Source organism: Mucilaginibacter sp. P4_D1, assembly GCF_056401935.1.
In genome coordinates this window covers 57,672-164,492 of sequence record NZ_JBFUIJ010000013.1, presented here as the reverse complement: position 1 = coordinate 164,492, position 106,821 = coordinate 57,672, and the positions used below count along the sequence as shown (strand labels likewise).

The 106,821-nt window shown below is 44.6% G+C and carries 88 protein-coding genes and 1 pseudogene (1 of these 89 cut by a window edge); 52 read left to right on the top strand and 37 right to left on the bottom strand.

From position 1 onward, the window contains the following. Nucleotides 1–348 precede the first annotated feature (348 nt). From AC1DV1_RS14270 to ftcD, 5 genes are all read left to right on the top strand, one after another. A complete protein-coding gene (locus AC1DV1_RS14270) occupies nucleotides 349–858 on the top strand; it encodes a MarR family winged helix-turn-helix transcriptional regulator (protein ID WP_477360252.1) in 510 nt (169 codons plus the stop codon). Next, entirely contained in the window at nucleotides 851–2,410 is a 1,560-nt protein-coding gene (hutH, locus tag AC1DV1_RS14265; protein ID WP_477360250.1) for a histidine ammonia-lyase, read from the top strand. Before AC1DV1_RS14270 ends, hutH begins: the two co-directional genes overlap by 8 nt. Next, a complete protein-coding gene (gene hutU / locus AC1DV1_RS14260) occupies nucleotides 2,388–4,061 on the top strand; it encodes a urocanate hydratase (protein WP_477360248.1) in 1,674 nt (557 codons plus the stop codon). The genes hutH and hutU overlap by 23 nt, the downstream gene beginning before the upstream one ends. A 114-nt stretch (nucleotides 4,062–4,175) precedes the next feature. Next, a complete protein-coding gene (gene hutI / locus AC1DV1_RS14255) occupies nucleotides 4,176–5,402 on the top strand; it encodes an imidazolonepropionase (RefSeq protein WP_477360246.1) in 1,227 nt (408 codons plus the stop codon). A 169-nt stretch (nucleotides 5,403–5,571) separates the two neighbouring features. Next, entirely contained in the window at nucleotides 5,572–7,260 is a 1,689-nt protein-coding gene (gene ftcD, locus AC1DV1_RS14250; protein WP_477360244.1) for a glutamate formimidoyltransferase, read from the top strand. A 2-nt stretch (nucleotides 7,261–7,262) separates the two neighbouring features. On the opposite strand, the gene AC1DV1_RS14245 is transcribed toward ftcD, so the two are convergent. From AC1DV1_RS14245 to nagB, 3 genes are all read right to left on the bottom strand, one after another. Next, nucleotides 7,263–7,640 carry a helix-turn-helix domain-containing protein gene (locus AC1DV1_RS14245; protein WP_477360242.1) on the bottom strand — a complete coding sequence of 126 codons (378 nt, stop codon included), beginning with the start codon at nucleotides 7,638–7,640 and terminating at the stop codon, nucleotides 7,263–7,265. 17 nt (nucleotides 7,641–7,657) lie between these two features. Continuing rightward, nucleotides 7,658–7,951, bottom strand: coding sequence for a type II toxin-antitoxin system HigB family toxin (locus tag AC1DV1_RS14240; RefSeq protein WP_477360240.1), 294 nt, complete (start codon nucleotides 7,949–7,951; stop codon nucleotides 7,658–7,660). Between the two features lie 141 nt (nucleotides 7,952–8,092). Then, nucleotides 8,093–10,015: a glucosamine-6-phosphate deaminase gene (gene nagB / locus AC1DV1_RS14235; protein ID WP_477360238.1), complete on the bottom strand. Its 1,923-nt coding sequence runs from the start codon at nucleotides 10,013–10,015 to the stop codon at nucleotides 8,093–8,095. Between the two features lie 104 nt (nucleotides 10,016–10,119). On the opposite strand from nagB, the gene AC1DV1_RS14230 reads away from it, so the two are divergent. After that, complete coding sequence (locus tag AC1DV1_RS14230) at nucleotides 10,120–11,307, top strand: anhydro-N-acetylmuramic acid kinase (RefSeq protein WP_477360236.1); 1,188 nt, start codon at nucleotides 10,120–10,122, stop codon at nucleotides 11,305–11,307. A 125-nt stretch (nucleotides 11,308–11,432) separates the two neighbouring features. On the opposite strand, the gene AC1DV1_RS14225 is transcribed toward AC1DV1_RS14230, so the two are convergent. Then, nucleotides 11,433–12,923, bottom strand: a complete 1,491-nt coding sequence (locus AC1DV1_RS14225; RefSeq protein WP_477360234.1) for a ligand-binding sensor domain-containing protein — start codon at nucleotides 12,921–12,923, stop codon at nucleotides 11,433–11,435. 634 nt (nucleotides 12,924–13,557) lie between these two features. Here AC1DV1_RS14225 and AC1DV1_RS14220 point away from each other — a divergent pair. Further along, nucleotides 13,558–15,306, top strand: coding sequence for an ATP-binding protein (locus AC1DV1_RS14220; protein ID WP_477360232.1), 1,749 nt, complete (start codon nucleotides 13,558–13,560; stop codon nucleotides 15,304–15,306). Nucleotides 15,307–15,830: 524 nt separating this feature from the next. Here AC1DV1_RS14220 and AC1DV1_RS14215 read toward each other — a convergent pair. After that, nucleotides 15,831–16,334 (bottom strand): hypothetical protein, encoded by a 504-nt coding sequence (locus AC1DV1_RS14215; RefSeq protein WP_477360230.1) that lies wholly within the window; start codon nucleotides 16,332–16,334, stop codon nucleotides 15,831–15,833. A gap of 323 nt (nucleotides 16,335–16,657) precedes the next feature. On the opposite strand from AC1DV1_RS14215, the gene AC1DV1_RS14210 reads away from it, so the two are divergent. Further along, nucleotides 16,658–16,858 (top strand): hypothetical protein, encoded by a 201-nt coding sequence (locus AC1DV1_RS14210; protein WP_477360228.1) that lies wholly within the window; start codon nucleotides 16,658–16,660, stop codon nucleotides 16,856–16,858. Continuing rightward, nucleotides 16,855–17,706, top strand: a complete 852-nt coding sequence (locus AC1DV1_RS14205) for a DUF3037 domain-containing protein (protein ID WP_477360226.1) — start codon at nucleotides 16,855–16,857, stop codon at nucleotides 17,704–17,706. Before AC1DV1_RS14210 ends, AC1DV1_RS14205 begins: the two co-directional genes overlap by 4 nt. Nucleotides 17,707–17,919: 213 nt before the next feature. Here AC1DV1_RS14205 and AC1DV1_RS14200 read toward each other — a convergent pair whose 3' ends face one another. Next, nucleotides 17,920–18,537, bottom strand: coding sequence for a hypothetical protein (locus tag AC1DV1_RS14200; protein WP_477360224.1), 618 nt, complete (start codon nucleotides 18,535–18,537; stop codon nucleotides 17,920–17,922). A gap of 475 nt (nucleotides 18,538–19,012) precedes the next feature. Between AC1DV1_RS14200 and AC1DV1_RS14195 the strand changes: the two genes are divergently transcribed. Beyond that, nucleotides 19,013–19,300: a transposase gene (locus tag AC1DV1_RS14195; protein ID WP_477360222.1), complete on the top strand. Its 288-nt coding sequence runs from the start codon at nucleotides 19,013–19,015 to the stop codon at nucleotides 19,298–19,300. A 124-nt stretch (nucleotides 19,301–19,424) separates the two neighbouring features. Next, a complete protein-coding gene (locus tag AC1DV1_RS14190; RefSeq protein WP_477360220.1) occupies nucleotides 19,425–19,619 on the top strand; it encodes a hypothetical protein in 195 nt (64 codons plus the stop codon). Nucleotides 19,620–19,807: 188 nt separating this feature from the next. Here the strand turns inward: AC1DV1_RS14190 and AC1DV1_RS14185 are convergent, their stop codons facing one another. The 3 genes from AC1DV1_RS14185 to AC1DV1_RS14175 all read right to left on the bottom strand — a co-directional run bounded on the left by AC1DV1_RS14185 (nucleotide 19,808) and on the right by AC1DV1_RS14175 (nucleotide 21,291). Continuing rightward, complete coding sequence (locus tag AC1DV1_RS14185; RefSeq protein WP_477360218.1) at nucleotides 19,808–20,266, bottom strand: type II toxin-antitoxin system VapC family toxin; 459 nt, start codon at nucleotides 20,264–20,266, stop codon at nucleotides 19,808–19,810. Next, nucleotides 20,266–20,481 (bottom strand): hypothetical protein, encoded by a 216-nt coding sequence (locus tag AC1DV1_RS14180; protein ID WP_477360216.1) that lies wholly within the window; start codon nucleotides 20,479–20,481, stop codon nucleotides 20,266–20,268. The genes AC1DV1_RS14185 and AC1DV1_RS14180 overlap by 1 nt, the downstream gene beginning before the upstream one ends. A 306-nt stretch (nucleotides 20,482–20,787) precedes the next feature. Beyond that, entirely contained in the window at nucleotides 20,788–21,291 is a 504-nt protein-coding gene (locus AC1DV1_RS14175; protein WP_477360214.1) for a hypothetical protein, read from the bottom strand. A 727-nt stretch (nucleotides 21,292–22,018) separates the two neighbouring features. Here AC1DV1_RS14175 and yhhA point away from each other — a divergent pair. The 4 genes from yhhA to AC1DV1_RS14155 are packed head-to-tail and all read left to right on the top strand — an operon-like array spanning nucleotide 22,019 to nucleotide 24,765. Next, on the top strand, nucleotides 22,019–22,210 hold the full coding sequence (gene yhhA, locus AC1DV1_RS14170; protein ID WP_477360212.1) for a YhhA family cyclophane-containing RiPP: 192 nt from the start codon (nucleotides 22,019–22,021) through the stop codon (nucleotides 22,208–22,210). Between the two features lie 8 nt (nucleotides 22,211–22,218). After that, nucleotides 22,219–23,364, top strand: coding sequence for a cyclophane-forming radical SAM/SPASM peptide maturase YhhB (yhhB, locus tag AC1DV1_RS14165; protein WP_477360210.1), 1,146 nt, complete (start codon nucleotides 22,219–22,221; stop codon nucleotides 23,362–23,364). Further along, nucleotides 23,357–23,941 carry a cyclophane-containing peptide 2OG-Fe(II) oxygenase YhhC gene (yhhC, locus tag AC1DV1_RS14160; RefSeq protein ID WP_477360208.1) on the top strand — a complete coding sequence of 195 codons (585 nt, stop codon included), beginning with the start codon at nucleotides 23,357–23,359 and terminating at the stop codon, nucleotides 23,939–23,941. The genes yhhB and yhhC overlap by 8 nt, the downstream gene beginning before the upstream one ends. A gap of 2 nt (nucleotides 23,942–23,943) precedes the next feature. After that, nucleotides 23,944–24,765 carry an aKG-HExxH-type peptide beta-hydroxylase gene (locus AC1DV1_RS14155; RefSeq protein ID WP_477360206.1) on the top strand — a complete coding sequence of 274 codons (822 nt, stop codon included), beginning with the start codon at nucleotides 23,944–23,946 and terminating at the stop codon, nucleotides 24,763–24,765. On the opposite strand, the gene AC1DV1_RS14150 is transcribed toward AC1DV1_RS14155, so the two are convergent. After that, nucleotides 24,752–25,510 carry an HNH endonuclease family protein gene (locus tag AC1DV1_RS14150; RefSeq protein WP_477360204.1) on the bottom strand — a complete coding sequence of 253 codons (759 nt, stop codon included), beginning with the start codon at nucleotides 25,508–25,510 and terminating at the stop codon, nucleotides 24,752–24,754. The two genes, AC1DV1_RS14155 and AC1DV1_RS14150, sit on opposite strands and share 14 nt — an antisense overlap. Then, nucleotides 25,507–26,904, bottom strand: coding sequence for an AAA family ATPase (locus AC1DV1_RS14145; protein ID WP_477360202.1), 1,398 nt, complete (start codon nucleotides 26,902–26,904; stop codon nucleotides 25,507–25,509). Before AC1DV1_RS14145 ends, AC1DV1_RS14150 begins: the two co-directional genes overlap by 4 nt. A 1,077-nt stretch (nucleotides 26,905–27,981) precedes the next feature. Between AC1DV1_RS14145 and AC1DV1_RS14140 the strand changes: the two genes are divergently transcribed. Further along, complete coding sequence (locus AC1DV1_RS14140) at nucleotides 27,982–29,541, top strand: phage tail sheath family protein (RefSeq protein WP_477360200.1); 1,560 nt, start codon at nucleotides 27,982–27,984, stop codon at nucleotides 29,539–29,541. 723 nt (nucleotides 29,542–30,264) lie between these two features. Next, on the top strand, nucleotides 30,265–31,218 hold the full coding sequence (locus AC1DV1_RS14135) for a ligand-gated ion channel (RefSeq protein WP_477360198.1): 954 nt from the start codon (nucleotides 30,265–30,267) through the stop codon (nucleotides 31,216–31,218). Between the two features lie 131 nt (nucleotides 31,219–31,349). On the opposite strand, the gene AC1DV1_RS14130 is transcribed toward AC1DV1_RS14135, so the two are convergent. Then, complete coding sequence (locus tag AC1DV1_RS14130) at nucleotides 31,350–33,044, bottom strand: GH39 family glycosyl hydrolase (protein WP_477360196.1); 1,695 nt, start codon at nucleotides 33,042–33,044, stop codon at nucleotides 31,350–31,352. Nucleotides 33,045–33,136: 92 nt separating this feature from the next. Continuing rightward, nucleotides 33,137–33,817, bottom strand: a complete 681-nt coding sequence (locus AC1DV1_RS14125) for a GNAT family N-acetyltransferase (RefSeq protein WP_477360194.1) — start codon at nucleotides 33,815–33,817, stop codon at nucleotides 33,137–33,139. 334 nt (nucleotides 33,818–34,151) lie between these two features. Here AC1DV1_RS14125 and AC1DV1_RS14120 point away from each other — a divergent pair, with 334 nt between their 5' ends. Further along, complete coding sequence (locus AC1DV1_RS14120) at nucleotides 34,152–36,788, top strand: GH116 family glycosyl hydrolase (protein WP_477360192.1); 2,637 nt, start codon at nucleotides 34,152–34,154, stop codon at nucleotides 36,786–36,788. An 81-nt stretch (nucleotides 36,789–36,869) separates the two neighbouring features. Here the strand turns inward: AC1DV1_RS14120 and AC1DV1_RS14115 are convergent, their stop codons facing one another. The 3 genes from AC1DV1_RS14115 to AC1DV1_RS14105 form a co-directional block, all read right to left on the bottom strand. After that, entirely contained in the window at nucleotides 36,870–37,922 is a 1,053-nt protein-coding gene (locus AC1DV1_RS14115) for a cobalamin-independent methionine synthase II family protein (protein WP_477360190.1), read from the bottom strand. Between the two features lie 108 nt (nucleotides 37,923–38,030). After that, nucleotides 38,031–40,886, bottom strand: a complete 2,856-nt coding sequence (locus AC1DV1_RS14110) for a T9SS type B sorting domain-containing protein (protein WP_477360188.1) — start codon at nucleotides 40,884–40,886, stop codon at nucleotides 38,031–38,033. Between the two features lie 72 nt (nucleotides 40,887–40,958). After that, nucleotides 40,959–42,299 carry an FAD-binding protein gene (locus AC1DV1_RS14105; RefSeq protein ID WP_477360186.1) on the bottom strand — a complete coding sequence of 447 codons (1,341 nt, stop codon included), beginning with the start codon at nucleotides 42,297–42,299 and terminating at the stop codon, nucleotides 40,959–40,961. A gap of 120 nt (nucleotides 42,300–42,419) precedes the next feature. Between AC1DV1_RS14105 and AC1DV1_RS14100 the strand changes: the two genes are divergently transcribed. Both AC1DV1_RS14100 and AC1DV1_RS14095 read left to right on the top strand, forming a co-directional pair. After that, nucleotides 42,420–42,848, top strand: a complete 429-nt coding sequence (locus AC1DV1_RS14100) for a MarR family winged helix-turn-helix transcriptional regulator (protein ID WP_477360184.1) — start codon at nucleotides 42,420–42,422, stop codon at nucleotides 42,846–42,848. A 3-nt stretch (nucleotides 42,849–42,851) separates the two neighbouring features. Beyond that, the gene (locus tag AC1DV1_RS14095) at nucleotides 42,852–43,376 is read left to right on the top strand and encodes a GNAT family N-acetyltransferase (RefSeq protein ID WP_477360182.1); all 525 of its coding nucleotides are present in this window, start codon (nucleotides 42,852–42,854) and stop codon (nucleotides 43,374–43,376) included. A gap of 110 nt (nucleotides 43,377–43,486) precedes the next feature. Here the strand turns inward: AC1DV1_RS14095 and porM are convergent, their stop codons facing one another. The 5 genes from porM to porK form a co-directional block, all read right to left on the bottom strand. Further along, on the bottom strand, nucleotides 43,487–45,019 hold the full coding sequence (porM, locus tag AC1DV1_RS14090; RefSeq protein WP_477360180.1) for a type IX secretion system motor protein PorM/GldM: 1,533 nt from the start codon (nucleotides 45,017–45,019) through the stop codon (nucleotides 43,487–43,489). Nucleotides 45,020–45,376: 357 nt separating this feature from the next. Next, a complete protein-coding gene (gene porL, locus AC1DV1_RS14085) occupies nucleotides 45,377–46,180 on the bottom strand; it encodes a type IX secretion system motor protein PorL/GldL (RefSeq protein ID WP_477360178.1) in 804 nt (267 codons plus the stop codon). A 28-nt stretch (nucleotides 46,181–46,208) separates the two neighbouring features. After that, nucleotides 46,209–46,835, bottom strand: a complete 627-nt coding sequence (locus AC1DV1_RS14080) for a hypothetical protein (protein ID WP_477360176.1) — start codon at nucleotides 46,833–46,835, stop codon at nucleotides 46,209–46,211. After that, nucleotides 46,832–47,737, bottom strand: a complete 906-nt coding sequence (gene porN / locus AC1DV1_RS14075) for a type IX secretion system ring subunit PorN/GldN (RefSeq protein ID WP_477360174.1) — start codon at nucleotides 47,735–47,737, stop codon at nucleotides 46,832–46,834. The genes AC1DV1_RS14080 and porN overlap by 4 nt, the downstream gene beginning before the upstream one ends. A gap of 4 nt (nucleotides 47,738–47,741) precedes the next feature. After that, the gene (gene porK, locus AC1DV1_RS14070; protein WP_477360172.1) at nucleotides 47,742–49,031 is read right to left on the bottom strand and encodes a T9SS ring complex lipoprotein PorK/GldK; all 1,290 of its coding nucleotides are present in this window, start codon (nucleotides 49,029–49,031) and stop codon (nucleotides 47,742–47,744) included. Nucleotides 49,032–49,728: 697 nt separating this feature from the next. Between porK and AC1DV1_RS14065 the strand changes: the two genes are divergently transcribed. Beyond that, entirely contained in the window at nucleotides 49,729–52,734 is a 3,006-nt protein-coding gene (locus tag AC1DV1_RS14065; protein WP_477360170.1) for a glycosyl hydrolase, read from the top strand. 64 nt (nucleotides 52,735–52,798) lie between these two features. Here the strand turns inward: AC1DV1_RS14065 and AC1DV1_RS14060 are convergent, their stop codons facing one another. From AC1DV1_RS14060 to AC1DV1_RS14035, 6 genes are all read right to left on the bottom strand, one after another. After that, nucleotides 52,799–53,344 carry a carboxymuconolactone decarboxylase family protein gene (locus AC1DV1_RS14060; RefSeq protein WP_477360168.1) on the bottom strand — a complete coding sequence of 182 codons (546 nt, stop codon included), beginning with the start codon at nucleotides 53,342–53,344 and terminating at the stop codon, nucleotides 52,799–52,801. Between the two features lie 23 nt (nucleotides 53,345–53,367). Then, nucleotides 53,368–53,916 carry a carboxymuconolactone decarboxylase family protein gene (locus tag AC1DV1_RS14055; RefSeq protein WP_477360166.1) on the bottom strand — a complete coding sequence of 183 codons (549 nt, stop codon included), beginning with the start codon at nucleotides 53,914–53,916 and terminating at the stop codon, nucleotides 53,368–53,370. A gap of 69 nt (nucleotides 53,917–53,985) precedes the next feature. After that, nucleotides 53,986–55,257 carry an MFS transporter gene (locus AC1DV1_RS14050; RefSeq protein WP_477360164.1) on the bottom strand — a complete coding sequence of 424 codons (1,272 nt, stop codon included), beginning with the start codon at nucleotides 55,255–55,257 and terminating at the stop codon, nucleotides 53,986–53,988. Nucleotides 55,258–55,262: 5 nt separating this feature from the next. Then, on the bottom strand, nucleotides 55,263–58,028 hold the full coding sequence (locus AC1DV1_RS14045; RefSeq protein WP_477360162.1) for a TonB-dependent receptor: 2,766 nt from the start codon (nucleotides 58,026–58,028) through the stop codon (nucleotides 55,263–55,265). Between the two features lie 34 nt (nucleotides 58,029–58,062). Continuing rightward, on the bottom strand, nucleotides 58,063–58,623 hold the full coding sequence (locus AC1DV1_RS14040; RefSeq protein ID WP_477360160.1) for a carboxymuconolactone decarboxylase family protein: 561 nt from the start codon (nucleotides 58,621–58,623) through the stop codon (nucleotides 58,063–58,065). A gap of 210 nt (nucleotides 58,624–58,833) precedes the next feature. Next, a complete protein-coding gene (locus AC1DV1_RS14035; RefSeq protein WP_477360158.1) occupies nucleotides 58,834–59,361 on the bottom strand; it encodes a hypothetical protein in 528 nt (175 codons plus the stop codon). A gap of 183 nt (nucleotides 59,362–59,544) precedes the next feature. On the opposite strand from AC1DV1_RS14035, the gene AC1DV1_RS14030 reads away from it, so the two are divergent. The 3 genes from AC1DV1_RS14030 to AC1DV1_RS14020 all read left to right on the top strand — a co-directional run bounded on the left by AC1DV1_RS14030 (nucleotide 59,545) and on the right by AC1DV1_RS14020 (nucleotide 62,789). Then, the gene (locus AC1DV1_RS14030) at nucleotides 59,545–61,056 is read left to right on the top strand and encodes a glycoside hydrolase family 32 protein (protein WP_477360156.1); all 1,512 of its coding nucleotides are present in this window, start codon (nucleotides 59,545–59,547) and stop codon (nucleotides 61,054–61,056) included. 327 nt (nucleotides 61,057–61,383) lie between these two features. Then, nucleotides 61,384–61,818, top strand: coding sequence for a hypothetical protein (locus AC1DV1_RS14025; protein WP_477360154.1), 435 nt, complete (start codon nucleotides 61,384–61,386; stop codon nucleotides 61,816–61,818). Continuing rightward, nucleotides 61,815–62,789: a wax synthase family protein gene (locus tag AC1DV1_RS14020; RefSeq protein WP_477360152.1), complete on the top strand. Its 975-nt coding sequence runs from the start codon at nucleotides 61,815–61,817 to the stop codon at nucleotides 62,787–62,789. Before AC1DV1_RS14025 ends, AC1DV1_RS14020 begins: the two co-directional genes overlap by 4 nt. A 65-nt stretch (nucleotides 62,790–62,854) precedes the next feature. Here the strand turns inward: AC1DV1_RS14020 and AC1DV1_RS14015 are convergent, their stop codons facing one another. From AC1DV1_RS14015 to AC1DV1_RS14000, 4 genes and pseudogenes are all read right to left on the bottom strand, one after another. Then, the gene (locus AC1DV1_RS14015) at nucleotides 62,855–63,631 is read right to left on the bottom strand and encodes a GLPGLI family protein (RefSeq protein WP_477360150.1); all 777 of its coding nucleotides are present in this window, start codon (nucleotides 63,629–63,631) and stop codon (nucleotides 62,855–62,857) included. Nucleotides 63,632–64,089: 458 nt separating this feature from the next. Beyond that, nucleotides 64,090–65,232 (bottom strand): annotated as a pseudogene (locus AC1DV1_RS14010) (outer membrane beta-barrel protein); the annotation flags it as partial. A 1,561-nt stretch (nucleotides 65,233–66,793) separates the two neighbouring features. Beyond that, on the bottom strand, nucleotides 66,794–68,098 hold the full coding sequence (locus AC1DV1_RS14005) for an amino acid permease (protein WP_477360148.1): 1,305 nt from the start codon (nucleotides 68,096–68,098) through the stop codon (nucleotides 66,794–66,796). A gap of 108 nt (nucleotides 68,099–68,206) precedes the next feature. Further along, the gene (locus AC1DV1_RS14000; RefSeq protein ID WP_477360146.1) at nucleotides 68,207–69,640 is read right to left on the bottom strand and encodes an AAA family ATPase; all 1,434 of its coding nucleotides are present in this window, start codon (nucleotides 69,638–69,640) and stop codon (nucleotides 68,207–68,209) included. A 252-nt stretch (nucleotides 69,641–69,892) separates the two neighbouring features. On the opposite strand from AC1DV1_RS14000, the gene AC1DV1_RS13995 reads away from it, so the two are divergent. From AC1DV1_RS13995 to AC1DV1_RS13985, 3 genes are all read left to right on the top strand, one after another. Further along, nucleotides 69,893–71,665: a PQQ-dependent sugar dehydrogenase gene (locus tag AC1DV1_RS13995; RefSeq protein ID WP_477360144.1), complete on the top strand. Its 1,773-nt coding sequence runs from the start codon at nucleotides 69,893–69,895 to the stop codon at nucleotides 71,663–71,665. 183 nt (nucleotides 71,666–71,848) lie between these two features. Further along, the gene (locus AC1DV1_RS13990) at nucleotides 71,849–73,159 is read left to right on the top strand and encodes an amidohydrolase family protein (RefSeq protein WP_477360142.1); all 1,311 of its coding nucleotides are present in this window, start codon (nucleotides 71,849–71,851) and stop codon (nucleotides 73,157–73,159) included. Between the two features lie 149 nt (nucleotides 73,160–73,308). Then, a complete protein-coding gene (locus tag AC1DV1_RS13985) occupies nucleotides 73,309–77,286 on the top strand; it encodes a Pls/PosA family non-ribosomal peptide synthetase (protein ID WP_477360140.1) in 3,978 nt (1,325 codons plus the stop codon). Between the two features lie 48 nt (nucleotides 77,287–77,334). Here AC1DV1_RS13985 and AC1DV1_RS13980 read toward each other — a convergent pair whose 3' ends face one another. Then, nucleotides 77,335–77,796: an Lrp/AsnC family transcriptional regulator gene (locus tag AC1DV1_RS13980; protein ID WP_477360138.1), complete on the bottom strand. Its 462-nt coding sequence runs from the start codon at nucleotides 77,794–77,796 to the stop codon at nucleotides 77,335–77,337. Nucleotides 77,797–77,922: 126 nt separating this feature from the next. On the opposite strand from AC1DV1_RS13980, the gene AC1DV1_RS13975 reads away from it, so the two are divergent. Beyond that, a complete protein-coding gene (locus AC1DV1_RS13975; RefSeq protein ID WP_477360136.1) occupies nucleotides 77,923–79,146 on the top strand; it encodes an aminotransferase class V-fold PLP-dependent enzyme in 1,224 nt (407 codons plus the stop codon). Nucleotides 79,147–79,159: 13 nt separating this feature from the next. Here AC1DV1_RS13975 and AC1DV1_RS13970 read toward each other — a convergent pair whose 3' ends face one another. Continuing rightward, the gene (locus AC1DV1_RS13970) at nucleotides 79,160–79,879 is read right to left on the bottom strand and encodes a LytR/AlgR family response regulator transcription factor (protein WP_477360134.1); all 720 of its coding nucleotides are present in this window, start codon (nucleotides 79,877–79,879) and stop codon (nucleotides 79,160–79,162) included. Further along, nucleotides 79,876–80,925 (bottom strand): sensor histidine kinase, encoded by a 1,050-nt coding sequence (locus AC1DV1_RS13965; protein ID WP_477360132.1) that lies wholly within the window; start codon nucleotides 80,923–80,925, stop codon nucleotides 79,876–79,878. The genes AC1DV1_RS13970 and AC1DV1_RS13965 overlap by 4 nt, the downstream gene beginning before the upstream one ends. Nucleotides 80,926–81,111: 186 nt before the next feature. Between AC1DV1_RS13965 and AC1DV1_RS13960 the strand changes: the two genes are divergently transcribed. Further along, nucleotides 81,112–83,328, top strand: coding sequence for a carbohydrate binding family 9 domain-containing protein (locus AC1DV1_RS13960; protein ID WP_477360130.1), 2,217 nt, complete (start codon nucleotides 81,112–81,114; stop codon nucleotides 83,326–83,328). A gap of 34 nt (nucleotides 83,329–83,362) precedes the next feature. Here AC1DV1_RS13960 and AC1DV1_RS13955 read toward each other — a convergent pair whose 3' ends face one another. The 3 genes from AC1DV1_RS13955 to metK all read right to left on the bottom strand — a co-directional run bounded on the left by AC1DV1_RS13955 (nucleotide 83,363) and on the right by metK (nucleotide 86,877). Beyond that, nucleotides 83,363–83,812, bottom strand: a complete 450-nt coding sequence (locus AC1DV1_RS13955; protein ID WP_477360128.1) for an SRPBCC domain-containing protein — start codon at nucleotides 83,810–83,812, stop codon at nucleotides 83,363–83,365. A 412-nt stretch (nucleotides 83,813–84,224) separates the two neighbouring features. Continuing rightward, nucleotides 84,225–85,262: a YncE family protein gene (locus tag AC1DV1_RS13950; RefSeq protein WP_477360126.1), complete on the bottom strand. Its 1,038-nt coding sequence runs from the start codon at nucleotides 85,260–85,262 to the stop codon at nucleotides 84,225–84,227. A 364-nt stretch (nucleotides 85,263–85,626) separates the two neighbouring features. After that, nucleotides 85,627–86,877 (bottom strand): methionine adenosyltransferase, encoded by a 1,251-nt coding sequence (metK, locus tag AC1DV1_RS13945; protein WP_147053396.1) that lies wholly within the window; start codon nucleotides 86,875–86,877, stop codon nucleotides 85,627–85,629. Nucleotides 86,878–87,096: 219 nt separating this feature from the next. Here metK and AC1DV1_RS13940 point away from each other — a divergent pair, with 219 nt between their 5' ends. The 23 genes from AC1DV1_RS13940 to AC1DV1_RS13830 form a co-directional block, all read left to right on the top strand. Beyond that, nucleotides 87,097–87,984: a diacylglycerol/lipid kinase family protein gene (locus tag AC1DV1_RS13940; RefSeq protein WP_477360124.1), complete on the top strand. Its 888-nt coding sequence runs from the start codon at nucleotides 87,097–87,099 to the stop codon at nucleotides 87,982–87,984. 6 nt (nucleotides 87,985–87,990) lie between these two features. Further along, nucleotides 87,991–88,326, top strand: a complete 336-nt coding sequence (locus AC1DV1_RS13935; protein ID WP_477360122.1) for a translation initiation factor — start codon at nucleotides 87,991–87,993, stop codon at nucleotides 88,324–88,326. A 396-nt stretch (nucleotides 88,327–88,722) separates the two neighbouring features. Continuing rightward, nucleotides 88,723–89,556 (top strand): MotA/TolQ/ExbB proton channel family protein, encoded by an 834-nt coding sequence (locus AC1DV1_RS13930; protein ID WP_477360120.1) that lies wholly within the window; start codon nucleotides 88,723–88,725, stop codon nucleotides 89,554–89,556. 86 nt (nucleotides 89,557–89,642) lie between these two features. After that, nucleotides 89,643–90,257, top strand: coding sequence for an ExbD/TolR family protein (locus AC1DV1_RS13925; protein ID WP_477360118.1), 615 nt, complete (start codon nucleotides 89,643–89,645; stop codon nucleotides 90,255–90,257). A 6-nt stretch (nucleotides 90,258–90,263) separates the two neighbouring features. Next, the gene (locus AC1DV1_RS13920; RefSeq protein ID WP_477360116.1) at nucleotides 90,264–90,809 is read left to right on the top strand and encodes an ExbD/TolR family protein; all 546 of its coding nucleotides are present in this window, start codon (nucleotides 90,264–90,266) and stop codon (nucleotides 90,807–90,809) included. Nucleotides 90,810–90,848: 39 nt separating this feature from the next. Beyond that, nucleotides 90,849–91,679 (top strand): energy transducer TonB, encoded by an 831-nt coding sequence (locus AC1DV1_RS13915; RefSeq protein ID WP_477360114.1) that lies wholly within the window; start codon nucleotides 90,849–90,851, stop codon nucleotides 91,677–91,679. A gap of 4 nt (nucleotides 91,680–91,683) precedes the next feature. Continuing rightward, nucleotides 91,684–91,923 carry a hypothetical protein gene (locus AC1DV1_RS13910; protein WP_477360112.1) on the top strand — a complete coding sequence of 80 codons (240 nt, stop codon included), beginning with the start codon at nucleotides 91,684–91,686 and terminating at the stop codon, nucleotides 91,921–91,923. Continuing rightward, nucleotides 91,913–92,833: a PstS family phosphate ABC transporter substrate-binding protein gene (locus AC1DV1_RS13905; RefSeq protein WP_477360110.1), complete on the top strand. Its 921-nt coding sequence runs from the start codon at nucleotides 91,913–91,915 to the stop codon at nucleotides 92,831–92,833. The genes AC1DV1_RS13910 and AC1DV1_RS13905 overlap by 11 nt, the downstream gene beginning before the upstream one ends. A 9-nt stretch (nucleotides 92,834–92,842) precedes the next feature. Next, nucleotides 92,843–94,540 (top strand): tetratricopeptide repeat protein, encoded by a 1,698-nt coding sequence (locus AC1DV1_RS13900; RefSeq protein ID WP_477360108.1) that lies wholly within the window; start codon nucleotides 92,843–92,845, stop codon nucleotides 94,538–94,540. A gap of 276 nt (nucleotides 94,541–94,816) precedes the next feature. Continuing rightward, complete coding sequence (locus AC1DV1_RS13895) at nucleotides 94,817–95,188, top strand: NADH-quinone oxidoreductase subunit A (protein ID WP_090651790.1); 372 nt, start codon at nucleotides 94,817–94,819, stop codon at nucleotides 95,186–95,188. A gap of 120 nt (nucleotides 95,189–95,308) precedes the next feature. Further along, the gene (locus AC1DV1_RS13890; protein WP_090651791.1) at nucleotides 95,309–95,851 is read left to right on the top strand and encodes an NADH-quinone oxidoreductase subunit B; all 543 of its coding nucleotides are present in this window, start codon (nucleotides 95,309–95,311) and stop codon (nucleotides 95,849–95,851) included. 2 nt (nucleotides 95,852–95,853) lie between these two features. Beyond that, a complete protein-coding gene (locus AC1DV1_RS13885; RefSeq protein ID WP_477360106.1) occupies nucleotides 95,854–96,357 on the top strand; it encodes an NADH-quinone oxidoreductase subunit C in 504 nt (167 codons plus the stop codon). Nucleotides 96,358–96,421: 64 nt separating this feature from the next. After that, a complete protein-coding gene (locus AC1DV1_RS13880; protein WP_477360105.1) occupies nucleotides 96,422–97,633 on the top strand; it encodes an NADH-quinone oxidoreductase subunit D in 1,212 nt (403 codons plus the stop codon). Then, nucleotides 97,626–98,150 (top strand): NADH-quinone oxidoreductase subunit NuoE family protein, encoded by a 525-nt coding sequence (locus tag AC1DV1_RS13875; RefSeq protein ID WP_477360103.1) that lies wholly within the window; start codon nucleotides 97,626–97,628, stop codon nucleotides 98,148–98,150. The genes AC1DV1_RS13880 and AC1DV1_RS13875 overlap by 8 nt, the downstream gene beginning before the upstream one ends. A gap of 4 nt (nucleotides 98,151–98,154) precedes the next feature. Beyond that, nucleotides 98,155–99,516, top strand: a complete 1,362-nt coding sequence (gene nuoF, locus AC1DV1_RS13870; protein WP_477360101.1) for an NADH-quinone oxidoreductase subunit NuoF — start codon at nucleotides 98,155–98,157, stop codon at nucleotides 99,514–99,516. 42 nt (nucleotides 99,517–99,558) lie between these two features. Further along, nucleotides 99,559–99,918, top strand: a complete 360-nt coding sequence (locus tag AC1DV1_RS13865) for a four helix bundle protein (protein WP_477360099.1) — start codon at nucleotides 99,559–99,561, stop codon at nucleotides 99,916–99,918. Nucleotides 99,919–99,974: 56 nt separating this feature from the next. After that, nucleotides 99,975–100,964 (top strand): NADH-quinone oxidoreductase subunit G, encoded by a 990-nt coding sequence (locus AC1DV1_RS13860; RefSeq protein ID WP_439699265.1) that lies wholly within the window; start codon nucleotides 99,975–99,977, stop codon nucleotides 100,962–100,964. Further along, a complete protein-coding gene (gene nuoH, locus AC1DV1_RS13855; RefSeq protein WP_477360097.1) occupies nucleotides 100,964–102,004 on the top strand; it encodes an NADH-quinone oxidoreductase subunit NuoH in 1,041 nt (346 codons plus the stop codon). Before AC1DV1_RS13860 ends, nuoH begins: the two co-directional genes overlap by 1 nt. Before the next feature lie 4 nt (nucleotides 102,005–102,008). Further along, entirely contained in the window at nucleotides 102,009–102,506 is a 498-nt protein-coding gene (locus AC1DV1_RS13850) for a NuoI/complex I 23 kDa subunit family protein (RefSeq protein ID WP_147053380.1), read from the top strand. Nucleotides 102,507–102,566: 60 nt separating this feature from the next. After that, nucleotides 102,567–103,064 (top strand): NADH-quinone oxidoreductase subunit J family protein, encoded by a 498-nt coding sequence (locus AC1DV1_RS13845; RefSeq protein WP_090651869.1) that lies wholly within the window; start codon nucleotides 102,567–102,569, stop codon nucleotides 103,062–103,064. Continuing rightward, nucleotides 103,064–103,393, top strand: coding sequence for an NADH-quinone oxidoreductase subunit NuoK (nuoK, locus tag AC1DV1_RS13840; protein WP_090651799.1), 330 nt, complete (start codon nucleotides 103,064–103,066; stop codon nucleotides 103,391–103,393). Before AC1DV1_RS13845 ends, nuoK begins: the two co-directional genes overlap by 1 nt. A 130-nt stretch (nucleotides 103,394–103,523) precedes the next feature. Further along, on the top strand, nucleotides 103,524–105,434 hold the full coding sequence (gene nuoL / locus AC1DV1_RS13835; protein ID WP_477360095.1) for an NADH-quinone oxidoreductase subunit L: 1,911 nt from the start codon (nucleotides 103,524–103,526) through the stop codon (nucleotides 105,432–105,434). 22 nt (nucleotides 105,435–105,456) lie between these two features. Beyond that, nucleotides 105,457–106,821, top strand: the 5' portion of a protein-coding gene (locus AC1DV1_RS13830) for a complex I subunit 4 family protein (RefSeq protein WP_477360093.1). The gene runs 111 nt beyond the window's last position; only the first 1,365 of its 1,476 coding nucleotides appear in the window; it begins with the start codon at nucleotides 105,457–105,459; the stop codon falls past the right edge of the window.

Genomic DNA, 106,821 nt, shown 5'->3' with positions numbered 1-106,821 from the left:
GCAATGTTTCCTTCAGAGTTTCCCGAAATTTTACCACCACCCATGACATGTTTTCTTTCGAGGTGTGTTAGCCTGTCAGTCTGAGCCTGTCGAAGACTCGCGCGGAGAGGCCTTTGCCCGCTCTGGTTCGACAGGCTCACCATGACAGCCCTTTTTTACGATGTTATTCCCCCTTCAGAGTTTCGCCAAATTTTACAACTACCCATGACGTGTGTGGGTTTACTCAAACATTCGGGCGCAGCCTCGCCCGGCGAGGCTGCGCCATCATACAATATACTTTATTCCCCACCCCAAAAAAATCTTTCCTAAAACATTTGCATTTATATAAGCACTTATATAAATTGCGCTATGAATTTATATCAAAGCCTGGGTTATTTGGTATTGGGTAGCAGGTTGAGGCGATTAAGCGAGGCTTTTTTGGCCGAAATTAACCGTGCCTACCAAAATGAGGGGATAGATTTTGACGCCAGCTGGTTTCCGGTGTTTTATTTACTCTCTAAAAACGATGCTTTATCTATTAAAGAGTTGAGCGAGCAGATCGAGGTTTCGCACCCGGCTGCAAGCCAGCTGATTACCAATTTGAAAAACCGGGGCCTGGTTACCAGCGCTACCTGTGCCGACGATGGCCGCAGGCAGCTGGTTACTTTAACCGATAGTGGCCGTGCACTGCTAAAGCAGATATTGCCCGTGTGGGATGCCATCAGCCAGGCTATGACCCAACTGGTAGATGCTGATGCTGTATCGCAACAACTGCTGCCTGCCATTACGGCTGTTGAAAATACTTTCCGCTCAAGCAACCTATCTGCCGTTATCAGCAAAAAATTAACAGCTAATTTAAAACCTGCCGACCATGAATAGCATTTTCAACTACGGCACAAATCATTTAACCATTGGCATTTGCCTTGCTATTGCCGCAGGCAAAACGCGGGGGATTATCGATGCAGATGCTGATAAGGCTATTCGCAGCTCCTGGGGCGAGGTTGCAAAAATTGTTCATGCACAAAAGCCGGTTTATGGCATCAATACAGGTTTTGGCCCGCTATGTGATACCCATATATCAGAGGCCGATACCAGTTTGCTGCAAAGCAATATCCTTAAAAGCCATAGCGTTGGGGTAGGCAAGCCTATCCCGCAGGAGATAGCCAAACTGATGCTGATAACAAAAGTGCATGCTTTGGCACAAGGCTTCTCTGGTGTTGCGCCGGATACGTTAACACGTATTATCTGGCAAATTGATAACGATATTATACCCATTGTGCCCGAAAAGGGATCTGTAGGTGCTTCGGGCGATCTGGCCCCTTTATCGCACCTGTTTTTACCTTTAATAGGTTTAGGCGAGGTTTATGAAAATGGCGAACGCAAACCAGCAGCACAGATATTACAAAAACATAACCTGGCTCCATTAGTGTTAGGCCCTAAAGAAGGGCTTGCCTTAATCAACGGCACACAATTTATATTAGCTTTCGCAATAAAAGCAGTTGAGCGTTTGGATGATGCGTTGAACCGTGCCGACCTGATTGGTGCCATGTCATTAGAAGGGCTGATGGGGTCGGTAAGGCCTTTTGACGCCCGCATCCATGCTTTGCGCCCGTTTAAAGGCACCAAAATGGTTGCCGACCGCCTGTTTACTTTATTAAACGGATCGGAGATCAATTCCTCGCATATTAATTGCGATAGGGTGCAGGACCCTTATTCGTTGCGCTGTATGCCGCAGGTACACGGTGCATCGCGTAATGCCTGGCTGCATTTAAAAGAACTTACCGAAATTGAACTGAACTCGGTTACCGATAATCCCGTTATTTTTAATGCCGATGATACCATTAGCGGCGGTAACTTTCACGGCCAGCCCTTGGCTTTACCCTTGGATTATGCCACCGTGGCCGCTGCCGAACTGGGCAATATAGCCGACAGGCGCTGTTACCTTATGAGCGAAGGCCGGTATGGTCTGCCTAAACTACTTACTCATGATGCAGGGCTAAATTCAGGTCTGATGATACCGCAATACACCACCGCGGCTTTGGTTACCGAAAACAAAACCCTGTGCTTCCCGGCAAGTGCCGATAGTGTGCCTACGTCATTAGGGCAGGAAGATCATGTATCCATGGGTTCTATCAGCGGACGAAAGCTACACATGGTGTTAGATAATATAGAATACATCCAGGCCATTGAGTTGCTGTATGCGGCGCAGGCGATGGATTTTCGCAGGCCATTAAAATCAACCCCGGTTGTTGAGGCGCTGCATGATCACGTGCGCCAATACGTTCCGTTTATCAATGACGACCGCGTTTTTGCGGATGATATTAACCGTTTACATCAAATTATTACCGATGGCTCGTTTTTGGCGACTGCCAATAACGCTGCTATTCATCACCAAATAAACCTCAGCCATGACGAGTTCGGAATTTATTAATACCTACGCCAGCCACCCGGTGTACAAAGCGCCCCGTGGTATGCAGCTGCACGCCAAAAGCTGGCAAACCGAAGCTCCTTTGCGGATGCTCCTCAATAACCTTGATGACGAAGTTGCCGAAAATCCTGCTGATTTGGTGGTATACGGCGGTATTGGGCAGGCTGCCCGCAACCCGGAATCGCTGCGGAAAATTATTGAGTTGTTGCTGGAGCTAGACGAGTATCACTCTTTACTGGTGCAATCGGGCAAGCCGGTTGGCATTATCCGCAGCCATCCAGAAGCGCCACGGGTTTTAATAGCCAACAGCAACCTGGTGCCCGCATGGGCCAACTGGGAGCATTTTAATGATTTGCGCACCAAAGGCCTGATGATGTACGGCCAGATGACCGCCGGTAGCTGGATATATATAGGTACACAAGGTATTTTGCAGGGCACCTACGAAACCTTTGTAGAGTGCGGTAACCAGCATTTTAATAGCGATTTGGCCGGCAAGCTGGTTGTAAGCGCCGGTTTAGGCGGTATGGGCGGCGCTCAGCCATTGGCGGCAACCATGGCAGGCGGTGTATTTTTAGGTGCGGATGTGGATGCAACGCGTATCCAAAAAAGGTTGGATTCGCAATATATCGACCGGATGAGCTATTCCTACGAAGAGGCTATAGCTTGGATAAAAGAAGCTATGGGCAAAAAAGAAACCTTGTCTGTAGGCCTGGTAAGCGACGCCGGCGATTTGCTGCAAAGATTATTGAATGACGACCTTATTCCCGATATTTTAACCGATCAGACATCAGCACATGATCCACTGAATGGATATATCCCGAATGGTCTGCCGTTAACGGAAGTCTTGGATTTACGCAAGAGCGATCCCGTAGAATACAAGCGCCTATCGTTAAAAAGTATGGCCAGGCACGTAGGCCTGATGCTGGAATTTCAAAAACGCGGTGCAATAACTTTCGACTACGGGAACAACCTCCGCGAATTTGCTCGTCAAGGCGGTGAACCGGACGCATTTAATTTCCCCGGATTTACACCGGCCTATATCCGCCCGCTGTTTTGCGAGGGTAAAGGGCCATTCAGGTGGGTAGCCCTTTCCGGCGATCCGGAGGATATTTATACTACTGATAGGGCCTTGATGGAACTGTTCCCTGAGGATAAGCCGCTGGCCAAGTGGTTGACCAATGCGAGAGAAAAAATCTCATTCCAGGGATTGCCTGCCCGCATTTGCTGGCTGGGCATGGGCGACAGGGAGAAAGCGGGGCTGCTTTTTAACGAATTGGTAGCAACAGGTAAGGTAAAAGGCCCGATAGTAATCGGCCGCGACCATTTGGATTGTGGCTCGGTAGCATCGCCCAACCGCGAAACCGAATCGATGAAAGATGGCTCGGATGCTGTATCCGACTGGCCGCTGCTTAACCTGATGGCCAATGCATCGGGCGGCGCTACCTGGATCTCGTTTCACCACGGCGGCGGGGTAGGCATGGGATATTCGCAGCATGCAGGCATGGTGGTGCTGGCCGACGGCACCTACAGGGCAGCCACCTGCCTTAAACGCGTTTTATATAATGACCCGGCGATGGGGATATTCAGGCATACCGATGCAGGATATGATAAGGCTGAAGAGTGGGCGGAGAAGTTTGGGTTGAAGGTGTGGTAGGCCCCACCCAACCCTCCCCTGAAGGGGAGGGCTTTAAAAAGAATGTTGAATAAAACCTGAGCTTTTGAAAGTCTCCCCCTTCAGGGGGAGATTTAGAGGGGGCTGCTGATATTTATGAAAAAACTAATAGGCCCATTCACGCAAATCCTTCCGCTCACTGGGCTTCCGTTAAAGGGCGCTCTAAAGGACGAACAGTTACACATCATCCCAAACGGAGGCGTGCTGATTGAAGACGGACTAATACTTGCAGTTGATGACTTTGAAAACCTCCGGTCAAATTATCCGTCGGCACCAATAGAAGAAATTAACGGCAGTAACGTACTGTTGCCTGGTTTTATAGATTGCCATACCCATATTTGTTTTGCCGGCAGCCGCGCAAAGGACTACGCCATGCGCAATAGCGGTAAAACGTATTTGGAGATAGCGCAATTCGGCGGGGGCATTTGGGATTCGGTTACTCAAACCCGCACTGCAGATGAAGCGACGCTGACCAACCTGCTTTTGAAGCGCGTACAACGGCATGTAAGCGAAGGCGTCACCACTATCGAAATAAAAAGTGGCTACGGCTTAAGTGTCGAGGGCGAGTTAAAGCAGTTAAACGCGATAAAAGCGGCGGCTGATAAAACAAATGCGAGTTTAATATCAACTTGCCTTGCCGCGCATATATTACCTAAGGATTTTAACGGCAACCAACAGGAGTATCTAAATCATGTTTTAAATAACTTATTGCCTGTTGTCAAACAAAAGGGATTAAGCAATAGGGTCGATGTTTTCATCGAACAAAGTGCCTTCAATACCAGCGACGCTTTAAACTACCTGGCCAAAGCCAAGCAACTTGGTTTCGAGGTAACCGTACATGCCGACCAGTTTACCACCGGCGGCAGTGAGGTTGCCGTTAAGGCCCGCGCAGCATCGGCCGATCACCTGGAAGCCAGTGGCGATTATGAAATAAAATTATTGGCCAATTCCGATACCGTAGCTGTAACTTTACCCGGTGCATCCTTGGGCTTAGGGATGGCTTACGCTCCAGCCCGAAAGTTGCTGGATGCCGGTGCCTGCCTGGCCATAGCCAGTGACTGGAATCCCGGATCGGCGCCAATGGGAGACCTGCTGATGCAAGCCGCCGTAATGGCCGCAGCCGAAAAGCTAAGCGCAGCCGAAGTATTTACTGGCCTGACAGCCCGCGCAGCCCAGGCTTTGAAACTAAACGACCGAGGTGTTTTAGCCAAAGGTAAACTTGCTGATTTGCAGGCCTACCCATGCGACGACTACCGTGAAATATTATACCAGCAAGGAAAATTAAAGCCTGAAATGGTATGGACGGAAGGTTTGAAAAATTAAAAGGCGGGGGAATGTGCGATTTCCCTCTTGAGAGAGGTGGAGGAGGGTGTTTATAAAAGCTGGCGATTGAACGCGGGCGAACACACCCCTGTCACCGCGCTTCCCAACCCGCCCCCTCTCGAGAGGGGAACTTGAAAAGGCACCAATGAACTAATAAACAAGTGAACCAATGAACCAACTAATTGAATGCGTACCCAATTTTAGCGAAGGTGTAAACCTTGATATTATTAAACAGATAACCAACGAAGTGGAATCGGTTGATGGGGTAAGGTTACTGAATGTAGACCCGGGCAAGGCCACCAACCGCACCGTAGTAACTTTTGTAGGCGAACCTTCACGGGTGATTGAAGCGGCCTTCCTCGCCATAAAAAAAGCGGGGGAGCTGATTGATATGAGCAAACAGAAAGGCGAACATCCGAGGATGGGCGCTACTGATGTTTGTCCGCTGATACCCATTAGCAATATCAGTATGGAAGAAACCGCTGAGTATGCCAGGCAGTTGGCAAAGCTTGTAGGGGAGGAGTTGCAGATACCGGTTTATTTGTATGAGAATGCGCAGCCCAACAAAAGCAGGAGCAACCTTTCGGTCATTCGTGCCGGAGAATATGAAGGCTTTTTTAAGAAGATAAAATTGCCCGAATGGGCACCAGACTACGGCCCGGCCGAGAATGACATTAAGCGCGGGGCTACCGTAATAGGTGCCCGTGATTTCCTGGTAGCTTACAATGTGAACCTCAACACTACATCAACCCGCAGGGCAAATGCTATTGCGTTTGATGTGCGCGAAGCTGGACGTGTTTTGCGTGAGGGCGATCCGGTTACCGGCAAAATCATAACAGACGAGAATGGCAAACCTAAATCAATCCCTGGCTCATTAAAAGCGGTTAAGGCCATCGGCTGGTATATCGAAGAATATGGTGTCGCCCAAATCTCGATGAACCTGACCAATATCGAAATAACCCCTGTTCATGTGGCTTTTGACGAAGTTTGCAACAAAGCCAATGAGCGCGGCATTCGGGTAACAGGCAGCGAACTGGTTGGCTTAATCCCTTTAAAAGCGATGTTGGATGCCGGTAAATATTTCCTGAAAAAGCAACAGCGCTCCGTTGGTGTTAGCGAAAAGGAATTGATCAAAATAACCATCAAATCGATGGGGCTGGATGAACTTGGCCCTTTTGTTCCCGAAGAGCGTATTATTGAATATTTATTAAAAGGTAAGGCTGATAGTAAGCTCATATCGATGAGCCTGACTGACTTTGCCGACGAAACGGCCAGCGAAAGCCCTGCGCCCGGCGGTGGCTCTATCTCAGCATATGTAGGCTCATTAGGCGCTTCGTTGGCTGGCATGGTGGCCAACCTAAGCTCGCACAAAAAAGGATGGGACAGCCGCTGGCTGGAGTTCAGCGACTGGGCTGAGCAGGCGCAGCAATATAAAAATGAGTTGCTGGCATTGGTCGATTTAGATACTACAGCTTTCAATAAGATCATGGAATCTTTCGGCCTGCCCAAATCTACCGACGAAGAAAAGGCTGCAAGGGATCAGGCAATACAGGATGCTACCAAATACGCTATTGAAATCCCTTTTAAAGTGATGCAGACCGCACTGAGCAGTATTGAAGTGATTAAGGCGATGGTGGAGATAGGCAACCCCAACTCCGTAACCGATGCCGGTGTAGCTGCCCTTTGCGCCCGCGCTGCTGTTTTGGGCGCGTTTATGAACGTGAAGATCAATGCTTCCGGGTATAAGGATAAGGATTATGTTTTGGATATTATTTACCGGGGCAACGAGATTGAACGCCAGGCAATTGCTTTGGAAGCAGAGATTATTGAGCTGGTGAATGGGAAGATAGGTTTGTAAGCCTATTCTGCCAATTGGTATTCTTTGATCAATGCCGACGCAGGAATGTGCAATAATTCGCTAAATTTCCTGATCATAGTTAAAGACAGGGCCTGTTTGTAATTTAAAACTTTACTAACGGTGCCCTTATCACCATACTCTTTTGCCAGGTCGGAAGATTTGTAACCAAAATCCTCCATGCGTATTTTTATTAATTCGATAGGGTCTACTTCGGGTAGATCGCTGTGTGCTTTTTCGTATTCAGAAATAAGCAGGACAAGCAATTGTTTTTCCTTATGTTCTTCAGAACTTTTTTCAGAACGCTTAACTTTTTCATAGCGTTCAAGAGCCTGATTATAATCTTCTTCGGTTTCTATTATGAACCACTGTGGTTTTGTCATGTTTCTTGGTTTTTTTGTTAGATAGTTTCGGCATTTATTTCATCATATTCAGCGTGTGTTCCTACAAACCTTATCTCTACGATAGCATCTTTATAATCAACCTCTATAATAAGGCGATACTTATTGCCAACTATTTTAAACCTTGCTCTGTCACCTTTAATGATCTTGGCAGTTGGAAAATCCTTTAAAACATCTATGCTCTTTTTCCATTTTGCAGCCTCGGTAACAGTTTTCCAAACACTGAAGCTTTTCCCGGAATCCGAATGTTTTTTTGCAAACTGATCAACTTTACGAAGGTTTATAATTATCATATGCTGCTATTGACAAATATAAAAACAAAAGTTGGTTAAATGCCAACATTAAATAAAAAAAGCGATGAGTTTTACCCCATCGCTTTTCACTAATCCTCTACAGCCATGAACCATCAACAAATGATCCATCAACCAACAAACTTAAAACCTATACCTCACAAACGCCTCGATGGCCTCATATTCTGCCAGGCCTAATTGGTCGTATTTTTTTGCGGTTTCGCTTGTGCGGTCTTCAGCCCTAACCCAAAACTCACGTGCATCATCACCTGGGAAAACCGGCCTGTCTTTTTGTGATTGGTGTTTAAAGATAGCGTTGCGCTTGCGGATAACTTCCTGTGGTGAAAGTGGTACAGCCATTTCAATTTCGTGGGTAGGGAACTCGTGCCACGCGCCACGGTACATCCACAGCCAGCAATCTTTAACCCATTCTTCTGTGGCTTTCAACCGGTCGAGCGCTGCAAGGATAATGTTAAAACAAACCAGGTGGGTTCCATTCGGGTCGGCAAAATCTCCGGCTGCAAAGATTTGTTGCGGTTTTATTTTTTGCAGCAGATCGATAGTTAACAGGATATCTTCCTCACCAACGGTGTTCTTTTTGATTTTACCGGTTTCGTAAAACGGTAAGGCCATAAAGTGGATATGATCGTCTTGTAAACCTGCATAACGGGCACCCGAGATCGCCTCTGTTTTACGGATGAAACCTTTTACATTGCGGATTTCGCGGGTATCAATCTGGTTGGGTTGTTTTTGCGGGAAGAAAGCGCGCATTTCTTCGTATAATTTCGTCAGATGGACGCCGTCCTCGCCAATGCTGTTGGTAAAATCGATAGCAAATTCCATGTAGCGCAGCACATCATCGTCCCAGACGGCGGTATTGCCCGATGTTTGGTAGGCCACATGCACATCATGTCCCTGGTCAACCAGGCGGATGAAGGTACCACCCATCGATATCACATCATCATCCGGGTGCGGGGAGAAGATAACCGAGCGTTTTTTGGCTGGTAAAGCTCTTTCAGGCCGTTGTGAGTCATCTGCATTCGGCTTGCCACCCGGCCAGCCGGTAATGGTATGCTGTATCTGGTTAAAAATATCAATATTGATGTTGTAAACCGGGCCCTGTTCTACTGCTAATTGAGCCATACCGTGGTTGTTGTAATCTTCTTCGGTAAGTTTTAATACCGGTTTGCCAATGGTATCAGCCAGCCAGATCACCGCTTTCTTTTTCAGCGTATTATCATCCCATGAGCAATCTTTTACCAGCCATGGGGTATCAAAACGGGTGAGTTCAGATGCGGCTGCTTCGTCAAGCACAAATTCAACATGATCTGATAACTGCAAATAAGTGGCAGGTACTTCGCCTGATATTTCACCTTCAACAGCTTTTTTAACAATAGGCGCTTTTTTGGCGCTCCAGGCCATCAGGATGATCTCTCTTGCTTTAAAAATRGTACCAATMCCCATGGTAATGGCTTTGGTAGGCACATTGGCTTTRCCRCCAAAATCGCGGGCGGCATCACTGCGGGTMARRTCATCYARRGTAACCAAACGGGTACCCGAATTTGGCGCCGAACCCGGTTCGTTAAAACCGATGTGGCCGGTACGGCCGATACCTAATATCTGTAAATCCAGGCCGCCTAATTCTTCAATCTGTTTTTCATAATCCAGGCAGAAGGCTACCACGTCTTCTTTATCCAAAGTACCATCGGGGATATGCACATTGGCTTTATCAATATCAACATGGCTGAAAAGGTTTTCATACATGAAAGTAACATAGCTTTGGGCGGCATCGGGCTTCATGGGATAATACTCATCCAAATTAAAGGTGATGACATCTTTAAACGACAAGCCTTCTTCTTTGTGTAAGCGTACCAGTTCGGCATAAACACGGATGGGGGTAACACCTGTTGCCAGGCCTAGCACTGCCTGCTCGCCTTTTGCCTGCTTATCGCGAATAAGTTTGGCTATCCTGCCTGCTACGGCAATGGATGCCTCCTGCTGGTTGCCATAAACGCTTACCGGCAGCTTCTCGTACCGGGTCTCTTCCAATAAATTTAATCGGGCCATGGGATTGGGTTGAATTTGGTTGAAAACAAATATATCAGATATTTATTGACCGCACCCATTATTTTAACTTTTGTAAACGACCAAACAAATAGTAATTTAACCGCATGTTACCGTTAAACCAAAACTTGCAAAAGCTTTTTGATATCGCCCAAAAACCTGTTAAAACCGTTATCGGTTTAATGTCGGGCACGTCATTAGATGGGTTGGATATTGCCTTATGCAGCTTTAGCGGCCATGGCCTGCAAACCCAATACAAATTACTGCAATTTATCACCATCCCATATCCCGAAAGCTTTAAAAGCGAAGTACAGCAGGTATTTGCCAAAAAAACGGTCGACCTGGAAAAGCTCACTTTACTAAATGCTTACATTGGCAGTTACCATGGCGAATTGGTACTGCAAGCCCTTTCAAAGTGGGATATCGCCCCCGATACAGTTGATGTTATAGCCAGCCACGGTCAAACAATTTACCATGCGCCAAAAAGGTTACACAAACAGGCAAACTATCCAAATGCCACACTGCAAATTGGCGACGGAGATCACCTGGCGGTAAAAACCGGGATATTGACCATAAGCGATTTCAGGCAAAAACATATTGCCGCCGGTGGCGAAGGCGCACCTCTGGCCTTATATGGCGATGTGCTATTGGGCAGTAAACCGGGCGAAGAAAGGATTTTGCTGAACATCGGCGGCATTGCAAATCTTACCTACCTGCCTGCCAATAATGATACAGCCAACGTTTTATGTACAGATATTGGCCCGGGTAATACCCTGATAGACGCTGCCTGCCGCCGGTATTTTAACAAGGCTTTTGATGAAGATTCGGCCATTGCCAACAGCGGCAAGGTAAACCACCATTTGCTTACCGCCCTGCTCGGCCACCCGTTTTTTAACGAGGCCGCGCCAAAAACTACCGGGCCCGAATTGTTTAACCTTGCGTTTGTTGAAAATGCGCAGCAACAATCACAAACAAAGGAGGTGCCGCCCGAGGATCTGGTAAGTACATTAAGCGCATTTACGGCCATATCCATCATCAATTTTATCAAAGCCAATATACAGGCCGATAACCCGAAAATATTTGTAAGCGGCGGCGGGGCCAGGAACCCCTTTGTGATAGCCCAATTGAAGCTGGCCTTTGAAGATATTAAAGATACAAGCAGCCTTGGTATTAATCCCGATGCCAAGGAAGCCATATTATTTGCCCTACTTGGCAATGAAGCTTTGTGCGGCGAACCTATTGCTATGGGCAATAACCCAGGCGTGTTAATGGGGAAGTTTAGTTTTGCGTTGTAATACCTTTACTTAAAGTTGGGACATGATTTAAACCACCTCCAAGCCCCTCTTTTCGGCGAAGGAGAAAATGCATCGGGTGAGTATTAACCAGCGTTCTCGCCGGCTAATTCCATCTCAAATCTAACTCAAAAAGTTCCTCTTTTCCTGATCCTCATCAAGCCATTGGCCGTAGTAACGTAAATAACCCCTTTAGAATCCTGCACCACCTGGTAAATTTTGAAGCCTGGGGCGGGCGAGTTGGCGTTGTTGTAGTTTTCCCAGCTGTTTTTTAAATCGTACCGTACCAGGCCCGATTGATCGGTACCCAGCCATAGTACGTGTTCAAACTTATCGTACATAATGCTGGTTACATGGTTTGATGGCATGCCCGAATTTTTGTCGGTTAAGTGCAGCCAGGTACCATCGGGGCGTAGTACCGCAATGCCTTCGTTATCATCATCGGCAGCGGCTTTGCCGGTGCTTACTAATGAGAAATAGAGATTGCCCTGTTCATCTTCGGCCGCGCCGGAAATGCTGGCGTTTTTCAGCGGCGTATCAGATGTGGTAAAAGTGGTAGGCAGCAGGTCTTTCTCAATCAGGATGGTGCCCTTTGATGTACCAATCCACAGGCGTTTACGGTTATCCACATAAGCAAAAGTTACGTTGCTTGATGGCAGCAGCGGGATGGTTTTCTTGTTAAGCACCACCACTTTATCTTTACGTACTACCACCATGCCATCTTTGGTGGTAAACAGCAATTCGCCGTTGCGGCTTTTGATGATGTGGGTAACCGGGCTTTTTATAAATTTTTTAAAATCGTACACCTGCCAGCCGGCATCAGTGCATTTGTATATGCCGTTATCAATGTAGGCCCATTTGGCGTTTTCCTTGTCGACGGTAATTTCCTGCACAGCGGTTTCGGCAGTAAAGGGCGAGTTGTATTCATTAACCGGGTTAAAGGTGGTACCATCAAAACGGGTAAGGCCGTGGGCGGTGGCGTACCAAAGCACATCGGTAGCGTCAACCGCGCTTGATTGGCTCACGTTATCGGGCAGGGGCGAATCGTAGTGCGTCCACTTGGTAAACTCGTAACTGTTGAGCGATGGGTTGGTATACTGGGTACTGGTATTGTAAATAGTTGGCGGGCCTGCCGGTTTCATCTGCTCCAGGTCCATCCGCAGCATCTGGGCCGAAATACGGCCAAAGGCTATTTTAAACTGCACATTTACAGATGATGCCACCCGTTTGCCATGGTCAACCGCCGCCTTCCACAAGCTGCCGTTCAGCAAGCGAATGATATCGGCCGTAAGCGGGCTGTTGGTTACGTCGGTATGGCTTAGCACACAGCTAAAGCCCGAAGGCTCAACCAACACCTGGAAGGTTAACTGGCCATTGGCATCTTTAAACGAATACTTGCGGTTAATACGGTCGCACACCTGGTCGAGCGTAAACTGGCTGCAGGTAGCTTTGGGGCTGCCACAGTCGATGCAATAATTTTCGGCGCTGCACAGTTCAATCTTTTGCAAAAAAAGATTTTGCGCGCAAACTACCGCGGGAAATACGAAAACTAAAAAGCATGTAAGCACCAATAGCTTACCGGTTTTGGATGGATATAACAATGTCAGCATTAATTTCATAAAATAAAGAAAGCTAACGCAAACCACCAAACTTATAATAGTTAAATTAGGTTAAAGTTTTGTTACAAAGGGAAGGCGTTGGTTGCTTAGTGGTTTTGTTATAATGGCCTATCAGGACATATCCAATTTTTCTGTCATCCTGAATTGTCAACCCCACGGATATTGAAGGTCGGAATGAGCTGTCAAAAAAGCGGTCATGCTGAGTGTTACAATTTGGTGAAACGCTGAAGGAGGAATGACATCGTAAAAAAGGGCTGTCATGGTGAGCTTGTCGAACCATAGCGGGCAAAGGCCTCTCCGCGCGACCCTTCGACAGGCTCAGGGTGATAGGCCTATGCCCCTCGAAAGTTTGACATGCCATGCGTAGACACGAGGGAGCTATCAGTTGTGCATAACCGAAAGAAAAGTTGGCGAATAGATGCTTCGTACCTCAGTAAGAGGGTTATAAAGACGACATAGCAATCGGCATGACATTGGGAACCATCCCCATTCCAATTTTTTAGAATATATAAGTACTTTTACAAAGCCAAACAATTGTGGCTTACAGTTGTAAGTACTTCGCCTGCAACAGGTAAAATTCTTTTGGCAAAACACAAATATCAAATTTAACCCAGGCAGGCTAACTGCTACCCCTATGGATAAAATTACCGATAAATACCATCAGCCGGTTAATGCGGACCCTAAGCGACAGGATCTTTTGTTTGATTTGAAGGAAGTATCCAAACGCACTTACCAGCTTGGGCTTTCGGCCTTGTCGCTGGGGGTGTTTTTATCGGTTTATGATGCCTTTATCGGCATGTATGTGTCGTCGTTTTTGCTGGCTTGCTTTTGCCTGGCTATTTCAATGTTCGTGGTGTTAAAATGGCAGGATGCTATTAAAGATCTTACCATATCTATATTTTCGGTCATCTGCGGGCTGCTGGTGTGCCTGGTATTGCTTGAAGGCTTGCAAACCGACCAGTACCTCTTCTTTTTCCCCGCCCTGATAGCCGTCCCGCTGGTTCTCGACCTGAAGCACAAGCAGGCCAAAAAGCCCGGCATTTTTGTGGGCATCATGATATTTGCCTTTGTTGCCTGTATTGTTATTGGTAACTACGTACCCCCGCTGGCCAATTTTACGCCCGTGCAGGCAGCACGGCTGGCGCTGGTTAACCGCTTTACGGCGCTTGGCTCAACCATTGTGCTGGCGGCGCTGTACACGTTTTTCGAAAAAAAGTATATTGAAGAGATTGTTACCCAAAGCGACAGGGTTATCAAAACCAAAACCCAGTTCCTGGCCACCATGGGGCACGAGCTGCGCACCCCCTTAAATGGCATCATCGGTATTGTAAACCTGCTGAAGCAGGAAAACTCGGCCACCCGCCAGGCCGAGTACATCAGCATACTCCAAAACTCGGCCGATCATATGCTGCAGCAGGTAAATGATATCCTGGATTTTAATAAGATAGAAGCCGGCAAGCTGGAACTGCACCCCATCACCATTAATTTAAGCAACTTTTTGCTCAACGTGTGCCTGCCCTTTAAAGTGCTATCGGCAAACAGCAATGTAGAGGTACTGGCCGATATTGACCGACAGCTGGATATCCTGGTACTGGCCGATGATATGCGGCTTACGCAGGTGCTCAACAATATTTTTGCCAACGCCCTTAAATTTACCGGCAACGGCTACGTAAAGCTAAAAGCCACCTGCCTTAAAAAAACCGACAAGCAAATAGCCGTCGACTTTGTGATTGAAGATACCGGTATCGGTATTGATAAGGCCGACCAGGAAAAGATTTTTGAAGGCTTTTGGCAGGTATACCACGAGGGCACCCGCGAGCTTACCGGCACCGGGCTGGGCCTTACCATTTGCAACCGCATATTGCAGATGATGGGGGCCAAACTATCGCTCGAGAGCGAAAAGGGCAGGGGCAGCAAGTTTTCGTTCAGCCTAACGTTTAACATTGCCCATGTGGCGCCGCTTACTATACCGCTAAAACCCACAGCAGGCAGCGGCGACCTTAAATTACTAAGGGTACTACTGGCCGAGGATAATAAGATAAATATGATGGTGGCCAAAAAGGCCCTCACCAGTTTTGGCGCCACGGTTGATGCCGCCTACGACGGTGTGGAAGCCCTGGCCCGGCTGGAAAATTTTCCGCATTATGACATTGTACTGCTCGACCTGGAAATGCCCGTAATGAACGGCTATCAAGCCGTTTTCGAAATCAAAAAGAAATACCCGCTGGTACCGGTCATCGCCTTCACCGCCTCGCTGGTAGACCAAAAAATGCTTGCCGACCTGCTGGCCAGCGGCTTTAACGATTGCATTCTGAAACCTTTCAACCCGCAGCAGCTATCAACCGTTATTAAAAAACATACCGGGGTTAAAGAAGGGGTGTAGTTTGATTTCGGATTTCGGATGTTGGATTTCGGATTTTTTTATTTTAGGATTTTTCTGTCCCCACAGGTTCTCTCAGCGAGGAACCTGTGGGACGATGCCCGTTGTGTCCAAATAATTCATCGCCTGGTATGCGGCCTCAGGGTCCTTTTTCAAAGAGACCCCGAGGGGACAAGTGTGATTTCGGAATTCGGATGTTCGATTTCGGATTTTTTTATTTTCGGATTTATAAATCGACTTTAGAATTTAACATCGCCCCAACCATGCAAGTGAGCCAAAAAAGTCTTGCTACTTGATACTTACTACTTGATACTAAAATGGGCATGTCCCCCGCCGGTAGAAGCGGGGGCCGGGCTTTACGTTCATACTGCGCAAGGCATTAGCCACAGGCCGGTACCCACTTCAATCCCTCATGCGGAAGTTGGTGAAGCGTTTGGCTTTGTGAGTTTATTAAAGCATTGTGATTTGCATGTGGCACACCCCGGAATTACCGGGGCGGCAGCGGGAATACTTACGGTAGCGATGGGTTAATCTGTCTTTTGTAACGTAGCATATACCTCCAGTAATTTATCCAGCTCGGCCTTTGATTTGCAGTTGCCAAAGGCGTGAATATATGCAGGCCAGTCGGTGCCGCTATTGCTTTTGGTAATTAGCTGAACCTGGTATTTACCGTTACAATCGTTAAGTATCCAATTTTCATTGTTGCCAAACAAGTAAGCTTTGGTTTTCTGCTCCTTACAGCTGTCATTTGCGGCAGGGAACAAGGCGGGGTTGTTACCCATATAAAAGCCGCCCTCAAACCCTGTTGTGTTGGTAGTATCGGCAGGATAAAAGTAATAAACCGAAAAATCGGGACCCTTACTTTTTTTAATGATATAACCAGCCGGCAACCCAATGCTGTATTTTAATCCGGGTATTTGTTTCGTGGTCAACTTTTTTTTAAAGGCGCTGTCGGGTAATTTATGAGCGCCTGGCTTGCAGGCAATTAATGTAAATAATAGGTAAATAATTGTGATTTGGTATGGCTTCATTTTGTTTAGGTATCCAAAGCCAAGTTAATGTAAATTATTAATAGCCCGGTAGCCTGAGAGGACAAATTACCTGTCGTTGGCCATTTGTTTTCTGTCCCCTCGGGTTCTCTCAACGAGGAACCTGAGGGACGATGCCCGTTGTGTACAAATAATTCATCGCATGGTATGCCGCCTTAGGGTTCTTTTTCAAAGAGACCCCGAGGGGACATAAAGCCGCAAAGAGGGTTGAGGAAAGAAAAGTAAGGACCCCGAGGGAACAAAAACAACCTTGGCTTATCAGGTAAAGCGAACAAAATTGGATCAATAACAATTTCTGCTTCAACATGATTAAGGGAAATCAGTTTGATTTCGCTACATTTACTGATAAGCTAACTGTAATAAACAACCCCTTTTGGGACAAAATCGAAACCATTATGCCTGCCGAATGGTTAAGTGAGCAGTTTTATACCATTAAGGCATATTTAACTACGTTGATTAATGAAGCTGATTTGTTTTCAAGCGAATTAAATCGGATACTTTTATGATAAAATACGAATATCAAATTTTAAGATATGTACATGACCAGGCTTCGGGCGAGTTTGTGAATGTTGGTATTGTCATTTTTGAGCCGCAAAGCAAAATTTTAAAAGCAAGGGTGCTCAATAAGTTTAGCAGGATATCTACCTTTTTTGAAGAAATTAACGGGTACTATTTACTAAGTACCTTAAAGCATTTTCAAAAAGAGGTGGAAAGTATTAATGACGACTTCGCGTTTTTTAACTCAAGTGAGTTTTTATTGGAAAAGGAAAAACCCGGTTTAAGTATAATTACGGGCAAGGTTGTGCTAAACGACGACAGCGCATTAAAATTGACCGAAGTAAAAAAAGGCTTAGACCTTAATTTAGACAGCGCCCTCGACGATCTGTTTGAAAGACTGGTAGATAAATACAGCCCCGAAAAAAACAAAGAAGCACATACAGATGCTTATGCCTGGTCCAAAGTATACAAATCACATTTCGATAGGTATGGTATTACACCAAGGTTAAAAGACCATACCATTAAAACCCCCAATGACGAGATTAAGTTTGATAAATCGTGGAAAAATGGTGTTTGGAACTGTTATCAAAGCCTATCCTTTGATTTGAAAAAAGACGATGCGATTAAAAATAAGGTTTACAAATGGTCGGGCATTATTAAAGAACTGCAATTGGCCAACCAAAAAATGAACCTGTTTTTTTTGACAACATCCCCCAAATCAAATGAGCATTTGAACGATTTTATCAAAGATACCCTATCTCAAAAAGGCAGCGAGGTTAAGGTAACTATCGTTACTGAAGATGAAGCCGAGCAATTTGCAAGAAAAGTGAAAACTGCAATAGAAAGCGCTTTTTAGGATCATTGCTAAACACACATGTCAAATGCATCTATGCGTGGCGTTTAACTTCAGCGGGGCAGACGAGGAACTCCTACGCCATTAGGTTGCTAATACGGTTTAGTGCCGGTGTTGAGCAAAGGTTTGAGAGTTGACTCACCTGCACAATGATCGGTATTTGTTTAAAGGAAGTGATTATATACGCTAACTGCGCAATCATAAATTTGGATACTGTTACAAAGCCCATTTATATGCTAAAGTTATTATAAACTGGCTGTAATTACCATATAAGTTATACTCATACTGCGCATGCGGCTCCATGCGTATTTGGTAAGTAAGGGCAAGGTCTAAACCCTTTTTCTTTTCACGACCCAGCCTAAAAGCATACCCTATAGCAGGCGATACCACTACAGCAAGAGCGTGGTTGGTATATTTAACCGTGTTAGAATTTATATTAAAAGAGGTACCGACCTCAGCCTCAACATAAAGCTTTCCTGCGTATAGTCGTGCCCCTATTTTTACAGGTATAAACGAAGCTACTGAAATCTCGCTTGTACCATCCCCAAAAGGGCCAAAAGATATGCTTTCATTTGAAACAAAAAAATTATAGGCAACCGACCCGATCAGGCTCATGGAGGATGATTTGATGGGGTGCTCAAATTTTACCCCTATTATACCTCCAAAGAGGTAATTGCCCGAATGTACCCCTATGGCTACACCAGGCCCGGCAAACACCCCCAACCGTGAGGAGAGACTGTTATCGGTTTGAGCTCTCGCGTTAGTTGCTGCCAGGATCAGTAAAGAAAAAATTACGTTTTTAAGATGACTATAATTTCGCTGCCGGATGTTCATAACTAAAAGTAAATAAAGTTTGCGGTTTTATGGATATGTTTAATAACGAAAGAAACAAGAAAACGTAACTAATAAATACCGGAGTTTTCTGCAAAACGTTTAAAGTCATAACCCCAGGCTAAAAGCCGCACTTACAGCAAACTGCCGTATTTGCCCTGGCAGTATAGAGTGCGGCGGCATGTTAATAACCAATGCTAAACATAGCGTGCAAGGCTATTTGATTGTAACTACCGTAACTGCTAAAGTCATACGGCTGGTAATTCTCCAGGCGTGTTTCGTAGCCGAGGCTTAGGTCCAGGCCGTATTTTTTTGATTGTTTAAACCTGAACGCATAGCCCCAGCTACCGCAAGGTCTTTTGCGCTGCCGCCCCGATGGCTAATCGGGGTGGCCCGCTGATAGGTAAACGCCATGCTAAGTAATAAATATGCCAATCCCGGATGTAAGTTTCATCCGGGATTGGCATATTTTTAATGTATGAGCCGTAATTATAAATTCAAAAATCCTGAAGGATTATATTTTGTGAGCTTTGCTACGGTGTTTTGGGTAGATGTGTTTGTTCGGCTGCACTACTTTGATTGTTTGGTGAGAAACCTCAATTATTGTGTCGACAATAAAGGCATGGAAATTTATGCATGGTGCATAATGCCGAGCCATGTACATTTGGTTTTCAGATCGACAATTCAAAAACCAGAAGACCTGATCAGGGGTTTTAAATCGCTTACGTCAAAGCAAATGATAGCTTTAATAAAAGATAATAACTAGGAAAGCAGGCGGGAGTGGCTGCTAAATTCATTTAAAAAAGCAGGTTTGGCTAACAGCAATAACACCAGTAACCAGTTTTGGCAACAGCATAACAAGCCCATTGAATTATGGAGTGCAGCCGTAATTGACCAAAAAAATTGACTATACGCATAATAACCCGGTCGTAGCAGGTTTTGTAGAAAACGATTATGATTACCTGCACAGCAGTGCACGGGATTATGCAGGTACTACGGGATTGGTAAAAGTAATAACTACGTGGCGCACCGTCCTAAAGGCATGGCGTATACTTAGCATGCGGGCCACAAGTGAGGACACTTGAGGCAGCGGGGGGCCAGCAGTGGCGTGCGGCAGAGGATGAAATCGTCCGCCTTTGTGTTCTGTCCCCTCAGGTTCTCTCAACGAGGAACCTGAGGGACGAAAAGTGCCCAGGCCCCGTAAGGAAACCTCAGGGTCCTTTTTCAAAGAGACCCCGAGGGGACATAAGGGGACAACGTGAAGGCATCATCGTTAAAAGAATTGCCGAAAATCTTCCGGTAATATTCGCCTTACCGGGAAGAATACATTGTGCAGGTGGTCAAAATCGCTATCGGTTGTGATTAACTGTAAGCCTAATAAGGCTGCTAACGACGCGATCCACAGGTCGTTTTTCCTCATATTTCTTGGAGTTTCAAACGGATATTCCTTAAAGGTTGGATTTAACCTTTGCGAGTATGCGTCGATCTCTGCATAAATATCAACATACGATTGGCCAATCTCTACAATATTGATCCCATCTAAAAAATCATGCAGAATGGCCGCGCGTTTGGCACCCCAATTATTTTTAAGCGCTAATGATTTAATTTCGGCTTCAGATGCTACCGAGATATACAAGGTTGAATTATCAGGATTAATAAAATCTACAAAACTATCGGTGTTCCTTGTCCTTGAAATAAAAAGCAGAATATTGGTATCCAGTAATAAATTCATTACTTATCGTTGGCCATTTGTTTTAATAAGCCAGCCCATTCTTCTTCGGTAAAAGGCTCTGGTTCAGGCGATTTTTTAAGCGCTTTTTTAAGTGTTTCGTTATTCTTGCCTGCTTTTATCCCAAAAGCGGTAGTTCCGCCGGCGGCAATAATTTCTTCTGGAGATACACTCTTGTGAGTCCTGGATGCGTCTTTACCTGTTAAGTTCGTTTTCATATTTGCCTCCTTTCTACTACCAAATATACGCATATTTCAGCGTTAAAAAAATGTGGGTTTACGTTCCAACGCCCCTGTATGCGTTCGATTTTTCTGATTTTTTTTAGCTTTTCTGTCCCCTCAGGTTCTCTCAACGAGGAACCTGAGGGACGATGCCCGTCGTGTTCCAATAATTCATCGCCTGGTACGCCGCCTCAGGGTCCTTTTTCAAAGAGACCCCGAGGGGACATAAAAAGTCTTACTTCTTGATTCTAACCTCTTGACTCTTCTCATTGCGGCAGCGCGAATACTTACGGTAGCGATGGGTTAATCTGTTTTTTGTAACGTAGCATATACCTCAAGTAATTTATCCAGCTCGGCCTTTGATTTGCAGTTGCCAAAGGCGTGAATGTATGCAGGCCAATCGGTGCCGCTGTTACTGTTGGTAATTAGTTGAACCTGGTATTTACCGTTACAATCATTAAGCGTCCAATTCTCATTGTTGCCAAACAAGTAAGCTTTGGTTTTCTGCTCCTTACAGCTGTCATTTGCGGCAGGAAACAATGCGGGGTTGTTACCCATATAAAAGCCACCCTCAAACCCTGTTGTGTTGGTAGTATCAGCAGGATAAAAGTAATAAACCGAAAAATCGGGACCCTTACTTTTTTTAATAATATAACCACCCGGCAACCCAATGCTGTATTTTAATCCGGGTATTTGTTTCGTGGTCAACGTTTTTTTAAAGGCGCTGTCGGGCAATTTATGAGCGCCGGGTTTGCAGGCAATTAATGTAAATAATAGGTAAATAATTGTGATTTGGTATGGCTTCATTTTGTTTAGGTATCCAAAGCCAAGTTAACGTAAATTATGGATAGCCTGGTAGCCTGAGAGTACAAATTACCTGTCGTTGGCCATTTGTTTTCTGTCCCCTCGGGTTCTCTCAACGAGGAACCTGAGGGACGATGCCCGGTGTGTGCAAATAATTCATCGCCTGGTATGCCGCCTCAGGGGCTTTTTTCAAAGAGACCCCGGAGGGGGGATAAAGCGCCATGTCCCGTAAGAAAGCCAAAAAAAGTCTTAATTCTTAATTCTAACCTCTTGACTCTTCTTATTGGGCATGCCCCCCCGCCGGTAGAAACGGGGGCCGGGCTTTACGTTCATACTGCGCAAGGCATTAGCCACAGGCCGGTACCCACTTCAATCCCTCATGCAGGAAGATGGGGGAAGCGTTGGGCTTTGTGGGTTATTAAAATATCGTGATTTGGATGAGGCCTGCGGCAGTGGGAGTATTTTGCTGTAGCGGGGAGTTTCCGTGAGGGAAGTTTGCTATCAATCCCTATTTTTAAATATAGCCATAATTAAAAAAATAGCAACTTTAATTTTTTAAGTATCAGATAATGAGTTCTTAATATATTAAAAATACTAAATGTTGCTGTTTATAACATCGTGTGTTAGAAAGGAAGATATAATATTAATTTATTAATTTTCAGCTACTTAAAATTAAAACCTAAAATCTCTATTTTTTTATATATACCTTTAATCAAAAATCTCAATAAATATGGACTTTACTAATCAAATTGAAAGCAGTTATGAAACTGCAAATGTTGCTTCAAGCAATGAGCAAATTGTTGTAGAAGCCAGCAAGGTACCTAACTCCGTACTACAAAGGTTAATGGAAGAAGTTAAAAACGATCAGGCAAATGATATGTTTGCTTATGATCGTGCACACAATCGTCACAACCGTTCTTAATACGCCTAATGGCTTTTGAAGCGCTGGATTCCGGACTCGACACTGTTCTTGTAAAAGTAGCCAGTAGGTGCAATATTAACTGCACCTATTGCTATGTATACAACATGGGCGACGATAACTGGTCGCACATGGAGAAATTCATGTCGCCGGATACCATTCTCGCGCTTTGTGCTTCGTTAGCCACTATCGTTGCTCGTCAGCGAAAATGCTTTAGTGTTGTACTGCACGGCGGTGAACCATTTTTATTAGGTGAAGCGCGGCTTGAATATTTGCTCAAAAACCTTCGTTCTGTTTTACCCGAGTACTACCCCATTAGTATACAAACAAATGGAATGCTGATCTCGGTTCCCATTTTGGATATTTGTTCGGCTTATAAAGTTAGCGTAGCGGTGAGTATCGACGGTCCCGAGGAAGTACACAATAAATATAGGCTTACGCATAACTCTCAAGGCACTTTTGATAAGGTTATCGAGGGTATAAATATTTTGAAGGCTCATGCTGATGCAGAATTTTTATATGCAGGCTTATTAGCCGTAATCGACCCTTTGTCTGATCCTTCGGAGGTGTATCATTTCTTTAAAGGGCTTGATGCGCCAAGTGTCGACTTTCTGTATAAAGATGGCAATCATACCAATTTGCCACTAAATAAATCTTCTCTTTTTTCAGTCGAGTACGGAAACTGGATGGTTAATCTGTTGGAAATTTATCTAAATGATGCTAATCCTACTAAAGTGAGGGTGTTGGATGATATGATAAAATCTTTAATAGGTGGTATTGTTACAAAAGAAGGCTTAGGATTAACGGATTTCGCAATCGTAATCATCGATACTGATGGAACGATCATGAAAAACGACACTTTAAAAAGCACATACAATGGTGCCGATAAATTTCAACAGCCATTAAACATCAAAGATGCTGATTTAGCTGATTTTCTAAGATCCGGGGAATTTGATGAATACCGAAAAATGCAACGACCAACAAATGTAAAATGTTTGAACTGCCCTGAATTGCATGTTTGCGGTGGTGGTATGATATTGCATCGCTGGAGTAAAGAAAATGAATTTAATAATCCCTCGGTTTATTGCGCCGACCAGTTACACCTGATCAAAAACATACGCAAAGCCTTGGCTCAATATCACTTGCAAAATGTATGAAGTTTGTTTTGATCTGGATTCTGCAAAAGTTAAACAAGAACCCTTTCCCCATTTTAGCATAGGTAACGTACTTCCGTCTGGTACGATATCGGCGTTATTTGATTGGTTCCGGCAAACCGATGTTTGGAAATTGGTTGAAACGGATTTTTACGAGCAATACGAATTTAGTTTACTACATGTAGACTTACCAGATGATTTAAAGTTTTTAATATCAGAAGGCACACTAAATTACATTGGGCAGCGATATATTCAGGAGTTTGGTGTAGATGGGCTTGATATCGTTGATATTGTTGCACATAAATTAGTAAATGAACAACGGATTGGCGTTCATAATGATTTTATCAACGGAGAGGAAACTCACCGAATGGTTTTACATATTAACCCACTTTGGAAAGAAGAGAACGGAGGGCTGTTGCTTCTTTTTAATTCTTCCAAAGTTGAAGACCTTTCGCAGATTGTTAAACCATTGGATAATACGGCTTTTGGCTTTGAAATATCACGTCGTTCCCATCATGCGGTTTCTAAGATATACGATTACACAAGATATACGATTGTTTATACTTTTAGAAAAAGTTAATCATGCGGTCAGAATTTGAGGTTAAAAACTGGCTGAAAGATTGCAGCGTTTTGTGGGATACTTCAATTACTCCGGTATTGATTCATGAAAATAAAATAAGTGATAATACAATTGAAGGTTACAGTATTTCTAAATGTATTGATGGTAATTACGACAGTGAGAGATTAATTCCTATCAGTTCAACTCATGATTCAATATTTTTAGAACTTCCCGCGGCTTCAATAAAGAGTTTTTATAAAAGTCATGGACTTGAGCCTGTATGTTTTTCACAAGGAGAGGAAAAAACAGCCCTCAGACAAATAAACAGTGCTTTACTTTTGCTTAAATCTGTTGCAACTATATACAAGGACATACTTCAACTGGTTAAAACGATTCAAATTATTCGATCAGAAACCGCAGAAACCGATGTCAGTTATAGCCATCCAGAAATTCCCTTTTCGATCTTCATCTCACTGGTTGATGATACGTCAATGATATCTAATTTGCGCATTGCTGAATCCATTATCCATGAATCAATGCATCTCAAGCTTACTTTAATTGAAAATTTGGTACCATTAGTAATTCCCGATTCAACGGCGATTTATTATTCCCCCTGGCGTAAAGAAGAAAGACCTATTCGCGGGGTCTTACATGGTCTGTTTGTATTCAAAGTAATATTGGAGTTTTATAAAATTTTTGCGAGTAAAACAACAACTAAGAATGTCACTGAATACTTAAGTGTTCGTCAAGCCGACATTAAGTTGGAGATCAAACAACTGTCAGGTTTTTTCAAATCACCAGGATTAACTGAAGAAGGAAAGGATTTAGCCTTTAAGTTATTATGATATTTTGTTGCTTGAGGTAATCTATTGCCATGGCTGAAAACTTGGCATCTTTTTTCACACAGTTCTTTAAATAACGTTTGGCTCGAGAAACAGCGTTGAAATCCAAATTAGCAATTATTGTTAGAATTCGGTCTTCGATCTCATTCAAGTGTTTTCTTCGTTCCTCATTCAATCCTTCTCTATCAAGTTTGCAAATGTCTACAGTTTCCTTTCCCTCTATCGAATAACCTCGAATAAATTCGTTAGTAAATTTGATGTGATTTCGCGGATCTTTTAAGCCAGAAGGATTTAATAACAACGGTTTTTCTAACGCGACCTTCCCATTATGATTTATTGCCCTTTTTGTTTCGTCTTTTAATGGAAATATATTTCCTTTTTTGATATTACAAGGGCCACAAACGAAAAATAAGTTATCCCATAAATAACCTAACCAATAATATCCGGGCTTCTTTAACTTATCTTTCCGCTTAGCTTTATAGCCAGATTTAGGTCGATAGTGTTCTACCGCACCATACTCGTCGACTTGTTTCTTTTCGCAAAAACAACATTTCCCATGTTGCGCCCTTTTCAGAGCCGTTTTTATTGTGGCTGCATTGTATATTTTACCGTGAATTACAAATTTAGATCGACTGCTGTTGTAGGCCGCTGGGTCAGCATCATAAAGGGAACAATTCTTTTTTGTTTCTGCTATCCCCTTTATTAGCAATGAAGATGGTGGTGAAACAGGTTTAGTTATTTGGATCATATTGTAATAACTTTACCAGTCTTTTTGTAATCTGATATAATCTGCCTGATTACCTTTCTTTCTTCTATTTCAGCTGAATTTTCACCAGACGGATAGGCAGACAGTTCTGTGGTAATTCGTTGCAATTCATTTTTTTCTTTTGCGCTGAGTTTATCTTTTGCGATAAGTTTGCTTCTTTTTTCTAAAAGGTTGGCATATTCAATTCCTCTGGCTGATCTCAGACCAAAGTACTCACTGGTTAAAATTTGATCGACTCTCCAACCATCTACATCTACGGGTTCATTGATAATCTCAACGCCATCTTCGCCAGATTTCAAAATTGCAAAATTTGAACTCAATGCAGATTGAACCATCAATGGGCTATGGGCTGTTGCAATAAATTGAATATTCGGAAAATGTTTAGATAAATTTGCGATTATATCTATTTGCCATGTAGGGTGCAAATGCAAATCAATTTCATCAATGAGCACAATCGCAGTTTCGGCTAAAGGGTTGGAGCTTGTTGGATACTTATTAAAGAGCCTCCAAGATAAATCAACCGACCAAGAAACAACGGTGCGGTATCCAAGGCTGAAATCATCAAAAGGAATTTTTTCTCCATGTTTAGTCGTGATCAATACTTCGCCAGGTTTAAGTTTGTTGTTAACTAATTTAGGTGTCGTTATCTCTACGTCATCCAAATTATGAAAATCAGGGAGTAGAGAAATTAACATCTCCTTGACCCTCGATAAATATTTCTGGTATTTTTCCTGCTCTGATTTATCTGACCCTAATGCAGCATAATTGACAGTATGAAGGATTTCTTGAGCATCGTAAAGCACCGTTTTTTCATTAATAAAGCCGGGAATCATATCTACCAAGTCATCCACGTCTATGTTTTGTTTTCCAAGATTTCTTGAAGCGCTGTAAGCATAAATCAAGACTTCATTATTATAAAAGGTTTCCCCTTCCATAATCAGGTCAGACCTTACATGGGATAGTTCCCCTTTATTATCAAGATCGATATCAATCTTTGTATCGCAAGTGTTCTTTGAAGTAGACAAGGTCTTAGATTGCAATTCTTTGCCTGCCTGAAAAGTAGCCGTGATATATGAGGTGTCTTGATAAGTCGCGGCATTCTTTCGTACAAGGCTTATCAGTAATTCATTTTGCGCATCATTAATACTTGGTGCCGGTTTAAAATCGGCAGGCGTTTTTTCTTTGGTGTAAGGTAAATACGGCCTCATCCAAGCAACACTTTGTAATAATGTTGATTTTCCTATTCCATTATCGCCCAAAATAATAGTCCACTGCGGTAATGTTCCATCTTTTAACTCAAAATCTAATTCAACTTCACCAAAAGTTCTGATATTTTTCAGCTTCAAATTTTTAATATAAATGGGAATCGATTTCATAGTTTATATTTGATGCAAATGTAATAATAATCATTTTCGACTAAATAAAGTAAAACCACAATAATAACCTTCACTTCCCAGTTACCGCAGGTCCTTCTCCTATCTCAGCTCAAATGTTGCGTGGCTACCCGCGGATTACGTCACCTGTGACTTTATAGCCGAAACCTATCGTGAAGCACAGGCTGCCTACGCAAAGCCCGACATACAACGCCTTCGCTAAAACATTTTAACACGATAGCCTTCTTTTTGAAAGACAGATACACCACCTTAATAACCTGTGCGAAGATAAGTGTCGCTTCGTATGTGGTTAAGTAGTTTATGTTCAATGTATTTATTTACAAAGACTCTCGTGATCCCCAAAATTGTCAGCAGAACAGCTTCGGGCGAAAACGGGCAAAACAATGCGGGGCTGTGCGGCTGCAGGGCATAGGAAGTTTTTGCATGCGCGGAGGGGAAGGTGCCCCGGGGCAAAATAATTCCAGCCCAGGTTTTGCCCGTTTTGCAGGGCAAAGGCCAGGAGCGCAAAGAAGCATTTCTGGTGACTTGAATTTTTGGTTACTTTTGTTTCAAGACAAAAGTAACAGCCCTCCCGCGGCAATTGAGCGGGCCGATGTAGTAGTTTCTACAAAGTAATTTCGTAATCAACAACACATGAAGCAGGGCGGATGTTGCTGGCGTAATGACATAGTGTTTGTTTTGCTAAATCGTTCCCCGAAAGCAAATAGTTCATTAACCCCTCCCTGCCTTAGCCCGCATTGCTATCGCGCCCCTCCCGATGGGAGGGAACTGGGAAAAAGCAAGTTCGGTATACGAAAGGGAATCGTGGTCCCAAAATCGTCAGCAACACCCCTCCGGCCCTCTCGAGAGGGGAATGGCGCATTTCCGCCGCTTTTTTAAAGGGATCCACAAAATACTATGGCGTCCACAAGAGTTCCATTTGCAACCATGTCATAACTGTTTTTTCCAGCCTAAGCTGGTGGTCACCCGCAATTATGTATATTTTATATTTACACAACGATATGGATAACAAAAAAGATTATTCAGCAATATTCATTTAATAAACCTTAACCTTACACTATGGCAGCACCTTACATGACCCCCGGCGTATACATTGAAGAACAAAACGCGTTTCCCAATTCGGCAGTAGCCGTAGAAACCGCGGTACCGGTATTTATAGGGTACACCGAAATTGCAACGTACAATGGCAACTCACTGCTTCATAAAGCAACCCGGATCACATCACTCGCCGAATACCAGGAGCGGTTTGGCGGCGGGTTTAAATCCAGGTTCGCCATTGCCGATGCTAAACCGAAGTCAGCGGCATTCGTGGTGGCCGGCAACGCAAGGGAGTTAAAAATTAATGATAACAACACCGCTTATCTTTACAACAGCATACGCTTGTTTTTTGCCAACGGCGGCGGTCCATGCTACATCCTTGCTGTAGGGACTTACGGCGATAAGCCTGGTGGTTTTAAAATAGCGGCCGCCGATTTTATCGGCTCCGGAGAGAAGCCGGATAGTCCGCTACAGCTTTTGGAGCGTGAATCCGAGCCTACGCTGATTATAGCCCCTGACGCCATTGCATTGGGCGAGGACTGCTACACCCAGGTATACACTGCAATACTACAGCATTGCAAAATGATGCAAAGCCGCTTTGCCATCTTCGACCTGGTTAAACAACAAGCAGGTGATAACACGGCAGATATTGTAGAATCCTTCCGTAACAAAATAGGCAATGATGCGCTGAATTATGGAGCGGTATATTACCCATGGCTAAAAGCCGCTATCGTACAGTCGGAAGAGGTTGATTTTGAAAATCTGGATGATTCCGTCGATCTGGAAACTACATTGCCCGAACCAGTGGCACAGGAGGTAATTAAAAAATATAAATTAACCATTGGCGACTTTGACAAAGCACTTGCCGGGCTAACCGATGCTGCCGAAATAGCCAAAAAGAGGGCGGATATCGATAACTTCAAGAGAAACTATCACCAGGCGCTTAAAGCTGTCAGTCCTACTTATGTTTACATTCTGGAAACAATAAGGGAAAGCATGAATGAATTACCACCGGCCGGGGCAATGGCTGGTATTTATACCATGGTTGATACCAGCAGGGGTGTATGGAAGGCGCCTGCCAACGTTTCGGTAAGTATGGTGAACGCGCCCTCGGTAGATGTGTCGGACGAAGAGCAGCAAAGCCTGAACATAGATGTGAACGCCGGCAAATCAATCAACGTGATACGTGCGTTTCCGGGTATCGGCACCCTTGTATGGGGCGGCCGGACGCTGGACGGCAACAGCACCGATTGGAAGTATATTAACGTAAGGCGCACGCTGATCATGATCGAACAATCGCTTAAACTGGCAGCGAGGGCCTTCGTTTTCGAACCCAACGATCCCAATACCTGGATTACCGTAAAAAGCATGATGGATAACTTCCTGGTTAATTTGTGGAAACAGGGAGCCCTCGCAGGAGCAGTACCCGAACAGGCGTTTTCTGTACAGGTTGGCCTGGGCAGTACAATGACTGGTGATGATATCCTGGAAGGCAGGATGTTAATCAACGTAAAGTTGGCCATCGTTCGCCCTGCGGAGTTCATCATAATCACATTCCAGCAACAAATGCAGCAATCGTAGTAAATGCCCATGCTAAACCATTTTAGCATAATGGACTTTGATATGGTGCTTTATTAACCGGTAAAAAAAACCTTTGCTAAACCATTTTAGCAATATAGCTTATGGTGGATTTACACAGTTCGCGATTGCCAGGCTACGCTTATAATGACATATTAGTTGTGAAGCTCTGAAGTAGACATATCATCAACATTTTTTCAGGACGTGTCGATGGCAATCACATAAAATTAGGTACCCTGTAGCCCGCGTTAGGGATGGCAGCGGATACCGGCCCGAGCTTAATGYCGGTGCAGTATGAGCGCACAGCCCGGCCCAGTTTCTACCAACGGGGAAACGCCCATGTGATTTTTTCCATGTTGAAAATATGGTGCCTAACCGATGCAAATTTGGTGTAACCCGGGTGTGCCGACGGTGGGATAAAAAGTAGCGTTATTTTGCGCTTTTTTGTTCTTTAAGTGTGAAAATAACAATTAAAAACGCGCCAAAAAACAACCTTTTTTTAAGAAAATTACCTGTGTGAATTTGTATACTATTTGTATAACATTTGTATGAATTTTTGATGTTTTTGTGTGCTTTTTTGCACCATTAGTATAGGATTTGTATCCTGTTTTTGGATATATATTGTTTAAGGTTAAATTCATAGCAATTTTTGCGTTTTTGGAGTCAACGCCGGTATTGCCCGGCGATTTTGTTATATTAGCACAACAACCATTTTAACTATTGCCATTGAAAAACAAACTTATTTTGGCGCTGATGCTCCTGCTGGCGTCGGCTGCTGCCCGGGCGGCACAACCCGGTGCCGATACGGTGAAAACGGGGGTGTATATTACCAGCATCCACGATATTAATTTTAAGGATAAGGAATACACCATTGACCTTTGGCTATGGCTGAAGTACAAAAACCGCAAGTTTGATTTTGTGCAAAACCTGGAGGTGCCGCAGGCCAAAACGGTTACTAAATCGTTTTCTACCATCGATTCGTCAGGTAGCAAGGTGTACCTGCTTATGAAGCTGCAATGCGTAATGAAGGATTCCTGGGCCATTAATAATTTCCCTTTTGATAAGCAGAAATTGCGCTTTTCGATAGAGAATTCGCAGTTTGATTCGCACTCATTGGTGTTTGTACCCGATACCCTGGGCAAACACTTCGACCCCCGCTTTACCCTGCGCGGCTGGCGTGTTGACAGCCTGGGCATAGCCGCCGGCATCAAGAAATACGAAACCGGCTTTGGCGATTCCACACTGGCCAAACCCCATACCGAATACAGCAACTTTAAGGTTACCCTGAAGATAGCCCGCGACGCGATGGGCTTGTTTTGGAAGATGTTCCTGGGCATGTATGTTGCCTTCCTGATAGCGTACATGTGCTTTTACATCCATACCGACAGTATAGATTCGCGGTTTGGGTTGAGCGTGGGCGCTTTATTCGCGGTGATTGGCAACAAGTATATCATCGATTCGGCCCTGCCCGAGTCGACCACCTTTACGCTGGTGGATACGCTGCATGGCACAACGCTGTTTTTTATACTCTGCATTATTATATGCACCGCGTACTCGTTACGGCTGATTAAAAAAGAACAGGAGGCCAAAGCCAAACGCTTTGATTTTATATGCGCACAGGTGCTGCTGGCGGTTTACCTGCTACTGAATGGCTGGTTTATATACGGCGCTGTTAATTGATTATCAGTTAGTTTTAAGTTTTGAGTGCTGAGTTTTGAGTTAAGAAGGCTTTTTAGACTTAGAACTTAATACTTAAAATTCAGTGCTTCAGACTCAAGACTCAGAACTCAAAACGCAGCACTCAAAACTTACTACCAGGTTAACTTCAACAATGCTACGCCTTGCCGGGGCAGGGCGATAGTGGTATTTAAAAGGCCGGCTTTAACCTGCAATTTTAGGGGCTTGCCAACAGTTTGCAGTTGCCCGGCCTGCTCCAGTTGTTTCACCTGGTTGGGCGTAGGGTTTTGCGGCGATCCCATTTTTTTCCATACCTCGTAGGAGTTACTGTGCTGGTTATCAATTTGATATTGTACAAGGGTTGCAACGCCTGCGGGCAGGTTGCTGAGCGTTACTGTCACCGGCTGACCTGGGGCCTGGATATCATCGTCGTGATAATTCCATACCATTACGGTTGCCTGTTTTTTGCCTTTGGCCGCCAGCGCGCCAATATCGGTGTGGCTGCCCCGCATGCCCGAGTCGGTAACGGCGGTAAGCGGGTACATCTGGCTGGCGTTAACCTTAAGCCGTTTGCCCTGCATCATCCCAAACATCCGGAATACGTTAAGCACCGGCTTATCAACCCCGTTGGTAGCCAAATCCCTGAACCCATAAAACCAGGGCTGATTTTCAAACTCAAACGACCAGGATACCGCCCCCATAAAGTTTACCCCCAACGAATCGGCCAGTAAGTACTTGCGTGCAAAGGAAGCCGCCGTATAGCTGGAATACATGGTGCCGTTGCGGTAAGCGTTGGATGGATTTGTGGCCATACCACAGGCCGCACAGCCTTCCGGGTCAGATTCGCCGATAACGATGGGGATGTTTTTGGTTTGCGGGTACGATGCCACTATTTTAAAACCTTCGCGGATATCGCGCATTTGTGGCGCCATATTCATGCGTACATGGCCATTAACCAATGTAGGCTGCCCCTTGGCATGAAAGGAAATAACATCAAGCGGCGAGCCTGTTTTACCGGTGGCATAGTTGGTGCCGGTAAGGCAATGTTCAATAAATGCCCTCAAAAACCTCATCCCACCCTGGCTCGATCCGCCTGCTATTTCGGGACCACCAATTTTGGCGGTAGCTAAGGCCCTGCGCAGGCCCTGGGCCGCGTAATCATACATCTTAAAAAACTCGGGCATGGTGCCTTTCCAATAGCTTATGTTGGGCTCGTTCCATACTTCCCAGTACCAGCTTTCTACTTCTTTTTTGCCATAACGGGCAACCGAGTGTTTTACCCACTGGTATATCAGTTCTTCCCATTTGTTGTAATCTTTAGGCGGATAGGCCCAGCCGGTGTAAATGTCATTATAGTCGTCGCCGGGTTTCCAGTGATGGCGGTAAGGCTCGGGATGGGTAGATAGGGCCTGGGGCATAAAGCCTATCTGGGCGTAGGGTTTCATGCCCAGTTTAATATAAGTATCAAATATGCTATCAACCAGGTGCCAGTTGTAAACGGGCTTCCCGTTGGTATCTTCGGTATATGCATTGGTCGATCCCCACTTGAGGGCTGCTTCGCCATCGCCGGTGGTAAGCAGGTTATGTACCCGCATGTGTACCGGTGTGGGGCTTAAAGCGGCCAGGTGGGCAAGCAGTTTACGGCCATCTTTCATGTAGGTGTAGTTGGGCTCATCGTGCCCAAACCACGCCCAAATGGGGCTCATGTCGCCGGTTTCGGCATTTAAATCTATGTTAATAGTGGCGGTTTGCTGCTGTGCGTAAATGCACTGGCTTTTTAGCAGCAATGTAAGTAAGCTTAAAAGCGCAAATCCTGTTTTGATACTCATGGCCTGGATGTTTGGTTTATTAGCGGGAATAACAACAAACATAGCACATTACTTGTAATTTTCACACTTAATTAGCAAAAGTTTTACGTTGATTAAATTTTAGCTATCGCGCAGATATTCATGGCTTTACGGCTTGTAAAACCCAATTTTTGATATACTTTAATTGCATTGATATTGCTTTGCAACACATGTAAAAACGGAATTCCGCCTGCTTCTATAATCAGACGTAACTGGTGCATAATAAGGCGGCTGGCGTAACCCTTCCCCTGGTGATCGGGGTGATTGCAAACAGCGCTTACCTCCATATAGGGCAAAGGCTGCAACCTGCGCCCCGCCATAGCCACCAATTCATCGCCAATAAAAATGCCAAAGTAGCTGCCAAAATCGATAGTCCGGTTAAAAAAGGGGCCGGGATTTGTTAGTTTGGTGAGTGCCAGCATAGCTGGGATATGCTCATCAGTTAACGGTGTAAAGGCAATATCGGTAATAGCTGGTGGCGCAGGGTTTTCATAAACCATTTGCAGGCATTTCATAGGATTTACTACTTTCCACGGTTCGGGTATTTCGATGTCTCCGGGGCTAAAAACCGCTATAGTGCGTTTGGGTTGAACAATATTATAAAGGGCGGCGAAATTTTCGGGTGTGTTTTGTATCATTCCGGCAAAAGGAGATACGTCGGGCAAAAAGCATTTAACTGTAGCCGTACCTTCTGCAAGGTTTTGATTACCTGTTACAGATGCATTCCAGGCGGGATTATCAAGAGGGTGTTCCATGATTACAAATGTAATGATTGGCTTTTTTATCGATGTGATAAATAGCTACAATGTCATTTGCGGTATGATTATGGGAGCGTGAAAGTTAGGGCATTTGTTATTGCAACGGAAAACCCGGCGTCTTCACTAAAATAGCGGACGCACGTATGCCGACGTCTTTACCGGCAGATGTGAGCCACAGCGGATGATTTTTTTGTTTTCATGAACGGAGGCGTTGATTACCGGAATCATAACGCATTTTTTCAACGAAATATACAACATTAGCAACATTATGATTTATCAATAAATAATGATAAGTTGGTATTCATTTCCATATAAACCGGGGATCAGCATAATGGAAGATAAAAAAGGTCGCAGAAGCTTTTTAAAAAAGGTGGGTGTTGGCGGAGCTATGGCCATGATGCCGGCTGCTGTTATCAGTATTGCAGATGCCAAAGCGTTGGGCGAACCCGCTGAGGATATCAACGATATTTCGGGCAAACCACTAAAGCGGGCGTACAATACAGCCTACACCGGCGATCATTTAAACCGGGTTGCTTTCCCCATAGGCGGTATGGGCGCAGGTATGTTTTGTTTGGAGGGTACAGGTGCTGTTTCGCATGTATCCATACGCAATAAGCCTGATATTTTTAATGAGCCAGGTATATTTGCCGCCATTCACGTAAAGGGTGTTGCCAGGGGAGCGAAGCTTTTGGAAGGCCCGGTACCCGATTGGAAAAAGTTTGGCCTCCGTGATGCGGGCAATGGCCTTACCGGTTCAACTACTGGCTTGCCGCGTTTTCGTGCCGCCGAGTTTAAAACCGAATTTCCGTTTTGCCATATTAAACTTATCGACCAGGATATCCCTTTATCTGTTGGTATTAGCGGGTGGAGCCCATTTATCCCTACTGATGACGACAACTCGAGCCTCCCTGTTGGGGCCATTGAATATCAATTTGCCAATACCGGCACATCTAAAGTTAGCGCGGTGTTTAGCTTTAACGCCCGCAATTTTTGGGGCGACGCAAAAGGAAAGGACGCGGTACTGCCTGCAAAAAACGGATTTACCGCTACAGCTACCGGCAACGGCGAAACCAGTTTTCCTTTAGATTTTACGGCATTTACCGATGATGACCATACGGTTGTTGATCATTGCTGGTTCAGGGGTGGCTGGTGGGATCCGTTTACCATGGCCTGGAACGCTATAAAAGATGGCCGCGTGGTTGATAATCCTGCTGTGCCTGCCAATGCCCCCGGCGCCAGCCTTTACGTGCCTTTTGATGTAGCACCCGGCAAACAAAAAACAATAAAGGTGATGCTGGCCTGGTACTCGCCCGAAACCCGGTTAACGTTTGGCACTCCGGGTAAAAAGAAAGAGGGCTGCGATCCGGCTTCGGGCTGCTGCAATTCGCCGGCAGATATTGGTTTGGATAAGTACGACAAGGATTTTGGTGGTAAATTTTATAAGCCCTGGTATAGCAGCCGTTTTGAAAATATTGATAGCGTAAGCAATTACTGGCGGCAAAATTATAACGACTTAAAAGCAAAGTCGCGGTTGTTTACAAAGGCGTTTTATGCCAGCACGCTACCGCCCGAAGTTATTGAAGCGGTAGCCTGTAACCTTTCTATTTTAAAATCGCCAACTGTAATGAGGCAGTACGATGGCCGCCTGTGGAACTTTGAGGGCTGCGGCGACGACTCGGGCTGTTGCCATGGTTCATGTACCCATGTTTGGAATTATGCCCAGGCCATTCCGCATTTGTTCCCCGCGCTGGAACGCAGCCTGCGGGCAACCGAGTTTTGCGAAGACCAGGCCGAAGACGGCCATCAAACTTTTAGGGCCAACCTGCCGATAAACCCGGTAACGCACGATTTTCATTCGGCTGCCGACGGGCAGCTTGGGGGCATCATGAAGGTTTACCGCGACTGGCGCATCAGCGGCGATAACGATTGGCTTAAAAAAATATTCCCCATGGTAAAAGTGAGTATGGATTACTGCATCAAAACCTGGGACCCGCGCCACAAAGGCGTGATAGAAGAACCGCATCATAATACTTACGATATTGAGTTTTGGGGAGCCGACGGCATGCATACCAGCTTTTACCTTGGCGCGCTGCAAAGCTTTATAACCATGGGCAGGTTTTTAAAACAGGATGTTGGGATTTACCGCGATTTGCAGGCCAAAGGCAAGGCGATGATAGAAAACGCGCTTTACAACGGCGAGTTTTTTATACAGGAAATTAACTATACCAGCCTTAACGCCAAAGATCCATCCAAAGAAAAATCATACGGCGGCGAATACTCAAAAGAGGCCGAAGCATTGCTGCATACCGAAGGCCCCAAATACCAATATGGCAAGGGTTGCCTGAGCGACGGCGTACTTGGCGCCTGGATAGGCCGCATGTGTGGATTGGAGGATGTTATCGACAGCAAAAGAATAAACAGCCACCTGCAATCGGTATACAAGTACAATTTTAAAACCGACCTGAGCGAACATGCCAACCCGCAACGCCCATCATTTGCATTGGGTAATGAGGCCGGCCTGCTGCTTTGCACCTGGCCCAAAGGTGGCAAGCTATCGTTGCCGTTTGTATACAGCGACGAAGTTTGGACGGGTATTGAACACCAGGTGGCATCGCACTTAATGCTCACCGGCAATGTGGCGGAGGGTTTAAACGTGCTGCGTGCGTCACGCAACCGCTATGATGGCAAAGTGCGCAATCCCTTTAACGAGTACGAATGCGGCCACTGGTATGCCCGCGCCTTATCAAGCTATGGCTACCTGCAGGCACTCACCGGCGTAAGGTTCGACGCGGTTACCGGCGTATTACATATCGATTCAAAAATTGGCGATTTTACAAGTTTTCTATCAACAGCAACAGGTTTTGGTACGGTAACGCTAAAGGCAGGCAGGCCATCGTTAAATGTTGTTTACGGCAGCATTGATGTGAAAAAGGCGATGGTGAGTGGGAGGGAAGTGGTGATGGGGTGACGGCATTTGTGAAGTAAAAATGCTCCCTTAAAAGACTTGCGAAGTTTCTAAAACTTCGCAAGTCTGGCATTATCATGATCTTTACGCCGTCAATTCCACCTCCGCCAGTTTCGTGCCCTCAATCCTGGCTTTTATTTTCGCAAAGGCGGTTTCGCGGGTTGTGGATACATCGTCGCAAAATGGCGAGAAGCCGCAATCGTCGGTGGTGCCCAACTGGTTTGTGTTAATAAACACTGCCGCTTCAAGTACCCTGTCGCGCACTTCTTCTGCGGTTTCTATTACGGGGTTAAGTACATCTATTACGCCAATAAATACTTTCTGATTGGGCTTAAGATATTGTTTAATGATCTTCAAAACTTTTACCCTGTCGGGTTCGCTGGCCAGTTGCAAATAAAAACTACCTACGTGCAGTTCAAATAAATCGGGTAAAAAATCGGCGTAATCAATATCCGCGCTATGGGTCGAGTCGTGGTCGCCGCCGGGGCAAACGTGTACGCCCAATTTTTGCTGTTCTTCAGCGGTAAAACGATCAAAAACCTGGTTGTTAAGGCCAATGAAGTGTTTCAATACACCGCCGGATGAATCGAGTTTTAACGATAACCGTCCTTCGGTAAAGTCCATTTGTACCTTATATGCGCCCTGCTCCAGGCAAAGCCTGATGTCTTTTTCGCATTCATTTAACAGGTCGGCAATAAATTCAGCTTGCGGATAGCCTTCGATGCCATCTAGTGGGTAAATTAAGCTAAGCGCGGATGCCGATATGATGGCCTGCTTAACGGGCAGGCTGGTTAATTTTTGAGCGGCTGCAAGATATTTTGATGCATAATTACCGTACATGAAAGGCCCCTTGGTAAGCAATGGCAACCGGCGCGAGTGACCATCCTCAAAATTGATGGTCATGCCTTCGGATGTTAGGTTGGTTAAACCTTCCAGTGGGTAGGTAACAAAGCTCGATTTGGTTTGCTCTCCATCGGTAATAACGGGTGAGCCGGTTTCTTCAAACTCTTTTACCGTGTCGGCAATTGCAGCTGCATAGAGTTTATTAAGTTGATCGGCATTGGCTTGCGTGGTAATAGCCGTTACAAGCTCAGGTGACCTCGGAATGCTCCCGATAGGTTCAGTTTGGATTTTCATAGACTTTAAATTGGGTTTATAGATTACATAAATCTACCGCAATTTTATATGGAATAAAAAATATTGCCTGGTAATTATTATAATAACTTGCCAGATGCTTTTAATAACCTAATTAAATATAGTTACTGAGCCGCTAAGCACCTGCTTTGCGCCTTTTGTGCTGATGACGTAATAGTACACTGCTGCTGGCAGCTTACTGCCGTTATAGGCACCATTCCAGGGGGTAGTATAGCCTTGCGATTGAAATACCATACTGCCCAGGCGGTTATAAACCCTCACAGTTGTGGTTGGGTCGCCCTCCAGGCCTGCTATTACCCAGGTATCATTATGGCCATCGCCGTTGGGGCTAAATGCATTTGGTATATGGATATCATCGCAGTGGCTGCTTATGGTAATAGTTTGTGATGCCTGGCACCCGTTGTTATCAGTTACTATTAAATCAACTGTTCCTAATTTATTGGTTGTAAATGTATTGGCGCCAAGCTGCCCGTTCCACTCGTATTTGGCAAAACCTGCGGGGGCTGTAAGCGTAATGCTTTCATTGGTATACTGGCAAAGCGTAGCCGATGGCATGTTTAACGTTGGGTTTGGAAAATATTGCACCGTAGCAGATTCATCAACCGTACAACCCGCCGTTGTTGTAACCGTAGCTTTGAATGTGCCGGAGTGCTGGATGCTTATTTTGTCGGATGTAGCGCCGGTGCTCCAACTGACGGTGCCGCTTGAATAGCTTGCTTTAAGATCAACTATTTGGCCATCGCATAAAGTGGTATTCACAATTTGTTGAATACTAACAGTGGGCGGCGGGGTAAAACCTAAATTATATGCAGACGATGCGATATTGCAGGAACCGGCATTTGCAACGGTTACCGTATAGTTGCCGCCTATATTGGTTGTGATGCTCGCTTTGTCCTGTTCGTCGGGCAGTATATTTCCGTCCCTGAGCCAGTTTACCGTAGTAAATGGGTCTATATTAACATTTGCGGTTAGTTGGGCCATATCGCCAATGCAATATGCCGGCTTACTTGCGGCGATAACAGGTTTTGCCAGTTTAATGAAATCGACCTGCAATTCGGCCGACGAAACTGAACCCGAACAACCGGATACCACCACTTTATATTTACCCGGCTGGCTTACATTTATTGATGCAGCGCTGCCGGTTATAGGGCTGCCATCTTTATACCAGGCGTACTGGTAACTTGTCCAATTCAAAATAGCCGAGGCATCAATAGGTACTTTGGCCGATAGTGTAGCCTGGTCGCCATCGCAGTAACCTGCTTTATCGGTGGTCAAAACCGGCGTTGGGATAGCAATAAAGTTCACCTGTACCTCTTTTGATGCTACCCAATTACCTGCACAGGCGCTTACTTCTACTTTGTATTTTCCGGTTTCGGTAATATTATCAAGCTGGGCTGTTGTATTGCCGTTTAGTATACCATCCTTATACCAGCGGTATTGGTAATTAGGTTTGTCGTCGGTTTTTAATAACGCCGATGAGCCGTCGCAGTAGTTTAATACATCGGGATAATTAAAACTGAATACGGGGGCGGCTGCCTGGGTCACCGTTAAATGATTTGATTCGAAATGCAGGGCGGAGCAGGGGTCATATAAAACGGTGTAATATTCGCCGGGATCTTTAATAATGAGTGTCGCTTTGCTTTCATCAGGCAATTCTTTTCCGTCTTTATACCATTGTATGATATTGCCGCCATATGTATAATTGTTAACCACGGCGTTAATTGATGTATTGGCGCAAATCTCCATTTTGTTTTCGCTAATATCGTGTCCATCAAAATTTATGGCTTGGAGCTGTTGCGTTTTGTTTAAATACGGGCCATAGTCGGGTTTTAACAAATAGAGACCGTCAATAGCAGCAACCCAAATGCCATCTTCGCAAATTGGCGTGGCGTAGGATGTGGCATTAACGCAAACGTCATTTATGCTTTTATTGCCCAACTCTTTGTATTGGTAAAAGGAGTAGTCGAAAAAATTATCATATGCTTTATAGTTCGAATTCGAAAAATACAATCCCTGTGTAGTGCCAAGCAAAAGGTTTTCCCGTGTAAGATTCCTTACGTTTGCTAAACCGTAAATTGAAGTGATTTTATTAATGTTTATGCCTTTAAGGTAATGCCTGTGAGGATATGCGGTGGTATGCGAACCATTCCACCTGTTTTGAAACAAGCCATTCTCTGTCGACCAAAATTGATTGCCGGAATAAGAAAACGTATTAGAACCGTTATATGGATCTAATTCATTTCCATAGTATGCCGATTTTAGCGTTTTACCAAACTCATTTCCTTCAAGCCATATATACCCCGCATATGTGGTAAATCCTGTAAATTCTGCCACCGGATAATATTTAACTGTGTCGGGGTAAGTACCGTAGTTTATATTGGTGCTTATCATCTTAGATCGGTAGGTACTTTCAAAAACCCTCATGTCGGTATTAGCGATAGACGTGGGCTTTACCGATCCATCTTTCATAAGGTAGTTATAAAGACTATAAGTTGTGGCTATAAGCAATACATCGTTACTTAGCCCTTGGTTAAATTCACTAAACCCGTAATCGAAGCCAATTGAATTTACGTTTCCAATTATACCTTTTGATGTGCCAATAACTTCAATGCCGCTATTGGTATATTTAAGTACATTATTTGAATTGGTTGCAACAAATACGATATCCTTGCTATCGCTTGCAATGTCAACAAAATCAAAATTATGATAATTTGCAAATTGGCTGCTGTAATCATCCATAGACCCGGTAATGCTGTTTATACGGTAAACACCATGATCCTGAGCTAAAACCCATAAGTAAGGATCAAGGAAGTCTCTTTTTACCTTCAAAATATTTTTGCCGGGAAGAAAAGTATTACTCAGATGCAGGTCCATATCCTGCTGAGCATGAGCTTTATAAAAAGTGACAATAAGGATAAATAGCAGCAAATAGCGCAAACGGAACATGACAAGGCTTTACAGGCAGAAAGATAAGATAAATATTAAAATATTTAAAACGCCATTCTTCCCACCTGGCTGCTATCCTCCATAAATATTATGCTCCAGAAACGCATTTCTGAATTTACCATGCGGGTCATATTCGGCAACCACCTTTTTAAAATCGGCTATTTTTTCATAGCGTGAGGCCAGCACTTTCGGATCGAGCGTAAACACTTTGCCCCAATGTGGCCGGGCATTAAAAGGGGCCAGCGCCTTTTCAATAACGGGGAGTAGCTTGGTAACCGCTTCGGTCTCGGGTTTCCAGGTAAAGTGAATGGTTACCGAGGTTTGATTATGGCAGGGGCTCATCCACAGGCTATCTGCCGCTATGGTGCGTATCTCGGTTATAAATAAATGCGGGCCAACCTGCTTTCCCAATTTGGCTATCGCCTCGATGGCCGCTACGGCATGTTTTATCGGCACAAAGTATTCTGCCTGTAGCTCTTTACCGCTGCTTGGGGTAAACCCCATTTTAAAATGCGGCAAACGCTCGTACCATGGTCCGGGTACACCTAACTGGTCGGTGCAACTTTCGGCGGGGTGGTCATAAATAGGGTGCAGGTTTTTGGTGGCCGCTTTGGCACCATAAAATTCGGGACCGTCATGGTCTTTTTCGGTCATGCGGCTTTTTATCCAAACCTCGTTTACGTAGTCGTTTTGCCAATCGGTAAACAGGCTTACACTGTAACCGGCAGATACTATCGCTTCAAAATGTTGCTTTACCTGTGCCATGGGCAGTTTCAAAAATACGCGCTGACGCATCATGTAAGTGGGCTCGATGGTCAGGGTAACTTTGGTAATAACACCTATGGCGCCCAGTCCAACAACTACCGCGTTAAACTTTTCCGGGTCGGCCGCTTTTGAAAAATGGACTATACTGCCATCGGCAACAACAACTTCCAGTGCTGTTACGGCGCTGGCGAGGTTGCCGTTTTTTACACCGCTGCCATGCGTAGCCGTGGTGATTGAACCTGCAACAGATATATGTGGCAGTGAAGCCAGGTTATGTAAAGCAAAACCTTGTTTATGCAGATAGGGGGCCAGTTCGCCATATTTTATGCCGCCTTCAACAGTGACGGTCATGGCTTTTTTATCAATAGAAATTACTTTATTGAGTTCTTTGGTTGACAGCAGGTCGTCCTTACTATCGGCAATGCGGTTGAAGCAGTGCCGGGTGCCCAGCGCTTTTAGCTTGCCGTGTTTTTTTATGAGCYGCTGTACCTCGGCCAATGTAGCCGGATACTGCACATTAGCCGTGCTGTAAGTAAGGTTGCCCGCCCAGTTTTGCAAAGGTGCCTGGCCGGCCAGGCTGATAACAGGAGATAAAAAAGGTGTAGCCATAAGTGTGCCGCCTAAACGGATAAAAGTTTTTCTTTTCATAACTAATTGGTTGATACAAGGTAGGATTTTAATTGCCATAAAAAATTAAAATTAATCACAAACATGGTTGACAAAGTCAACCATGTTTGTGAACTTAGCTTTTGTAACTGCATTATTTATATGGAAACAAAGTCGTCACCAGTTCAGCAAATTCGGGCCTTTAGTCGTTTTTATACGGATATTATAGGTTTGTTGGATAAACACCTGCTGCAAAGTGATTACTCGCTGGCCGAGGCGCGTATCCTATACGAGCTTCATGCGGCCAAAAGCATGCAAGCCTCACAAATCATCTCGGCCATGTACATCGACAAAAGCTATTTAAGCCGGTTATTAAAAAAGCTGGAAAAGGATAAACTGATTGCCCGTAAGCCTTCGGAACATGATGCAAGGGCGATGATGCTTTCGCTTACGGATAAAGGAATGGCCGAATTTGACAAACTTAACCAGGCATCAGATAAGCAAATTAACCAGCTGATAAAGGATTTGCCTGCTGCCGGGCAGCTGGAACTGGTGGCACATATGCAACAGATCATGACTATTTTAAAATAAACAATGAATAACGAGAAAAGCGCAACGTTAAACATCGGTGATATTAACATACGGACCGTATTACAACCCGGCGACCTAGGCTACATAGCGTACCTGCACGGAGATATTTATGCACGGGAATGTGGCTACGGACTTAACTTTGAGCGTTATGTATTACAAGGCCTGGCCGATTTTGCCAGCCAATATAACGCCGGTAAAGATAAGGTATGGATTTGCGAGCACGGGCAGCAAATGATAGGGGTGCTGGTTGGCGTTAACCGGGGCGATAGTATACAACTGCGTTATTTTATTTTCAGGCCCGAATACCGGGGGCTTGGCCTGGGCAAAAAACTGATGGACGGGTTTATAAACTATATGCAGGAATCGCAGATAAACAAATCATACTTATGGACAACCAACGAGCAGCATGCGGCTATTTCATTGTATACCCGCTATGGCTTCCGGTTAACCGAAGAAAAGGTATCCAACGGGTTTGATAAGGAACTTACCGAAAGGCGGTATGACCTGAAACTTAACAACAAATATTGACTACCCAATGCCGAACCCATGGCATCGGGCAGTCAATATTATAGAAGCCAAAAGCAGAATGCACAAAGCTTAAGGCTTATACATTGTTTGATATCTGAAACTATATAATATCAGTTGGCCGTGAGTGCCACCGGCGCCAGTTGCCTTGGTGAACCATCGGGCCCAACCGCTATAATATTATCAAAAATTACCCTTGAGCCTGGCTTGATGCTGTTAAGGGATGCTGTCATGGAATCATTCAGCGTATTGCCCGATCCAACCTGTACCGATGCCGTTTCGCGCGGGTTGGCTATAATGAGGCTAAACCGGGTTATCTTGAACCTGGCATCAAAATCAAAATTATCCAGCATAGCAAAAATAGCGTTCTGAGCTTTTAGCGCCACGGTAGGTACGCTGCCGCCTGAACGGCCCGAGAATTTTGCAACGGGATCGGGAATGCGTTTGGCCCTGAACTGGGTATGGCTTAATACCTGCACTTTACCCGGCGCAATTTCTGCAGATACCGAGACGGTAACCGTACCCGGAGTAGTCACCCTGGCCACATACTTGCCTTCGGAACCACTAAGCGTGCCGCCGGAGATGCCTATCCTGATGCTTTTTGAGGGGATGCCCGGCACAGAAACCGATACCGGGTTATCCACCCCAATATAAAATACGTTCATCTTATCGGGCGATACCACAGCCGATGGCCTTGAAACAATGTAACGCTGCTCGGGCGTGGTATAGGTTTTTATAGTACCATCCGTTTGTTTTACGCTGATGGTGCCTTTCCAGTTAAATACGCCTTCGCGGCTGGTATTTACATTGTACACACCCCGGCCATCTTTAACTGATATGGGGCTGCCGCCAACCTGTACGGTCGGGGTCGAGCGTGAATCATAAGCAGTTAAAAATACCTGCGCGGTGTAAGGCTGCCCCTGTATCAGGTACGATGTTGGCGCCACGGCCACAGCCTCAAATTTATCCAGGTTCACTACTGCCTGGTCCATTTTGCCCAGTATCTTTTTCACCACTTCCGATTCGGCATTTTTGTTATCAGCCTGGATGCGGGAAAGTATCGTGAACGTAGCGGTTAAGGGCACGCCTTCGCCAAAGTTCAGCTCTTCCCAATTGCGGTGGCTGGGGCCTCGTTTCACCGGGTCATCGGCATTAAGATTGAATGATACCGTTTTACTATCCTGCGGCCCTAACAAGGTTAGCAACCTTTCGCGGGTATCATTAATTTTTTGCTTTAGCGCTGTAGCCCGCTTTTTGTTAATCATTACATCAAAGCCGATATCAAGGTTGTCGCGCTGTTTCAGATCGCCTGTTACAAGATCGTACCCGTTGCTTTGATTCGTAAGTTCTGCTTTGATGTCCCTGATGTAAGTATCCAGATCTGTTGTTGCTTCCCTTGCCTGTTTTGCTTTTTCATATACAGGTTTGGCCCTTTCGGGCGATTCCTTAAGGCGGGTTTGCTCAAAAGTGCTGAATAATTGCTGTACCGAATTACCCACATTTGCCGCCGAAGCAGTTAAGCTGTCGTTTATGGTTTTAAACGCGTCAAGTATGGTTTCTGATACATTCAGGCCCAGCATTGCCAATAAAACCAGGTACATGATATTGATCATTTTTTGCCTGGTGGTTTCTTTTCCTGCAGCCATTTTTTTAAAGTTTTAATTTGATTTATGAATTGTTTTGATAGGGTTGCCGGGTGTATAGATCTTGTGGGATGTTGTTACCCGTAGTGTATTGGGATTACGAGAACTATCGGTTTTGAACGCTGGTTAAGACTCACCCGGCGAGGCTGCGCCCGCCACCCTCTCTTCGGCTTCGCCGGAAAGAGGGGCTTGAAAGCGTTTTTGTTTACTTCCAGTAAGGATATTCCCCGTTCAATTCCCTCTTTCCACCGTAGGTGAAGAGAGGGTGGCGGGCGCAGCCTCGCCGGGTGAGTCTTCGCCGCCACACCTATCCACCATCTTCCACCAGCGTTCCAACCCGAAAAGTCGTTCCCCCTTTTACTACATCCGCTGCTGGTTCATAGCCGAAAGCATGTTGGCGTAGTAAACATTCAGCGATGATATGTTTTGCACCAGTTTGTTCACCTCATCCTTAAACACCCGGGTTTCGCCTGCCGATTCATGCAGACTATTCAGGGTGCCGGTGAGGCCCTGGTAAAACTGGTTAATGCGGCGCAGGTTATTATCGGCCCCGCTCAGTTCGCTCTCGTATAATGAGTTTAAATGCGCCAGGTTATGGGTCAGCTTTAACACCTGCTGCTGGTAGGCATGGGCATCATCGCGGCTATCGGCAATGGTGGCAAAGCCTGCCGATGCTTTTTCGAACATGGTACCCAACAGATCAAACTTGGACGAAGCATTTTTTAGCTTCGCCGCAAATTCGTCTGTCCCTAATGATGCATCAGCTATAGCGTTTATCCGGCTCATTTTATCCGAAAATTGTTTTAATCCCTCCCCCAGGTTGTTAATCTTTTCAGGGCTCAGGTCTGCATGGGTAAGCAAGCCGTCAAGGGCCGCGGTAACGCCATTGGTTTGGTGAACTGGCCTATGGCTATGCCTTGGGAAGTCGCCGGCATAATCAACGGCCAGTTCGGGATATACTTTCTCCCATTCCGGCTCTTCGGCCGGAGGGAAAAAGCCAAGGGTAAAAAACAGCAGGGCTTCTACTGATAGGCCAAGCCCTATCATATAGGTGCCAAGCTGGCCACCCCAATGGTTAATTTTAAACATAGCGCCAAGGATAACTATACTGGCACCCCAGGAAATGGCTATATGCAGCCAGTTGATTTTTTTGCTCTTTAACATGATATTTAATTTTTAATGGTTTTACAGATCAGAATTTTACATAAATGGTTACGGCCGAATTAAGGCCAGGCAGCAGGCCCCGTAACCCGCTGCTTACTTTGCTGGCCTTATCGTCATAGGTTGATGTGGCCGAACTGGTTGGAATAAACCACCCCAGGTCCGTACGCATACCTATGTTTTTGAACAGGTGGATATTACCCAGCCCGGTGCCGATATAGGGTCTTACCTTCGACATGTAGATAGTGTAATTGGGCGTAGTGCCTACTCCTTCCCTATACACGTTATTTGAAAAATAGTAAGCTATCCCGGTAGAGATATACCACTTACGGGCCAGCCAGTCGCTTTGGCCGTACAGGGGCTGCCAATCGGCAATGGCAAATACCGACGTGCGGTTAAACTGCGCGTCGCGGCCGTTGTATTGCACCGTCATCCCCGGGAAGGCATTGAACCCTATCCTGGCGTTAAATGATTTCAAAAAACTGTATGATCCCTGGATGCCTAATCCCTGCGTACCAACCTGTACACCAAATGATGATGTTGGGAATGCACTGTACTCGGGCAGTACCTGGGCGCTGGCCTTGCCGCAGCAAAATAACAGCCCCGATATGAGCATCATAAATAAAAACTCTTTCAATAATTTTGCTTGCGTTGTCATAGCTTGTCCTCCTTTTTGCTATCTGTTTGTGCTAAATTTTTTGCGTTTACGCCCCTGGGGTTTTGCCAGATGTGTTTTTTCAGGTCGGCAATTTTTTGCTCAAGCAGTACAGCTTCGGTGCTGCCCGGCTCCAGTTGCCCGCTTTGTACCCCGCCCGGCGACGCTTGTTTTACCAGGTAGGCCGAAAACTTGTGCTGCATAAACACATCATCCAGCGTAAAATCAAAAATGTCCTTATCGGGGTTGCTCACATCCTCCTGTACCAGCGTATACCGCAACTGCGGAAAATATAGCCAGAAGGCCGGGGTAAATGCCAGGTTATCTGCCAGGTCGGCCGATGTGCTGATGTGCATCATGGGCGCCAGCGCTACAATGCGGGTATCAACCCGGCCTCGCTGCCTGTCAAAAAACACATCTTCCTTAATCCGGAACCGGCGTACTTTATCGGGGTTGAACTCGTTAAGCGCCATTCTTGAGCCGGTTTGGTTGCCATCTTTATCAAAAATTGGAATCAGCACCGAGTCGGCAAAACGCAGTTCCCCTTGTTTGGCGCTGAGTTTCTTTTTCAGATCCTCTTTTTCATAAGGTGTAAGCTTGCCCGCTTTTATCCCTTTCATGATATCTTCCATAAGGGATTTACCGGGGATGGTAAGGATGCTGTTGCCCGAATCGGAAAGGTCGATATCCCGCCAAACCTGTGCATATAGCCTGATGTTGGCAGCATTAGCCTTTGGATAGGGGAAAGGCTTTGCTTTCCCCAAATCGGCCGATTTGATTAAATTATCATATGCCGGCAGGGTATCTGTTAATGTACTATCGGCCGCTATTGCCTGCGCAAAGGCCATACCCCTGCCAAAGCCGATCAGCAGAAGGGTTTCAATCACTATTATTATCTTTTTCATAAAATTATCGTTTAGCGTATTTTCTTGTTTTTACCTGCTCGCCGGGGAGTTCAAAGGCGGCCATCACGCAGCGGAAACCTATGTAGGAGTGGGCGTTGCCCTGGTCTTCGAAACTGCGGGTATCACTGTTCAGCATCTCGCCGTTATCTTTCCATGATCCGCCGCGTACTACCTTTCGTTTTAGCAAGGGCGAGTCTTTATCGGTAGCATCATACAGCAATGCCGGGTTTAAATCATTTACTAGTTGCGATGCCGAAGGGCTAAAAGCATCCATGGTCCACTCGGATACGTTGCCGGCCATGTTGTAAATGCCAAAGGCGTTGGGCGTATAGGAGGTAACCGGCAGCGTAAATGTCGATCCGTCGCTGGAGTAAGCGCCCTCGCCCTGTTTAAAGTTGAGCGAAAGTTTTTCTTTACCGGTAGCTTTATCAATAGTGGTTTTCACTGTTCGCTCAACGGTATCTGCTGGATCGAGCTTGGCTTCGGCGGCGTATTGCCACTGTGCTTCGGTAGGCAAACCAAAACTTAGTTTAAAATTTTTAAGATTGGGATTGTTCCTGATAAGCACCTTTAACTGCGTACTGCGCCAGTCGGCATAAGCACGGGCCTGTTTCCAGGTTACCCCGACTACGGGGTTATACTCGTAAATTTTATTGCTGAAGTAGTTGGCATCCATCACCGTCATTTGCGCGTTCGGAAAATCCGTCGACCATACATGCTCGTTAGGATAAACGCCAACCGTATCCATTACATATTGGTTGTTTTTTTCGCCATCCATGCGCACGTAATAAAACCGGTAGTTCATTAATGCCGGGTCGGGCATGCGCTGGCCATTGAGCATGGTCATCATACCGGCCAGCTTTTCTTTTACGTCTGCCGGTGCGCGTTTCCATAGTGGCGAAATCTTGTGCACTTTATCCCAGTCTATCAGCCTGATCTCCTTGCGGTTTTTACCAACGGTTGCCCCTGTGGATGGCAGATAAAAGGAATCATCGTGCAGGTAATCAGTAATGGCTACCGAATCGGCAACCCAGTTTACAAAGGCCTGGTATTGCTTGTTGGTTACTTCGGTTTTATCAATAAAAAAAGCGCTTACGCTTACATTACGTTTTTCGGATTTATCATCATCCTGCAGTTTGTATTGGAAAGTGCCTGATGGTATATACACCATGCCTGCCGGAGGGATGAGGCGCTTTACAGAAACAGCGCGGGTGGCCGGGGTATTGTATAGTTTTGACTGGCAGGAGCTGAGCACTGTTAGCAGCAAGCCTGTAATTTGAATTGACGATCTCATAATTGACTTATCGGGGTTTTAAATGAAAAAAAATAGTCGATGTGAGATCATAGTGTTTTTTTAAGTGGTGAAACAATGACTCAAATATGGGAGGTGTGCACCCAAGGGGGCATAATGTGCCGATGAACAGACTAAATAACTCGATAAAGAAATTGCCGGGTAAAAAGCGGAATTTTTAGTTGGCTGTTTGAACAATATATGTATACCAACCACCGTTTTTAGGCGCTCCAAAGCTTAGTATACAGTATTTTAGCTAATAAATCCGGCTATTTTTCTGAAACTAAGCTTAATTTAAGGCAGGTGTTAACTTCATAAAATGTTTTAAGCACCCGGACAAATGCATCCAAATAGTTAACGGCGATAAGCTTATGGCGTCGGGAAGATATAAGTATCAACGATACTCGTTTTATTGCCCGATTCTGGTCAAATGATCGAGATACTGAGGGACTTGTATAGGCCAACACCAGGCAAAAATATTTGGATGCGCCTAAAATTGCCCGACCAGTTTGATGTTAACCTTGTTGAAATGTAAAATATTGATTATTAGGTATTTGTAAAATTATTATCTGAAATGTGTTAAGTTATGTTAACCCACTTTACATGTTTTCACTGCTTTAAGGATGGATAAGGATGCCGCTCAGTTAGTCGTTTGTTATCTTCGTTATCCCGTGGCATACTAACCAAATAAACACCGTTTATGTATAAAATTTTCGTGAGCTGTTTTATAGCCTTTTTATTAGGTTTAAACGCGCCCTATGCACAGGTTAAAAACCTGAAAGCTGGTTTTGTTCATCCGCCTAACTCGGCCAAGCCCGGTGTTTACTGGTACTTTATGGATGGCAATATGTCGGCAAAATCCATAACCGAGGACCTGGAAGCGATGAAAAAGGCAGGCATTGGTAACCTTGTGTTTTTAGAGGTGAATGTGGGTATTCCCCGTGGTCCGGTTGATTTTTTGAGCGAAGAATGGCAAAATATGTTTGCCCATGCGGTAAGCGAATCCAAACGCCTGGGCATTGAAATTACTTTGGGTATTGGCCCTGGATGGACGGGTAGCGGCGGGCCCTGGGTGCCCATCGGGCAGTCGATGCAGCATTTGGTAAGCAGTACCATCAGCGTAAGCGGCGGCAGCAAACAACCAATTGTTTTGCCGGTGCCGCCACCTAAACCACCCTATTTTGGCGAAGGCGCATTTAGCCCCGAATTAAAAAAAACTTGGACTGATTTTTATGAAGATGTTGCCGTGCTGGCCTACCCAACACCGGCAATTGCATTACCTAAAATAAAAGATATAGATGAGAAAGCGTTGTATTACCGTGCGCCATACTCGTCGGCTCCCGGTGTTAAACAGTTTTTGCCGTCGGTAACCGAATATGCGGCCCAACCGGCCGGTGCTGCTATAGAAAAAAGCAAGATTATTGATTTAACAGGTAACCTTAAGCCTGATGGAACACTGAATTGGGTTGCCCCTGAGGGTAACTGGACAATTATGCGCCTTGGCCGCCGTAATAATGGTGCTATTACCCGCCCCGCGCCGGTACCTGGTTTAGGATTTGAGGCGGATAAAATGGATACGGTGGCTTTAAATGCCCACCTGGATAATTATGTAGGCAAACTGCTGCGTAAAACCGGCATACCGAAACCAACCGATGCAGGCGGCTTAAAAAGGTTGCATATGGATAGCTGGGAAATGGGTTCGCAAAATTGGACGGGCCGTTTCCGCGAGGAATTTATAAAACGAAGAGGCTATGACCCCCTGCCGTATTACCCCGTTTATGCGGGCAACATAGTGCAAAGCCAGGAAATAAGCGAACGTTTTTTGTGGGACCTGCGTCAAACCGCGCAGGAACTGGTGTTGGAAAACCATGCCGGGCAGGTTAAAACCTATGCGCATCGTAATGGCATGCAACTATCTATCGAGCCATATGATATGAACCCAACTGCCGATTTGGAACTGGGTGCTTTGGCCGACGTACCTATGGCCGAATTTTGGAGCAAAGGGCTGGGTTTTAATTCGTCGTTCAGCGTGGTTGAAGCGACTTCTATCGGGCATGTGAATGGTAAATCATTGATCCCTGCCGAATCATTTACATCGCAGGATAACGAGGGATGGAAACAATATCCGGGCGCCATGAAAAACCAGGGCGACTGGGCTTTTGCCGCCGGTATCAATAGGTTTACTTATCATACCTTCCAAAACCAGTTCCTGCCCGATTCGTTGCGCCCCGGTGCAACCATGGGGCCATATGGTGTTCATTGGGACAGGAATCAAACCTGGTGGCCAATGGTAGACGGTTATCACGCTTACATATCACGCTGCTCCTATATTTTACAACAAGGGCGTACGGTGGCCGATGTACTGTATTTAACGCCCGAAGGATCGCCGCATGTTTTCCGCCCGCCGTCATCGGCCATGGACGGTGACGTGGTTTTGCCTGATAGAAAAGGTTATAATTTTGATGGATGCTCGCCGGGGCAGTTGTACACAGCAAGCGTTAAAAACGGGATGCTGGTATTCCCGGGTGGGGCGAGTTATAGGCTACTGGTATTGCCAGCCATTAAAACAATGACACATGTGCTGCTGCAAAAAATAAAATCGCTGGTAAACGATGGCGCGGTGGTAGTTGGCATGCCGCCGGTAAAATCACCAGGATTAACGGACTACCCGGCCTGCGATAACCAGGTGAGCGATATGGCCAAAGATGTTTGGGGAACTTTGCAGGAACCACTGGCACAAACAAGCCACAGCTACGGCAAGGGCAAAATAATTTGGGGAGGCGAGATTGATAAGCAGATCAATGACCTTTACCCCGAATATGAGCTAACCGCCAAACTGCTCCTGTCCATGGGTGTAGAGCAGGATTTTACAGCCGGCGGGCAGTTACGGTATACCCACCGTACAATGGGCGATACGGATATCTATTTTGTATCCAACCGCACAGACCAGGTGGTAAAGACAACCGCATCATTCAGGACGGTAACCAGCACTCCGCAAATGTGGGACGCCATCACCGGCAAAATTACAAGCCTGCCCGAATACAGCGTAAAAGGCCAGCTAACTTCTGTACCTTTAAAATTTGCACCGTACCAAAGCTATTTTGTGGTATTTGTTAAAGGCAATATTACGGCATCTGCGGCCCTTAAAAACTTTGGAGAAAACGCCATTGTTAAAACCTTAAGCGGTGCGTGGCAGGTGTCGTTTGATCCAAAATGGGGCGGGCCTAAAAATATTAAGTTTGACGAATTGACCGACTGGACATTAAGACCGGAGGAAGGCATCAAATACTATTCGGGAACTGCAGTTTATCATAAGGAATTTGATTTACCAGCCCAAGCCCCAAAAGCAAAAAAACTTTATATCGACCTGGGGGGCGTTAACAACATGGCCCGCATAAAGCTAAATGGCAAAGATTTAGGCGTGGTTTGGACTGCTCCCTGGCGTGTAGAGATCAATAAATCGGCACTGAAAAAGCACAACAAACTGGAAATACAGGTAATAAACGTATGGCCAAACAGGCTTATTGGCGACGAAAGAAAACCCGATGACGGCATTCAAAATGATGCCTGGCCGCAATGGCTGGTTAAAGGCCTGCCACGCACAAGCGGAAGGTTTACTTTTTCGAGCTATAAGTTTTACAGTAAAGATTCGCCTTTGTTAAAATCCGGACTACTTGGCCCGGTGACCATCCAAAGTGAATTTTAAAGAAATAAATAAGGCCCCGCATTACACACGGGGCCTTTTTAATATAAATCGGATCGGCTAAAAATTATTTTAAAATACTGCCCACATAACCTTCAACTGCCCTTTGTGGAGCGCGGTTAACATAAAACGATCTGTCTTGCGGCGCCCATGTGCCCAGGCCATCTACATAGCGGTTAAACATGCAAAACGATGCGGCTATCAGCACCGTATCGTGAATCTCTTTATCTGTAGCGCCTTCGCTTCTGGCGGCATCTACCTGCTCGATGGTTACATTTTTGCCTCCTTTTTGAACACTGCCGGCAATAGTTAATAAAGCTTTCATTTTAGGCGATATATCGGCCGTTGTAAAATCGGCTTTAATAGCATCTATATCGTCTATACTACAGTTAAGATAGTGGCCGGCTACCGCGCCATGCACGTTCTGGCAAAAAAAGCAGTCGTTCAGGTACGATACGTAGGTGCCTATCAGCTCCCGCTCACCGCGGGTTAGCGAGTTGTCTTCGCGCAGCAAAAATTCAGCAAGGGCATTCAACGGGGCCTCGGTTTCGGGCCGGTAAAACATCAGGCCTCTTATGCCTGGCAAGTCGTTATTTAATTCTATATGTGCCATGGTATATTTTTTATAGTGAATAATTATTGTTGCGGCTGCGGCGGCAGTGTATAACCCTTTGCCATACGTACGCCCATTTCTGCATAAGCTTCTGGATCTGTTGGCGTAAGGCTGGCCAGCCCATCTACATAACGGTTAAACATGCTGAATGACGCCGCTATCAGTACCGTATCGTGCAATTCGCGGTCGGTAGCGCCAAGATTTTTGGCGGCGTCAATATCGGCCTGTTTAACTTCGGTACCCAGGATTTGCACTTTACCGGCTATGTTTAACAGCGTTTTCAGCTTGTCGCTTACCGGGGCCTCCTGCATATCTCTCAATACCTCGTCAACAATAAGGGCATCATCTTCATACAGGCACCTTGCCGCGGCGGCATGGCTGCTGTAGCAAAAGGTGCAGTTGTTGCGGTATGATACATATGCGGCTATCAGTTCGCGCTCAGCGGGCGATAAGGTAGATTCGCCCCGCAGTAATATCTGCGCCAGCTCATATAAAGGCTTACCTGTTTCGGGCCTGAACATTACCAGCGAGCGGATGCCCGGAACGCCTTCGGGTACATTGATGTGTGCCATATTTTAATTAGTGAATTAGTGAGTGACTGAATTAGTGATTTATTGAATTGATTCTTTTATTTTTTTGCTTTAAGCCTTCGGCTTTAAGCTTTTAGCTTCCTTTTCGTGGCCAAATAATACTACCAGCAGGCCTACTATAAATACTAACGAAAAAATGAATATAGCATTGCCATAGCCGCCCAGGGCCGATACCAGGATGCCTACAAACAGCACGGCGGTAGCGGTAAATATTCTGCCGATGTTAAAGCAAAATCCCGTAGCAGTGGCACGGATGCCGGTTGAAAATAGCTGTGGTATGTAGGCTGATAATACACCCTGGCTGGCGCCGAAGAATAAAGCCAGTACGCAGATCTCGGCATAAATAACAGGGCTGAACGAACTGTTTGTTTTAAACAGCACGAAGGACAAGCCGGCGCAAACTGCAAAGCAAATTAGCATCGACCGGCGTAAAGTAAGCAGGTTTACCAGCCATCCTGATAAGAAACCACCCGTTAGGCCGCCCATACCCAAAAACATCATGCTCAGGCCACGCTCTTTAGCGGCATCATGATTGGTAATAAGGCTTTGTACCCAGGTTGGCAGCCAGGAAAATATGGCCCATAGGCCTATTAACATAGTGCCAAAAGTCAGCGAGCCCACTACCAACTCCCGGCGATGGGCGGGCGATAGTAATTTATTTAGCGGGTTGTTGCGGTTGGCAATATCGTTACGATAGCTTAGCCAGCCTGGCGATTCGGATAAAACCCATGCGCCAATCAGCGCCAGGGCCAGCGGGATAACGCCGATAAGAAAACCTGACCGCCATGACGACACCACGTAATTGATAAGCCCGGCCGAAAAGATACCTACCGGGAACGCGATGGATAGGATGCCGATAACAACCGCTTTGCTTTTTGCCGGCCAAACTTCGCTTATCAGCGTAATGGTTGTTACCAACACACCCCCCACTCCAAAGCCGCTCATAAAGCGGCATAGTACAACGCCCCACCAGGTGGGCATTTGGCCTGTTAAAATGGTGAAAATGCCATAACAGCTAATGGCCATCAGCAAGGCGGTTTTACGGCCCATTTTGTCGCTGATAACGCCCCAGGTAAAGCCGCCTAAGGCCCAGCCGAAAATGAATATGGCGTTAATATAGCCACTGATGGAGTTAATTTCGTTTGGAGGCAAATTGCCCTGCAAATCTTTAACCACCACCGGCAAATAAACCGACATCAAAGTAGATACCGTACCCCCAAGGGCGCTGCTCAAAAAACAAATAACAAATAGCGTTACCCGGTAGGGTACGCTGATATCTGTTTGCGGTTTTGAACCTGGCTTATCAATTACAAGTGTGCTCATGTTGCTTATTTTAAAAGGTCATCAAATACTATGGATACATAATAAATAGCGCCAATGGCCGGAGAACCGTACGACTGGTAGATGTGCTGGTTGAAAATATTGCTGCCGCCCAGTTTAACTGTCGATTTGAATTTTGGCAGCTTTTTGCTAATCTGCGCATCAACCATCGAGTAGGCGTCTACACGGCCCGGACGCGTACCGTTAAAAGTACCGTACCAGTCAAACGCGCTTTGCCAGTGCCAGGCCAGGTTAAAGCCAAAATTGTTGGCAAAATTGCTGTTGCCAAAAGTGGTATTGGTAGCCCATTTAGGCGTGTTAAAAGCTGCAATATTGTTTGGATTTGCGTTGCGCAGATTAAATGTAGATAGCGTAGCATTGGCGCCCAGGGCATATCCTTTATCAAACAAATAAGTTAAACCCGCGCTTGCACCCTGTGCCGATACTTTATCGGGCGCGTTGGTGTATAACTGAAAGGCATGCACCTTGCCACCAGGAATATCACTTGCCGATGCTGTGGTAACTTTGCCATCGGCACCTAATATTTGATCTTGTGGCTGAATTACTACTGTGTTAAGGATAAAGTTGGTATAGCTGCTGTAGTAATAATTTACATCAACCAGTAATTTATCCATAATTAAACCTTTGTACCCCAGCTCGAAGGCCTTTTGCTGCTCGGGCTTAATGTAGGCCACATTTGATTTTTGCAATAACCCTTTATTTTGCTCAACTGCCTGGGGAAACGGCGTTCCGCCGGCAACAGCCGCGCCAAATGCCGCACCAAATGCGCTTACTGATGATGCAGTGAACGAGTTTTCATAAACGTTTAACCCTGCACTGTTTTTGGGCGCGCCACCTAAAATGGTGATAGGGCCTACATTAAGGTGGATAAACTGATCAACCGGGGTAGGGTTCCGGAAACCGGTTTGGTATGATGCCCTGAAATTATGGGTTTTATCAACGGTATAAACTGCCGAGAAGCGAGGCGTAAAGCTGCCTTTAAAGTTTTCGTTTTTATCATAACGGATAGAGGCTGTTAGCTTCAGGTTATCGTCAAATAGTTTTTTTGCGGCCTGCATAAATGCGCCGTATTCGGCAATGGTTACGCGGTTGGTTTTATCATCAAACAAACTGCCGTTGGTAAACATGCGGTAATCGCGGTAACTGCCGCCGGCCAGCAATTCAAACACTTTAATAGCGCTCGAGAAATCGTACTGGCCATCGGCATGGTAAAATTTACTTGCACTAAATACACCCGCGCCGCTTAAGCCGTAATTGTGGATAGATGCATCTTTGGCAGCGTTGAAGGCAGCTGTGCCCGGTAAAAAACGGCCCTGATCTGCAAAAGTCCGTGCTGCTGCATTATCGTGGGCGGTTACGCCACTGGCATTGCCGTTGTATGCTGCTGAATAGCGGGTAAACCAGGTATCGTCGGCTTTATCCGGCGTTACGGTGTTGCCGCTTAAATCCTGTACCCAATCGCGGTTGATGAACTGCGCCAGCGAGCGGGTATTATAGGAGTCGTGCGAGTTTTCGGCTACGGAATATCCGCGGATAAAAAAGTTGCTGCCTTTCAATTCCACCCGGTGGGTTTGCAGAACAAAGTTATTCAAATCAAATCGGCTGCTGCCGGTATAGCTGGCGGTTCCTTTACCAAAGTTGTACTGGTAAATGGCCTCCAGGTTATTGCTGATGCGGTAATGCAAAGCGCCGTTTAACTTAAGGCTGTATACGTTATAATTCATCAGGTCTTTTTCCTGGTAACCGGTTCTTGATACCAGGCCGATGCCGGGAAGGGTGCGCGATACTTCATCGCCATAAATATTCAGCGCGTCGCGCCCTGGGTTATTTGGTCCCCGTTGGCCAACCGGGGTTGATGCACTTACATCGGTATAGTTTTCGGCATACCAATCCCTGCCGGTTAAATACGAAGCGTTAATTTTCAAGGCAAATCTGTCGTTGAAGGCTTTTGCATATCGCGCGGCAAAATCATATAAACCCTGTGGCTTTACAGATGATTCGCCAAAGTGGTTCATTCCCGTTTTTACCTGTACGGTTAAGCCCTGGTATTTGAATGGATCTTTTGTTTTTAACGATAATAAACCATTAAAGGCCACCGGGCCATATAATGCCGATGCTGCACCTGGTATAACTTCGGCGCTTTCGATATCAATATCCGATGCGCCAAAAAGGTTACCTACCGAGAAGTTGAGGCCGGGTGTTTGGTTATCAACACCATCAACCAACTGCAAAAAGCGGCCGTTACCGGTACTGTTAAAGCCACGGGTGTTCACCTGTTTGTAGGTTAAGCTGCTGGTTACCGCTTCAACCCCTTTTAAGCTTTGCAAGCCATCATAAAAAGTGAATGAAGGATTTTCCTTGATAGCCTTCAAACTCATTTTCTCGATACTAACCGGCGATTGTAATATGCTTTGGTTAATACGGGTAGCAGATGATACAACCTCGTTTAGTACGATGGATTTTTGCTGTAATTTGAGGCTTACTTCGCCGGTGGATGTAACATTGTTTTCTATTTGCTCATACCCTACGGCAGATATAATGAGCGTAAAGGGCGGCTTAATTTTATTAAGGCTAAGGGAGTAATTACCCTTCGAGTCGGTAATGGTACCGGTTAATTTTCCTTTAACGGTAATGCTGGCGCCCACAACAGCCTGGCCGGTTGCGGCATCGGTTAGGGTACCCGTTATTTTGCTTTCCTGCGCAAACAGGTTGATTGACGAGAGCAACAATATGATAAATAAAAGTTTTTTCATCGTGATTTGGTTTTAAATTAGTTAGGGTAACGGCTTATTTTTTTAAGTGATCATAGCCTTGCGGCAGACGCGAATAACCATGGCTAACCAGGCGGTCGGCCAGGATGTTATAGTATCCGGCATCGGCGGGCAGCGCGGTAGCCAGTCCATCAACATAGCGGTTGTACAGGCAAAAAAGGGCAGCTATTAGTACAGTATCGTGAATTTCGATATCCGTCGCGCCCGCGGCCTTAGCCCGGTCAATTTCGGCGGAGGTTACATTTTTACCGCTTTGGCCGGTTAGTTTGGCAATGGTGAGCAGTGCCTTCATTTTTTCGCTCACTGGCGCTGTCTCGATATTTTTTTTGATCTTTTGGGCGGTATCTTTTTCGCCTAAATATAGGTCCGCAGCGGCAGTGTGGGCGGTAGTACAAAACTTGCACTGGTTGCCATGGGATACGATGGTAGCTATCAGCTCGCGGTCGCCTTCGGATAGGGTCGACGGGCCACGAAGCAAAATCTGGGTAAGTTCGCGAATAGGTGCAGCGCTTTCTTTGCTGTACTCCAATAAACCGGTAATGCCCGGTAAATGGGATTCAAGAGGAATATAAGGCATGAGTTTAATTTGAGAATTTGAAGATTTGAAAATTTGAAAATTGCCGGAGGGGTAATTAGCTTATTGATGCTCGTACGACGCACTATCGCGTTTGTGCTCTGGCTAAATGCAAAAGCAGCAAACCGCGTTAACACGCGCAGGCAAATTCCAATAAAAGCAACTCAATGGTACTAACAGCACCATCCGGAAAAATGAATTAAAAAGAGGCGATCAGCAGGTGGCTTTGGGCGGTTGCTCAGGAATGTCCTGGTGGTAATAAACCAAGGGCTGTACAGGTTGTACAACGTTTTTCTGTAAGTTTTTTATTGGGCAAATAAACTCAATTTGTGCGAAGGAGAAACTGATGTTTTCCTGCACAATTGTTTTGCCGTATGGTACATGATCTTTTTGTGGTACCGGGATATCTTTAACGCCTTTGGCATTAACTACATTTTTATCAATATGTTGGGTGGTCTTGTAATTGGGGATGCACATGAGGTGTAAACCGGTGCGTGTCATCTTCATTTTTACGTAATTGTAGTTGGTGCTCCCAAACTGGATTTGCCCGGCAATGTTCTCGAAGTTTTTCCAATCGCTGATGTTGGGCAGGTTAACGGGGATAATGATCTCTGTTAGATCTTTGATATTGTAAAGCCCTTTGCGGGTTTGCTCGGTATAAAACTTATCTGTTTTGTAAACCAAATATTGATGAAATGCCAGCTGCCCGCCAATATTTAGCAGGTGAATGTTGAGTAACATTAAGGCAATAAATTTTTTCAATCTGGTTTAAAGGCAAAAGAGTTGTTTAAAGTTGTGACTTTAAAACAAACTTTCAAAATTTTATTTAACAATAGCGCGAATATTTGCTTTGTTTCTGCCGCATTTGCCCCGGAGTTAATTTTTAACGTACTTTTATACTGCCAACTTTATAAACAGCCACCTATGTTTAAATATTTTATTTGCTGCCTTGCCTTCCCGATGTTTACTGTTAAAGTGTTTGCCCAGCAAACACCAACCCCGCAATGGCGGCCTGCATACCACTTTACGCCGCCCACCGGCTGGACTAACGACCCTAATGGCCTCATCTTCCTGGACGGAAAATATAACCTGTATTATCAGCACAATCCTTTCGAAAATAAATGGGGGCACATGAGCTGGGGCCACGCCACCAGTACCGACCTGCTGCACTGGACAAATCTGCCGGTTGCTATTCCCGAAATAGTGACCAATGATACTTTAACCTATATTTACTCCGGATCAGCAGTGTTGGATAAAAATAATACCAGCGGCTTTGGCAAAAACGGGAAAGCCCCTATAGTTGCCATTTTTACAGCCGATCAGCCTAAACAGAAAAAAGAATCGCAATATATAGCTTATAGCAACGATGGAGGCATAAGCTACACCCAATACACCGGCAACCCGGTTATCGATTTGAATAAAAAAGATTTTCGCGACCCCAATGTTTTCTGGCACGAACCAACCAAACAGTGGATTATGACGGTAGCCATGGTTGACGAGCATATGGTAAGGATTTACGGCTCTAAAAACCTGAAAGAGTGGACAAAACTCAGTGATTTTGGCCCAGCTGGTTATACCAAAAGCGGATGGGAATGCCCATCACTGCTGCCTTTAACTGTTGATGGCGATGCAGCCAAGACAAAATGGGTACTGTTTGTATCGTGCTGGGGCGAGCATAGCCCAATGATGCAGTATTACGTTGGCGATTTTGATGGCACAACCTTTAAAAACAGCAATGATGCCGGTAGCCTGTTCAAAGTTGATTATGGCGACTCGTTTTATGCCGCTATTGGCTGGCGCGATGCACCTGGCAACAGGAAAGTGCTTTTAGGCTGGCTTGTAAACGGGCGCAAAGAAACCTATCCATGGAAAGGGCAGATGTCAATCCCGCATGACTTATTCTTAAAAACTACCGATGAGGGCATCAGGCTTGTTCAGGCACCATCAGCTGTTGTTAATGAGGCAATTTCAAAGGAAGTGAAGGCGCTTTCATTTGGTAGCCACGTACTTGACGGAACGATGTCGTTAAAAGGCAGCAGGGTATTTGGTAAATCAATGTGGATTGACGTTGATTTTCAGCTGAATGATGCCAAAAAAGTAGGCTTTATTTTAGCCCAGGAACGCGGCACAACAAAAAAAGTTGTAGTAGGATATGATGCTGTAAAACAGGAGCTTTTTATTGATTGCACAACCGCTGAAACGGCGAATAAGGATGCCGTAAACCTTATCCGGACCGCGCCTTTAAAGCCGGTAAATAGGGCTGTAAGGCTCCAGATTTTGCTTGACAGATCCTCACTGGAAGTTTTTGGCAACGGCGGCGAAAAGGTAATATCTACCATGATATACCCCGGCGAAAACGCCACCGATAATACCATATTTTCGGAAGGGAAATCGCAGGTGAAAAGTTTAAAGATATGGGATCTGAGCAGTAGGTAATCCAGCCAAAACCAACACCCGAAAGAAATTAGCCTGGCGAATTGCCCGGCCCGGTTGTTTTTTGATAATTATTTTGGCGCTATACCATACTTTTCTGATAATGAAATGATTGAATGTCTTTTTACCTATCCTTTCCTGTACCGTTGATGCACCTTTGGATACCCTTTCAACACCTTCCCAACACCCTGCGGATATCCGTTAGCGTACTGTTTTTATTTAAAAAGTCGGGAGTATATTTTAATTATTTAATTTTCAATATATTTTGAAAATTTAATATTTTATGTAGATTTGTATTATCGAAACCGATAAAAATAGATAGCCTGTAAAATGAAAACCATAGGTTTTAGTATTCAGCAATTGATTTGGTTTGCAGGGCTGGCCCAGGTAGGGCTGGCGGTTGGCAGCCTGGCCATTCCCCGGGTTTTAAACTGGCGGTCCGAGCTGTTCAAAGTGCAGCCCCTGATTAAACAAATGTTTTGGACTTACGCCGCGTACATCCTCGTGATCAACCTTTGCTTCGGGCTGCTTTCGGCCCTGGCATTTAATGATCTTGTTAACGGATCGCAGCTGGCAACATTGCTTACCGGTTTTATCGCAGCTTACTGGATCTCCAGGGTGTTGATCCAGTTCCTTTATTTCGACAGGACAAATTTCCCCACTGGTAAATTGCATAAACTGGCCGAGGCGGTATTGATTATTCTTTTTGTTTTCCTGAGTATTGTTTATAGCCGGGCCTGTTACTTTAATTATATGCAGTCATGATCACCACGGCGGTACTATTATCAGTGTTTTATTTCGGCATCACAAACGCTGTTGTTGTACTGTTGGGTTATGCATTTATAAAATATAAAATGGTGTGGCAAAGCTGGGTTTTGCTGATTATAAGTATCCTAATTGTTCACTTTATATTTTTACAGGCCAACCCCACATTGCGGATGCTGGCCATTATTGCCACAACCTTTACCGCCATGAAGGTTATTGCCGTTGCCCAAAGTTATAAAACCAAAAAACTTACCCTTCAATTTAATCAATGGCTGGTTTTTGCAGGCGGCTGGGCCGGCATGCGTGCCGAACCTTTTGAAAACCTTGGGCAGGCACCCTTACCCAATGCCTGGACAATGATTTGGTTTGGCCTGAGCCGGGTAATAGTCGGTGGGGCGCTTATTTTACTGGGACGCCAAATTGTATTGCTGCCTTTGGGGCCGCAGCCGGTTTACCTGTTAACCACTGCTTTTCTGTTGGTTGGGCTAAGCCTTATTCTTCACTTCGGGCTGTTGAGTATTAGCGCAGGTACATGGCGACTAAAAGGCGTAAATACCTATTACCTGTTTAAGCAACCTGCACGGGCCATGAGCCTTACTGAATTTTGGGGCAAACGCTGGAACATGGCCTTTAGCGAAATGACCTCCATAACCATCTTTCGTCCCTTGCGTAATAAAATAGGGCCGGGTGCCGCGTTAATGGTCGCCTTTGCCTTCTCGGGGCTGTTGCATGAGCTGGCGCTTAGCGTACCCGTAAATAGCGGGTATGGTTTGCCCATGATATATTTTATTATCCAGGGAATTATGGTACTGCTGGAAAAGGTATTGACAAATGGCGGGGCTGCATTTTTAAAACACCCGTTCACCGCCCGTTTATGGACTTTGTTTTGGGTGATAGCACCCATGCCCTTGCTGTTTCACCCACAGTTTATCAGGCAAATTGTATGGCCGATGGTGGGCTTACACTTGTAAAGCCGTAAAACACAAACACCCCGCTATGTCGTGCATAACAGGGTGTTGCTTAAGTTTATAATAGGTTAAAGGATAAAGGCTTTTAAATAGATATTTGATTGGTTGCCCCAGTTTTTCATTACATCGGTTAGGGTGGCGGTTAGTCCCTTACGGTCTACAGCCTTTCCTTTTTTAGGTGCGGCAAGCGCTTTATCGTCAACCGGTACCTCATTTACTTTGGTAGCAAACCAGGTTACGTTTTCGTGCGGAATGGCAAGGCCCAGTATCATGCCCGGCAGGCCGGCAAATGACTCGGGGCCGCCAGGTACCGTAATATCGTCGGTATAAAAAGCTACTACATAAACCGAATCAAGCACCAGCGCGTTTGCGCGGCGACAGGTAAAACCGGCAATTTCGCGGGTTTCAGTGGTAATCTTCCAGTTTATTTTGCGCACACTGTCTTTCACCAGGAATACCGATTCAAAAACCTTTTTCTGATCAATGCTGGTGTAGGTATTCAAATCGGTTTGTACGGTATTGTTTTGCCCAACCATCGGGTTATCTAAAAAGAAAGTATTGCCCTGGGCTTCGGGCTCAATGGGGGTAAACAGGGTTTTGTTGTTGCCAAACGCTAAAGTGCTTTTTAGTTTCCTGAATTGTGGCTGTGTTTTTTTATAAGAGTCAAAAGCGGGTTGTAGCCAGGCCTCGTTGTCCTTATCAATTATCTTCTGAAAAACAGCGTACATGTTTACGCTCTTTTCGTACTCTATAATGCCATTGGTGGTAAAGTGCTTGTTTTGGGCAAACAGGCAGCTGCCGCCAAGTACTAATAAAGCTGTTGTAAATAAAATAAACTTTTTCATATAAATTATTTTTTAGCTGCTGGCGCGGCACCGCCGCCAACATGGTTAAAATCCCAAATAAGTGATAGCATAAAGAACCTGCGGATAGTAGTATACCGCTCCTGCGAAATCTGGTTGGCATTACCTGTACGGCTGTACCCGGTATTCTGGTTCAGTAAATCGTTGCCGGCCAGGTATATTTTTATACTTTCATCCTTAAGGAAAGTTTTACCAATGGTTGCGTTCAGGATCGTTTTCCTGAAGTCCTGGGGAAACGATTGTGTTGCCGCGTTGTATTGGTATGTAGCATCGGAGTTGATACTAAAGTGCAGGGGGAGGTAAATATTAAAGCCTCCGTTTGCCTGTAAGCCCCGGCCGTTGTTATTAATATTAGTTTGTAACGAAGAAGAGTTAACAGTATAGGTAGGCCCTACCGACCCCCACATATCATACTTCTTTTGTTTGTATTTGGATAACCTGAAATCAAGGCTATAAGTGTATGATTGTGTTTTATTTAAGGCGTTGGGGCCATCGTTGTACTTAACAAAATTGTAATAAGTATTACCGCTTCCGTTAATACCTAAGCCAGCGTTTATATCTACTTTGGGGATTTTTCTATCAAAGTAGGCACTTGCATACATATTTACTGTTTGGTTGCCGTTAAGATTGGTGTACACATAGGTGTTTCTGCCATTCACCGTGGTAACGTTGCTTACGATAGGGTTGTAGGTATTGGAGTATGAACCATATAACCAAACAGATTGCCCGCTGAGCACTTTATAAGAGTTATAGCTAAAATTTAAACGATTGGTGTATGATGGCCTTAAATTGGGGTTACCAATTGTTCTGTTTACCGGGTCGTTATTTACCAGTACGGGTTGAATTTGGTCAATAGTAGGTTGTGTTGTATTACCATTGTAACTCAATCGTACAGATTCCTGCTGTGAAAAGCGGTATTGGAATGTAGCCTGCGGAAACCAGTTCACAAAATTACGCGTCCTGTCAGGTACATTTCTGATCTCGTCTATTTGTTTAAAGTTTACCACCGACACCCTCGACCCAAAATTGAATGTGGCTTTTTTGCCCTTATAATTAAGATTAAGTCCAAACTGGTTTGCCACCTGGTTTAATTTATAAAAATTGCTCACAGTTGTGTCAAGTGTGGTATAGTTTCCGGAACCTCCCGGATCGTTATAGGAGCGCCTGTCAGAACTGCTGTTGCTTAGATTGATGCCGTAGTTTACCACCGCCGAAAGCTTTTTGGTAAGCGGCTCTGTATAGGTAAGGTTGGTATTTAACACGTTGCTTTTTATGTTTGATACCTTGCGCTGATCGATAATTGTGTCCTGGGTTAATGTAGCAGTTGTATCATATGATTTTGTACGGGCGTACAAATAACCCTTTGACTCACTTTGGTTAAGCGATTCTGATACATTTAACGAAAACGTACGACCAACCTTTTTGAATTTTTTAGTATAAAAAGCGCTTGCGTTAAATATTTTCGATTTTACATCATTATCAACATTACGCTTACTGGTGTTTTGTAACCCGCCGTTTGCATAATTGCTTACATAATCATATTTGGTATTGGTGATAGCGTCTTTAGACGTACCATCTACCATAAGCTTCAGGTTTTGACTGGTATCTATCTTAACCTGGTAGGTTAAATCCAGTTTTTGACGGAACATGTGGTTATGAAAAGTTTGATCTGAGCTGTTGGTGTTAAATGTACCGTCGAAGTTATTTTGTGCTATTGTATTTTTGGTACCATCCACATTTAACGATCCTATTTTATAATTGCCGTTAATTGATTGCTTATCGCCATCCCATTTGGTATCATAATGCGCGCCGGCCGATCTGGCTAAAGGGATTCCCTCGCCATCAAACCTTCCGCTGAACGAATCCAGGTCGTCGCCACCACCACCGTTAAAATATATTTCGCCGCCATCGCCAAATTCAAGGCCGCCGGTGCCGCCGTATTTGCTGTTATCATCCCAGCCCAAACCTACCTTACCTGTATTACCTAAAGTTCCGTAAACAGAAAATTTCTGCTTGCCTTTAAAGCGATTAAATAAAATCTGCTCCTGATAATATTTATCGGTACCGCCTTCGGCATCTATTTTACCAAAGTAGCCGTTCTTTTTATCCTCTTTAAGTTTAATGTTGATGGTTTTATTCTTCACCCCGTCATCAATTCCTGTAAATGCGGCCTGGTCGCTTTTTTTGTCGTAAAGCTGTACTTTATCTACCATATCGGCGCGCAGGTTTTTGGTAACTAGGGTAGGGTCATCACCAAAAAATTCCTCGCCATCAACCAGAACCTTGCTTACAGTTTGGCCCTGTGCGGTAATTTTACCGTCCTTATCCACCTGGATGCCCGGAAGCTCTTTTAGCAGGTCCTCTACTTTGGCGTTGGGTTGTACGGTAAATGCTTTGGCGTTAAATTCGGTGGTATCGCCTTTAATTTTTACAGCCGCTACCTGGGCTTTTATAATAACCTCTTTAAGCAGCTGCGTTTTAAGTATCATGCCTATGCGGCCAAAATCGTGCGTGGTATGTGCCGAGTCGAGTGTAAAACGCTCTACAAAATCGGCGTAGCCAGAGTAGCTTACCAGCAAAATGAATTTACCTTTTTTTAAATTGTTAATGGCGAACTGGCCATCATTTACCCGGCTAAACTTTTGCAGGATAGAATCTTTGGCATTTAAAACAGCAACAGTGGCGTTGGTTAATTTAGAATTTGAAGCCGTATCGGCAACTCCGCCTTTAATAGAGTAATTATTTTGTGCAAAAACGGAGGTTGTACCCAGCAGGAGTATTATTAGTGCAGTAATTGTGATTTTCATAAGGTTATTTATGGAAACCAAGGTATAACTAAGTTTTTAGTAATCAAAACGATTTAACAATTGAACCTGTATATTTAACATTTAAAGCCCAAAATTTAACATTTATGACTTTTTTAAAGCCTACAAGCAATTGATTTTCATCTTAATAAACAGATGCGGGTTTGCTGTGTAATAATATTATTACATTTTATTTAAAATACGGGTAATAAACAGGAGGTAGTGGCAAGTGGGGTTACAACGCAGGTTGCAGTGCACGCCGATAGGTTAGAGCGGTAAATTATAAGTTGAATTTACGCTTTTTTTACTGCTAACTTAAGTTCGATGAGTTTAAGGGTATCTACTGCTCCTTGGTTTTTTGGTAGGCTACCCAAACGTAAAAAGGCACGCTCATCATCAGTAAGACAAAACCGTAATATACGGCATCTTTGCCGGTGCCTACAATATTCCACAGCGCATAACCAAATGCTACTATAGCCAAAACCACGGCGCCAAGCCAGCCATCTGCCTGTTTGTTTTTTACCTTGATGATAAGATAGGATGCAGCCGATAACAAGTAAGGAATAAGCATCGACAGCAGCGAAAGCATCAGTAAAAACCGGAATTGTTCAACAAATCCTTTGGAGTAATTCATACTCATAAAAACAGAAACAAGCGTACTGCTAAGCAGGATGCCCATGTAAGGCACGCCTTTTTTATTTTGCTTGCTAAATATGGCGGGGAATAATTTATCCCTGGCCACAGCAAAGGGCATTTGCCCCTGCATCAGTGTCCACCCGTTAAGCGCGCCAAAAGCGGCAATGGCAACGCCGGCGCTTACCCAGTAGCGAATGTTGTTGCCGTAAATTATGGCGGCGGCATCGGCGTAAGGCGTTTGCGACTTTGCCAACTCGGCAGCGGGAATAAGCCCCATTACGCTTACACTACCTAAAATATAAACCAATGTAGCAATTAACAGGCCCAGCAATGTTGCACGCGGCACCGTTTTTTGTGGGTTTTCCACGCTCCCGGCGGGTATAGTGGCGCATTCAATTCCGATAAAAGAAAAAAGGGTCATGGCCGCGGTGGTGCTTATTGCACTATAGGTACTTGTACCGCTGCTGTTAAACGGGCTAAAGTTTTTGGCCTGTAAAAAAAACAGGCCCCCAAATGCCACAAGCACCAGTGGTAAAATTTTAAGTATGGTTGTAACCAGCTGCCATTTGCCGCTGGTTACAACACCCCGTGTGTTAATATAAGTAAGCAACCATATAGCGCAAAGGCCGGTGGCTACCGCCGGCAGGCCGCTAGCCAGCGGTGGGAAAAACGTACTTAAGGCACTCACCAGCGATTTGGTAATGGCTGCGCAGGCGCATGAGGTAGATAAGAAATAACCCCAGGCCACCAGGAAGCCTGCAAAATCGCCCAGTCCGTAACGTGTAAAGGCGTAGGGGCCACCCGTAGCATGTGGCAGTAGCTTACTCATGTTACTGAAAACTTTTGCCAGAAAAAACGAGCCCACTGCCGAAAATACCCAACCCAGCAAACCAATACTCCCGAAACTGGCCATAGCGGCGGGCAGTAAAAAAACACCTGCGCCTATCATATTGCCCGCCACCAGGGAGGTGCTTGTCCATAAGCCTAATTTTTTTTCTGAGTTGGGCATTGCTGTAAATAAATTGAGGATGATAAGATAGGATTTTTATTAAATACTGCCGTAGTAATTTAACGGGAGGAGGAAGGCGGTGATTTTAACAGAAAACGTTGCCGAAAATTATTTAAACAGGTCTTCCAATAAAACATCGTTTTGTATCAACCCTGTTTTGTGGCTGTTATCCTGTGTTCCAAAGGTGGTAACCATTACTAAAAATATTGTTTTAGCGGTTTTAGTTTTGTTTCTGAATACTTCCCGTTTTTGCGTCAGTTCCAGGGCATAGGTCTTATCTATTGCAAAGCTTGTGTTTGAAAATTTCATTTCACATATACTGATACAAAAGTCCTGCCGGTCAAGTAAAAGATCGATTTGGGCACCAGGCTGACCTTTGCCTGGAGTATACCTCCATACCGATTCTTCGGTATACACTCCGCTTATGCCTAATGCTGCTTTAATTTGCGGCGTATGTTTTAAGCAAACGCTTTCAAAAGCGGTGCCACTCCAGCTTTTCCACGATGGGGACGTAGATAGTTTAATCCAGGTGCCCGGGCCTGTTGCACGGCTGTTTTCTATAAATTTAAGGTAGAACCTGGAATACTCGTCGGATAGTTTATAGATGCTATCGTTTGATTTTTTTTCAAAAGGGAGGTATGATGAAATAAACCCCGATTCTGCTAATTCTTCCAGCAGCAGGGTTGCCCTGCCGCCAGTAGAGAAGCCACACTCGGCAATGATCTCTTTACGGGTTAGGCCCGAAGGTTTTGCCGATAGGGCCTTAACCACTGCTATATGTTTATCAGCTTCGGTAAATAACGATTGGTATAGGTTTTTAAATTCACTTTGTAAAAGACCATCTTTTGTAAAACAAATCTTGTCGATATTTTGCGCCGCACTTTGTCCGGGCATAATTTCTTTCAGGTATTGAGGGATTCCACCCATAGCCATATATATATGCACTACTTGGTAATAATCCAGGTTGATATTGTTGTTTTTAAGGTATTCAATGGTCTCGGCAAGCGTAAAGGGGAGTAGCCTGATCTTTTTGGTGATTCGATTATGCAAGCCGCCTTTATTATTGACAACCTTTTGTATCATCCATGATGCTGCGGAGCCACAAATAGTTACAACAAGGTTATTTTGTTTTGTTCCCCATGAATTCCAAAAGAATTCAAATGCCGGTAAAAATCCCGATTTGGGGGAGCTGAGCCATGGAAACTCATCTAAAAAGACAACACATTTGCTTTCTTTTAATAATGGAATGGCATAGTTCTTAAGCATTTGAAAAGCCTCTGTCCAATTTAATGGTACAGCCAAAGGCACAGGTAGTTTCATTGCATCGGCAAGCACATTTCTGAAGTTGATCAATTGATCTTTAACAACAGTGTTATGCACTCCCGAAAATTCAAAGATCATGTTTTTTTGAAACGCTTTCCTGATCAGGTAAGTTTTGCCCACCCGTCTACGGCCATATATGGCAATTAATTCGGCTTCGTTTGATTTTAAAGCCTGTTGCAATAGCTGTTTCTCTTGTGTTCTGCCTATAATTTCTTTCATAAACTTCAATCGATTTTAAATTTTGGCCCGTTATTGATTTGTATAAGCGGCCATAATTATGCAAATATATATACTTTTGGCCGCTTATAAAAAATTATAAGCGGCCAAAACCTTGTTTTTAACTGCTGTTTTGGCAGCCTATAGCAGCAAACTAAACTGCAACGTAAATTTTGTTTAAACATTTTCCCTTCAAATTCCTTTTACTACCGACAAATACCTGCTGCCGAATCATAGTCGGCGTATGATTTCCGGATGAAGAAAAACAATTTTTTAGGAGTAAGAAAAACAGTTACGATGCTTTTGGCGACTGCAATTGCGGCAATAACGGTCGCTTTTGTTTTAGTTAAACATCCAGATAAAGCGCTAACTGCCGATAAAAACAACGGCGGGTTATACCTGCCCGGTAATTTCAAAGCCGTAATTGCCATTGATAGCCTGGCTGGCAGGGCACGCCACCTGGCCGTAAATAGCAATGGCGATATTTATGTAAAACTCCGCTTTCCCGATTCTATCGGCGGCAACATTGCAGCACGGGATACGGATCGCGACGGCAAGGTAGATACGATTAAAAAATTTGGCAACTATGATGATAAAGGGCCTTATGGTACCAGTATGCGGGTGCATAAAGGCTACCTGTATTTCAGTTCGGAGGTAAACGTTTACCGTACCAAATTAAATCCGAATACGTTGGTGCCCGATGGTCCGCTGGAATTGATATTACATGATGCCCACGGCGAGCATGAGCATGACGCCAAGCCCCTGGCTTTTGATGATGCCGGGCATATGTACGTTGCCTTTGGTGCGCCATCCAATGCTTGCCAGGAGCAAAACCGGGTTCCCGGTTCGCCGGGGATAAAAGGCTGCCCCTTGTTGCAGGAGTATGGCGGTATATGGCAGTTTGATGAAGCCAAGCCCAATCAGCAGCAAAAAGACGGTATCCGGTACGCCACTGGTTTGCGCAGCGTGGTAGCTATGGATTGGAACACCGCAGATAATTGCCTGTATGTTGTAGCCCATGGCCGCGACGATCTGCGTTTGTTGTTCCCTAAAAAATTCAGCGCCTGGCAAAGTGCTGTTATGCCCGCCGAGGAGTTTTTAAAGATAAAACGAGGTACAGATGTAGGCTGGCCATATTATTATTACGACCCTATAAAACATAAAAAACTGTTAAACCCCGAATATGGCGGCGATGGCATAAAAGCGGGTGATGGTGCAAAATATGCCCAGCCATTGATTGCCTTCCAGGCGCATTGGGCACCCAATGATTTGTTGTTTTACACCGGCAACCAGTTCCCGGCCCGCTATAAGAATGGCGCTTTTGTGGCTTTTCATGGTTCAACCAACCGGTCGCCATATCCGCAGGCTGGTTTTTTTGTGGCTTTTGTGCCGTTTAAAAATGGCGTGCCTACCGGTAAGTGGGAGATATTTGCCGATGGTTTCGCGGGCCGCAACACCGTGGTAAGTGTAAGCGATGCGCTTTGCCGGCCCATGGGCTTATCTACAGGGCCCGATGGATCATTATATGTGAGCGATACCGAATTAGGGAGGGTGTGGCGCATTTTTTACCAGGGCGACAAAACTAAATTTACCAGCGCCATGCTGACCAAAATGGAACTGCGTAAAAAGCTACCCAATTTTAAAATACCCGATCAGGCCCGCAATAATTTTGCTACCGGGATGCTTAAAGGCGGTGCAAAAATTTACACCACGCACTGTGCCAGCTGTCATCAAAAAAATGGCAAAGGCGATGGCAACCTTTTCCCGCCCCTGGGCGGATCGGAGTGGGTAACCGGCGGCAAATACATGGAAAAGGAGCCTGCCATAAGGGTGTTATTAAGCGGCCTTGAAGGGCCCGTTACCGTGAAGGGCAAGCCATACAACAGTGTAATGCCAAAGCACAATTTTTTGAGCGATGCAGAAATAGCCGGTGTACTTACCTATATCAGGAGCAATTTTGGTAACAATAGCAGCTTGGTCACGGCATCTGAAGTAAAAAAAATAAGGGCTACTTTGCCGGGTAAATAACCTGGCCTTACCGCTGTTTTCGCGCTGTGGTTGCTAAGGCTACTTCTGCTTTTTCATGCTGGCTGTCCGTATCGGGCCGTAAAAAAGTTAACAAATGAGGAAGGCATTTTAAATGTTATCTTGCGTTGTCCCTAAGCTCATTTAAATAAAGCTGCCGGGAAGCTAATTGCCTATATGCTACCAATGAAAAAACTTATCACCCTCGCCTTATTAGTTATCCCTTACTTTGCTTCGGCACAAACCACGCATAAATACCTTATTAAAACCGGGAAGCTATTTGACAGCGAAACCGGTCAGTTTAAAACAGGACTGGATGTATTGGTTGACGGCAATAAAATAGAATCGGTAAAAGCCGACAAGGATTTATCCGGTGAAGAAAAGAAAGACCGCGAACTGATAGATCTTTCTAAATACACAATTCTTCCCGGCCTTATCGATTCACACACGCATTTGTTATTCAGGGAAGAGTTGCAGGCGGGCATGGATTTTTCAACCCTGTCTTTAGAGAAAGTATTAACCCAGCAGGGCGATGCATACCGGGCCATATATGGTGCCGTAAGGGCAAAGGCTTATTTAGAAGCAGGTATAACATCTGTACAGGATTTGGGTAACTCGGGCAAGTTTGCAGATATCGCTTTGCGCAAAGCTATTGAAGATGGCTTGGTTGTTGGCCCGCGGATGAGTTGCGCGGGGCAGGGATTATCGAGCGAGGGCGGACAGTTACCAGGCTTAATTTACCAGCACCGGAATATAGCTAATGACGAATACCGGATAATAACCAGCGCCGACGATGCCATACAGGCCGTTCGCGAAAACGTTACCCAGGGAGCCAACGTAATTAAAATTTACTCCAACAATACCCCAAACCGTACTGCCCTTTCTGTTGATGAAATGCGTGCGATTGTAAAGGAGGCGCATCGTTATAATTTGCGGGTTACCGCCCACGCAACGGATAACCAGGCAGTATACAACGCGGTAATTGCCGGAGTTGATGGCATTGAACACGGATACAAGGTAAATGATAGCACCCTGATGCTGATGGCCAAAAAGAAAGTGATCCTGGTACCTACGGATGGCGACAGCACCATATATGCCAACTACGCTGCGATAGCCTATCCCAGCGATAAAAATGTAGCATCCCAATTAAAAAAGATGACGGATGCCCAGGCCAACCGACTGCAGCGCGCGTTAAAGTTTGGGGTAACAGTGGCCGCTGGGTCTGATGATTATATTGATGTGCATATGCCCTATTCGGCATTTTCCAAGCATACGCTTATCGGTTATCATGAAGAGGGGGTAAGCATCCCGCAACTACTGCAGTTTGCTACTATCAATGCCGCCAAACAACTTAATATGCCTAACAAGATAGGTAATCTGAAGCCCGGTTTCCTGGCCGATATTATAGCGGTAGATAGTAACGTAGATACAGATATCCACGCCATCATGAACGTACATTTTGTGATGAAGGACGGCGTGGTGTATGTGAATAAATAAACCGGGTTGGTATTTATTTTTATTAAATATTATCACAAATTAGTTGCTTGTTCGTTATAGGTATCGCCATGCAGTATGGTAAAAATTATAGTTGATAAACTTGAATTTTATCAAAAACTATACTGTAATTTTCGGCATTACCAATACCTATGATATCCCAGAGCCAACTAACGGGTGCCTTTCGCCCAGACCTTATTAAAGATGAGACTATTGCCGATATTTTCAGAAGTTCGGCTGCAATATATCCGGATAAAACCGCGCTTATTTTTGGCAGCAGGCAGCTAACTTACCGCCAGCTTGACCAATGGAGCAACCATATCGCATATTTTATCGCTTCCCAGGGAATTGGCAACGGCCACTCCGTTGGTGTTTGGCAATCCCGCGGGCTGGAGTTGCACGCGCTGATATTAGGCATAGTAAAATCGGGCGCGGCTTATGTACCGCTGGATAGGGAGATGCCCGAAGAGCGGCTACAGATAGTTTTGCAGGAAGTTGGCGCCTCGGCCTGTTTTAGTGATGGATTGCCGCAATTGTCCTGTCCTGTATTTAAAGTTCCTCTTTTTCAGGAGGAGTATGACGATTTTACAGTGCCCGCCGGTCCAAATCCCGACGACCGGGCTTATGTTTTATATACATCGGGCAGTACCGGTAAGCCAAAGGGCATCCCGATACTGCACCGCAATATTTGCCACCTCATCCGGTCGGAACAAAGCGTTATCAGTATAACTCCCGAAGATAAGGTGTACCAGGGCTTCTCTGTATCCTTTGATATGTGGTGCGAAGAAACCTGGATCAGCCTTTTTGCCGGGGCTACTATCTGGGTGGCCGATGCTACAACTGCCAAATCAATCGACGAATTGAGCGAAACCTTAAGGCAGCAACAAATTACCATTTTACATGCCGTGCCAAGCTTACTGGCTGTTATTGATGATGATATACCGCTGCTACGATTGGTTAACGCAGGCGGCGAAGCTTGTACAACCGCGGTATTGAACCGTTGGAGCAAGCCTGGTAAAAATATTTTTTACAACAGTTACGGGCCAACCGAAACCACGGTAACATCAACTATGGTAGCTTTAAAGCCAGGCGATGCTATAACTATAGGCGGCCCGCTGCCCAATTATAACCTGGCCGTTGTTGATGACCAATTTAATATTTTACCCGTAGGCCAGCAGGGCGAGCTAATTATATCGGGCCCCGGCGTTTGCGAGGGATATGTCAACCGCCCCGAATTAACTAAAGAAAAATTCCTGAATAAGCCAGCCACGCTTGTAAGCTTACCCGGCGACAGAATTTACCTGAGCGGCGATGCCGTAGTGATGCAGGCCGATGGCAGTATTGATTTTCATGGGCGGCTTGACGACCAGGTGAAGCTGCGCGGATACCGTATAGAACTGGGCGAAATTGAAGTTCGCCTTAACCAGCTGGAAGAAGTAGCCACAGCCGCCGTCGCCCTAAAAAAGGATGCCTCAGGGCAGGATCAGATGGTAGGCTATATCACCCTGAAAAATGGCCATACCCTGGAAGAGCACCATGCCCGGTTAAAACTGGCCGAAACGTTACCGCCTTATATGGTGCCGCTGGTAATTGTTGCGCTTGATAAGCTGCCCCGCCTATCCAGCGGTAAAATAGACCGCAAAGGCTTGCCCGTGCCGGATGCCTTGTTACAAGTAAAGGTGCAGGAAGAAATAAAAATAAACCCCACCGATCCCATTGCCCTGAAGGTAATGGCAGGTCTGAACCATATTTTCCCCGGCAGGGATATCACCCCCGAATCGGATTTTTTCACCGACCTGGGCGGGCACTCCCTGCTGGCAGCAAGCTTTTCATCCTGGCTGCGCAAGGAGGCTGGTGTACAGCATGCCTCGCTCAAAGATATTTATACAAACAGGCCGGTTAAAAACCTCATCAGCGCCTGGGAACACGCAGAAAAGGAGAAAGAACAAAAGGTTCACGTTAAAAAAGAGCTTTTTCAAAACATCCCGCCGCTAAGGTACTTTTTGTGTGGTGTATCGCAGGGCCTGGCGCTGCTGGTTATCTATAGCTTGTTTGCCATACAGATTTTTATCCCTTACCTGGGCTACTATTACGTGGTAGCCGATACCGAAACAGGGCGCGATGATCGTACTATCGCTATTATTACCGCGCTGTTTTTGTACTGTTTGGTGCCACCTTTTTTGTCTTTTATGGCGATAGCTGCCAAATGGCTTTTACTGGGTAAGGTAAAGGAAGGCGACCACCCTTTGTGGGGATTTTATTATTTCAAATACTGGCTGGTTGATAACCTGATCAGGCTGTCGCCCGCGCAATTCATGAACGGAACGCCAATTTATCCGCTTTACCTGCGGATGCTGGGTACCCGTATTGCCAAAGATGTGCAGCTGAGCTCAATCACAGTGGGCGCTTATGACCTGCTGGAAATTGGCGGCGACGCCAGCCTGAGCTCGGGCGTGGTGCTGGATAATGTGACGGTGGAGAATGGGATGATCAAATTCCGCAAGATAAAAATTGGCGCTCATGCCTATATCGGCAGCAACGCGGTAATATCCGGTGGGGCCGAGGTAGAAGACTGGGGTGAACTCCAGGACCTGAGCCACCTACAGGGCGGCAAAACCATTAAGGCCTTTGAAGTTTGGAAAGGCAGCCCTGCCGAAAAAGCACACACAGCAAACCTCGAAGACCTGCCGCAGCCATTAAAAACGCCTTTTTTAAAAATCAAAACTTATGGCTTTTTGTATAGCCTGCTGTTGATTGTTTTTCCGATAGTGGTATTGCTGCCGTTGCTGCCAGTGATAGAGTTGCTGAACTACATGGACCTTAACTCGCCCGATTATAACTTTAGTTATTTTATACACGTGCCGCTGTTAACGCTGCTGTACATCGTCATTTACGCTTTTGAAACCGTGTTGCTTTCGCGGGTGCTCTTGTGGGGTATTAAGCCAGGTACTTACCCGGTTTTTAGTAGCACCTATGTGCGCAAATGGTTGTCAGATCAGCTGATATCTGTAGCCCTTATTGTACTGCATCCCGTTTTTGCCACGGTATTTGTTTCGTTTTTCTTTAGGATGCTGGGCGCCAAAATTGGCAAAAATACCGAGATCTCGACAGCAAGCAACGTAACCCATACCATGCTCAGCATTGGTAACGAATCATTTATTGCTGATGCAGTAACACTGGGCGAAGAGGACATCCGCGCGCAACGGCTTATTTTGAACAATACCACAATTGGCAACAGTAGTTTTGTGGGTAACAGCGCTCTCATCCCGCAAGGATACACCCTTGGCGATAATATGCTGATCGGGGTTTTATCTGTACCGCCAACGTTAGAACAACAGGCTGATAACCCGCTGGGCGATTGGTTTGGTTCGCCGGCCATTGCCCTGCCACACAGGCAAAGCAGTGGCGAGTATCCGCTGTCGCTTACTACAACACCTTCATGGGGGCGCAAAATAGCAAGGGGAACTATCGAAGCCATCAGGATCATATTGCCTGAAACCGTTATAATTTGTTGCAGCGTATTGTTCATAGCCTACTTTCACGACCTGGTGAAAGACCGTAACGTATGGCAAATATTGGGGCAATTGCCAAAGCTTCCTTTTTATTACCTCTACTACATGGGGCTCCCCGCCCTGCTGGTCACACTGGCGTTAAAGTGGGTATTTGTAGGCAAATACAAAACAGAACAAAAACCCATGTGGACACATAAGGTTTGGCGCAGCGAGGCTATTACCAGTACTTACGAAGCCCTGGCCGTTCCCTTTATGCTTGATTTTTTAAGGGGAACTCCCTTTTTGCCTATGGTATTGCGCCTTTTTGGTGTTAAAATAGGCAAACGCGTGTGGCTTAATACCACCGATATCACCGAATATGATATGGTAAGCATCGGCGACGATACCGCCCTGAATGAAGATTGCGGTCCGCAAACCCACTTATTTGAAGACCGTGTGATGAAGGTAGGAACCATACAGATAGGTGCCCGTTGCAGCATTGGCACCCGCAGCATTATTTTGTATGATAGCCAGATTGGCGACGATGTAAAACTGGAGCCGCTATCGCTCATCATGAAAGGCGAGCAATTGGCCCCACAAACCGAATGGACAGGCAGCCCTATTAAAGCGCTGAATTAGATTTTGAGGGATTGTTTTGGCAAATGAAGAGTTGCAACAAAGCAATCCCTATATATAAACCCCGTAGCTCATTTTTAACCTATCCATTACTACATGGGTATAAAAGCGCTGCACATCGGAGCTATCCATAAAATATTTTTTGCTGAATTGCTCGTAGTGTTTCATATCCCGGGTGTTAACAATAAGCACCAGGTCATAGGTACCGGTTACGTAGTAGCACTGGGATACTTCGGGGCAATTTTCAATTTCGGCCCTGAACCTTTCGATAGTGCGGGAGCCATCTTCCTGCATACAGATATCTACTATGCAGGTTAGCCCAACACCTGCCACAGCGGGCGAGATGATAGCTACATCGGCCTCAATAATTTTTTCATCACGCAGTTTGGCTATCCGCCTTTGCACAGCTGACCCGCTAAGGTTTACCATTTGGGCCAGGGCCTGGGCGGTAAGGCGGTTGTCTTTTTGTAATAAGCGCAGCAGCTTTTTATCGTAGTCGTCAAGCGTGTACATAATTTACCCGTTTTAAGGGCTAAATTAATTAAAACATGCGCAATACCGGTCATTAAGCGATTTTTATGCAGGGGCTTGTTGGTAGTTTTGAATTATCATCCACAGTAAACAAACAGGTAAAATTTTATGAAATTATTAGCCAACAGCATATTCACCGAGGCCGAAATTGAGCAATTCAGAAACGAAACTATCGGCTGTACCTATGTTAACCATTTAAACAACGCCGGTGCCGCATTAATGCCCAATGTAGTTACCGATGCCATTACCGGCCATATTAGACTGGAAGCCGAGATAGGCGGATATGAGGCCGCCACAGCAAAGGCCGATGCCATTGCCGAATTTTATGAACTGGCCGCCCGGCTTATCAATAGCAAACCCGGTAACATCGCCTTTACAGCAAGCGCTACCGACTCGTACATCAGGGCTTTATCTGCCATTCCATTTGTTGCAGGAGATATCATTTTAACTGATTGCGACGATTATATCTCAAACCAGCTCCATTTTCTGTCGCTTAAAAAACGGTTTGGGGTTGATATTGTCCATATAAAAAATGCCGCCGCAGGCGGTGTCGAACTTGCCGACCTGGAAACTAAATTATATGAGCTTAAGCCCAGGTTGCTGGCTATAACCCATATCCCCACCAATTCGGGCCTGGTGCAGCCGGTTAACCAGATTGCAGCCATCTATGCTAAATATAGCCGGGAAAATGGTGATAAAACATGGTATATTTTAGATGCCTGCCAATCGGCAGGGCAAATGAAGCTGGATGTACAGCAGCTGCAATGCGATTTTTTATCGGCAACTATCCGTAAGTTTTTAAGAGGGCCGCGTGGTTCGGGCTTTTTGTATATTTCAGATAAAGCTTTGCGGGCCAAACTCGAGCCTTTGTTTATTGATATGCGCGGCGCGCGATGGACAGAAAAAGACCAATATGAGCAACAGCCCGATGCAAAACGTTTTGAAGACTGGGAGTTTGCCTACGCTACTGTAGTTGGCAGCGCCGAAGCAATCAGGTACTGCCTGGCCATTGGCGAAGACCGGATCTGGCAGCAGGTTAAACAGCTATCTGCCTATTTGCGCAGCCGTTTAGCATCAATAACAAATGTCAGGGTGTTGGATCAGGGGCCCGAATTGAGTTCGTCTGTTACCTTTACGGTTGCAAACTCATCGGCCGAGTTCCTGGTGAAGCAATTTTCACAGCACAATATCAACGTGGTATCGTCCTATCGTGAATTTGCGGTTATCGATTTTGACGAAAAACAGGTAGAGTGGGCCATCAGGGTATCGCCTCATTATTATAACACTGTTGATGAACTTGACGCGTTGGGTGATTGCCTGGCCGGTTTTTAATTTAAGGAGGCGTTTAACCCTCCAGTTTGCCCAACACCTCTTTGGCGTATGAGCTACCGATTGGGATACTTTGCTTGCCAATTTCAATATGGCTGCCCGTATAGGCATTAATATGGTTGATGGAAATTATGTAAGAACGATGTACGCGGATGAAGTAATTGGCCGAAAGTTTTTCTTCCAGGTAGCCAAGGGTTTGGTAGGTAATAACGGGTTTATCTGTAGTATGTATTTTTACATAATCCTTCAGGCCTTCAATGTACAGGATATCTTTGAGTAGCAACCGCACCATTTTTTTATCGGCCTTTACATAAATAAAAGCATGCTGATCGGGCTTTGATGGTTGAAGTGGTGCGGGCAGGCTTATTACCTCGGGTGTTTTGGCGTTGATGAATTTATCAACAGCTTTTAAAAAGCGTTCAAATGATACGGGTTTCAGCAGGTAATCAATCACATTAAGTTCGTAACCTTCCAGTGCAAACTCGCGGTAGGCCGTTGTCATGATAACCGGCGGCGGGTTTTTAAGGGTGCGCAACAGCTCGATGCCGGTTAATTGAGGCATCTGGATATCTAAAAACACCAGGTCCACGTTGTTTGCTTTAAGTGCGTTGTAAACCTCCATGCCATTGGCGCAAATGGCAACCGGGTTTAAGTTGTGGAGTTTGCTTACATGGTTTTGCATAATTTCGCGGGCAAGCTCCTCGTCGTCGGCTATGATACAGTTTATAGGTTTCATAGGTCAAGTTTCAGGTCGGCCTCAAAAATGCCATTGTTTTGGTTTAGTACAAGCTCATAGTGGTCCGGGTAAGTTAGCTCCAGTCGCCGTTTAACATTTTTAAGCCCAAGTCCATAATTATCCGGTTTGGGCAACGGTTGATAACTGTTTTCTACCTTTAAATACAACCGGTTCCCGGTAACTTTCAGGTTAATGGTTATCCAGCCATCGCTTTCGGCAAGGCTGTGTTTAAAAGCATTTTCAACAAAAGGCAACAACAAAAGCGGGGCTATCATTTTGCCGGCAATATCGCCCGAGTATTGGAACGATAATTCAAGCCTGTCGGCAAAGCGCATTTGCTCAATACCAATATAGCTTTCCAGGTGTTTGATCTCGTCCTGTAGCAATACCTTGTTTTCGCTTGCTTCGTACAACATATAATGCATCAGATCCGATAGGCGAAGCACCACTTTTGATGCCTGTTCGCTGCCCTTTAGTGTAAGCGCATAAAGTGTATTTAGTGTATTGAAAAAAAAATGCGGGTTTATTTGCGCTTTTAGCAGCCCCATTTCGGCGTTAAATTTTTCCTTCTCCATTTCGCGCATGTTTTTTTCTTGCTGATATGCATTACGCATAAGCTTAATAAGCATGGCAATAAACAGGACAGGAGCATTGCCCGCCGCATTTTTGAAGATGCGTACCGGAATCCAGAAATCTGTTTTTTCCATTTTAAACATAGCCGGGTCATGAATTTTATCCCAGGGTACCCAAATGGCGTAAGCAAAAAAGCGCGGCAGCAAACCACCAATTAATATTAACACCACCATCCCCATGGCGTACTGAATATACTTTTGAGGATAATAAAATAGCGGCATCAGCACATACAGGTTTAAATAAGTAACCAGCATGCAAATAGGAACGCTTGTTGACAACTGCGGATCAAGCTTAAAAGCAAATACATCCTTATCTTCCCAACCATTGTTTACACATTGGTACAGGATATAGGCCAGCCAAAACAGCAGGTGCCGTGTTATAGCCTGGTATGGTATCTGCCTGTTTTTTTGCATGTTGTAAAATTGAACATTCTAAGCTATTTGTGCCGGTTTTTTCGACAAATACCCTTTTTTAAGCTGTTAATTATACGTTTACCCCCTTTAACGGGTTTAAGCCCGGCAAAGGTGTATCGGCGGCATATAAGCGGCAGTACGTCTAAAAGTACAAAATAGAAGGTTTTAGCTCCATTTATTTGGGGCATGAAAATTTTTAAGGCTGCAAGATTTAGCAGGAGTTTGTGTTTATTGGTAATACTTACGGTAACCGGTTTACAACAGTTATATGCACAGGACGCGTTTGCCCCGCTGCCGGTAGCAAGCCGCCCGCATTTGCAGGCCACACGCATTACCGGGCCAATAAATATTGATGGTATACCCGATGAGGCCGCGTGGAATAACGCACCGGTAGCTGCTCATTTTACCACGGCCTACCCACGGCAGGGGGATAAAGCTACCTACGATACCGAGGTTAGGTTGTTGTATGACGACAAAAATATCTACATCAGCGCCCGCTGTGATTTTCCGCCGGGGAAGAAAAGCCTCCAGGTTCAGGATTTGCGCCGCGATTTCAGCTACAGCAATAACGAGCTTTTTGAAATCCTGATTGATCCTTTTAAAGATCCGCGCATGCCGGTAATGACGTTTAGTGTAACGCCCTATGGCACGCAAATGGATATTATGCACTATGCCGATTTTAGTTACGACTATAAATGGGATGCGGTATGGCAGGCCGCCAGTAAAATACAGGAACATTCATGGACAACCGAAGTGGCCATTCCGTTTACTTCATTGCGGTATCCAAAAAACTCAACAGAGTGGAGCATTAACTTTGCCCGCAACATCCGGTTTATTGGCGAAACCAACGGCTGGTCGCCCTGGCCGCAGGCTTTTAGCGAAACCCAGCTGGCTTACGGCGGCATTCTTACTAACATAGTGCCCCCGGAAGCCAGCTTCAATTTACGGATTGAGCCTTATGCTTTGGTAAATGCCAGTCGTGCGGATGATAACAAGCCGCGTTACAAACCCGAGTTTGGCGGCGAAATTAAGTATGCCATCAACTCCAACACCCTGCTTGAAGGTACCATTAATACCGATTTTGCCCAGGCCGATGTGGATAAGCAGGTAGTTAACCTGAGCAGGTCGAGCGTTTTCTTTCCCGAAAAACGGCAGTTCTTTTTAGAGAATTCAAGCTTGTTTTCGGTAGGTCAAAACAGCATTATTCAGCCGTTTTTTAGCAGAAGGATAGGGTTGAGCGATAATGGCTCGCCTTTAACCATCAATGGCGGCTTAAGGTTTATTCACCAGGATAACAAACAGTCTGCCGGAGTACTGGTGATGAAACAAAATGGCGATACTACCGAAAACGGGGCGTTGTTTGGCGTTTTCAGGTACAAAAGAAGCGTTAGCCAAAGTTTGCAACTGGGGGCGATGGAGGTATTGCGGCAAAACTTTGCCGGCTTAAATCAGCCCGCATCTGTTAACCCTGTCGAGGTGGTGGATGCTTTTTGGCAGGTAAGCCAGCCGTTATTTATAAGGGGGATGGCATCCTATTCGGGCAACTCGCTAAGCGGGCAAAAGGGGCCTGCCGCCTTCGCCGAATTTAACTACTCGGCTACACACTTTTTTATCGATTGGTTTCAAACTGCTGTATCTAAAGGTTACCAGGCACAAACCGGCTTTACCGCCAGGGACAATTTTATCAATACACAACCCACGCTGTATGTTTTTATGCATAAAAAATGGTTCCCCAAAAATGTACAGTTTTTTAGCCCGCAATTTACTGCCGATATTTACCATGAGGCATCAAGCGGTAAATTCCAGGAGGCCAGCGTAGTGGTGATGCCGCTGCAATTGTTTTTTACCAATCAATCGCACCTTGATTTTAGTATCACCAGTTCGTGGGAGAACCTGACAGATAATTTTCAGCCGGTGCGGAATGTTGACATAGCCGCGGCCAATTATCACTTTAACCGGTACGAATTTTATGGCATTACCAATGCCGCAGCGCCCTTTAGCGCCGAAACCCGGTTGAGTACAGGCGGCTATTATAATGGCAGGCTTAATAGTTATTATTTATCGTTACGTGCTGCCCCCGTGCCCCGGCTATCGCTGGTAATGAGCTACACCCGCAACGATTTTAAAAATGTGGGCATAAACCAGGTATCAACCACTACCCACCTGTTAGCGCCCGAATTGCGGGTAGCTGCAAATCCCAAAATGTTGCTCTCAGCCTTTTACCAATACAATACTGATGCCCGTAACGGATCGTTAAATGCCCGCTTCTCCTGGGAATACAGGCCGCTATCGTTCATTTACCTGGTGGTAAACAGCGTTAATAATTACTATAAAACCCCATTCGTAATTCCGCAGCGACAGCAGGGAGGTATCATGAAGCTTACTTATATCAGGCAGATATAAAGGATAAAGTCTGCCGGTTTTGAAATGAACAATATCATTCTGCCTCCGCAATCGTTTTTACAATATCCAGTGCCTTAGGCCAAACATCCTTAAAAAAGGCGATTATATCTTTAGGGAAATTGCCGCCGCTAAGTTGAATGGTAAGCAGGGTTTTGCCGTTGTTGATTTTGAGGGTATATTCTTCTAACGAACCTCTGCATACCTTGGCGCCGCTGCTGTCATAATTCTCGATACCATTAACTATTTCGCCAATGCCTTTTATCGCCAGAAATTCATTTGGGATGGCCTTATCTATCAAGCCTACCATCCCCGATCCTTTATGATCTAAAAATAAAGCCTTGCTGCCTTCTTTCCAGTCGGTAACGGCGTGCGAGCCTTCGCAAAAAACTGCAGTCCACTTGGGGTAATTAGCATCGGTAAAAAGTACGTCCCAAACCTTTTGGGGTGATGCATTGATCTCGATATTGAATGTCGGACTTTCCATTTTGGTGTGTTTTGGTTACCTCAAAAATGGGTAATATTTAACAGGGTTCAAGGGGCAAAAGCGACAATTTGGGGTGTTGATACAGACGAATGTTGTGTTATGGGTAAATTGACGCTAAAACTGGTAAACGCATGTAAACAGGGTTAACATAACTTAACATAATTTTGATTTATTTTTTGCTTAAGTCATTTATAATCAGTTTTTTACAGCAAAAATATGGTTAACACATGTTAACCATGTTTTCGCTGTTTTCCAGATATGAAACTTAAGGTTGAAATAACACGAGGAGGGTAGGCATTAAATATCAAACCCCACGCTGTACTTCAACTAACTACCACAACTCCAGTGTTTAATTAAACTTTTAAATAAAATCGGCGTTCTTTACTCCATTAATCACTACTCCTTAAATAAATCAGTTTTTCCCAACTTCGATAATATGGAACGAGCCAGTCACTTGTTTTGGGCGCGGCTTTGGGTTTTCGGCAGTTACCATACCTTGCTCTGTTTTGGCGGCAGGCAGGTACAGTTTGTGGGTTAACAGGTCGATGCCGATGGTACGGGCGCTGGGTTCGGTCGGGATGTTTTCTACAAACTCAAATTTATCGGCGCTAAGCTCTTTTACCACGCTAATAGTTCCCTCGCCGTTTGAGGCATAGGCTAATTTTAGTTTAGGATCAAACACCAGCCCGTCGCAACCGCCTATCGGGAATTTGGCTAAGTTTTTACCATTGGCGGCGTCCATTACCACCATGGTGCTGTTGCCGCCGCAACCAATAAACAGGCGATTGGTAACACGGTCGATATCTAAACCCGACGGTTCATCGCCGCCTTCAATTTTATAACGGGCCTCTACTTTTAAGGTAGTAGCGTTTATCACAACCACTTCGTTGGTAGTTTCGGCATTTACAAATACTTTTCCTTTGCCGTCAGATACGCCGGTTTCGGGTTTGGCATCCAGCGGGATGGTAGCCACAACTTTATCGGTAGCTACATCAATAACTGTAGCATCTTTACTACGGCCATTAAACGTGTACACTTTTTTTGCAAAAGGTTCATAAAATATAGCGTCGGGGTTGGTGCCTACGGCTATTTCATTTAAAACCTTTAAGGTGGTTAAATCAAAAACAATTACTTTATTGGCACGGCCTGCGCTGATGTAACCCTTATTTAAAGTATTAACCAGTGCAATTCCGTGAACACCCGGGGTATTTGGAACATAGCCAATAGAATCGCCGGAAGTTGATAAGATATTAACCTGATTGCCATGCGACGTATAAATACGTTTATTGGCTCCATCTACAGTAATATAATCCCAGCCACCGGGGCTTTTTATGGGGAAGCTTTTTAACATATGGAAGCCTGTTTTTTGTTGGGCCTGGGTATAAATCGGTTTAGCAATTATTAAAATAGCCATAAAGGCCAATCCGGGTATAAGTTTAGCACTTTTCATAATTAATTGATTTTATGCAATCTACCTGTTTGATTCTGTAGAAATGTTGGATATTGGAAAAGAAACGGCATGCCAAATGTTTTGAAAAAAAAGTGATGTAACCCGTTACATTGACAAAAGGRGGAAACTGCTAAACCGATTAACAAGGGGAGGGCTTCGTGCTATCAAATTAATTAAAAGGAATAGTATGTAAACGCGTAAGGGATTGGCGCGGATACCGGCCTGCGTGGTTAAGGCCTGTGCAGTATGAGCATAAAGCCCGGCCCGACCAAAGGAGGGATACGCCTAAAAACATTCTTTTGGCAAAAAAAAGAGCGACCGGTTTACACCAGTCGCTCTTTTTCTATTATTTTTKTTTAAAAGATTACAAGCCGAAGGCGGCTTTCACTTTATCAACATAATCCAGTTTTTCCCAGGTAAACAACTCCACTTCGCGTACCAGTTCGCTGCCGTCATGGGCAATAAAGGTTTTGGTTACGGTTTCGCTTGGTTTACCAAAGTGGCCGTAAGCCGCTGTTTCGCTGTAAATAGGGTTACGCAGTTTAAAACGGGTTTCAATAGCGTAAGGGGTCATGTTAAATACCTCTTCTACTTTGTTTGCTATCTCGCCATCGTGTAAAGCAACTTTGGCAGTGCCGTAAGTGTTTACGTAAATACCCATGGGCTGGGCAACGCCAATGGCGTATGATACCTGTACCAGTACTTCGCTGCAAACACCGGCAGCTACCAGGTTTTTGGCAATGTGGCGGGTTGCGTAAGCGGCAGAACGGTCAACCTTTGAAGGATCTTTGCCAGAAAAAGCACCGCCACCGTGTGCGCCTTTACCACCATAGGTATCCACAATAATTTTACGGCCTGTTAAACCGGTATCGCCATGCGGCCCACCTATCACAAATTTGCCGGTTGGGTTAATGTGGTACTTAATCTGGTCGTTAAAAAAGTGGGCGTATTTTGGATACTTCGCTTTAACACGAGGGATGAGGATGCTGATGATATCTGCGCTGATTTTGGCCAACATAGCAGTTTCTTCGTCAAAATCATCGTGTTGAGTTGATATTACGATGGCATCTATACGTTGTGGCTGGTTATCATCGCTATACTCTAAAGTTACCTGCGATTTTGCATCCGGGCGAAGGTATTTGATCTCGCTATTTTCGCGGCGGATGGCGGCAAGTTCTATCAATAAAGCGTGGGCAATATCCAATGCCAGGGGCATATAGTTGTCAGTTTCGTTAGTGGCATAGCCAAACATCATGCCCTGGTCGCCAGCGCCTTGCTCTTCGGGGGCCTTGCGTTCAACACCCTGGTTAATATCTGGCGATTGCTCATGAATAGCCGATAGCACACCGCATGAACTGCCATCAAACATATATTCGCCTTTGGTGTAGCCAATTTTGTTGATCACCTCGCGGGCTATTTTCTGTACATCTAAATAGGCTTTTGATTTTACTTCGCCGGCTAAAATTACCTGCCCGGTGGTTACCAGTGTTTCGCAGGCTACTTTTGAGTTAGGGTCGAATGCTAAAAAATGATCAATCAGCGCGTCTGAGATCTGGTCGGCAACTTTATCCGGGTGTCCTTCTGATACGGACTCAGAGGTAAATAAATATGGCATATAAATTTTTTATACAATTAACGTAAAACAGCCGAGCGGGGATTTTTGAGGGATCGTAGTAAAAAGAAGCATGGGTATTAGCACTTTTTTACGTGGTTGCAATCCTTACCTTTTATACAAAGGGCGTTAAATCAGTCCACTTTCGGATTGCAAAAATAAAACAAATTTTACAAAGCCGAAAATACATTTACTTTTGATACTTTAAATAATAACAGATAATTGAAACATAAAGCGTTATTTATAATAAACCCCATTGCAGGGGGCAAGAAGAAGGATGGTGTGCCGGAGCTGATAGATCAACACCTTGATAAAAATGTTTTTGATTACCATATAATATTTACAGATGGGGTTTCGCATGCGCAGCAAATAGCCGCAGATGCCGCCGGTAAGGTTGATGTAGTAGCAGCAGTAGGTGGGGATGGTACCGTGAACGAAATTTCGTCGGCCATAGTAGGGAGTACTACCGCATTGGGTGTTGTGCCATTTGGTTCGGGTAATGGCCTGGCGCGTTTTTTAGGGATACCCATGGATACTGTGGCATCAATAAAGGCGTTAGGGGGGTATAGGGTTGAAACAATCGATTCGGGATTGATGAACGGACAGCCTTTTTTTAACATGGCGGGCATGGGGTTTGATGCCCATATAGCCGAAGTGTTTTCGCATGGTAAAAAGCGGGGCTTTTTAACGTACATTAAATCGAGCATGCAGGAGATTATGAGCTATAAGCCCGAAAAGTACAGCCTGGAGATTGATGGTAAAAAATATGAACGCGATGCCTTTATTATAAGCATTGCCAATTCATCGCAATGGGGTAATGATGTGCATGTAGCCCCCAGGGCATCTGTGCAGGATGGTTTGCTTGACGTTTGTATAATCAGCAAATTCCCGGTTTGGCGCCTGCCCGAGATTGGCGCGCGGTTAATGCTCAAAACAATTGAGGCAAGCCGGTATATCGAAATTATAAAGGGAAGGGACATCCATATTAAAAGAACAGGCCCCGGGCCGATACACCTGGATGGCGAGCCGCAGGTAATGGCTGCCGATTTACATATTAATATAAAACCAAATTCGCTGAAGGTTATAGTAGGAGCCAGCTATCAAAACTAAATAATCATGGCAAAAAAGAATTTTACAGGAGTAGTTTATTCAACCGACCCTGATTTTGAATACCGGGAAAACGGAGGACCGGATGCGCAAACACTGCCTCCGCAACAACAAAATCTAAAAATCTACCTTGATCGTAAAGGCGGCAGCAAGCTTGTAACCAGGGTGAGCGGTTTTATAGGCGCAGATGCCGATTTGGAGGCCATTGGCAAAAAATTAAAAACAAAATGTGGGGTGGGCGGTTCGGTAAAAGATGGCGAGATATTGATACAGGGCGATTTTAGGGATAAAATCCTCGGCCTGTTACAAACCGATGGCTATAAAGCAAAAAAAGCAGGCGGATAGTTGCCTAAATGCTTCATAGCCTATATATTAAGCTGGTTCATAGCGTATTTTATACACTGAAACAGCGTAAAAAAGCGGCCGTTGTGCCACACCAATTATAGCGCATAATATATGTGTAACGAAATAGTAGCATAAATTTTATCACTATTGCTTGATAATATTAAAAAAAATGGTTTTCATTGCAAATAATTGTAGTGGCAACACACAATATTTTATTGGTATTACGTTATTTATATCCAATCGCACACAAAATGTAATTTGGTATTAAAAAATTGTAAAGAATAATATAAATGGTTTTTTTATTTAAAGAAAATTCTATTTTTGTTATTCGCATTTAAGAGCACATTTAACTAACTTATAACATAAACAAAAACTAAAACTAAAAATTTAAAAGTAATGGCAAACGCACCAACAAAACCAACTACTCCTGTTAAAAAAGAAAGCTCAAGTGCATCTGGCATGTTTGCTTCTCTAACTATCCCTATTTGTATAGTAGTAGCAATTTGCATATATATTTTCATCCTTGGCGATCCAAGCCACTTCAAGGGTGGAGATGTTGCAGGTACCCCAGCAGATATCTTCGGCACTGTACACAAAGGTGGTGTGATTGTACCTTTAATCATGTCCTTCTTATTAATGGTTATCGTTTTCTCTATCGAGCGCTTTGTGGTAATTAGCAAGGCTTCAGGTACAGGAAGTGTGGATTCTTTCGTAAGGAAAGTACAGGCTTCTTTAAATTCAGGTAACATCGCTGCTGCTGCTGCAGAGTGCGATAAACAAAAAGGTTCGGTAGCAGCGGTTATCAAATCGGCATTGAAAAAATATGGCGAAATGGAAGCAGAACCAAACCTTGATGTTGACCAAAAAACATTAGCTATCCAAAAAGACATCGAAGAAGCAACAGCTTTAGAAATGCCAATGTTAGAGCAAAACTTAACTATCATCGCTACATTAGTATCTATCGGTACATTAACCGGTTTGTTAGGTACGGTAATCGGTATGATCGGAGCGTTCTCTACATTAGCAGCTGCCGGTGCACCAAACCCTTCTGAACTTTCGGCACACATTTCTGAAGCTTTGATTAACACAGCTTTAGGTATCAGTACTTCAGCTATCTCAATTATCATGTACAACGTATTTACATCAAAAATTGATAAACTGACTTACGCTATTGACGAAACTGGTTTCAGCATCGTACAAACATTTGCTTCGTCACATAAAAACAAATAAGAATATAGTAGTGAACCTGCAGGTGTAGATAACGCCGGTAGGGTTTAAAAACATTATACACTATATATTTTTAAATAAATTTTAATATGGCAAGGATAAAAGTTCCAAGAAAGAGTACAGCAATCGACATGACCGCCATGTGCGACGTGGCGTTCCTGCTGCTAACTTTCTTTATATTAACAGCAAAACCAAGAACCGACGATCCGGTTCCAATCGATGTACCAAGGTCTTCTATTCAAGTGCCTGTTCCTGATGAGAATTTTGCAACGATAACTGTGGGTCATAACAAGGCTTTCTTCGGCATCGAGGGAACAGATCTTCGCAAAGAAACTTTAGAGAAAGTGGGAGCGATTTATAAACAGACTTTTACACCGGAGGAAATGAAAAAGTTTGCGGGTATAGAGTCTTTCGGTGTACCGATTGCGAATATGCATCAATTCCTTAGTTTGTCATCAGAACAGCAAAGACAGTTTGCTCAGCCAGGCATCCCAAGAGATTCGGTAAGTAATGAATTGTTTAACTGGGTCCGCGAAGCTCGTAAAGCTACAGCATCGCTGCATAACGTACAGATGCGTATAGCTATAAAAGGCGACAGCAAGGAAGACTACCCTGTTATAAAGGATGTTATTGGGATTTTGCAAAAGCAAAAACTTAATAAGTTTAGTTTAATAACCTCAATTAGTGGCGGCGCAAAAAAATAAGAAATCATGGCAGAATTAGATACCTCCGGGGGAGGGAAACATAAAGGCGGGAAGGTTAGAAGTAAAAAGCAATCAACCCGTATAGATTTAACCGCGATGGTGGATCTGGCTTTCTTATTAATCACGTTCTTTATCATGACAACCACATTGGCCAAGCCTAAAGCGATGGACCTTGTAATGCCTGATAAGGATGAGAAAACTAAAGATCAGTTGCCTATTGCTGCTTCGCGTTCATTAACCCTTTTATTGGGTAGCAATGATAAACTGGAGTGGTACATTGGTGAACCAGGCAAATCGGCACCCGAAGTTATCGGCTACGGACCGGATGGCTTACGCAAATTGCTGGTTGAAAAAGGTAAAGATGTACAACAATCAACAGGTAAAGCTATGTTTGTTGTAATAAAACCGAGTGATAAATCAAAATACAAAAACATGGTTAGCGTAATGGATGAAATTAACATTACCAATATACAAATGTATGGTATTGTTGATATCTCAGCACCAGAAGTTGAGTTGCTGAAAAGAGAAAATCTTTACAACGATAACAAATAATAATAGATAACGTTAACTAACATTAAAGCCTGACAAAAAATGTTTGGATCAAAATTAGACATATTAGATCAGAAATGGATCGACGTTGTTTTTAGTAGCAGGAACAAAGCATACGGTGCTTATGAACTGAGAAAGGATAATGCGAAAAATACGAACAGGGCGCTTGTAATTGCCATTATATTGTTTGTATTTATAATTTCTTTACCTACTATAATCAACAAGCTGAAAGGCTTGATTCCAAAAGCTGATGAAAAAGTAAAGATAACAGACGTAGTGCTGTTACCGCCACCACCGGTGGATCAAACCAAAAAACCACCTCCGCCGCCACCAGAACCGCCAAAACCAAAAGTTGACCAGGTTCGTTTTCCGCCTCCGGTTGTAAAACCAGATAACGAGGTTAAGGAAAAAGATCCGCCAACAGTTAAGGAACTTCAGGTAGCCGACCCAGGTCAGAAAGACCAGAAAGGTGATCCTAACGCTGATATCAGGATTGACGAACCGGTAGGTAACTCGGATATTAAACAAGTTGTTGAGGAAGACCCTAATAAGATTTTCGCATCAGTTGAAAATTTGCCAGAGTTCCCGGGTGGCCAGGATAAATTTATTGCCTACTTAAGCAAAAATATCCGTTACCCGGCTGTTGATCGTGAAAACGGTACGCAAGGTCGTGTAATCCTTACCTTCGTTGTGGAACGTGATGGTTCGTTAACTGATATTAAAGTTACCAGGAGTCTTAGCCAGGGTACTGATGCAGAAGCTACGCGCGTGCTAAAATCGTCGCCAAAGTGGAAGCCAGGTATCCAGAACGGTCGCCCGGTACGTGTACAATATAGTGTACCGGTAAGCTTTGCGTTAGCTGCCGATAATTAAGATAATGTCAATTAATTTTAATAAAGAGCAAAAATCGCCCAAAAGGCGGTTTTTGCTTATTATAGGAACTACCGTATTCATTTGCTTCATAGCTTTTGGATTAATGATTATGTTTTGGGATAAGCTTCAATTATCCTTACAGCCATATCAGCGCATTCTTTTTGGGGCCTTCATTATTGTATACGCAGGGTTAAGGTTTTCGAGGTTGTTCAAAAAAGATCAATATGATGAGGATGATGAATAGGTTAAAGTATACATTTCTGGCATTTAGTTTAATTATAGGGATACAGGCTTGCAAGCAAAAACCTGTAAAGGGCATCACTAATGATAGTTTTACATCAGGTAAGGTGACTTTTGCTGTTGATGATTCATTTGCACCAATTGTAGGGCAGGAGATGTATGTTTTTAAAAGCAGATACCCTGATGCTGATCCAACGGTTTTATACCTGACTGAAAACCATGTTGTAAATTTGTTGTTGAACGATAGTGTAAGGGTAGCCATACTTTCACGCGATTTGGATACAGCCGAAGTCAATGTGATTAAAAGACGGCAGTTGGACGTTAAAATAGTGCGGTTTGCCGTTGATGCGGTGACACTCGTTGTAAATAAGAACTCAAATGATACGCTGACTTCGGTAGCTGAGTTGAAAAAAATGCTTAATGGGCAGGGCGATCTTAATAAAACTATTGTTTTTGATAACCCAAATTCAAGTTTGGTAAGGTATTTGAAAGAGTTGTCTGGTAATAAGGAATTTAAGCAAAAGAATATTTATGCGCTTAAATCAAACAAAGAAGTTATAAAATATGTAAGCGCGCATCCTGATGCTTTGGGGATAACAGGTTACAGTTGGTTGGTTGATCCTGATAAGGAGTATGCTTCCTATGTAGATAATGTTAAGATAGTAGGCGTTAAGGACGAGGCTAATAAGAAGTTTCCAAACGAATACTTTAAACCTTCGCAGGAAACGCTTGTCTTAAAACAGTACCCTTTAAGCAGGGGATTGTATATCGTTGATTGTTCAAGCAAAACGGGCTTAGCATTGGGATTTGCCAGTTTTATAGCCGGCGATGTAGGGCAGCGAATTATTTTAAGATCTGGTTTATTGCCTGACAACATACCACCGAGAGAAATTAATATAAGAAGTAAATTATAACTAAATAAGATGAAAATGATCAGTAAAATAGCTAAGGCAACATTAGGACTGGTATTAATAGGTTCATCATCAGTTTTTGCGCAAAGTCTAGCCGACGCCAAAAAAGCTATTGACGCCGAACAATATCAGAAAGCCAAATCGATGCTTAAAAACCTTACGACCACACAGGCCGATAAGGACGAAAATTTCTTTTACCTGGGTTGGGTATATATCAAACAGGATTACTCAGATTCTGCCAAAACCGCATTTAACAAAGGTATTGCTGTAAATCCAAAATCGGGTTTGAACTATGCCGGTTTAGGCGCTGTTGCCCGGTTGGATAAAGACAAAGCAGGTGCAACAACAAACTTTAACCAGGCTATATCCCTTGCCGGTAAAAGCGCTAAACCTTATGTATTTGTAGGTAAAGCTTATTTGCTGCCCGTAACTACTGATGGTAAAGTTTCTGTTGACGATGCAAGCGCCGCTATCGCCGTTTTGCAAAAAGGTAAAGTAGTTGCCCCTAAGGATGTAGAACTGTTAATTACTTTAGGTGATGCTTATGCTTCGCAAATAAAGAGTAACGAAGCTTACCAGGCGTATTCTGATGCCTCAACCATCGACCCTAAAAACCCAGCTGCTAAAGTAGCAACCGGTGTTTTGTGGAGATATGCTAATAACTTCGAAGATTCTGAAAAACAATTCCAGGATGCATTAGCCATCGACCCTAATTATGGTCCGGCTTACCGCGAATGGGCCGAAACAGATAACCGTTGGGCAACAACTGATCCTAAAATGGCATCAGCTAAAATTAAACAAGCGGTTGAGGAATACAAAAAATATATTAGCCTTACAGATCAGTCGCCAGAATCGCAAATGCGTTATGCCGACTTCCTGATCAGCGCCGGCCAGTACGCCGAGCTACAGCCCGTTGCAGCTGATTTGGTTAAATCAGTAAAATCAAACTTAAGGGCTTACCGCTACCAGGCTTACGCAGCTTACGAGAATAAGGATTATCCGACAGCATTAACAGCGATGAATAACTGGATGACAAAAGCGGATCCTAAAAGGATCGTACCCCGTGATTATTTATACCTTGGCCGTATTCAAATGGCATCTGGCCAGGATTCAACTGGTATCAACACTTTAAGGAAAGCCCTTACATTGGATTCTACACAAACAGATGTTTATGGAGAAATTGCTAAATCGCTTTTCCGCGGTAAAAAGTATGCTGAAGCCGGAGATGCTTATAAATTAGTTACTCAGAAAGGTGGCCGCAGTGTAAAACTTAGCGATTACTTCTATGAAGGCATTAGCTATTACTATGGTTATGATGAAAAGAAGCCTACTGCTGATAGTTTAATTGCAAGGGCCGATTCCGCATTTAGCTATGTGGTTCAAAAAGCCCCGACTACCGCAGATGCCTACATTTATCGTGCCCGTGTTAACGAGTTGAAAGATAAAGACAGGAACAACATTGTTGGCTACGCTAAGCCTTTTTATGAGAAATACATCGAGGTTGTAACTGCTAAAGGCGCACCTGATGATAAAGCCAAGAAAAACCTTGCAGAAGCCTACGTCTATTTAGGTACTTATGCCGAGTTTAAAGATAAAGATTTGGCCAAGGCTACAGACAATTATACCAAAGCGAGGGATAATGACCCTACTAATAAGCAGGTGGTAGCTTTCTTCGCCCGCAAAGCAGGCGGAGCCGGCAAAAGCAAATAGCTTTTAGAACCAAGAGTTAAGAATCAAGGGTCAAGACCAGGAAGTGCAACGCTTTTCCTGGTCTTGACCCTTTTTTTATGCCCGTTTTGAAACAGACTTAAGGTTAGCTTCAAAAAGCCAACACGCTCAATCGAAAACTTCGCAAGTTGGATAGTTACCTGATACTTTCACTGTCATAGGGGCTGTATCCCGATTTTTTTTTGTCTTAACTCTTGATTCTTGACTCTTGAATCTAATAAGGCTTTTTTATTATCAATCCATTAGTATATTTGCAGCATGGAAGCACACAGTTTACCGGGTAGCTATCTGCCCATTATATTTCAAATGCTGGTTGCATTAGGGTTTGTTGTTACTACCATGTTTGTAACACACAAGATTGGCCCTAAACGTAAAACAAAAGACAAGCTTACACCTTTTGAATCGGGTATCGAGGTTGTGGGTAATGCCCGTACACCTATTTCTATCAAGTATTTCCTGGTAGCTATCCTGTTTGTATTGTTTGATGTCGAGGTTATTTTTATGTACCCATGGGCGGTTAATTTTAAAGCCATGGGCGAACAGGGAATGATTGAGATGTTCATCTTTATGGCTACCCTCTTATTAGGTTTTATCTACGTTATTAAAAAAGGCGCGTTAGACTGGGATTAGTTTAGAACAATTCTAAATATAGCCCTTGGCTACGCATAGTGTACCTTTTACATCGTTATTTACGTAATTTTGCGCTCGTTACCTGTTAGGTCAGGTAATGTTTTCTATTAACATTATTCAATGAGTGATATTCAAATAGTTAATGCCCCTATGGGGGTTGAAGGTTCCGGTTTTTTTGCCACATCGCTTGATAAGGCGGTTGGCTTGGCCCGCGCTAACTCACTATGGCCATTGCCTTTTGCCACATCATGCTGCGGTATTGAATTTATGGCTACAATGGCTTCTCACTATGATCTTTCGCGTTTTGGTGCCGAGCGTTTAAGCTTTTCGCCACGCCAGGCAGATTTGCTGATGGTTATGGGTACCATAGCCAAAAAAATGGCCCCGGTACTGCGCCAGGTTTACCTGCAAATGGCCGAGCCCCGCTGGGTTATGGCTGTTGGCGCCTGTGCATCAAGCGGTGGTATTTTTGATACTTACTCGGTGTTGCAGGGGATTGACGAAGTTATCCCGGTAGATGTTTATGTACCCGGCTGCCCGCCACGTCCCGAAGCTATCATTGATGGTTTTATGAACATCCAGGAGCTGGTAAAAACAGAAACAGTGCGCAGAAGGAACGAGCCTAAATACCAGGAATTATTAGCTAAATACGGAATCCAATAAGAATGGCCCAGATACCCAACGAAGAGCTTTTAAAAAGAATCGGCGAGAAATTTGGCGAACAGGTTACCTTAGTGGGCGAACCTTATGGTTTGCTGACTGTAGAAACAAGCCGCGAACAGATCATTGACCTGTTAACTTTCCTTAAGACAGACCCGGCCCTTAAATTTATATTTTTAACAGATATTACCGGGATTCACTACCCTGAGCAGGAAAAGCAGATTGGTATTATTTACCATTTGCACAGCCTTACAACCAATACCCGTATCCGGATAAAAGTATTTTTGGTTGATGGCGATGTATACATCCCGACAGCCACCGTATTATGGGAAGGCGCTAACTGGATGGAACGCGAAACTTACGACTTTTTTGGAGTGATCTTCGATGGTCATCCCGATTTGCGCCGTATTTTGAATGTTGACGATATGACGGCTTTCCCGATGCGGAAGGAATTCCCGCTGGAAGATCCTAACCGTGTTGACAAGAAGGATTACTTTTTTGGAAGATAAATACGTGCCGCACAGGGTAACCTTATGCGGCATTACTATATAAAAAGAAATATAAATTATACTGATGCAAAACCATCCTGTATATACAGATAACGATCCGCAAAACGAGCTCTCGACCTTAAACCTCGGCCCTACGCACCCTGCAACCCATGGTGTGTTTCAAAACGTGCTGCAATTGGATGGCGAAAGAATTGTAAGCGGCGTATCAACCATAGGGTATATTCACCGCGCGTTTGAAAAAATTGCCGAACACCGCCCTTTTTACCAGATAACCCCGTTAACCGACAGGCTTAACTATTGCTCATCGCCCATCAACAACATGGGCTGGCACATGACGGTAGAAAAACTGTTAGGAATTACCACACCAAAACGCGTTGACTACCTGCGCGTAATTGTGATGGAGCTGGCCCGTATTGCCGACCACATTGTTTGTAACGGTGTATTGGGTGTAGATACCGGCGCTTTTACCGGCTTCCTGTACATGATGGAGTTTCGCGAGGCTATTTATGAAATTTACGAAGAAGTTTGCGGCAGCCGCTTAACTACAAACATTGGTCGTATTGGTGGTTTCGAAAGGAATTTTAACTCCATCGCTTTTGCCAAACTGCGTAAGTTTTTGATTGATTTCCCTAAAACATTAAAAGAGTTTGAATCGCTGTTTAACCGTAACCGCATCTTTGTCGACAGGACAAAAGACGTGGCTGCTGTTACCGCCGAGGATGCCTTAGCCTATAGCTGGACAGGCCCGATATTACGTGCCACCGGTGTTGATTACGATGTAAGGGCCATGAACCCATACTCGTCATACGAAGATTTTGATTTTGAAGTGCCCGTAGGCACCAATGGCGATGTTTACAGCCGCTTTTTGGTACGCAACGAAGAAATGTGGCAAAGCCTGCGCATTATTGACCAGGCGTTAACCAAACTGGACAAAGAACCATCGGATGTTTTCCATGCTGATGTGCCGGAGTTTTACCTGCCTCCAAAAGAAGAAGTTTATAATAATATGGAAGCCTTGATCTATCACTTTAAAATTGTGATGGGCGAGATACCAACCCCTAACACCGAGGTTTATCATTCGGTTGAAGGTGCCAATGGCGAATTAGGTTTTTATTTGGTGAACGATGGCGGGCGCAGCCCATACCGTTTGCATTTCCGCAGGCCAAGCTTTATCAATTACCAGATGTATGCGCCAATGAGCCGTGGTATGTTATTATCAGATGCGATTATTAATATGAGTAGTTTAAACGTTATAGCCGGAGAGTTAGATGCTTAGAGTTGAAGATACTCAGGTTTCGGTTGAGTTTAGCCCGGAACTGCTGAATAAATTTGCTGACGTGGTTACCCGCTATCCCGCAGGTAAGCAAAAATCGGCATTGTTGCCTATCCTGCACTATGTACAGGCCGAGTTTGGCTGGGTAAGCCCGCAGGCTATGGATAAGGTTGCAGCCTATTTGGATATATTGCCGATAGAGGTTTACGAAGTTGCTACATTTTATACCATGTACCTGCTTAAGCCAAGTGGTAAATACGTATTGGAAGTATGCCGTACAGGCCCCTGTGGAGTTGTTGGCGCCGATAAAATCATGGATCATATTGAGCAAACGCTTGGTGTACCCGAAGGCGAAGTTACTGCCGATGGCTTATTTAGCTGGAGAGGCGTAGAGTGCCTTGCCGCCTGTGGTTACGGCCCCGTGCTTCAAATTGGCCCAGAATATACTTTTTATGAGAATTTAACTAACCAATCGGTTGATAAACTGATTGGAGATTTAAAGGCAAAAGCAAAAAATTAAAGCAATGGGACGCAAATTACTTTTAGAACATATAAACGTACCCGGCATCAATACATTTGATGTTTACCGCCAAAAAGGTGGTTATGTATCTGTAGAGAAAGCTTTAAAAACCATGACGCCCGAGGCGATTGTGGAAGAGGTAAAAAAATCGGGCTTACGCGGTCGTGGTGGTGCGGGTTTCCCAACTGGCATGAAGTGGAGCTTTTTGGCTAAACCCGAGGGGGTAGAACGTTACCTGGTTTGTAATGCCGATGAATCGGAGCCAGGTACATTTAAAGACCGTTATTTAATGACTTACATCCCTCACTTATTAATTGAGGGGATGATTGTTGCCAGCTTTGCGCTGGGTGCCAAAACATCATACATCTACGTTCGTGGCGAAATGATGCCGCAGATACGCATCCTGGAAAGGGCCATCGCGGAAGCTAAAGCAAAAGGATTTTTAGGAAAAAACATATTAGGATCGGGCTACGACCTGGAGCTGTACGTACAACCGGGTGGTGGTGCATACATCTGCGGAGAGGAAACCGCCCTGTTAGAATCATTGGAAGGCAAGCGAGGTAACCCGCGTATTAAACCACCATTCCCGGCTATTGCCGGTTTGTATGGCTGCCCAACAGTGGTAAATAATGTGGAATCAATTGCCGCCGTAGTACCTATCATTAACGAAGGCGGCGACGAATATGCTAAATTAGGCATTGGCCGCAGCACAGGAACCAAGCTGATCTCGGCTGGTGGTAATGTGAAAAAGCCAGGGGTTTATGAAATTGACCTTGGCCTGCCTGTTGAAGAATTTTTATACTCCGACGAATATTGCGGTGGCATTGCCAACGGCAAACGCTTAAAAGCGGTTGTAGCGGGCGGTTCATCTGTACCGATTTTGCCGGCTAACCTGTTCCTGAAAACCATTAATAACGAACCACGCCTGATGAGCTATGAATCATTAGCCGATGGTGGATTTGTAAGTGGTACCATGATGGGTTCAGGAGGTTTTATAGCTTATGACGAAGACCAATGTATAGTACGCAATACCTGGAACTTCACGCGTTTTTACCACCACGAAAGTTGCGGACAATGTTCGCCATGCCGTGAAGGTACCGGATGGATGGAGAAAGTATTGCACCGTTTAGAGCATGGCCATGGCAAAATGAGCGATATGGACCTGCTGGTTGATGTATCTAAAAAGATTGAAGGAAATACTATTTGCCCGCTTGGTGACGCGGCAGCCTGGCCTGTAGCCAGTGCTATCCGCCACTTCAGGGATGAATTTGAATGGCACGTAACACATGGTGCTGAAGCAACGATAAGAAACTTTGGTTTAGCTCATTATGCTGATCCGTTGCCGAAACCGGAAGTTTTGGCATAGTTAAGTCAAAATTAAAAAGTCAAAATTCAAAAATAGGAAGCATTGAATGAAAAACCTTATGACATCAAACACAGGTGTTATCAGTTCTCGAAAGAGTTAGTACAATTCATATCAACAGCTAAATACGAAAGAATACACTTTTCAATGTTTGACCAGCTCCTGAGAAGCGGCACTTCAGTAGGGGCAAATATTATAGAGGCAAAGTCGGGCAGTTCGACTAAGGATTTTAAGAAGTTTTACATTATTGCTCTTAAATCTGCTAATGAAACGAAATATTGGTTGTGTCTGTTAAGAGATACCGTATTTCAAAACGAAAAAGAACAACTAAATAAGTTGCTGAATGAAGCTGATGAAATATCCAAAATCATTGCTTCTATTATCATCAACCTTAAAAGTGAATAATTAGGTCCGTTCAAAAGTAATTTTTGACTTTTGACTTTTTAATTTTGACTTAAAAGATGAAAGTAACCATAGACGGAATACCCGTTGAAGTAGAACCAGGAACAAGCATACTTAATGCCGCAAGGCAGATAGGTGGCGATATTGTTCCGCCTGCTATGTGCTATTACTCCAAGCTGGAAGGCAGTGGTGGTAAATGCCGTACCTGTTTGGTTAAGGTGACCAAAGGATCTGAAAAAGACCCGCGCCCTATGCCAAAACTGGTAGCATCATGCCGTACAGGTGTTATGGATGGCATGGAGGTGCAAAACATTACATCGCCCGAGGTTATCGAGGCCCGTAAAGGTGTGGTTGAAATGTTATTGATCAATCACCCGCTGGATTGCCCGGTATGCGACCAGGCCGGCGAATGCCACCTGCAAGATTTGGGCTTTGAACACGGCGCGGCTAAAACCCGCTACGAATTTGATCGCCGTACTTTTGAAAAAATTGATATTGGCGATAAAATTCAACTGCACATGACGCGTTGCATCCTTTGCTACCGTTGTGTTTTCACTGCCGATCAGATCACCAATACCCGTTTACACGGCATCCTGAACAGGGGCGATCATTCTGAGATATCCACCTACATCAGCAAAGCTGTTGATAACGATTTTTCGGGTAACGTAATTGATGTTTGCCCGGTAGGCGCATTAACAGATAAAACCTTCCGCTTTAAAAACCGTGTTTGGTTTACCAAGCCTGTAGATGCTCACCGCGATTGTGATAAATGCTGTGGTAAAGTAACTTTATGGTACAAGGGTGAAGATGTGATCAGGGTAACCGGTCGTAAAGATGTTTATGGCGAGGTGGAAGAGTTTATTTGCAATACCTGCCGCTTTGATAAAAAGAAAACGGCTGATTGGGTAATTGAAGGCCCGCGTAAAATATCGCACAAATCGGTTATTAGCTCAAATCATTACGAGTTTACGCCGTTGCCGGTTGTTAAAACCAACCCGGTATTACTGGAAGCCAATAAAGAACAATTTGAAAGGGATACACGCTTATAATGGGAACCGATTTAATATTTAGGATTGTACTGATCGTTATCATTTTCCTGATCAGTTTGGTTGTGGCTATGTACTCAACCTATGCCGAGCGTAAAATAGCGGCGTTTTTCCAGGATAGGATAGGCCCTAACCGTGCCGGTCCGTGGGGGATATTACAGCCGCTTGCCGATGGTGGGAAAATGTTTTTGAAAGAAGAGATCATCCCAACAAACGCTACACCTTTTCTGTTCATTGTAGGCCCTTGTCTGGCTATATTAACGGCCTGTATAGGTTCGGCGGTTATTCCATGGGGTCAAAAAATGGTTATCGGCGGTCACACAATTGATCTGCAGGTTACTGATATCAATGTTGGTGTATTATATATCTTCGGAGTGGTATCATTAGGTGTTTATGGCGTAATGATTGGCGGCTGGGCATCAAACAATAAATACTCATTGTTAGGAGCTATCCGTGCTGCATCGCAAAACATCAGCTACGAAATTTCGATGGGCTTATCCATCATTGCCCTGTTGATGCTTACCGGTACTTTAAGTTTGAAAGAGATTGCCGAGCAGCAACATGGCTGGAACTGGAATATCATCCGTCAGCCATTAGGTTTTTTGATATTTATAGTATGCGCGTTTGCCGAAACTAACCGGACGCCGTTTGACTTGCCCGAGTGCGAAACCGAGCTTGTAGGTGGTTATCACACGGAGTACTCATCAATGAAATTAGGTTTCTATTTGTTTGCAGAGTATATCAACATGTTCATTTCATCGGCAGTAATGGCTACCCTTTATTGGGGCGGTTATAACTACCCGGGTATGGATTGGGTTGCAGCTCATGTAGGCCCTGCAATTGGCCCGCTGATTGGTACCGTTGTGCTTTTTGCAAAAATATTCCTGTTCATCTTCTTCTTTATGTGGGTACGCTGGACAATTCCACGTTTCCGTTATGATCAGTTGATGGACCTGGGCTGGAAGATATTGATACCATTGGCTATTGCCAACATAGTGCTTACCGGTGTGGTGAGTACAGCACTTAAACACTTTGGATTTTAATTAAATGGAATCATTAAGCAATAAGAAAAAAGTATTGGAAGTAAAGCCGCTCAATTTTTTGGAGCGTGCTTACCTGCCGGCCATTGTTGGCGGTTTGGCCACTACGATGAAGCACTTTTTCAAGAAACCGGTAACCATCAGTTATCCTGAAGAGAAGCGTGAGTTTTCTGAAAACTTCCGCGGCATGCACTCGCTTAAGCGCGATGAGGATGGTAAAGAACGTTGCACTGCCTGTGGTTTGTGCGCTTTATCATGCCCTGCTGAGGCTATTACCATGACGGCCGCCGAACGCCAGAAAGGCGAAGAGCACCTGTACCGCGAAGAAAAATACGCTGCTGTTTACGAAATAAACATGTTGCGCTGTATTTTTTGCGGCTTATGCGAAGAGGCCTGCCCTAAAGAAGCCATTTACCTTGACGGAGATATTGTACCTGCCGACTATTTAAGGAAGGATTTTATTTACGGTAAAGACAAATTAGTAGAGGCACCCTTAAATCAATAAAGAAGTTTTATACCTTTGCCCAACCTTAAAGCAGGGCAAGGGTATTTTGTAAATATAAACATGAGTACATTTTACTTCATCGCGTTTTTGTCCATATTCTTTTCGATATTGGTAATCTCGGCCAAAAATCCGGTACATAGTATCCTTTATCTTATACTTACCTTTTTTACGTTCACCATTCACTATATTTTACTGAACGCCCAGTTTTTGGCAATCGTAAATTTTATAGTGTACATGGGCGCTATCCTGGTATTGTTCCTGTACACCCTGATGCTTATTAACCTGAATAAGGAAAGCGAGCCGGTTAAACCGTTTATGATAAAAATTGCCGGTGTATTTGGCGGCGGCATCCTTGCTGTTGCAATTGCATCATCATTAAAGCTGGTTGCCACATCAAATCCGGTGGTATTGCAAAACCCCGACCTTGGGTTAGTGAAAAACCTGGGTAAAGTATTGTTTAATGAATTTTTATTGCCGTTTGAAGTATCGTCTGTATTGCTGTTATCGGCAATGGTAGGCGCTGTTTTGCTGGCTACAAAAGACCCTAAAACTACATAATGGAAAGTTTAACAAATACCATGCACGCGGTGCCGCTTAATCATTACATATTGTTAAGTGCCATTATTTTTTCGATTGGCGTGATGGGCGTATTAATCCGCCGCAATGCCATCGTGATATTTATGTCGGTTGAGTTGATGCTGAACTCGGTAAATCTGTTGCTAACCGCATTTTCTGTATATAGGGGCGACGCCACCGGCCAGGTTTTCGTATTTTTTATCATGGCATTGGCTGCTGCCGAAGTAGCTGTGGGCCTTGCTATTATCGTGATGATCTATAGGAACACAAATTCGATAGATATTAACGTGCTGAATAGGCTGAAGTGGTAGCAGCCCCCCGGCCCCCTAAAGGGGGAGGATTAGAAAATGAGTATTCAACGCTTTTCGCAAGAGAAGTTTATAAATAGAACAATTAAAAAATAAAAGTCTCACCCTTCAGGGGGAGATTTAGAGGGGGCTTATGAATCAATATATCTGGCTTATTCCCATATTACCGTTAGCCGGTTTTGTTATTAACGGGCTTGGCCGCAATTCATTATCAAAAGGCGTAATAGGCTTTATTGGCAGTGCACTGGTATTGGCATCTTTTGCCTTAAGCATTGCCGTTTTCTTCCAGGTAAAAGCAACACACGAAATTAACGTCAACTATTTCGATTGGATTAACGCTGGCCCGGTTCACGTACCATTTGCGTTTATGATAGATCAGTTAAGCTCTATCATGCTGCTGATCATTACAGGAGTAGGCTTCCTGATTCACCTGTACTCCGTTGGTTATATGCATGATGATAAGGGTTTTGGTAAGTTCTTTGCTTATCTAAACCTGTTTGTATTTTTTATGCTTTTACTGGTGATGGGTTCTAACTACATCATTATGTTTATAGGATGGGAGGGCGTTGGTTTATGCTCATACCTGTTGATAGGCTTTTGGTATACTAATCCGAGCTATGCCGATGCTGCCAAAAAGGCTTTTATCATGAACCGTATTGGCGACCTTGGCTTTTTGATGGGGGTATTCCTTATTATATATGCTTTTGGCACTATTGAGTATATCCCGTTGTTTCACAAAGTAGAAGTAATGAAAGTTGGTGCTGCGCCGCTTACAGCTATTGCTTTATTGCTGTTTGTAGGTGCCGTGGGTAAATCGGCACAGTTACCGTTGTTTACCTGGTTGCCTGATGCCATGGCCGGCCCGACACCGGTTTCGGCATTAATACACGCTGCAACAATGGTTACAGCCGGTATTTATATGATTGCCCGCTCAAATATTATTTATACACTATCGCCGTTTGCTATGGAAGTGGTGGCAATAGTAGGTTTGGCTACCGCATTGTTTGCTGCACTAATTGCCCTTACACAAACCGATATTAAAAAGGTATTGGCTTACTCAACCGTATCGCAATTAGGGTATATGTTTTTGGGCCTGGGCGTAGGTGCTTATACTGGGTCTTTTTTCCACGTGTTAACTCACGCTTTCTTCAAGGCCTTATTATTCCTTGGTGCGGGTTCTGTTATTCACGCTGTAAACGGTGAGCAGGATATGCGTAAAATGGGTGGCTTGAAAGGTAAACTGCCTGTAACCTTTGTAACCATGCTGATAGGTACCATTGCTATATCTGGTATCCCGCCATTCTCTGGTTTCTTTTCAAAAGACGAAATTTTAGCCCACGCCTACGAACATAGCACTACATTTTATGTAATTGGTGTGTTTACAGCGATGCTAACCTCTTTCTATATGTTCCGGATGATGTACCTTACTTTCTGGGGTAAGTTCCGCGGAACGCATGAGCAGGAACATCATCTCCATGAATCACCGGCTACAATGACGATTCCTTTGATCGTGTTGGCGGTATTATCTATTGTTGGTGGGTTAATTGGCGTACCGGAAGTATTGGGCGGGCATCATGAATTGGCCCATTACCTGGCACCGGTGTTTAAAGCTTCAACGGCGGCATTGCCAATGGGCGAGTTATCAGCAGGTACGGAAAAGGCTTTGATGGGAATTTCGGTTCTGTTAGCAATGGTTGCCTTAGTGTATGCTTATATAAAATATGTTAAAAATGGCCGTGTTCCGGTTGCTGATACCGAAGAACGCCCGGCCTTAACCAGTTTATCTTACCATAAATTTTATGTTGATGAGCTGTATGATTTCCTTATCCGTAAACCCCTGGATTTTCTGTCGACCTTCTTCTACAACGTGGTAGAAAAATTAGGTATCGATGGATTGGTGAACGGCATTGGTAAAGGTACAATTGAAACCAGCAAGGGCTTGCGCTTACTGCAAACCGGTAATGTAGGTTTTTACATATTTGTAATGGTGCTGGGTATTATTGGCGTGTTGCTGTATACCGCATTTGGATTAACTAAAGTATAAACGATAGCGTTTAAAACATAAAATGACCGTTAGTATATTAATTTTTTTACCGGTAATTGCCGCAGTTATAGTAGCCTTTTTAAAAGGCAACACAGCCAAATATGCCGCTTTATTTTTTGCAATAGCCGAGCTGGCAGTAGCAGGCTTGTTTTTAAGCAAATTTGTACCCGATGCAACCTCGCAATTTGTTATAGATGCACCATGGATACCCAGGTTAGGCATCTATTTTAAAGCGGGTATTGATGGGATTAGCATGATTGTAGTGTTACTTACAGTATTGCTTGTTCCGCTTATCATATTAAGTACGTTTAAGCACGAGTACAAAAATGCGGGTGCTTTTTACGGCCTGATTTTATTTATGCAGGCCGGGTTACTACTGGTGTTTACTGCTATGGATGGCTTTTTGTTTTACGTAGGATGGGAGGCAGCATTAATTCCAATTTACTTTATATGTGCCCTGTGGGGTGGTGAAAACCGTATCCGTATTACGCTTAAGTTTTTTATCTACACGTTTGCAGGCTCGTTGTTTATGCTGGTGGCCATCATCTACCTCTACCTGCAATCACCAACTAAGATGTTTGATATACATGCCTTTTACACTTTAAAATTAGGCACTCAGCAGCAGTCGTGGGTGTTTTTAGCATTCTTTTTGGCGTTTGCTATTAAGATGCCTGTATTCCCGTTCCATACCTGGCAGCCCGATACTTATACCGAAGCCCCAACCGGCGGTACCATGATGTTATCAGGTATTATGCTTAAGATGGGTGTTTATGGAGCAATTCGCTGGATGATCCCAAATGCACCGGCAGGTCTTGACCACTGGCAGGCTATTATAACTATATTGGCGGTAATAGGAATTGTTTATGCGTCGATTATCGCATTTAAGCAAACTGATGGTAAGCGTTTGGTAGCCTATTCATCTATTGCGCACGTTGGCTTAATTGCCGCGGGTATATTTACATGGAGTCAGCAGGGTGTACAAGGTGCTATGGTACAGATGCTTAATCACGGTATAAACGTTGTTGGTATGTTTTTTATCTGGGATATCATCAGCACCCGTTTAAACACCCGCGAAATAGGAAATCTTGGCGGTATTGCCAAAGTAGCTCCCAAATTTTCGATAGCTTTTTTAATTATTGTATTGGGTACTGTAGGCCTGCCGTTAACCAATGGTTTTGTGGGCGAGTTTTTACTGTTAGATGGTGTGTTTCAGTACAGCGCATTCCATTACATGAATATCGCCTTGGCTGTTATTGCCGGTACAACCATTATCTTAGGTGCGGTTTATATGCTGCGCATGTACAAAAATGTAATGCAGGGCGAAACCAATGAATTAACCACTAATTTTAAAGACATCAGCGGATCTGAGCAATTAGTGCTTGGTATT

Excerpts from the sequence above, each read along its gene's own strand:
- AC1DV1_RS14270 (WP_477360252.1), top strand. The coding sequence starts at position 349 with ATGAATTTATATCAAAGCCTGGGTTATTTGGTATTGGGTAGCAGGTTG.
- hutH (WP_477360250.1), top strand. The coding sequence starts at position 851 with ATGAATAGCATTTTCAACTACGGCACAAATCATTTAACCATTGGCATT.
- hutU (WP_477360248.1), top strand. The coding sequence starts at position 2,388 with ATGACGAGTTCGGAATTTATTAATACCTACGCCAGCCACCCGGTGTAC.
- hutI (WP_477360246.1), top strand. The coding sequence starts at position 4,176 with ATGAAAAAACTAATAGGCCCATTCACGCAAATCCTTCCGCTCACTGGG.
- ftcD (WP_477360244.1), top strand. The coding sequence starts at position 5,572 with ATGAACCAACTAATTGAATGCGTACCCAATTTTAGCGAAGGTGTAAAC.
- AC1DV1_RS14245 (WP_477360242.1), bottom strand. The coding sequence starts at position 7,640 with ATGACAAAACCACAGTGGTTCATAATAGAAACCGAAGAAGATTATAAT.
- AC1DV1_RS14240 (WP_477360240.1), bottom strand. The coding sequence starts at position 7,951 with ATGATAATTATAAACCTTCGTAAAGTTGATCAGTTTGCAAAAAAACAT.
- AC1DV1_RS14230 (WP_477360236.1), top strand. The coding sequence starts at position 10,120 with ATGTTACCGTTAAACCAAAACTTGCAAAAGCTTTTTGATATCGCCCAA.
- AC1DV1_RS14225 (WP_477360234.1), bottom strand. The coding sequence starts at position 12,923 with ATGAAATTAATGCTGACATTGTTATATCCATCCAAAACCGGTAAGCTA.
- AC1DV1_RS14220 (WP_477360232.1), top strand. The coding sequence starts at position 13,558 with ATGGATAAAATTACCGATAAATACCATCAGCCGGTTAATGCGGACCCT.
- AC1DV1_RS14215 (WP_477360230.1), bottom strand. The coding sequence starts at position 16,334 with ATGAAGCCATACCAAATCACAATTATTTACCTATTATTTACATTAATT.
- AC1DV1_RS14210 (WP_477360228.1), top strand. The coding sequence starts at position 16,658 with ATGATTAAGGGAAATCAGTTTGATTTCGCTACATTTACTGATAAGCTA.
- AC1DV1_RS14205 (WP_477360226.1), top strand. The coding sequence starts at position 16,855 with ATGATAAAATACGAATATCAAATTTTAAGATATGTACATGACCAGGCT.
- AC1DV1_RS14200 (WP_477360224.1), bottom strand. The coding sequence starts at position 18,537 with ATGAACATCCGGCAGCGAAATTATAGTCATCTTAAAAACGTAATTTTT.
- AC1DV1_RS14195 (WP_477360222.1), top strand. The coding sequence starts at position 19,013 with ATGAGCCGTAATTATAAATTCAAAAATCCTGAAGGATTATATTTTGTG.
- AC1DV1_RS14185 (WP_477360218.1), bottom strand. The coding sequence starts at position 20,266 with ATGAATTTATTACTGGATACCAATATTCTGCTTTTTATTTCAAGGACA.
- AC1DV1_RS14180 (WP_477360216.1), bottom strand. The coding sequence starts at position 20,481 with ATGAAAACGAACTTAACAGGTAAAGACGCATCCAGGACTCACAAGAGT.
- AC1DV1_RS14175 (WP_477360214.1), bottom strand. The coding sequence starts at position 21,291 with ATGAAGCCATACCAAATCACAATTATTTACCTATTATTTACATTAATT.
- yhhA (WP_477360212.1), top strand. The coding sequence starts at position 22,019 with ATGGACTTTACTAATCAAATTGAAAGCAGTTATGAAACTGCAAATGTT.
- yhhB (WP_477360210.1), top strand. The coding sequence starts at position 22,219 with ATGGCTTTTGAAGCGCTGGATTCCGGACTCGACACTGTTCTTGTAAAA.
- yhhC (WP_477360208.1), top strand. The coding sequence starts at position 23,357 with ATGTATGAAGTTTGTTTTGATCTGGATTCTGCAAAAGTTAAACAAGAA.
- AC1DV1_RS14155 (WP_477360206.1), top strand. The coding sequence starts at position 23,944 with ATGCGGTCAGAATTTGAGGTTAAAAACTGGCTGAAAGATTGCAGCGTT.
- AC1DV1_RS14150 (WP_477360204.1), bottom strand. The coding sequence starts at position 25,510 with ATGATCCAAATAACTAAACCTGTTTCACCACCATCTTCATTGCTAATA.
- AC1DV1_RS14145 (WP_477360202.1), bottom strand. The coding sequence starts at position 26,904 with ATGAAATCGATTCCCATTTATATTAAAAATTTGAAGCTGAAAAATATC.
- AC1DV1_RS14140 (WP_477360200.1), top strand. The coding sequence starts at position 27,982 with ATGGCAGCACCTTACATGACCCCCGGCGTATACATTGAAGAACAAAAC.
- AC1DV1_RS14130 (WP_477360196.1), bottom strand. The coding sequence starts at position 33,044 with ATGAGTATCAAAACAGGATTTGCGCTTTTAAGCTTACTTACATTGCTG.
- AC1DV1_RS14125 (WP_477360194.1), bottom strand. The coding sequence starts at position 33,817 with ATGGAACACCCTCTTGATAATCCCGCCTGGAATGCATCTGTAACAGGT.
- AC1DV1_RS14120 (WP_477360192.1), top strand. The coding sequence starts at position 34,152 with ATGGAAGATAAAAAAGGTCGCAGAAGCTTTTTAAAAAAGGTGGGTGTT.
- AC1DV1_RS14115 (WP_477360190.1), bottom strand. The coding sequence starts at position 37,922 with ATGAAAATCCAAACTGAACCTATCGGGAGCATTCCGAGGTCACCTGAG.
- AC1DV1_RS14110 (WP_477360188.1), bottom strand. The coding sequence starts at position 40,886 with ATGTTCCGTTTGCGCTATTTGCTGCTATTTATCCTTATTGTCACTTTT.
- AC1DV1_RS14100 (WP_477360184.1), top strand. The coding sequence starts at position 42,420 with ATGGAAACAAAGTCGTCACCAGTTCAGCAAATTCGGGCCTTTAGTCGT.
- AC1DV1_RS14095 (WP_477360182.1), top strand. The coding sequence starts at position 42,852 with ATGAATAACGAGAAAAGCGCAACGTTAAACATCGGTGATATTAACATA.
- porM (WP_477360180.1), bottom strand. The coding sequence starts at position 45,019 with ATGGCTGCAGGAAAAGAAACCACCAGGCAAAAAATGATCAATATCATG.
- porL (WP_477360178.1), bottom strand. The coding sequence starts at position 46,180 with ATGTTAAAGAGCAAAAAAATCAACTGGCTGCATATAGCCATTTCCTGG.
- AC1DV1_RS14080 (WP_477360176.1), bottom strand. The coding sequence starts at position 46,835 with ATGACAACGCAAGCAAAATTATTGAAAGAGTTTTTATTTATGATGCTC.
- porN (WP_477360174.1), bottom strand. The coding sequence starts at position 47,737 with ATGAAAAAGATAATAATAGTGATTGAAACCCTTCTGCTGATCGGCTTT.
- porK (WP_477360172.1), bottom strand. The coding sequence starts at position 49,031 with ATGAGATCGTCAATTCAAATTACAGGCTTGCTGCTAACAGTGCTCAGC.
- AC1DV1_RS14065 (WP_477360170.1), top strand. The coding sequence starts at position 49,729 with ATGTATAAAATTTTCGTGAGCTGTTTTATAGCCTTTTTATTAGGTTTA.
- AC1DV1_RS14060 (WP_477360168.1), bottom strand. The coding sequence starts at position 53,344 with ATGGCACATATAGAATTAAATAACGACTTGCCAGGCATAAGAGGCCTG.
- AC1DV1_RS14055 (WP_477360166.1), bottom strand. The coding sequence starts at position 53,916 with ATGGCACACATCAATGTACCCGAAGGCGTTCCGGGCATCCGCTCGCTG.
- AC1DV1_RS14050 (WP_477360164.1), bottom strand. The coding sequence starts at position 55,257 with ATGAGCACACTTGTAATTGATAAGCCAGGTTCAAAACCGCAAACAGAT.
- AC1DV1_RS14045 (WP_477360162.1), bottom strand. The coding sequence starts at position 58,028 with ATGAAAAAACTTTTATTTATCATATTGTTGCTCTCGTCAATCAACCTG.
- AC1DV1_RS14040 (WP_477360160.1), bottom strand. The coding sequence starts at position 58,623 with ATGCCTTATATTCCTCTTGAATCCCATTTACCGGGCATTACCGGTTTA.
- AC1DV1_RS14035 (WP_477360158.1), bottom strand. The coding sequence starts at position 59,361 with ATGTTACTCAACATTCACCTGCTAAATATTGGCGGGCAGCTGGCATTT.
- AC1DV1_RS14030 (WP_477360156.1), top strand. The coding sequence starts at position 59,545 with ATGTTTAAATATTTTATTTGCTGCCTTGCCTTCCCGATGTTTACTGTT.
- AC1DV1_RS14025 (WP_477360154.1), top strand. The coding sequence starts at position 61,384 with ATGAAAACCATAGGTTTTAGTATTCAGCAATTGATTTGGTTTGCAGGG.
- AC1DV1_RS14020 (WP_477360152.1), top strand. The coding sequence starts at position 61,815 with ATGATCACCACGGCGGTACTATTATCAGTGTTTTATTTCGGCATCACA.
- AC1DV1_RS14015 (WP_477360150.1), bottom strand. The coding sequence starts at position 63,631 with ATGAAAAAGTTTATTTTATTTACAACAGCTTTATTAGTACTTGGCGGC.
- AC1DV1_RS14005 (WP_477360148.1), bottom strand. The coding sequence starts at position 68,098 with ATGCCCAACTCAGAAAAAAAATTAGGCTTATGGACAAGCACCTCCCTG.
- AC1DV1_RS14000 (WP_477360146.1), bottom strand. The coding sequence starts at position 69,640 with ATGAAAGAAATTATAGGCAGAACACAAGAGAAACAGCTATTGCAACAG.
- AC1DV1_RS13995 (WP_477360144.1), top strand. The coding sequence starts at position 69,893 with ATGAAGAAAAACAATTTTTTAGGAGTAAGAAAAACAGTTACGATGCTT.
- AC1DV1_RS13990 (WP_477360142.1), top strand. The coding sequence starts at position 71,849 with ATGAAAAAACTTATCACCCTCGCCTTATTAGTTATCCCTTACTTTGCT.
- AC1DV1_RS13985 (WP_477360140.1), top strand. The coding sequence starts at position 73,309 with ATGATATCCCAGAGCCAACTAACGGGTGCCTTTCGCCCAGACCTTATT.
- AC1DV1_RS13980 (WP_477360138.1), bottom strand. The coding sequence starts at position 77,796 with ATGTACACGCTTGACGACTACGATAAAAAGCTGCTGCGCTTATTACAA.
- AC1DV1_RS13975 (WP_477360136.1), top strand. The coding sequence starts at position 77,923 with ATGAAATTATTAGCCAACAGCATATTCACCGAGGCCGAAATTGAGCAA.
- AC1DV1_RS13970 (WP_477360134.1), bottom strand. The coding sequence starts at position 79,879 with ATGAAACCTATAAACTGTATCATAGCCGACGACGAGGAGCTTGCCCGC.
- AC1DV1_RS13965 (WP_477360132.1), bottom strand. The coding sequence starts at position 80,925 with ATGCAAAAAAACAGGCAGATACCATACCAGGCTATAACACGGCACCTG.
- AC1DV1_RS13960 (WP_477360130.1), top strand. The coding sequence starts at position 81,112 with ATGAAAATTTTTAAGGCTGCAAGATTTAGCAGGAGTTTGTGTTTATTG.
- AC1DV1_RS13955 (WP_477360128.1), bottom strand. The coding sequence starts at position 83,812 with ATGGAAAGTCCGACATTCAATATCGAGATCAATGCATCACCCCAAAAG.
- AC1DV1_RS13950 (WP_477360126.1), bottom strand. The coding sequence starts at position 85,262 with ATGAAAAGTGCTAAACTTATACCCGGATTGGCCTTTATGGCTATTTTA.
- metK (WP_147053396.1), bottom strand. The coding sequence starts at position 86,877 with ATGCCATATTTATTTACCTCTGAGTCCGTATCAGAAGGACACCCGGAT.
- AC1DV1_RS13935 (WP_477360122.1), top strand. The coding sequence starts at position 87,991 with ATGGCAAAAAAGAATTTTACAGGAGTAGTTTATTCAACCGACCCTGAT.
- AC1DV1_RS13930 (WP_477360120.1), top strand. The coding sequence starts at position 88,723 with ATGGCAAACGCACCAACAAAACCAACTACTCCTGTTAAAAAAGAAAGC.
- AC1DV1_RS13925 (WP_477360118.1), top strand. The coding sequence starts at position 89,643 with ATGGCAAGGATAAAAGTTCCAAGAAAGAGTACAGCAATCGACATGACC.
- AC1DV1_RS13920 (WP_477360116.1), top strand. The coding sequence starts at position 90,264 with ATGGCAGAATTAGATACCTCCGGGGGAGGGAAACATAAAGGCGGGAAG.
- AC1DV1_RS13915 (WP_477360114.1), top strand. The coding sequence starts at position 90,849 with ATGTTTGGATCAAAATTAGACATATTAGATCAGAAATGGATCGACGTT.
- AC1DV1_RS13910 (WP_477360112.1), top strand. The coding sequence starts at position 91,684 with ATGTCAATTAATTTTAATAAAGAGCAAAAATCGCCCAAAAGGCGGTTT.
- AC1DV1_RS13905 (WP_477360110.1), top strand. The coding sequence starts at position 91,913 with ATGATGAATAGGTTAAAGTATACATTTCTGGCATTTAGTTTAATTATA.
- AC1DV1_RS13900 (WP_477360108.1), top strand. The coding sequence starts at position 92,843 with ATGAAAATGATCAGTAAAATAGCTAAGGCAACATTAGGACTGGTATTA.
- AC1DV1_RS13895 (WP_090651790.1), top strand. The coding sequence starts at position 94,817 with ATGGAAGCACACAGTTTACCGGGTAGCTATCTGCCCATTATATTTCAA.
- AC1DV1_RS13890 (WP_090651791.1), top strand. The coding sequence starts at position 95,309 with ATGAGTGATATTCAAATAGTTAATGCCCCTATGGGGGTTGAAGGTTCC.
- AC1DV1_RS13885 (WP_477360106.1), top strand. The coding sequence starts at position 95,854 with ATGGCCCAGATACCCAACGAAGAGCTTTTAAAAAGAATCGGCGAGAAA.
- AC1DV1_RS13880 (WP_477360105.1), top strand. The coding sequence starts at position 96,422 with ATGCAAAACCATCCTGTATATACAGATAACGATCCGCAAAACGAGCTC.
- AC1DV1_RS13875 (WP_477360103.1), top strand. The coding sequence starts at position 97,626 with ATGCTTAGAGTTGAAGATACTCAGGTTTCGGTTGAGTTTAGCCCGGAA.
- nuoF (WP_477360101.1), top strand. The coding sequence starts at position 98,155 with ATGGGACGCAAATTACTTTTAGAACATATAAACGTACCCGGCATCAAT.
- AC1DV1_RS13860 (WP_439699265.1), top strand. The coding sequence starts at position 99,975 with ATGAAAGTAACCATAGACGGAATACCCGTTGAAGTAGAACCAGGAACA.
- nuoH (WP_477360097.1), top strand. The coding sequence starts at position 100,964 with ATGGGAACCGATTTAATATTTAGGATTGTACTGATCGTTATCATTTTC.
- AC1DV1_RS13850 (WP_147053380.1), top strand. The coding sequence starts at position 102,009 with ATGGAATCATTAAGCAATAAGAAAAAAGTATTGGAAGTAAAGCCGCTC.
- AC1DV1_RS13845 (WP_090651869.1), top strand. The coding sequence starts at position 102,567 with ATGAGTACATTTTACTTCATCGCGTTTTTGTCCATATTCTTTTCGATA.
- nuoK (WP_090651799.1), top strand. The coding sequence starts at position 103,064 with ATGGAAAGTTTAACAAATACCATGCACGCGGTGCCGCTTAATCATTAC.
- nuoL (WP_477360095.1), top strand. The coding sequence starts at position 103,524 with ATGAATCAATATATCTGGCTTATTCCCATATTACCGTTAGCCGGTTTT.